This is a genomic window from Burkholderia torrens (assembly GCF_984668525.1).
Genome location: NZ_OZ480211.1, coordinates 1,522,679 through 1,638,021 on the forward strand (window position 1 = coordinate 1,522,679; position 115,343 = coordinate 1,638,021).

Annotated in this window: 97 protein-coding genes, 2 tRNA genes and 1 pseudogene (1 of these 100 cut by a window edge); 63 read left to right on the plus strand and 37 right to left on the minus strand. The window is 66.5% G+C overall.

The window, feature by feature from the left end; translation table 11 throughout:
• The 3 genes from iolE to AC5LXX_RS07055 form a co-directional block, all read right to left on the minus strand.
• Positions 1-95, minus strand: the 5' end (the start) of a protein-coding gene (iolE, locus tag AC5LXX_RS07045) for a myo-inosose-2 dehydratase (RefSeq protein WP_493410945.1). It extends 835 nt beyond the left edge of the window; 95 of the gene's 930 nt are visible here — the first part of the coding sequence; it begins with the start codon at positions 93-95; its stop codon lies off the left edge, out of view.
• A gap of 63 nt (positions 96-158) precedes the next feature.
• Positions 159-2,042: a 3D-(3,5/4)-trihydroxycyclohexane-1,2-dione acylhydrolase (decyclizing) gene (iolD, locus tag AC5LXX_RS07050; RefSeq protein ID WP_493410946.1), complete on the minus strand. Its 1,884-nt coding sequence runs from the start codon at positions 2,040-2,042 to the stop codon at positions 159-161.
• A 46-nt stretch (positions 2,043-2,088) separates the two neighbouring features.
• On the minus strand, positions 2,089-4,044 hold the full coding sequence (locus AC5LXX_RS07055; protein ID WP_493410947.1) for a bifunctional 5-dehydro-2-deoxygluconokinase/5-dehydro-2-deoxyphosphogluconate aldolase: 1,956 nt from the start codon (positions 4,042-4,044) through the stop codon (positions 2,089-2,091).
• Positions 4,045-4,361: 317 nt separating this feature from the next.
• Here AC5LXX_RS07055 and AC5LXX_RS07060 point away from each other — a divergent pair, with 317 nt between their 5' ends.
• The 8 genes from AC5LXX_RS07060 to AC5LXX_RS07095 all read left to right on the plus strand — a co-directional run bounded on the left by AC5LXX_RS07060 (position 4,362) and on the right by AC5LXX_RS07095 (position 13,368).
• Positions 4,362-5,288: a sugar ABC transporter substrate-binding protein gene (locus AC5LXX_RS07060; protein WP_124455955.1), complete on the plus strand. Its 927-nt coding sequence runs from the start codon at positions 4,362-4,364 to the stop codon at positions 5,286-5,288.
• A 68-nt stretch (positions 5,289-5,356) separates the two neighbouring features.
• A complete protein-coding gene (locus AC5LXX_RS07065) occupies positions 5,357-6,934 on the plus strand; it encodes a sugar ABC transporter ATP-binding protein (RefSeq protein WP_493410948.1) in 1,578 nt (525 codons plus the stop codon).
• Between the two features lie 27 nt (positions 6,935-6,961).
• Positions 6,962-7,987: an ABC transporter permease gene (locus tag AC5LXX_RS07070; RefSeq protein ID WP_124455986.1), complete on the plus strand. Its 1,026-nt coding sequence runs from the start codon at positions 6,962-6,964 to the stop codon at positions 7,985-7,987.
• A 42-nt stretch (positions 7,988-8,029) separates the two neighbouring features.
• The gene (locus AC5LXX_RS07075; protein ID WP_493410949.1) at positions 8,030-8,941 is read left to right on the plus strand and encodes a sugar phosphate isomerase/epimerase family protein; all 912 of its coding nucleotides are present in this window, start codon (positions 8,030-8,032) and stop codon (positions 8,939-8,941) included.
• A 66-nt stretch (positions 8,942-9,007) separates the two neighbouring features.
• A complete protein-coding gene (gene iolG / locus AC5LXX_RS07080) occupies positions 9,008-10,021 on the plus strand; it encodes a bifunctional inositol 2-dehydrogenase/D-chiro-inositol 1-dehydrogenase (RefSeq protein WP_493410950.1) in 1,014 nt (337 codons plus the stop codon).
• 40 nt (positions 10,022-10,061) lie between these two features.
• A complete protein-coding gene (locus tag AC5LXX_RS07085; RefSeq protein WP_493410951.1) occupies positions 10,062-10,988 on the plus strand; it encodes a TIM barrel protein in 927 nt (308 codons plus the stop codon).
• Between the two features lie 40 nt (positions 10,989-11,028).
• Positions 11,029-12,201, plus strand: coding sequence for a Gfo/Idh/MocA family protein (locus AC5LXX_RS07090; protein ID WP_493410952.1), 1,173 nt, complete (start codon positions 11,029-11,031; stop codon positions 12,199-12,201).
• Between the two features lie 282 nt (positions 12,202-12,483).
• Positions 12,484-13,368: a MurR/RpiR family transcriptional regulator gene (locus tag AC5LXX_RS07095; RefSeq protein ID WP_493410953.1), complete on the plus strand. Its 885-nt coding sequence runs from the start codon at positions 12,484-12,486 to the stop codon at positions 13,366-13,368.
• Between the two features lie 57 nt (positions 13,369-13,425).
• Here AC5LXX_RS07095 and AC5LXX_RS07100 read toward each other — a convergent pair whose 3' ends face one another.
• The gene (locus AC5LXX_RS07100; RefSeq protein WP_493410954.1) at positions 13,426-14,946 is read right to left on the minus strand and encodes a CoA-acylating methylmalonate-semialdehyde dehydrogenase; all 1,521 of its coding nucleotides are present in this window, start codon (positions 14,944-14,946) and stop codon (positions 13,426-13,428) included.
• A gap of 109 nt (positions 14,947-15,055) precedes the next feature.
• On the opposite strand from AC5LXX_RS07100, the gene AC5LXX_RS07105 reads away from it, so the two are divergent.
• The 7 genes from AC5LXX_RS07105 (at position 15,056) to AC5LXX_RS07135 (ending at position 22,346) form a co-directional block, all read left to right on the plus strand.
• On the plus strand, positions 15,056-15,991 hold the full coding sequence (locus tag AC5LXX_RS07105; RefSeq protein ID WP_493410955.1) for a LysR family transcriptional regulator: 936 nt from the start codon (positions 15,056-15,058) through the stop codon (positions 15,989-15,991).
• A gap of 117 nt (positions 15,992-16,108) precedes the next feature.
• Positions 16,109-16,336, plus strand: coding sequence for a sulfurtransferase TusA family protein (locus AC5LXX_RS07110; RefSeq protein WP_006402122.1), 228 nt, complete (start codon positions 16,109-16,111; stop codon positions 16,334-16,336).
• A gap of 195 nt (positions 16,337-16,531) precedes the next feature.
• A complete protein-coding gene (locus tag AC5LXX_RS07115; protein ID WP_493410956.1) occupies positions 16,532-16,966 on the plus strand; it encodes a peptidase in 435 nt (144 codons plus the stop codon).
• A 267-nt stretch (positions 16,967-17,233) separates the two neighbouring features.
• Complete coding sequence (locus tag AC5LXX_RS07120; protein WP_006490421.1) at positions 17,234-17,938, plus strand: response regulator transcription factor; 705 nt, start codon at positions 17,234-17,236, stop codon at positions 17,936-17,938.
• A complete protein-coding gene (locus AC5LXX_RS07125; RefSeq protein WP_493410957.1) occupies positions 17,935-19,296 on the plus strand; it encodes a FecR family protein in 1,362 nt (453 codons plus the stop codon). The genes AC5LXX_RS07120 and AC5LXX_RS07125 overlap by 4 nt, the downstream gene beginning before the upstream one ends.
• A 10-nt stretch (positions 19,297-19,306) precedes the next feature.
• The gene (locus AC5LXX_RS07130) at positions 19,307-21,694 is read left to right on the plus strand and encodes a CHASE2 domain-containing protein (protein WP_493410958.1); all 2,388 of its coding nucleotides are present in this window, start codon (positions 19,307-19,309) and stop codon (positions 21,692-21,694) included.
• A 37-nt stretch (positions 21,695-21,731) separates the two neighbouring features.
• On the plus strand, positions 21,732-22,346 hold the full coding sequence (locus AC5LXX_RS07135; RefSeq protein WP_493410959.1) for a DUF4136 domain-containing protein: 615 nt from the start codon (positions 21,732-21,734) through the stop codon (positions 22,344-22,346).
• Positions 22,347-22,398: 52 nt separating this feature from the next.
• Here the strand turns inward: AC5LXX_RS07135 and galU are convergent, their stop codons facing one another.
• Positions 22,399-23,283 carry a UTP--glucose-1-phosphate uridylyltransferase GalU gene (gene galU, locus AC5LXX_RS07140; protein WP_124455968.1) on the minus strand — a complete coding sequence of 295 codons (885 nt, stop codon included), beginning with the start codon at positions 23,281-23,283 and terminating at the stop codon, positions 22,399-22,401.
• An 87-nt stretch (positions 23,284-23,370) separates the two neighbouring features.
• The gene (locus AC5LXX_RS07145) at positions 23,371-26,238 is read right to left on the minus strand and encodes a valine--tRNA ligase (RefSeq protein ID WP_493410960.1); all 2,868 of its coding nucleotides are present in this window, start codon (positions 26,236-26,238) and stop codon (positions 23,371-23,373) included.
• 224 nt (positions 26,239-26,462) lie between these two features.
• Between AC5LXX_RS07145 and AC5LXX_RS07150 the strand changes: the two genes are divergently transcribed.
• Positions 26,463-28,826 carry a UvrD-helicase domain-containing protein gene (locus tag AC5LXX_RS07150; RefSeq protein WP_124455971.1) on the plus strand — a complete coding sequence of 788 codons (2,364 nt, stop codon included), beginning with the start codon at positions 26,463-26,465 and terminating at the stop codon, positions 28,824-28,826.
• Positions 28,823-29,620: a 5'-methylthioadenosine/adenosylhomocysteine nucleosidase gene (locus AC5LXX_RS07155; RefSeq protein ID WP_322082985.1), complete on the plus strand. Its 798-nt coding sequence runs from the start codon at positions 28,823-28,825 to the stop codon at positions 29,618-29,620. Before AC5LXX_RS07150 ends, AC5LXX_RS07155 begins: the two co-directional genes overlap by 4 nt.
• A 66-nt stretch (positions 29,621-29,686) precedes the next feature.
• Here AC5LXX_RS07155 and AC5LXX_RS07160 read toward each other — a convergent pair whose 3' ends face one another.
• The gene (locus AC5LXX_RS07160; RefSeq protein WP_493410961.1) at positions 29,687-30,922 is read right to left on the minus strand and encodes an MFS transporter; all 1,236 of its coding nucleotides are present in this window, start codon (positions 30,920-30,922) and stop codon (positions 29,687-29,689) included.
• Between the two features lie 403 nt (positions 30,923-31,325).
• Between AC5LXX_RS07160 and AC5LXX_RS07165 the strand changes: the two genes are divergently transcribed.
• Complete coding sequence (locus AC5LXX_RS07165) at positions 31,326-32,999, plus strand: methyl-accepting chemotaxis protein (protein WP_493410962.1); 1,674 nt, start codon at positions 31,326-31,328, stop codon at positions 32,997-32,999.
• 19 nt (positions 33,000-33,018) lie between these two features.
• Here AC5LXX_RS07165 and AC5LXX_RS07170 read toward each other — a convergent pair whose 3' ends face one another.
• From AC5LXX_RS07170 to AC5LXX_RS07185, 4 genes are read right to left on the minus strand one after another with little or no spacing between them, the layout of a single operon-like run.
• Positions 33,019-33,894 (minus strand): efflux RND transporter periplasmic adaptor subunit, encoded by an 876-nt coding sequence (locus AC5LXX_RS07170; protein WP_011351755.1) that lies wholly within the window; start codon positions 33,892-33,894, stop codon positions 33,019-33,021.
• Between the two features lie 12 nt (positions 33,895-33,906).
• Entirely contained in the window at positions 33,907-34,110 is a 204-nt protein-coding gene (locus tag AC5LXX_RS07175) for a DUF1656 domain-containing protein (protein WP_011351756.1), read from the minus strand.
• Entirely contained in the window at positions 34,107-36,311 is a 2,205-nt protein-coding gene (locus AC5LXX_RS07180; RefSeq protein ID WP_493410963.1) for an FUSC family protein, read from the minus strand. The genes AC5LXX_RS07175 and AC5LXX_RS07180 overlap by 4 nt, the downstream gene beginning before the upstream one ends.
• Before the next feature lie 15 nt (positions 36,312-36,326).
• Positions 36,327-37,907, minus strand: a complete 1,581-nt coding sequence (locus tag AC5LXX_RS07185) for an efflux transporter outer membrane subunit (RefSeq protein WP_493410964.1) — start codon at positions 37,905-37,907, stop codon at positions 36,327-36,329.
• A 157-nt stretch (positions 37,908-38,064) separates the two neighbouring features.
• Here AC5LXX_RS07185 and AC5LXX_RS07190 point away from each other — a divergent pair, with 157 nt between their 5' ends.
• Positions 38,065-39,006 carry a LysR family transcriptional regulator gene (locus tag AC5LXX_RS07190; RefSeq protein WP_493410965.1) on the plus strand — a complete coding sequence of 314 codons (942 nt, stop codon included), beginning with the start codon at positions 38,065-38,067 and terminating at the stop codon, positions 39,004-39,006.
• A 117-nt stretch (positions 39,007-39,123) separates the two neighbouring features.
• Positions 39,124-39,276: a hypothetical protein gene (locus AC5LXX_RS07195; protein WP_493410966.1), complete on the plus strand. Its 153-nt coding sequence runs from the start codon at positions 39,124-39,126 to the stop codon at positions 39,274-39,276.
• Positions 39,277-39,334: 58 nt separating this feature from the next.
• Here the strand turns inward: AC5LXX_RS07195 and AC5LXX_RS07200 are convergent, their stop codons facing one another.
• Genes AC5LXX_RS07200 through wrbA form a run of 4 tightly spaced genes read right to left on the minus strand, consistent with a single transcriptional unit; the run spans position 39,335 to position 42,649 of the window.
• Positions 39,335-40,174 (minus strand): metallophosphoesterase, encoded by an 840-nt coding sequence (locus AC5LXX_RS07200; RefSeq protein ID WP_493410967.1) that lies wholly within the window; start codon positions 40,172-40,174, stop codon positions 39,335-39,337.
• 25 nt (positions 40,175-40,199) lie between these two features.
• Positions 40,200-41,621 carry an FAD-binding oxidoreductase gene (locus AC5LXX_RS07205; protein ID WP_493410968.1) on the minus strand — a complete coding sequence of 474 codons (1,422 nt, stop codon included), beginning with the start codon at positions 41,619-41,621 and terminating at the stop codon, positions 40,200-40,202.
• Between the two features lie 18 nt (positions 41,622-41,639).
• A complete protein-coding gene (locus tag AC5LXX_RS07210) occupies positions 41,640-42,032 on the minus strand; it encodes a DUF2069 domain-containing protein (protein WP_322082979.1) in 393 nt (130 codons plus the stop codon).
• Positions 42,029-42,649: an NAD(P)H:quinone oxidoreductase gene (gene wrbA / locus AC5LXX_RS07215; protein ID WP_309287782.1), complete on the minus strand. Its 621-nt coding sequence runs from the start codon at positions 42,647-42,649 to the stop codon at positions 42,029-42,031. Before wrbA ends, AC5LXX_RS07210 begins: the two co-directional genes overlap by 4 nt.
• Before the next feature lie 145 nt (positions 42,650-42,794).
• On the opposite strand from wrbA, the gene AC5LXX_RS07220 reads away from it, so the two are divergent.
• The gene (locus AC5LXX_RS07220) at positions 42,795-44,126 is read left to right on the plus strand and encodes a YihY family inner membrane protein (RefSeq protein ID WP_493410969.1); all 1,332 of its coding nucleotides are present in this window, start codon (positions 42,795-42,797) and stop codon (positions 44,124-44,126) included.
• A gap of 16 nt (positions 44,127-44,142) precedes the next feature.
• Here the strand turns inward: AC5LXX_RS07220 and AC5LXX_RS07225 are convergent, their stop codons facing one another.
• A complete protein-coding gene (locus tag AC5LXX_RS07225; RefSeq protein ID WP_493410970.1) occupies positions 44,143-44,460 on the minus strand; it encodes an Mpo1-like protein in 318 nt (105 codons plus the stop codon).
• 157 nt (positions 44,461-44,617) lie between these two features.
• Here AC5LXX_RS07225 and AC5LXX_RS07230 point away from each other — a divergent pair, with 157 nt between their 5' ends.
• From AC5LXX_RS07230 to aroC, 3 genes are all read left to right on the plus strand, one after another.
• Positions 44,618-45,073, plus strand: a complete 456-nt coding sequence (locus tag AC5LXX_RS07230) for a CBS domain-containing protein (protein WP_006488504.1) — start codon at positions 44,618-44,620, stop codon at positions 45,071-45,073.
• Positions 45,074-45,212: 139 nt separating this feature from the next.
• A complete protein-coding gene (locus AC5LXX_RS07235; RefSeq protein WP_493410971.1) occupies positions 45,213-47,147 on the plus strand; it encodes an MFS transporter in 1,935 nt (644 codons plus the stop codon).
• A 291-nt stretch (positions 47,148-47,438) separates the two neighbouring features.
• The gene (aroC, locus tag AC5LXX_RS07240; RefSeq protein WP_493410972.1) at positions 47,439-48,539 is read left to right on the plus strand and encodes a chorismate synthase; all 1,101 of its coding nucleotides are present in this window, start codon (positions 47,439-47,441) and stop codon (positions 48,537-48,539) included.
• Between the two features lie 139 nt (positions 48,540-48,678).
• On the opposite strand, the gene AC5LXX_RS07245 is transcribed toward aroC, so the two are convergent.
• Positions 48,679-50,352: an electron transfer flavoprotein-ubiquinone oxidoreductase gene (locus AC5LXX_RS07245; RefSeq protein WP_493406566.1), complete on the minus strand. Its 1,674-nt coding sequence runs from the start codon at positions 50,350-50,352 to the stop codon at positions 48,679-48,681.
• A 178-nt stretch (positions 50,353-50,530) separates the two neighbouring features.
• Here AC5LXX_RS07245 and AC5LXX_RS07250 point away from each other — a divergent pair, with 178 nt between their 5' ends.
• Both AC5LXX_RS07250 and AC5LXX_RS07255 read left to right on the plus strand, forming a co-directional pair.
• Positions 50,531-51,313 (plus strand): SDR family oxidoreductase, encoded by a 783-nt coding sequence (locus AC5LXX_RS07250; RefSeq protein WP_124454775.1) that lies wholly within the window; start codon positions 50,531-50,533, stop codon positions 51,311-51,313.
• A 32-nt stretch (positions 51,314-51,345) separates the two neighbouring features.
• Positions 51,346-51,786: an acyl-CoA thioesterase gene (locus tag AC5LXX_RS07255; RefSeq protein ID WP_124454777.1), complete on the plus strand. Its 441-nt coding sequence runs from the start codon at positions 51,346-51,348 to the stop codon at positions 51,784-51,786.
• 123 nt (positions 51,787-51,909) lie between these two features.
• On the opposite strand, the gene AC5LXX_RS07260 is transcribed toward AC5LXX_RS07255, so the two are convergent.
• On the minus strand, positions 51,910-52,455 hold the full coding sequence (locus tag AC5LXX_RS07260) for a LuxR C-terminal-related transcriptional regulator (RefSeq protein ID WP_124454779.1): 546 nt from the start codon (positions 52,453-52,455) through the stop codon (positions 51,910-51,912).
• A 223-nt stretch (positions 52,456-52,678) separates the two neighbouring features.
• Between AC5LXX_RS07260 and AC5LXX_RS07265 the strand changes: the two genes are divergently transcribed.
• Together AC5LXX_RS07265 and AC5LXX_RS07270 are read left to right on the plus strand one after the other, a co-directional pair.
• Positions 52,679-53,383 (plus strand): CoA transferase subunit A, encoded by a 705-nt coding sequence (locus AC5LXX_RS07265; protein WP_124454781.1) that lies wholly within the window; start codon positions 52,679-52,681, stop codon positions 53,381-53,383.
• Position 53,384: 1 nt separating this feature from the next.
• Positions 53,385-54,026 (plus strand): CoA transferase subunit B, encoded by a 642-nt coding sequence (locus tag AC5LXX_RS07270; protein ID WP_006476194.1) that lies wholly within the window; start codon positions 53,385-53,387, stop codon positions 54,024-54,026.
• An 86-nt stretch (positions 54,027-54,112) separates the two neighbouring features.
• On the opposite strand, the gene AC5LXX_RS07275 is transcribed toward AC5LXX_RS07270, so the two are convergent.
• Positions 54,113-55,045, minus strand: coding sequence for a LysR family transcriptional regulator (locus AC5LXX_RS07275; RefSeq protein WP_185658213.1), 933 nt, complete (start codon positions 55,043-55,045; stop codon positions 54,113-54,115).
• Positions 55,046-55,137: 92 nt separating this feature from the next.
• Here AC5LXX_RS07275 and AC5LXX_RS07280 point away from each other — a divergent pair, with 92 nt between their 5' ends.
• Positions 55,138-56,022 carry an EamA family transporter gene (locus tag AC5LXX_RS07280; RefSeq protein ID WP_493410973.1) on the plus strand — a complete coding sequence of 295 codons (885 nt, stop codon included), beginning with the start codon at positions 55,138-55,140 and terminating at the stop codon, positions 56,020-56,022.
• Between the two features lie 71 nt (positions 56,023-56,093).
• Here the strand turns inward: AC5LXX_RS07280 and AC5LXX_RS07285 are convergent, their stop codons facing one another.
• The 3 genes from AC5LXX_RS07285 to AC5LXX_RS07295 are packed head-to-tail and all read right to left on the minus strand — an operon-like array spanning position 56,094 to position 58,424.
• Positions 56,094-56,807, minus strand: coding sequence for an SDR family oxidoreductase (locus AC5LXX_RS07285; protein WP_493410974.1), 714 nt, complete (start codon positions 56,805-56,807; stop codon positions 56,094-56,096).
• A 37-nt stretch (positions 56,808-56,844) separates the two neighbouring features.
• Positions 56,845-57,855 (minus strand): polysaccharide deacetylase family protein, encoded by a 1,011-nt coding sequence (locus AC5LXX_RS07290; protein ID WP_493410975.1) that lies wholly within the window; start codon positions 57,853-57,855, stop codon positions 56,845-56,847.
• Between the two features lie 11 nt (positions 57,856-57,866).
• A complete protein-coding gene (locus AC5LXX_RS07295; protein WP_493410976.1) occupies positions 57,867-58,424 on the minus strand; it encodes an ester cyclase in 558 nt (185 codons plus the stop codon).
• A gap of 138 nt (positions 58,425-58,562) precedes the next feature.
• Between AC5LXX_RS07295 and AC5LXX_RS07300 the strand changes: the two genes are divergently transcribed.
• The 13 genes from AC5LXX_RS07300 to AC5LXX_RS07360 all read left to right on the plus strand — a co-directional run bounded on the left by AC5LXX_RS07300 (position 58,563) and on the right by AC5LXX_RS07360 (position 71,523).
• On the plus strand, positions 58,563-59,468 hold the full coding sequence (locus AC5LXX_RS07300; protein WP_493411097.1) for a LysR family transcriptional regulator: 906 nt from the start codon (positions 58,563-58,565) through the stop codon (positions 59,466-59,468).
• A gap of 126 nt (positions 59,469-59,594) precedes the next feature.
• Positions 59,595-60,491, plus strand: coding sequence for an alpha/beta fold hydrolase (locus AC5LXX_RS07305; RefSeq protein ID WP_493410977.1), 897 nt, complete (start codon positions 59,595-59,597; stop codon positions 60,489-60,491).
• A gap of 79 nt (positions 60,492-60,570) precedes the next feature.
• Positions 60,571-60,924 (plus strand): RidA family protein, encoded by a 354-nt coding sequence (locus tag AC5LXX_RS07310; protein WP_124454793.1) that lies wholly within the window; start codon positions 60,571-60,573, stop codon positions 60,922-60,924.
• Positions 60,925-60,968: 44 nt separating this feature from the next.
• On the plus strand, positions 60,969-63,203 hold the full coding sequence (locus tag AC5LXX_RS07315; RefSeq protein WP_493410978.1) for a RelA/SpoT family protein: 2,235 nt from the start codon (positions 60,969-60,971) through the stop codon (positions 63,201-63,203).
• An 87-nt stretch (positions 63,204-63,290) separates the two neighbouring features.
• Positions 63,291-63,367: transfer RNA gene (locus AC5LXX_RS07320), tRNA-Val, on the plus strand.
• Between the two features lie 273 nt (positions 63,368-63,640).
• Entirely contained in the window at positions 63,641-65,548 is a 1,908-nt protein-coding gene (thrS, locus tag AC5LXX_RS07325) for a threonine--tRNA ligase (protein ID WP_493410979.1), read from the plus strand.
• Positions 65,549-65,597: 49 nt separating this feature from the next.
• Positions 65,598-66,122 carry a translation initiation factor IF-3 gene (infC, locus tag AC5LXX_RS07330; RefSeq protein WP_071734130.1) on the plus strand — a complete coding sequence of 175 codons (525 nt, stop codon included), beginning with the start codon at positions 65,598-65,600 and terminating at the stop codon, positions 66,120-66,122.
• A gap of 190 nt (positions 66,123-66,312) precedes the next feature.
• Positions 66,313-66,510 (plus strand): 50S ribosomal protein L35, encoded by a 198-nt coding sequence (gene rpmI / locus AC5LXX_RS07335; protein WP_004191477.1) that lies wholly within the window; start codon positions 66,313-66,315, stop codon positions 66,508-66,510.
• Positions 66,511-66,540: 30 nt separating this feature from the next.
• Positions 66,541-66,900, plus strand: a complete 360-nt coding sequence (gene rplT / locus AC5LXX_RS07340) for a 50S ribosomal protein L20 (protein ID WP_004192938.1) — start codon at positions 66,541-66,543, stop codon at positions 66,898-66,900.
• A 149-nt stretch (positions 66,901-67,049) separates the two neighbouring features.
• A complete protein-coding gene (gene pheS, locus AC5LXX_RS07345; protein ID WP_059234715.1) occupies positions 67,050-68,063 on the plus strand; it encodes a phenylalanine--tRNA ligase subunit alpha in 1,014 nt (337 codons plus the stop codon).
• A 96-nt stretch (positions 68,064-68,159) separates the two neighbouring features.
• Positions 68,160-70,589 (plus strand): phenylalanine--tRNA ligase subunit beta, encoded by a 2,430-nt coding sequence (pheT, locus tag AC5LXX_RS07350; protein ID WP_493410980.1) that lies wholly within the window; start codon positions 68,160-68,162, stop codon positions 70,587-70,589.
• Positions 70,590-70,661: 72 nt separating this feature from the next.
• Positions 70,662-71,048, plus strand: a complete 387-nt coding sequence (locus AC5LXX_RS07355; RefSeq protein WP_124454800.1) for an integration host factor subunit alpha — start codon at positions 70,662-70,664, stop codon at positions 71,046-71,048.
• 61 nt (positions 71,049-71,109) lie between these two features.
• Entirely contained in the window at positions 71,110-71,523 is a 414-nt protein-coding gene (locus AC5LXX_RS07360) for a MerR family transcriptional regulator (RefSeq protein ID WP_493410981.1), read from the plus strand.
• Positions 71,524-71,605: 82 nt separating this feature from the next.
• Here the strand turns inward: AC5LXX_RS07360 and AC5LXX_RS07365 are convergent, their stop codons facing one another.
• Together AC5LXX_RS07365 and AC5LXX_RS07370 are read right to left on the minus strand one after the other, a co-directional pair.
• Positions 71,606-73,816 (minus strand): hypothetical protein, encoded by a 2,211-nt coding sequence (locus AC5LXX_RS07365; RefSeq protein WP_493410982.1) that lies wholly within the window; start codon positions 73,814-73,816, stop codon positions 71,606-71,608.
• Between the two features lie 293 nt (positions 73,817-74,109).
• Positions 74,110-74,988, minus strand: coding sequence for a tyrosine-protein phosphatase (locus AC5LXX_RS07370; protein WP_493410983.1), 879 nt, complete (start codon positions 74,986-74,988; stop codon positions 74,110-74,112).
• A 328-nt stretch (positions 74,989-75,316) separates the two neighbouring features.
• Here AC5LXX_RS07370 and AC5LXX_RS07375 point away from each other — a divergent pair, with 328 nt between their 5' ends.
• The 4 genes from AC5LXX_RS07375 (at position 75,317) to AC5LXX_RS07390 (ending at position 78,442) form a co-directional block, all read left to right on the plus strand.
• The gene (locus tag AC5LXX_RS07375; RefSeq protein WP_493410984.1) at positions 75,317-76,030 is read left to right on the plus strand and encodes a class I SAM-dependent methyltransferase; all 714 of its coding nucleotides are present in this window, start codon (positions 75,317-75,319) and stop codon (positions 76,028-76,030) included.
• Positions 76,031-76,189: 159 nt separating this feature from the next.
• Positions 76,190-76,266, plus strand: a tRNA-Pro gene (locus tag AC5LXX_RS07380).
• A 141-nt stretch (positions 76,267-76,407) separates the two neighbouring features.
• The gene (bamC, locus tag AC5LXX_RS07385) at positions 76,408-77,616 is read left to right on the plus strand and encodes an NlpB/DapX family lipoprotein (protein WP_493410985.1); all 1,209 of its coding nucleotides are present in this window, start codon (positions 76,408-76,410) and stop codon (positions 77,614-77,616) included.
• A 535-nt stretch (positions 77,617-78,151) separates the two neighbouring features.
• Positions 78,152-78,442 carry a putative quinol monooxygenase gene (locus tag AC5LXX_RS07390; RefSeq protein WP_493410986.1) on the plus strand — a complete coding sequence of 97 codons (291 nt, stop codon included), beginning with the start codon at positions 78,152-78,154 and terminating at the stop codon, positions 78,440-78,442.
• Positions 78,443-78,483: 41 nt separating this feature from the next.
• Here the strand turns inward: AC5LXX_RS07390 and AC5LXX_RS07395 are convergent, their stop codons facing one another.
• The 3 genes from AC5LXX_RS07395 to AC5LXX_RS07405 all read right to left on the minus strand — a co-directional run bounded on the left by AC5LXX_RS07395 (position 78,484) and on the right by AC5LXX_RS07405 (position 80,094).
• On the minus strand, positions 78,484-78,741 hold the full coding sequence (locus AC5LXX_RS07395) for a hypothetical protein (protein ID WP_011884572.1): 258 nt from the start codon (positions 78,739-78,741) through the stop codon (positions 78,484-78,486).
• A gap of 136 nt (positions 78,742-78,877) precedes the next feature.
• The gene (locus tag AC5LXX_RS07400) at positions 78,878-79,156 is read right to left on the minus strand and encodes a hypothetical protein (protein WP_124454813.1); all 279 of its coding nucleotides are present in this window, start codon (positions 79,154-79,156) and stop codon (positions 78,878-78,880) included.
• 221 nt (positions 79,157-79,377) lie between these two features.
• Positions 79,378-80,094, minus strand: a complete 717-nt coding sequence (locus AC5LXX_RS07405) for a YdcF family protein (protein WP_493410987.1) — start codon at positions 80,092-80,094, stop codon at positions 79,378-79,380.
• A 157-nt stretch (positions 80,095-80,251) separates the two neighbouring features.
• Between AC5LXX_RS07405 and AC5LXX_RS07410 the strand changes: the two genes are divergently transcribed.
• Complete coding sequence (locus tag AC5LXX_RS07410) at positions 80,252-80,569, plus strand: hypothetical protein (protein WP_011545254.1); 318 nt, start codon at positions 80,252-80,254, stop codon at positions 80,567-80,569.
• Between the two features lie 195 nt (positions 80,570-80,764).
• Here AC5LXX_RS07410 and AC5LXX_RS07415 read toward each other — a convergent pair whose 3' ends face one another.
• Positions 80,765-81,019: a hypothetical protein gene (locus tag AC5LXX_RS07415; RefSeq protein WP_493410988.1), complete on the minus strand. Its 255-nt coding sequence runs from the start codon at positions 81,017-81,019 to the stop codon at positions 80,765-80,767.
• A gap of 202 nt (positions 81,020-81,221) precedes the next feature.
• Positions 81,222-81,617, minus strand: a pseudogene (locus AC5LXX_RS07420) (transposase); the annotation flags it as partial.
• A 431-nt stretch (positions 81,618-82,048) separates the two neighbouring features.
• Here AC5LXX_RS07420 and AC5LXX_RS07425 point away from each other — a divergent pair.
• From AC5LXX_RS07425 to truB, 9 genes are all read left to right on the plus strand, one after another.
• Entirely contained in the window at positions 82,049-82,951 is a 903-nt protein-coding gene (locus tag AC5LXX_RS07425) for a LysR family transcriptional regulator (RefSeq protein WP_124454817.1), read from the plus strand.
• A 75-nt stretch (positions 82,952-83,026) separates the two neighbouring features.
• Positions 83,027-84,229: a pyridoxal phosphate-dependent aminotransferase gene (locus tag AC5LXX_RS07430; protein WP_493410989.1), complete on the plus strand. Its 1,203-nt coding sequence runs from the start codon at positions 83,027-83,029 to the stop codon at positions 84,227-84,229.
• Between the two features lie 272 nt (positions 84,230-84,501).
• Positions 84,502-85,527, plus strand: coding sequence for an SMC-Scp complex subunit ScpB (gene scpB, locus AC5LXX_RS07435; RefSeq protein WP_493410990.1), 1,026 nt, complete (start codon positions 84,502-84,504; stop codon positions 85,525-85,527).
• Between the two features lie 60 nt (positions 85,528-85,587).
• Positions 85,588-87,339, plus strand: a complete 1,752-nt coding sequence (rluB, locus tag AC5LXX_RS07440; RefSeq protein ID WP_493410991.1) for a 23S rRNA pseudouridine(2605) synthase RluB — start codon at positions 85,588-85,590, stop codon at positions 87,337-87,339.
• 459 nt (positions 87,340-87,798) lie between these two features.
• Positions 87,799-88,257, plus strand: coding sequence for a ribosome maturation factor RimP (gene rimP, locus AC5LXX_RS07445; RefSeq protein WP_011351796.1), 459 nt, complete (start codon positions 87,799-87,801; stop codon positions 88,255-88,257).
• A complete protein-coding gene (nusA, locus tag AC5LXX_RS07450; RefSeq protein WP_048020756.1) occupies positions 88,257-89,732 on the plus strand; it encodes a transcription termination factor NusA in 1,476 nt (491 codons plus the stop codon). Before rimP ends, nusA begins: the two co-directional genes overlap by 1 nt.
• Positions 89,733-89,823: 91 nt before the next feature.
• Positions 89,824-92,742 (plus strand): translation initiation factor IF-2, encoded by a 2,919-nt coding sequence (infB, locus tag AC5LXX_RS07455; RefSeq protein ID WP_124454825.1) that lies wholly within the window; start codon positions 89,824-89,826, stop codon positions 92,740-92,742.
• Positions 92,743-92,856: 114 nt separating this feature from the next.
• Positions 92,857-93,255 (plus strand): 30S ribosome-binding factor RbfA, encoded by a 399-nt coding sequence (gene rbfA / locus AC5LXX_RS07460; RefSeq protein WP_034190142.1) that lies wholly within the window; start codon positions 92,857-92,859, stop codon positions 93,253-93,255.
• Between the two features lie 13 nt (positions 93,256-93,268).
• Entirely contained in the window at positions 93,269-94,201 is a 933-nt protein-coding gene (truB, locus tag AC5LXX_RS07465; protein WP_493410992.1) for a tRNA pseudouridine(55) synthase TruB, read from the plus strand.
• Positions 94,202-94,297: 96 nt separating this feature from the next.
• Here truB and AC5LXX_RS07470 read toward each other — a convergent pair whose 3' ends face one another.
• From AC5LXX_RS07470 to AC5LXX_RS07485, 4 genes are all read right to left on the minus strand, one after another.
• Entirely contained in the window at positions 94,298-95,857 is a 1,560-nt protein-coding gene (locus AC5LXX_RS07470; protein WP_493410993.1) for a DHA2 family efflux MFS transporter permease subunit, read from the minus strand.
• Positions 95,858-95,885: 28 nt separating this feature from the next.
• Positions 95,886-97,100, minus strand: coding sequence for an HlyD family secretion protein (locus tag AC5LXX_RS07475; protein ID WP_124454831.1), 1,215 nt, complete (start codon positions 97,098-97,100; stop codon positions 95,886-95,888).
• A 52-nt stretch (positions 97,101-97,152) separates the two neighbouring features.
• A complete protein-coding gene (locus AC5LXX_RS07480; RefSeq protein ID WP_493410994.1) occupies positions 97,153-98,649 on the minus strand; it encodes an efflux transporter outer membrane subunit in 1,497 nt (498 codons plus the stop codon).
• 87 nt (positions 98,650-98,736) lie between these two features.
• Entirely contained in the window at positions 98,737-99,228 is a 492-nt protein-coding gene (locus AC5LXX_RS07485; RefSeq protein ID WP_124454835.1) for a MarR family winged helix-turn-helix transcriptional regulator, read from the minus strand.
• Positions 99,229-99,555: 327 nt separating this feature from the next.
• Here AC5LXX_RS07485 and typA point away from each other — a divergent pair, with 327 nt between their 5' ends.
• From typA to AC5LXX_RS07515, 6 genes are all read left to right on the plus strand, one after another.
• The gene (gene typA, locus AC5LXX_RS07490; RefSeq protein WP_493402931.1) at positions 99,556-101,382 is read left to right on the plus strand and encodes a translational GTPase TypA; all 1,827 of its coding nucleotides are present in this window, start codon (positions 99,556-99,558) and stop codon (positions 101,380-101,382) included.
• A 318-nt stretch (positions 101,383-101,700) separates the two neighbouring features.
• Positions 101,701-104,565 carry a 2-oxoglutarate dehydrogenase E1 component gene (locus tag AC5LXX_RS07495; protein ID WP_124454839.1) on the plus strand — a complete coding sequence of 955 codons (2,865 nt, stop codon included), beginning with the start codon at positions 101,701-101,703 and terminating at the stop codon, positions 104,563-104,565.
• A gap of 135 nt (positions 104,566-104,700) precedes the next feature.
• Positions 104,701-105,978 carry a 2-oxoglutarate dehydrogenase complex dihydrolipoyllysine-residue succinyltransferase gene (odhB, locus tag AC5LXX_RS07500; protein WP_124454841.1) on the plus strand — a complete coding sequence of 426 codons (1,278 nt, stop codon included), beginning with the start codon at positions 104,701-104,703 and terminating at the stop codon, positions 105,976-105,978.
• A gap of 81 nt (positions 105,979-106,059) precedes the next feature.
• Positions 106,060-107,490 carry a dihydrolipoyl dehydrogenase gene (lpdA, locus tag AC5LXX_RS07505; protein WP_493410995.1) on the plus strand — a complete coding sequence of 477 codons (1,431 nt, stop codon included), beginning with the start codon at positions 106,060-106,062 and terminating at the stop codon, positions 107,488-107,490.
• A gap of 98 nt (positions 107,491-107,588) precedes the next feature.
• Positions 107,589-108,686 carry a cell division protein ZapE gene (gene zapE / locus AC5LXX_RS07510; RefSeq protein WP_124454846.1) on the plus strand — a complete coding sequence of 366 codons (1,098 nt, stop codon included), beginning with the start codon at positions 107,589-107,591 and terminating at the stop codon, positions 108,684-108,686.
• A gap of 144 nt (positions 108,687-108,830) precedes the next feature.
• On the plus strand, positions 108,831-109,241 hold the full coding sequence (locus tag AC5LXX_RS07515; protein ID WP_493410996.1) for a transposase: 411 nt from the start codon (positions 108,831-108,833) through the stop codon (positions 109,239-109,241).
• Positions 109,242-109,341: 100 nt separating this feature from the next.
• Here AC5LXX_RS07515 and AC5LXX_RS07520 read toward each other — a convergent pair whose 3' ends face one another.
• From AC5LXX_RS07520 to AC5LXX_RS07535, 4 genes are all read right to left on the minus strand, one after another.
• Positions 109,342-109,803: a DUF2147 domain-containing protein gene (locus AC5LXX_RS07520; RefSeq protein WP_124454850.1), complete on the minus strand. Its 462-nt coding sequence runs from the start codon at positions 109,801-109,803 to the stop codon at positions 109,342-109,344.
• Positions 109,804-109,969: 166 nt separating this feature from the next.
• A complete protein-coding gene (locus AC5LXX_RS07525) occupies positions 109,970-111,655 on the minus strand; it encodes a ShlB/FhaC/HecB family hemolysin secretion/activation protein (protein WP_493410997.1) in 1,686 nt (561 codons plus the stop codon).
• 144 nt (positions 111,656-111,799) lie between these two features.
• Positions 111,800-113,221, minus strand: coding sequence for a collagen-like triple helix repeat-containing protein (locus tag AC5LXX_RS07530; RefSeq protein ID WP_493410998.1), 1,422 nt, complete (start codon positions 113,219-113,221; stop codon positions 111,800-111,802).
• Positions 113,222-113,261: 40 nt separating this feature from the next.
• Positions 113,262-114,611 (minus strand): collagen-like triple helix repeat-containing protein, encoded by a 1,350-nt coding sequence (locus AC5LXX_RS07535; RefSeq protein ID WP_493410999.1) that lies wholly within the window; start codon positions 114,609-114,611, stop codon positions 113,262-113,264.
• On the opposite strand from AC5LXX_RS07535, the gene AC5LXX_RS07540 reads away from it, so the two are divergent.
• Positions 114,574-114,933, plus strand: a complete 360-nt coding sequence (locus AC5LXX_RS07540) for a hypothetical protein (RefSeq protein WP_493411138.1) — start codon at positions 114,574-114,576, stop codon at positions 114,931-114,933. The two genes, AC5LXX_RS07535 and AC5LXX_RS07540, sit on opposite strands and share 38 nt — an antisense overlap.
• Positions 114,934-115,343: the final 410 nt, after the last annotated feature.

Sequence of the window (115,343 nt, forward strand, 5' to 3'; positions counted from 1 at the left end):
AGTGCCGTTTCGAGCGGCGTCTCGCCGCCGAGCGACGGCAGGTCGTCGTTCATCCACGACAGGGGATTGATGCCGATGCGGACGTTCCAGCTCATGAGGTGCTTCCTTGGTTCGGATGATGTGGGGTGCGGGGCGTGTTCGTGGCGCAGCGTGGGCGCTCAGCGCCGCTGCCGCGTTTTCGCGTCGAGATACGCGCGGTGTGCCGCTTCGACGTCGGTGCGTTCGGATACCTGCGGCACCGCGACCTCCCACCACGCGCCGCCGTCGTCGGTCGTGCGCCGGTGCGTGGTGTCGATCACGAGCACCTGGCTCTTCTTCGCCGCGCGGGCGCGTGTCATCTCGTGACGCAATTCGACGACGTCGCGCACGTGCACGGCTTCGGCGCCCATCGCCCGAGCATGCATCGCGAAATCGATCGTCGAGCGCTCGCCGCCTTCGGGCACGCAGTCGTCGAGCATGTTGTTGAAGCTCGCGCCGCCGCAATTCAGCTGCAGCCGCTCGATGCAGCCGTAGCCGCGGTTGTCGAGGATCACGACGATGATCTTGCGGCCGAGCATCACGGACGTCGCGAGTTCGGCGTTGAGCATCATGTACGAGCCGTCGCCGACGATCACGATCACTTCGCGTTCGGGCCGCGCGAGCTTCGCGCCGAGGCCGCCTGCCACTTCGTAGCCCATGCACGAGTACGCATAGTCCATGTGGTAATTGCCCGGCACGCCGCTGCGCCACAGCTTGTGCAGTTCGGCCGGCAGTGTGCCGGCCGCGCAGACGACGAGATCGTCGCGTGCGCTGTCGCGTCCGGCGTCGGCCGCGGAGTCGCGCACCGCGCCGATCACTTCCGCGTCGTACGGCAGCGTGTCTTTCGGAATCCGTGTGGTCAGCTCGGTCACGCGTGCGTTCCACGCGGCGGCCTGGTCGCGGTTCGCGGCTGTCCACGCGGGATCGGCGTGCCAGCCGGCCAGCGCGGCCGACAACTGGCCGAGGCCCGTGCGCGCATCGGCGATCAGTTGCCGGCCGCGTTTCTTGCCGGCATCGAGCGGCTGCACGTTCAGGCTCAGCAGCGTCGCGTTGCCGTAGAGCGCATGCGAGCCGGTCGTGAAATCCTGCAGCCGCGTGCCGACCGCGAACACCACGTCGGCCTGCGCGGCCGCGCGGTTCGCGGCGGGCGAGCCCGTCACGCCGATCGAGCCGAGGTTCAGCGGGTGATCCCACGCGAGGCTGCCCTTGCCGGCCTGCGATTCGGCGACGGGCACGCCGTGCGTGTCGGCGAACGCACGCAGCGCGTCCCACGCCTGGCTGTACAGCACGCCGCCGCCGGCGACGATCAGCGGCTTCTTCGCGGCCTTCAGCACGTCGAGCGCATCGGCGAGTTCGAGCGCGTCGGCCGGCGGCCGGCGCATCCGGATCACCGGCGGCGCGAAGAAATCCTCGGGCCAGTCGTATGCGAAGGTCTGCACGTCCTGCGGCAGCGCGAGACACACGGGGCCGCACTGCGCGGGATCGGTCATCACCTGGATCGCGCGCGGCAGCGCGACGAGCAGCTGCTCGGGCGACGTGATGCGGTCGAAGTAGCGCGTCACGGGCCGGAAGCAGTCGTTCGCGCTGACGTCGCCCTGTTCGAAATCTTCCACCTGCTGCAGCACGGGGTCGGGCAGTCGCGACACGAACACGTCGCCGGGCAGCAGCAACAGCGGCAGCCGGCCGACGTGCGCGAGCGCGGCCGACGTCAGCATGTTGGTCGCGCCGGGGCCGATGCTCGACGTCGCGGCCATCATCCGCTGGCGGAAGTTCGCTTTCGCGAACGCGACGGCCGCGTTGGCCATCCCTTGCTCGTTGTGCGCGCGGAAGGTCGGCAGCCGGTCTTTCTCGGCATGCAGCGCTTCGCCGAGCCCGGCCACGTTGCCGTGACCGAAGATCGCGAACACGCCGCCGCAGTACGGCAGGATTTCGGTGCGGCCGTCGGGCTGGACGACTTCGGCGCGCAGGGCGGCCAGGTAGCGCACGAGCGCCTGGCTGACGGTCAGTCTCACGGTGGTGGTCATCGTCGGTCGATAGAGAGGAGTCGGGTGGTCGTCACGGGCACGGGCATCAGGCTGCGGCGGCGCGCGCGGCGGCACGGCGGCCGAGCCACGCGTCGACCAGTTGCGTGAAGTTGCCGGCGACTTCGTCGATCAGCGCCTGGTCGTCGATGCGGCCGGCGAACCAGTTCAGCGATGCGTCGGCCCACAGCGTGCGCCCGACCATGAAGCCCTTGACGATCGGGTTGGTTGCCGAGCGGAAGCTGTCGACGAGGTATTGCAGCGGCTGGTTCAGGCCGAGGATCACCGCGCCGCGGCAGTGCGGATCGCGTTCGGCGATCAGCGCGGCGAGCCGGGTCCAGCCGTCCGCGCTCAGCGGCGTGAGCTTCCACCATTCGGGCTTCACGCCGAGGTTGTAGAAGCGCGCGATCGTGCGCAGCACCGCGTCGTCCTCGGTGCCGGCTGGCGTGACCGCGCGCGGCGGAATCATTTCGAGCAGCAGCTCGTTGCCGCTGGCGCGCGTGGCTTCCCACAGTTCCAGCACGCGCTGCTCCTGCTCGACGCGCAGGTCGACGTCGTCGTCCGGGTGATAGTGGACGAGGCACTTCACGACCTGTTCGGTCGGCCAGTGCGTGAGCGACGAGCCGACCGAGCGCGTCTCGTCGAACCGCAGCGGCCGCGAGCCCGGCAGCTCGACCGGGCGGCCGACCCACCAGCCGCGCCCGGTGGCCGACGCGAGTGCGTCGCTGCCGTAGGCGCCGCCGTCGATCAGCACGCCGACGTGGCCTTCGAGATGACGCTCGCGCTCGACCTGCTCGACCGCGCGCACGAGCAGCCGCTTCAGCGTCTTGATGCGCGCTTCGTCCGCGCCGGCCTGCACCGCGAGTTCGTAGAACTGGCTGCGATGGTCGAACGCCATCACGCACAAGTCGTCCCAGTCGCGGCGCGGCACCGTCACGCGGTGCAGGTGGGCGAGCGTGCGGTCGGCGTCGACCACCGGATTGCGGCTGCCGTCGAACCAGTGTGCGAGTTCGGCCGGCGTCGGCATCGCGGCCGAGCACGCGTGGCGCGACACGACGATCGCGCCGCACGCGTTCGCGATGCGCGTCGCGTCGGCCCAGTCGCTCCCGCGCAGCAGCCCCGACAGCAGGCCCGACAGGAATGCGTCGCCCGCGCCGAGCACGTTGAGCACCTCGACGCGCTCGCCGAGGAAGGTCGGCGCGGCGTCGATGCCGGCCGGAATGTCGCCTTCGATCACGCAGCAGCCGAGCGCGCCGCGCTTGACGACCAGCGTCGCGTTCGTGATGTCGCGTACCGCCTGCAACGAGCCGATCAGGTCGTGCGGCACGCCGCCCGCGATCAGGAATTCCTCCTCGGTGCCGACCAGCAGGTCGAATTCGCCGAGCACCTGCTGCAGTTGCCGCGTCACCTGCGCATCCGGCACGTAGCGGTTCTCGCCGGCGCCGCGCGCGGTCAGCCCCCACAGCACGGGCCGGTAGTCGATGTCGAGGATCCGCACGACGCCGTGGCGGCGCGCATACGCCAACGCGGTCAGCGACGCTTCGCGCGTGCCCGGCGTCGACAGGTGCGTGCCGGTGATCGCCAGCGCACGGCAACCGGCGATGAAGTCCTCGCGGATCTCGTCGGCGCGCACGGCCATGTCCGCGCAGTTCTCGCGCACGAACAGCAGCGGGAACGTATCGCGATCCTTGAGCCCGAGCAGCACCAGCGCGGTGAGGCGCTCGCGGTCGGTCTGCAGCTGGCTCGTGTCGCAGCCTTCGCGCTCGAGCGTCTCGCGCAGGAAGCGGCCCATCTGCTCGTCGCCGACGCGCGAGATCATCGCGGTCTTCAGCCCGAGCCGCGCGACGCCGAACGCGACGTTGCCCGACGAGCCGCCGAGATACATCTGGAAGCTGCGCGCGTCCTCGAGGCGGCTGCCGTACTGCTGCGCATAGAGATCCACGGCCACGCGGCCGAGGCAGGCGAGATCGATGGGGCGGTCACTCGGAAAGTTCAGCTGGCTCATATCACGTGTCACGCTCGCGGCCGGCGGTCGGCGTTGCCGGCAGATTAGGGGACCGATCCGGAGGCGGCTGTCCGCAGCAGGTGCTGCACGACACGAGACTGCCTGCCGCAGGGAATCGGGCTACGGAACGGAGTCTAGACTTTTTGGAAATCCAGTTCCCTAGGTGAAATCACGTAGAAATAAATTTCCAAATTTTCGAGGAAGTGATCTACAGTTTCATCCGGATGCTTCAGTCCCGATCGGACCAGATCGGACTCGGCCCGGCGGCGCGCAACGTGCCGTCTTCCGCCCCCCGGAGATGAGGAGACAGATTGATCATGAAGACCAAGCTGATGGCCGTCGCGGCCGCCGCGATCCTGGCAGCGCCGCTCGCGCATGCCGAGAAGATCGGCGTGACGATGGCATCGTTCGACGACACGTTCCTGACCATCCTGCGCAACAGCATCGCCGATTCGGCGAAGAAGGACGGCGCAACGGTGCAGATCGAGGACGGCGGCAATGACGTCGGCAAGCAGTTGAGCCAGGTCCAGAACATGATCGCGCAGAAGGTCGACGCGATCATCGTGAATCCGGTCGATACCGACGCGACGCCGAAGATCACGAAGATGGTGACCGCGGCGAAGATCCCGCTCATCTACGTGAACCGCAAGCCGGTCGATTTCGACAAGCTGCCGGCCGGCGTCGCGGTCGTCGCCTCCGACGAAAAGCAGTCGGGCACGCTGCAGGCGCGCCAGGTGTGCAAGCTGCTCGGCGGCAAGGGCGACCTGCTGGTGCTGATGGGCGAGCTGTCCAACGAATCGGCGCGCGCCCGCACCAAGGACATCGAGGACGTGATCGCGACGAAGGATTGCTCGGGCATGAAGATCGTCGACAAGCGCGAAGGCAAGTGGAGCCGCACGCAGGGCCAGGACATCACGATGAACTGGCTGAGCTCCGGGACGAAGTTCGACGCGATCGTGTCGAACAACGACGAGATGGCGATCGGCGCGATCAACGCGCTGAAGGCCGCGCGCAAGCTGACGCCGAAGACGGTCGTCGCGGGCATCGACGCGACGCCGGACGGGCTCGCGGCGATGAAGGCCGGCGAGCTGAAGGTGTCCGTGTACCAGAACGCGACCGGGCAGGGCGCGCAGGCCGTGGCGGCCGCGCTGAAGCTCGCGAAGAAGCAGCCGGTCGACCGCTACGTGAACGTGCCGTTCGAGCTCGTGACGCCCGAGAACATGAACCAGTACGCCAAGCACTGACCGGCGGTCCGTTGAACTGCGCGGGCCCGGCATGGCCGGGTTCGCGCGCGATTTGTCGAGGAACGTCCATGTTTACAGCCAGGGTCGCGCGCCCGATGGCCGGCGGCGACACACCGGCCGCCTCGTCCGGCGGATCGTCCGCCGCGCCGGCTTCTCCCGCGGCCGACTGCGTGCTCGAGGTGCGCGGCGTCGGCAAGTCCTTCCCCGGCGTCGTCGCGCTCGACGGCGTGCAGTTCCGCGTGCGCCGCGGCACCGTTCATGCGCTGATGGGCGAGAACGGCGCGGGCAAGTCCACGCTGATGAAAATCATTGCGGGCGTCTACACGCCCGACCAGGGCGAGATCCTGATCAACGGCGAGCCGGTCGTGCTGAACGGTCCGCTCGATGCGCTCGACCGCGGGATCGCGATGATCCACCAGGAACTGAACCTGATGCCGTACATGACGGTCGCGGAGAACATCTGGATCCGCCGCGAACCGAAGAACCGCTTCGGCCTGATCGATCACGCCGAGCTGCGCCGCCGCACGGCCGCGCTGTTCGAGCGGCTGTCGATCGACATCGATCCGGAAACCGATGTGCGCACGCTGACGGTCGCGAGCCGCCAGATGGTCGAGATCGCGAAGGCCGTGTCGTTCGACTCGGATGTGCTGATCATGGACGAGCCGACCTCCGCGCTGACTGACAAGGAAGTCACCCACCTGTTCCGGATCATTCGCCAGCTGCGCGAGCAGGGCAAGGGCATCGTCTACATCACGCACAAGATGAACGAGCTGTTCGAGATCGCCGACGAGTTCTCGGTGTTCCGCGACGGCAAGTACATCGGCACGCATGCGTCGAGCGACGTCACGCGCGACGACATCATCCGCATGATGGTCGGGCGCGAGATCACGCAGATGTTCCCGAAGGAAGACGTGCCGATCGGCGACGTCGTGCTGTCGGTGAAGGATCTCTGCGTCGACGGTGTGTTCCGCGACGTGAGCTTCGAGCTGCGCGCCGGCGAAATTCTCGGCGTCGCGGGCCTCGTCGGCTCGGGGCGCTCGAACGTCGCGGAAGCGTTGTTCGGCGTCGTGCCGGCCACGTCGGGCGAGATCCGCATCGACGGCAAACCGGTGCGGATCGCGACGCCCGCGCAGGCGATGAAGCATGGCATGGCGTTCCTCACCGAGGATCGCAAGGACACCGGCTGCTTCCTGAATCTCGACCTGCTCGCGAACATGGAGGCGGCGGTGCTCAGCCACCGCTACGTGAAGTTCAACTTCGTGCAGCACGCGCAATTGAAGCGCGACTGCGAGGAAATGAGCCGGATGCTGCGCGTGAAGTCGCCCGGGCTGCACGAGGAAATCCAGAACCTGTCGGGCGGCAACCAGCAGAAGGTGCTGATCGGCCGGTGGCTCCTCACGCAGCCGCGCATCCTGATCCTCGACGAACCGACGCGCGGCATCGACGTCGGTGCGAAGGCCGAGATCCACCGGCTCGTCAGCGCGCTCGCCGGCAAGGGCGTCGCGGTGCTGATGATCTCGTCGGAAATGCCGGAAGTGCTGGGAATGAGCGATCGCGTGATGGTGATGCACGAAGGGCGCATGACCGGCATCGTCGATCGCAAGGACGCCGACCAGGTCCGCATCATGGATCTCGCGTCGCGCTGAGCCGAACCAAGATTGGAGACAACTGAAATGGGCAACCTGAACCCGGTCGCGGATGCGCAGACCATGACACTCAAGTCGCGGCACACGAAATGGCCGCCCGAGCTGAGCATCTTCCTCGTGCTGGTCGGCATCAGCCTGTTCTTCGAGATCGTCGGCTGGATCGTCGTCGGCCAGAGCTTCCTGTTCAATGCCGAGCGGCTCGAGATCATCGTGCTGCAGATGGCCGTGATCGGCATCATCGCGGTCGGCGTGAACCTCGTGATCATCACCAGCGGGATCGACCTGTCGTCGGGGTCGGTCGTCGCGGCCGCGGCCGTCGTCTCGGCGAGCCTCGCGCAGGTGTCCGACTTCCCGCGCGCGGTGTTTCCGCACCTCACTGATCTGCCGATCATCTGGCCCGTGCTGGCCGGCGTGTGCGTCGGGCTGCTGGTCGGCCTGCTGAACGGCTCGCTGATCGCGATGACGGGCATCCCGCCGTTCATCGCGACGCTCGGCACGATGGTCGCCGCGCGCGGCTTCGCGAAGTGGTTCACCAACGGGATGCCGGTGTCGATGCTGACCGACCAGTTCGCAGCCATCGGCGCGGGCGCCAATCCGGTGATCATCTTCGTCGTGATCGCCGCGATCTTCCACGTCGTGCTGCGCTACACGCGCTTCGGCAAGTACACCTACGCGATCGGCGCGAACCGCCACGCGGCCGTCGTGTCGGGCATCAACGTCACGCGGCACCTGATCTTCGTCTATGCGATCGCAGGCCTGTTGAGCGGCATCGCGGGCACCGTGACGGCCGCGCGTGCGATTTCTGGCCAGTCGGGCATGGGCGTGATGTACGAGCTCGATGCGATCGCGGCCGTCGTGATCGGCGGCACGTCGCTGTCGGGCGGCCTCGGCCGAGTGACGGGCACCGTGATCGGCGTGCTGATCCTTGGCGTGATGACGTCGGGCTTCACGTTCATCCGCATCGACGCGTACTACCAGGAGATGGTGAAGGGCGCGATCATCGTCGCGGCCGTGATCGCCGACCAGTACCGCAACAAGAAGTCGCGTCGCTGAGCGCACGCGTGATCCCGAATCCACTTTAGCGAAGGACACCCGATGAAGATCGCGCTGGACCCCTACATGATTCGCCACCTGCCGCTCGACCGGCTGCCGCACGCGGTGGCCGATCTCGGCTACGACCAGATCGAGCTGTCGCCGCGCAGCGACTTTCTCGACTGGTGGGTGATGCCGCGTGCGACGCGCGAGCGCATGGCCGCGTTCCGCCAGGCGATGCGCGCGAGCGGCGTCGGCCTCGCGTCGCTGCAGCCGATGTACCGCTGGGCGAGCCCGTTCGAGGACGAGCGGCAATGGGCCGTACGCTGCTGGAAGAAGGCGATCGAGGTGGCGGTCGAGATGGAGTGCACGCTGATGGTGTCGGAGTTCGGCCGCGGTGCGTCGCCCGAGCGTTCGGTCGGCGAGCGGCCGGGCGCGAACCCTCAGGCGCTGTGCGAGGCCGCGTGGTTCCGGTCGATGGACGAGCTGCTGCCGATCCTCGAGCGCGAGCGCATCGTGCTGTCGGTCGAGCCGCATCCGGAGGACTGGATCGAGCAGCTGCAGCCGGCGATCGACATCGTCACGAACCTCGCTTCGCCGTCGCTGAAGCTGTCGTATATCGCGCCGCACACGTTCTACTACGGCGACGACATGGCCGCGCTGATCGCGGCCGCCGCGCCGATCCTCGCGCACGTGCGCGTGGCCGACACGTTCGACCACCGCAAGAGCAGCCAGCTGCGCTACATCGTGAACCCGCCCGGCTCGAACCAGATCCGCGTGCACCAGCATCTCGACATCGGGCAGGGCGAGATCGACTGGGACGTGTTTTTCCGCGCGCTCGGCGCGGCAGGCTTCGACGGCGTGATGTCGTCGTGCGTGTTCGCGTGGGAGGACCGCGCGGAAGCGTCGTCGCGCTACATGCGCGACACGATCCAGCGCTACGTCGATCGCCATTTCGACCGCACCGCGCGCTGACCGCTGACCGATTGCTGACCGGCGCGGCACGGGCCGCGCCGCTGATGAACGACTGGAGACTCGTAGATGACCTTGCAAATCGGCGTGATCGGCTGCGGCGCGATCGGCCAGGACCATATCCGCAGACTGACCCGCACGCTGTCCGGTGCGCGCGTCGTGGCCGTCAACGACATCGATCCGCAGCAGGCGCGCGACGCGGTGACGAAATACGGGCTCGACGCCGAGATCTACGGTGACGGCCATGAGGTGGTCGCGGCTGCCGACGTGCAGGCCGTGCTCGTCACATCGTGGGGCCCCACGCACGAAGCGTTCGTGCTCGACGCGATCGCGCACGGCAAGCCGGTGTTCTGCGAGAAGCCGCTGGCCGTCACGGCCGACGGCTGCATGCGGATCGTCGAAGCCGAAGTCGCGCACGGCAAGCGGCTCGTGCAGGTCGGCTTCATGCGGCCGTACGACGAAGGCTATCGCGCGCTGAAGCGCGTGATCGACAGCGGCGAAATCGGCGCACCGCTGATGCTGCATTGCGCGCACCGCAACCAGTCGGTCGGCGAGCGCTACACGACCGACATGGCGATCACCGACACGCTGATCCACGAACTCGACGTGCTGCGCTGGCTGCTCGGCGAGGATTACACGAGCGCGCAGGTCGTCTATCCGAAGAAGACGCGCCATGCGTCCGCGCATCTCGCCGATCCGCAGATCGTGCTGCTCGAAACCGCGAGCGGCGTGCGCATCGATGTCGAGATCTTCGTGAACTGCCAGTACGGCTACGACATCCAGTGCGAGGTGGTCGGCGAGCAGGGCATCGCGAAGCTGCCCGATCCGCCGGCCGTCGGGCTCAAGCATGCGGCGCGGCAGTCGGTCGAGATCATGACCGACTGGAAGGAGCGCTTCATCGCGTCGTACGACGTCGAGCTGCAGGCGTTCATCGACGGCGTGCGGCAGGGCGCGCTGACCGGGCCGTCCGCATGGGACGGCTACGCGGCGGCGGTCGCGGCTGACGCGTGCGTGCGAGCACAGAAGAGCGGCGCGGTCGAGGCGATCGCGATGGCCGATCGTCCCGCGTTCTATCGCGGCTGACCCGCGGCTTGCCTGCCGCTCACTTACCGGACCGACCGACATGACGATGAAGATTGGCTGCGCGCCGTGCTGCTGGGGCGTCGACGACGTGAAGAATCCGCACCTGCCGCCGTGGCGGCACGTGCTCGCCGAGGCCGCACAGGCCGGCTACTCGGGCATCGAGCTCGGACCGTACGGCTACATCCCGCTCGAACTCGACGTGGTGAGCGCCGAGCTCGAGCGGCAACGCCTGAGCATCACCGCCGGCACGATCTTCGACGATCTCGTGTCGCCGGAGAACCTGCCGAACCTGCTGCGCCAGACGCGCGACATCTGCGCGCTGATCACGCGGCTGCCGAAGCTGCCGACGCAGGACGGCCAGCGCTACGCGGCGCCGTACCTGGTCGTGATGGACTGGGGCCATGAGGAACGCGACTACGCGGCCGGCCACGGCGATCGCGCGCCGCGGCTGTCCGGCGAGCAATGGGCACGGATGGTCGACCATATCCGGCAGATCGCGACGGTCGCGCGCGACGAATTCGGCGTGCGCGCTGTGATCCATCCGCATGCGGGCGGCTACATCGAGTTCGCGGACGAGATCGACCGGATCGTCGCCGATATTCCGGCCGACACGGCCGGCCTGTGTCTCGACACCGGCCACCTGCATTACTCGGGCATGGACCCGGAAACGTGGCTGCGCCGCCATGCGGCGCGCCTCGACTACGTGCATTTCAAGGATATCGACGCGGCCGTGTACGACGCGGTGATGGGCGAGCACATCGCGTTCTTCGCCGCCTGTGCGCGCGGCGTGATGTGCCCGATCGGCACCGGCGTGCTCGACTACCCGGCGATCCGCCGCGCGCTCATCGAGATCGGCTACGCGGGCTACATCACGATCGAGCAGGAACGCGACCCGCGCAACGCCGGCACGAGCCTGCGCGACGTCGCCGCGAGCCGTGCGTTTCTCGCGTCGGCCGGCTTTGCATGACCCCCTTCACCCCTGAACCCGCACCAGGAACACCACCATCATGATTGACGGACAGATTCTGCTTGGACATTCGATTCGCTGGGGCATGGTCGGCGGCGGGCTCGGCAGCCAGATCGGCTACAGCCACCGGTCGGCCGCGCTGCGCGACGGCAGTTTCCAGCTGGTTGCCGGCGCATTCGATATCGATCCCGAGCGCGGCCGCCAGTTCGGCGTGAAGCTCGGCGTCGCGGCCGAGCGCTGCTATCCCGACTACGCGACGATGTTCGATGCCGAGGCACGCCGCCCGGACGGCATCCGCGCGGTGTCGATCGCGACGCCGAACAACACGCACTTCGAGATTTGCCGCGCCGCGCTGAACGCCGGGCTGCACGTGGTCTGCGAGAAGCCGCTGTGCTTCACGACCGAGGAGGCCGAGGCGCTGCAGCGGCTGGCGGTCGAGAAGAACCGGATCGTCGGCGTCGCGTACGGGTATTCCGGACACCAGATGATCGAGCAGGCGCGCGAGATGATCGCGCGCGGCGACCTCGGCGAGATTCGCATCGTGCAGATGCAGTTCGCGCACGGGTTCCACAGCGAGGGCGTCGAGGCCGCGAGCGCGGCCGCGCGCTGGCGCGTCGATCCGAAGTTCGCGGGCCCGAGCTACGTGCTCGGCGACATCGGCACGCATCCGCTCTACATCTCCGAGGTGATGGTGCCCGCGCTGAAGATCAAGCGGCTGATGTGTTCGCGGCAGAGCTTCGTGAAGAGCCGCGCACCGCTCGAGGACAACGCGTTCACGATCATGGAGTACGACACCGGCGCAGTCGGTTACGTATGGTCGAGCGCGGTGAACGCCGGCTCGATGCACGGCCAGAAGGTGCGCGTGATCGGCTCGAAGGCGAGCATCGAATGGTGGGACGAGCATCCGAACCAGCTGCGCTACGAAGTGCAGGGGCAACCCGCGCAGGTGCTCGATCGCGGGATGGGCTACCTGTATCCGCAGGCGCTGCGCGAGGACCGCATCGGCGCCGGGCATCCGGAAGGGCTGTTCGAGGCATGGTCGAACCTCTACGCGCGCTTCGCGCTCGCGATGGATGCGGCCGATCGCGGCGATACCGAGGCCCTGAAGCAGATCCGTTATCCGGACGTTCACGCGGGCGTGGAAGGGGTCCGCTGGGTCGAGAACTGCGTGCGTTCGGCCGACGCGGGCAGCGTGTGGGTCGACTATCGCTGAGCAGGGCAGGCCGGCTGCGGGGGGCGACGTCACGTTACGCACCGACCGCCGGCCTCGGTACACGCCCTAATCTTTACGACGCCGCGAGCGCGTCGGACAATCGCTTCAAGTCTTGCCGTGGAGCGTGTGCAAGTGATGATCGAGCGCGTGGGAGCGAGCGTGCGGCGCGGGCCGTGCCGCAAACGTGATTAAATTCGCCCTTCATGCATGGTTCCAGTCGAGCCCCGGGCCGCGTCCGCCAGCGTCGCGCGCGCATCGGGGCCGTCAACTTCGCGCTATCCGATGAGTTCATCCGAGAAACCTCCCGCCACCGTCGAGCAGTTCCTGCAGCACCTGACGCAGGAGTACGACGGCCTCAGCAATCGCCTGAAGGTGATTGCGCGCCACGTCGAAACGCATCGGGACCAGCTTGGCCTGGAAGGCATCCAGTCGCTCGCGGAGGCGTGCGGCGTCCAGCCGTCGGCCGTCGTGCGTTTCGCGAAGCACTTCGGCTTCTCCGGCTTCTCCGAGATGCAGCGGCTGTTCCGCGAAGGGCTCGCGCAGCAGATCGCGCCGGGGCGCGCGTACAACCTGCGGCTGCGCGACGTGATCGAAGCGGGCTCGTCGAGCCTGCAGCCCGAACAGATCGCCGACGAATTCATCAAGGGCAGCATTGCCGGGATGCAGCAGCTGCGGCAGACGCTCGATTCGCAGGCGCTCGCGCGCGCCGTCGACCTGCTCGCCGACACGCAGGCGATCTGGATTGCCGGCTCGCGGCGCGCGTTTCCGATTGCCGTGTATCTCGACTATGCGTTGCAGCACACCGACAAGCGCATCGGTCTGTTCAGCGCGCTCGGCAGCATGCACCTCGGCCAGATCCGCTCGGTGCGCGAGGGCGACGTGATGATCGTGATTTCGTTCATGCCGTATGCGGAGGAAACCGTGCAGGTCGCGCAGCAGGCCGTGCAGCGCGGCGCGCGCGTGATCGCGATCACGGACAGCCGGATGAGCCCGCTCGCACGGGAGGCCGAGGTGATGCTGATGGTGCAGGACAGCGAGACGTTCGGCTTTCGCGCACTGACGGCCACGATGGGTCTTGCGCAGAGCCTGTTCGTCGCGCTCGCGTACCGGCTCGAGCTGTCGTACCTGCCGACCGCCGACGGCGCGCACGGCTCGAAAGCCGGCTGACCGCGACTGCCGGCGCGCCGCCCGCGACTTCGATCGGCGGGCGGCATGCCGGCGGGCTTACTTCGCGGTCGGCATCGCGAATTCGGCACCCTTGCCGATGCTCGACGACCAGCGCTGCATCACCGATTTCTGGCGCGTGTAGAAGCGCACGCCTTCCTCGCCGTACGCGTGCATGTCGCCGAACAGGCTCTTCTTCCAGCCGCCGAAGCCATGCCACGCCATCGGCACGGGGATCGGCACGTTGATGCCGACCATGCCGACCTGGATGCGCTGCGCGAATTCGCGTGCGATGCCGCCGTCGCTCGTGAAGCACGACACGCCGTTGCCGAATTCATGCGCGTTGATCAGGTCGACCGCCTCGCCGAAATCCTTCACGCGCACGCAGCCGAGCACCGGCCCGAAGATTTCTTCCTTGTAGATCCGCATGTCGGGACGCACGTGATCGAATAGCGTGCCGCCGGTGAAGAAGCCGGCCTCGCGGCCCGGCACGCGCAGCCCGCGGCCGTCGACCACCAGTTGCGCGCCTTCGTTCACGCCTTGCTCGATGTAGCCTTCGATGCGCTTCAGCGCTTCGCCGGTGACGATCGGGCCCATCTCGACTTCCGGCGACATGCCGTCGCCGATCACCAGCCGGCGTGCGCGCTCGGCCACCGCCGGCACGATCTTGTCGGCCACGTCGCCGACCAGCACCGCGACGCTGATCGCCATGCAGCGCTCGCCGGCCGAGCCGTATGCGGCGCCGATCAGTGCGTCGACGGCCTGTTCGATGTTTGCATCGGGCATCACGACCAGGTGGTTCTTCGCGCCGCCGAGCGCCTGCACGCGCTTGCCAGACTGCACCGCGCGCTGCTGCACGTAGGCCGCGATCGGCGTCGAGCCGACGAAGCTGACGGCCTGCACGTCGGGGTGGTCGAGCAACGCGTCGACCGCGCCCTTGTCGCCCTGCACGACGTTGAACACGCCGGCCGGCAGCCCGGCCTGCGTGAGCAGGTCGGCAATGAACAGCGCGGCCGACGGGTCGCGCTCGCTCGGCTTCAGCACGAACGTGTTGCCCGTCGCGATCGCGACCGGGAACATCCAGCACGGCACCATGCACGGGAAGTTGAACGGCGTGATGCCCGCGACGACGCCGAGCGGCTGGCGCATCGTCCAGTTGTCGATGCCGGTGCTGACCTGGTCGGTGAAGTCGCCTTTCAGCAGTTGCGGCACGCCGCATGCGAATTCGATGATGTCGATGCCGCGCGCGACTTCGCCCTGCGCGTCGGAGAACACCTTGCCGTGCTCGGCCGTGATGATTGCCGCGAGTGTGTCGCGGTGTTCGTTCATCAGCTGCAGGAAGCGGTGCAGCACGCGTGCACGGCGGATCGGCGGCGTCGCGGCCCAGGCGGGGAACGCCGCGTGGGCCGACGCGACGGCCCGCTGCACTTCGCTGTCGTCGGCGAGCGCGACGCGGCGTACCGCGCGGCCGAGCGACGGGTTGAGGACGTCCTGGAAGCGGCCGCTGCGGCCGGCAACGGGCGCGCCGTCGACATAGTGGCCGACGTCTGCGTCGGACGTGTACGCGGGAACCGGATTCATCGTGTCTCCTGGGGATGAGGGGGGAACAGGATCCAGTCTAGGGAAACGGGCAGGGCGGGAGAAGACCGCGAAACTTGATTCACTGTTCAGAATTCTGAATAATCAGTGGATGAATCAGCAAAATGTCCAGGCACTCTGGCCGCATATCCATTCGCTGACGGTGCTGGCCGCGGCCGGCAGTTTCACGGCTGCCGCGCAGCGGCTCGGCATCAGCAAGGCCGCGATGAGCCAGCGCATCGCCGATCTCGAAAAGGCGGCCGGCGTGCCGCTCGTGCGGCGCACGACACGCAGCGTGCGGCTCACCGATGCGGGCCAGACGCTCGTCGACAGCACGCGCGATGCGTTCGAGTCGATCGGGCAGCATTTCGCGCGTGTGAAGGATCTGGCCGGCGAGCCGCGCGGCCTGCTGCGCCTGACGGTGCCGGTCGCGCTCGGCCGCCAGCAGGTCGTGCCGCACCTGCCCGAGTTCCTGCGGCAGCATCCGGGCGTGCAGATCGAGCTCGACCTGTCGGACCGGCTGCATTCGCTGACGCAGGAGGGCTTCGACCTCGCGATCCGCCACACGACCACCGCGCCGCAGACCCACGTCGCGTGGAAGCTGTGCGACACGCGCTCGCTGCTGGTCGCGAGCCGCGCCTATCTCGATGCGCGCGGCGCCCCGCGCCATCCGAACGAACTCGTCGATCACAGCTGCCTGTGCTACCTGCGCGACAACGAGCCGGCCGCCTGGAGCTTCGAGTTGCACGGCCGGCGGCGCGAGCGCGTCAGTGTGCCGGTGCGCGGCAGTTTCGCGGCGAACAACAGCGAGGCGATGCGCGAGGCCGCGCTTGGCGGACTCGGCATCGCGCTGCTGCCCGATTTCAGCGCGCAGCGCGATCTCGACGCCGGCCGGCTCGTGGCGCTGCTCGACGGCTGGCGGCCGTCGGGCGCGTTCGGCGACCACATCTTCGCGATCTGCCCGTACAGCCCGGTCGTGCCGAGCGCGGTGCGCGCGCTCGTGCGGCACCTGCGCGAGCGGCTCGCGGGCGGCTTTTCCGGCGCGTGAGCGCGGCCCCCGCGTGCGCCGCGCCACGGGCTGCCCGGGCAGGCGCGGCGGCGCTGCGGTAAAATCGCGACTTCCTCCCGCGCCGCATAGGGCGCGTCATTCGAAGGTCGAAAGCCGATGCAGATTCACAAGGAAGTGGACGCGCGCGGGCTCAATTGCCCGTTGCCGATCCTGCGTGCCAAGAAAGCGCTTGCCGATATGGAAAGCGGGCAGATCCTCAAGGTGCTTGCGACCGACCCGGGCTCGCAGCGCGATTTCGCCGCGTTCGCGAAGCAGACGGGCAACGAGATCGTCGAATCGACGACGCAGGACAAGACCTTCGTGTTCCTGATGCGCCGCCGCTGACGGCCCGCATCGCCTGTTGCGCCGTGCCGCGCGCCGGCCGGGCTTCTCTGACAATTCTTAAACCTCACCGCGTGACGGGCTGCGTATACTGACCCGGCCGGTCGTCCGCTCCCAGCAGACGCGCCGGCCACGGTACGTCGCAGGGCGGGCACGGGGGCCATGCCTGACGCTACCGTCGTACAACGGGGAGAGGACATGTCCTTCAGACCAGGGACCTTTCGAAGTCCGTCCGGAACGGAATGCACTGCGCCCGCGCGCGCGTCGGAATTGAGCCGGATCGAGCTCGATCCGCGACAGGATCGCCATGCGCGTGCCGCACTGGAGGCCTATGCGGATTCCGCCGCGGCCGAGATGCCGTGGCTGGCCGAGTGGCTTGACGAACGGCTGCGGGATGCCGCGCAGGACGACGGCCCGGGCCTGACCTACTGCGGTGCGACGGTCGAGCGCGTGTTCGATCTGGCGCAGGCATGGGCGGCAGCCCAGCCCGATTACGCAGCGACTGCGTGGGAGCGGGTGCGCGGCCAGCTGCAGCGGATGCTCGTTCAACCGGCGCTGCCGGAACGGCAGGCGCCACGCGTGCCGGCGGACGATCGTGCCGAGCCGGTGGCCGGCATCGCGGGCGCGGATTAAGCGTCCGATTGCGCGGCAGGAAGGATTATTCGAAGAAAGAACGATAGTCCGCGCAATTTCTTGGCGAATTTCATACTACTATGATGAAATCGCCGGTTCGTCCGTGCCCCGTTTTTGAGATATTGGACCGGGGTCGCCGGTTTGCGCAGTGGCGCGAGCGGCGAACGACGGCTCGCCGGCCGAAATCCGGACGCCGCGCACGTGCTGCGCGGCCGGGGGCAGGCGCGGGAGTTGAATGGACGAATCGATTTCGATTTGCGGGGTGCTATGAGAATTGCTGTACTGGATGATGATCCGGCCCAGACGGATTTCGTCAGTCAAACGCTGACGGCCGTTGGCCATACGTGCTATGCGTTCAAGGAAGGCAAGGCCCTGAAGAAGCGCCTGCAGCGCGAGACGTTCGATCTGCTGGTGCTCGACTGGAACGTGCCCGACATGTCCGGCGAGGAAGTGCTCAAGTGGGTGCGTGCGAACCAGACCGAGCACAGCCTGCCGATCATCTTCATGACGAGCCGCGACGACGAGGCGGGGATCACGCAGATCCTCAATGCCGGCGCCGACGACTACGTGGTCAAGCCCGTGTCGGGCCCGATCCTGCGCGCGCGCATCGGCTCGCTGCTGCGCCGCGCGTATCCGGTCAACGCCGAGGCCACCGTCCGCGAGTTCGACCAGTTCCGTTTCGACGTGAACCTGAAGCAGGCGTATGTCGGCGACAAGGCCGTGAGCCTCACGCAAAAGGAATTCGAGCTCGCGCTGCTGCTGTTCCAGCATCTCGACCGGCCGTTGTCGCGTGCGCACATTCTCGATCTCGTGTGGAAGCAGGCGACCGACATCCCGTCGCGCACGATGGATACGCACATCTCGATGCTGCGCACCAAGCTCGGCCTGCGGCCCGAGAACGGCTATCGCCTCGCGCCGATCTACGGCTACGGCTACCGGCTCGAGCGGGTCGGCCAGGGAGAACCGGAGTGACCACGGGCATCACGCAGCGCACGGCGAACCTGCGCACGGCGGCGCTGCACGCGGCCTGCGCGGTCGCGTTTGCGTTCGCCGCGCAGCACGCGGCGGCGCAGCCGCCTGCTGCCGCGGGCAAGATGGTCGTGTACCGCACGCAGGCGGGCGACACGCTGTACGACGTCGCCGCGCGCTATCTGCAGGGCTCGGACGACTGGCAGCTGCTCCAGCAGATCAACGGCGTGCCCGCGCCGAAGCACCTGCAGCCCGGCGTCGCGCTGAAGCTGCCGGTCGCGCGCCTGCGCAAGGAAAAGCTGACCGCACGCGTGATCGCGGTGCAGGGCACGGCCGAACGCGCGTCCGGCGACGCTTTCACGGCGCTGGCCAACGACGCGACGCTCGCGGAAGGCGACCGCGTGCGCACGGGCCCGAACGGCTTCGTGACGATCGAGCTCGCCGACGGCACGCACATGAGCCTGCCGCCCGACAGCCAGCTCGACCTGAAGTCGCTGCGCCGTACCGTGCTGACCGGCACGCTCGATCGCGAGTTCGAACTCACGCGCGGCTCGGTCGACAGCGAAGTCACCCATCTGAAGAAGCGCGACGACCGCTTCCAGATCCGCTCGCCGTCCGTCGTGGCCGGCGTGCGCGGCACGCATTTCCGCGTGAACTACGACGCGGCCGGCAATGCGTCGACGCGTGTCGAAGTCCTCGACGGCACCGTCGGCGTCGCGGGGCACCGGCAGGCGGCCGACCCGACGCTCGTGCATGCGAACTTCGGCAGCGTCGCGACGTCGTCCGGCACGGTCGGCGCGCCCGTCGAGCTGCTGGCCCCGCCCACGCTCGCGCATCCGGACAAGGTGCAGGACGAGTCCGACGTCGCGTTCGACGTCGCGCCGCTCGCGCAGGCACGCGGTTATCACGTCCAGCTCGCGCACGACGCCGGGTTGCTCGACCTGTTCCGCGAAGCGCGTACCGATGCGCCGCGCGTGGTGTTTCGCGACGTGCCGAACGGCAACTATTTCGTGCGAATCGCCGCGATCGATTCGAACGGCCTCGAGGGGCTGCCGCGCACCTATGCGTTCGAGCGCCGCGTGATGGGGCTCGACGCGAGCGCGTCGCCCGGCGCCGGCGGCTACGAGTTCCGCTGGTCGCCGAACGGTTCGGGCAAGGATGCGCGCTACCGGTTCGTGCTGTCGCGCTCGAAGGACCTGAGCGCGCCGGTCGTCGACCAGGTCGGCCTGCATGCGCGCCAGCTCACCGTTGCGCACCTGCCGCCGGGCGATTATTTCTGGGCCGTGACCGTCGAGGAATTCGAAGGCGGCAAGTTCTACGAGAAGACCAGTCCCGTCAGCGCGTTCACGTTGTCGCGCTGACCCGCGGCGCATGAAACCCCGCTCCGTGTCCCCGCGGCGGCATCTCGGCCGCCGCTTCCTCATCGAATGGATCGCGATCGGCTGCCTCGGGATCGCGGTGATCCTCGCGTGCGCGCTCGGCCGCCTGTCGTCGAGCGTCGACGGGCTGATCTACGACCGGCTGCTGATGCTGCGCAGCCTGCCGCTGTCGCCGGATGTGGTCGTCGTCGACATCGACAACCAGAGCGTGTCGGCGCTCGGCCGCTGGCCGTGGTCGCGCGACGTGCATGCGCGGCTGCTCGACACGCTGGCGCGTGCGCAGCCGGCCGCCGTCGTCTACGACGTGCTGTTCACCGAACCGTCGCCGGAGGATCGCGCGTTTGCGGACGCGATGAGCCATGTGCCGACCTTCCTGCCCGTACTGCTGAGCCCGGAGCAAGCGGACGGCACGCGCAGCGTCGATCCGCCGGTCGCCGCGCTCGCGGCGCGCGCCACGGGGCTCGGCCACATCAATCTCGAAGTCGATCGCGACGGCATCGTGCGCAGCGTCGCGCTGTTCGAAAGCGACGGCCGCGTGCGCTGGCCGCAATTGATGGTGCCCGTGTACCGTGCGATCCAGGCCGGCCGGCTGCATCCGGTCGGCGGCGCGCCGGGCGCGAATGCGCATGACCTGTCGCGCGATGCGGCAGGCGAGGGCCGCTACCTGATCCCGTTCAGCCGCAATACGCCCGCTTATCCGACGCTGTCGTTCGACGACGTGCTCGAAGGGCGCGTGAAACCCGATGCGCTGCGCGGCAAGATCGTCGTCGTCGGCGTGACGGCGTCCGGGCTGTACGACCGCTTCGCGACGCCCGTGTCCGGCGAGTTCGGCCCGCTGGCCGGCGTGTACATCCATGCGAACGTGCTCGACATGCTGGCGACCGGCAGCGCGATCTCGCCCGCGTCGCGCCTGGGGCTGTTCGCCGCGTCGCTGCTGCCGCTCGCCGTGCTGCTCGGCGGTTTCCTGATGCTGTCGCCGTGGCGAGCGCTGCTGCTGACGATGAGTCTCGCCGTGCTCGCCGTGGTCGCGAGCCTGGCGCTGCTGTTCGGGGCGCGCATCTGGCTGACGCCGGCACCGGCGATCTTCGGCCTGATCGCCGTCTACCCGATCTGGAACTGGCGGCGCCTCGAAATGACGATGTCGTACCTGCGCCGCGAGCTGCAGCGGCTCGCCGACGAGCCGCACCTGCTGCCCGAGGCGCCGCGCACGCGCAGCGTCGGCGGCGACGTGCTCGAGCGGCAGATGGCGCTGATGGCGCAGGCCGCGCAGCGCGTACAGGACATGAAGCGCTTCGTGTGGGACAGCCTCGACAGCATGCCGGAGCCGATCTTCGTGACCGACCTCGCCGGTACCGTGCTGATCGCGAACCACGCGGCGAAGCGCTACGGGTCGCGCCTCTCGCTGCCGCTGCCGGAAGGGCGTCCGCTGCGCAACGCGCTCGGCGAGCTGACCTTCATGAAGACCGTCGACGGCAATGCCGAACACGACGCGGCGATCCGCGAGCGCTGGCCGGCCGCGCTCGACCCGACGCTCGAGGCCGAACACGACGCGATGGCGCGCGGTATCGAGGTGCGCGATCGCGACGGGCTCGACCATCTGCTACGCTACGCGGCCTGTACGAACGCCCAGGGCCGCGTGACGGGCTGGATCGCCGGCCTCGTCGACGTGACCGAGCTGCATGCGGCCGAGCGGCAGCGTGAGGAAGCGCTGCACCTGCTGTCGCACGACATGCGCTCGCCGCAGTCGTCGATCCTGGCGCTCGTCGAGATCGAGCGCGACCGTGTCGACACCGATGCGATGCGCGGGCTGCTCGCGCGGATCGAGCGCTATGCGCATCGCGCGCTGTCGCTGGCCGACGAGTTCGTGCAACTGGCGCGCGCCGAGTCGCAGGCATACCAGCTCGAGGTCACGAGCCTCGTCGACGTGCTGATCGACGCGAGCGACGAGGTATGGCCGCAGGCGCAGGCGAAGCATATCCGCGTCGACACCGAGGTCGGCACCGACATGTGCTGGGTGCGCGCGGACCGCTCGCTGATCACCCGCGCATTCGTGAACCTGCTGAACAACGCGGTCAAATACAGTCCGTCCGACACCGTGATCACGTGTACGCTGACGGTCGAGCACGCATCGAAGCGGATGTTCTGTACGATTCGCGATCAGGGGTACGGCATTGCGCCGGAAGATCAGCGGCATCTGTTCGAGCGTTTCAAGCGATTCCATGCCGGCGAGCGGCCCGAGATCTCGGGTTCCGGGCTCGGCATGGCATTCGTGAAGACGGTCGTCACGCGCCATGGGGGCAGCGTGTCGGTCGACAGCGAGGTGGGTGTCGGCACCGCGGTGACGGTGTCATTGCCCGCGATCGACGAGCCGTCCGCCTGACAGGGCCGGGCACGACGGCAGGGATTTGGGGAAAGCCATGAGAAAGGAATGGGCAGCGACCGCACTGGCGGCGTCGCTGTTGACGGGTTGCGCCGGCGTGACGACCGGCGTGAGTGCGGTCGGGCAGCCGGATGCGTTTGCATCCGGTGCGCACGGCTACGATTTCGTGCGGACGGCCGCGCAGGCGGGCGATACCGAATACCGGCAGATCGAGACGCTCGTGCGCGACGAACTCGCGCGCCGCGGCTTCGATGCGCAGCCGCTCAAGGATGCGCGCTACCGGCTGTCGATCGCGTACGCGACGCAGCCGGCGTCGGTCGCGGCGATCGCCGACCGGTGCGGCGCCGCAAGCAGTGCGTGCGTGACGGTCGACGGGCCGGCGCCGCTCGCGCTGCCGTTCATGGGCACCGTGTATCGCCACGTGCTCACGCTGCGCTTCGTCGACGCGCGCTCGGGGGCCGACGTGTACCGCGTTTCGGCCGCGCTGCGCGATCGCGATCCGGGCACGCAGCTGGCCGCGCCGGCGCTCGTGAAGAGCGCGCTGGCGAAGGTGCCGTTCGGCGACGGCAACGGCTGGCTCGTGAAGACGAAAAAAGACGACGCGGGCGGGATGCCGGGCGTCGTCTCGGTGAAGCCGGCCGAAACGCGCTGAGCGCCGGCCGGTGAGGTGAGGGCGGGCTCGCCGCGGCGAGCCCTTGCCGCGTTCAGGCGGCCGGTTGCGTACCGCCGCGCGTACGCAGGTACGCGTCGAATTCGGCGCTGACTTCCGGGTGGCGCAGCGCGAATTCCACCGTCGCCTTCAGGTAGCCGAGCTTGCTGCCGCAATCATAGCGCGTGCCCTGATACTTGTAGGCCAGCACCTGTTCATCGGCGAGCAGCGCCTGGATCGCGTCGGTGAGCTGCAGTTCGCCGCCCGCGCCGGGCTTCAGCGCGCGCAGGTGTTCGAAGATCCGCGGCTTCAGGATGTAGCGCCCGACCACGCCGAGGTTCGACGGCGCGACTTCCGGCGCCGGCTTCTCGATGATCGCCGACATCTTGACGATCGACTCTTCCCACTCCTTGCCGTCGACGATCCCGTACGACTTCGTTTCCGACGGCGGGATCTCTTCGACGCCGATCACCGAGCTGTGATAGTGGTCGAACACGTCGACCATCTGCTTCATCACGGGCGGCGTGCCGTCGAGCAGGTCGTCGGCGAGGATCACCGCGAACGGGTTGTCGGCCACCAGCTTTTCCGCGCACAGCACCGCATGGCCGAGGCCGAGCGCTTCCGGCTGGCGCACGTAGAAACAGTCGACGTGGCTCGGCTTGATGCTGCGCACGAGTTCGAGCAGCTTTTCCTTGCCGCGCGCCTCGAGTTCGGCCTCGACCTCGTACGACTTGTCGAAATGATCCTCGATCGCGCGCTTGCTGCGCCCGGTGACGAAGATCATCTCGGTGATGCCCGCGGCGATCGCTTCCTCGACTGCGTACTGGATCAGCGGCTTGTCGACGACCGGCAGCATTTCCTTCGGGCTCGCCTTCGTCGCCGGGAGGAACCGCGTGCCGAGACCGGCAACGGGAAATACCGCCTTGGAAACTTTCAGCATGATCGAACCTTTATTCCTGTAATCGACTTGTCAGACGGTCTATGTTCACGTTCGCATTATAGTGAACGCAAACGACCTTACCCTTTGTTACGCAGGCAACCGATCGAGCTGCGCCCGCAGTTTTTCGAGCGTGCTCTGGAATTCCGCGACGCGTTTCTGCTCCTGTTCGACCACGGCCGGCGGCGCTTTCGCGACGAACGCCTCGTTGCCGAGCTTCGCGTTGCACTTCGCGACCTCGCCCGTCAGGCGCGCGATTTCCTTCGACAGGCGCTCGCGTTCGGCCGCGACGTCGATTTCCACCTTCAGTACCAGCTTGTTCTGGCCGACGATCGCGATCGGTGCGCCGTGCGCTTCCTTGTCGAGCGTCGCTTCGTCCGCGAGGATCTGCACTTCCGACAGTCGCGCGAGCGCCTGGACGTACGGCGCGAACGAGCGCAGGCGCTCGGCATCGCCGGCAGCCAGCAGCGGCACCTTGGTCGCCGGCGACAGGTTCATCTCGCCGCGCAGGTTGCGGCATGCGTCGACGATCGCCTTCAGGTCGGCCGCCCATTGCTCGGACGCCTCGTCGAGCTTCTGCAGGTTCGCGACCGGGTAGGGCTGCGTCATCAGCGACGCCTCGCCCTCGGCCTTGCCCTGCGGATAACGGCCGGCGAGCGGCGCGACCTTCTGCCAGAGCGCTTCGGTGATGAACGGGATGACCGGGTGCGCGAGGCGCAGCACCGTTTCCAGCACGCGCAGCAGCGTGCGGCGCGTCGCGCGCTGCTGTTCCGGCGTGCCGTTCTGGATCTGCACCTTCGCGAGCTCGAGGTACCAGTCGCAGTACTCGTCCCACACGAACTTGTAGATGCTGCTGGCGATGTTGTCGAAGCGGTAATCGGCGAAGCCCTTCGCGATGTCGGCTTCGGTGCGCTGCAGCAGCGACACGATCCAGCGGTCGGCCGCCGAGAAATCGAGGTAGCCGCCGGGGCCGCAGTCGCCCGCGCCGCACACTTCCGGCTTGTCGGCGCCGCAGTCGTGGCCTTCGCAGTTCATCAGCACGAAGCGCGTCGCGTTCCACAGCTTGTTGCAGAAGTTGCGATAGCCTTCGCAGCGCGCGAGGTCGAAGTTCACGTTGCGGCCGAGCGTCGCCATCGACGCCATCGTGAAGCGCAGCGCGTCGGTGCCGAACGCGGCGATGCCGTCCGGGAATTCCTTGCGCGTCTTCTTCTCGATCGTCGCGGCCTGCTTCGGGTTCATCAGGCCGGTGGTGCGCTTCGCGACCAGCGTCTCGAGGTCGATGCCGTCGACGATGTCGATCGGGTCGAGCGTGTTGCCCTTGCTCTTCGACATCTTCTGGCCTTCCGCGTCGCGCACGAGGCCGTGCACGTAGACGGTATGGAACGGCACCTTGCCGGTGAAGTGCGTGGTCATCATCACCATCCGGGCGACCCAGAAGAAGATGATGTCGAAGCCCGTGACGAGCACCGACGACGGCAGGAAATGCTGCAGTTCAGGCGTTTCGTTCGGCCAGCCGAGCGACGAGAACGGCACGAGCGCCGACGAGAACCACGTGTCGAGCACGTCCTCGTCGCGCTTCAGCGCGCCCGCATAACCCTTCGCGGCAGCCTGCGCGCGTGCTTCCTCCTCGTTGCGCGCGACGAATACCTCGCCGTTTTCGCCGTACCACGCGGGAATCTGGTGGCCCCACCACAGCTGGCGTGAGATGCACCAGTCCTGGATGTTTTCGAGCCACTGGTAGTAGGTCGTCGTCCAGTTTTCCGGCACGAACTTGATCTGGCCGTTGCGCACCACGTCGAGCGACGTCTCGGTGATCGACTTGCCGGGGTTGAACGTGCCTTCCGGCGCCGGCTTCGTCATCGCGACGAACCACTGGTCGGTCAGCATCGGCTCGATCACGACGCCCGTGCGGTCGCCGCGCGGCACCATCAGCTTGTGCGGCTTCACGGAGTCGAGGAAGCCCTGCGCGTCGAGGTCGGCGACGATCGCCTTGCGCGCGTCGAAGCGGTCGAGGCCGCGATACTGCTCGGGGCCGTTGTCGTTGATCTTCGCGTCGAGCGTCAGGATCTCGATCGGCGCGAGGTTGTGGCGCAGGCCGACCTGGTAGTCGTTGAAGTCGTGCGCGGGCGTGACCTTCACGACGCCCGTGCCGAACTCGCGGTCGACGTAGTCGTCGGCGATCACCGGGATCTCGCGGCCGGTCAGCGGCAGCGTGACGAGCTTGCCGATCAGGTGCGCGTAGCGCTCGTCTTCCGGGTGGACCATCAGCGCGACGTCGCCGAGCATCGTCTCGGGGCGCGTGGTGGCCACCGTCAGCGAGCCCGAGCCGTCGACGAGCGGGTAGCGGATGTGCCACAGGTGGCCGTTTTCCTCTTCGCTCGCGACTTCGAGATCCGACACGGCGGTGAGCAGCACCGGATCCCAGTTGACGAGGCGCTTGCCGCGGTAGATCAGGCCCTGTTCATAGAGCGTGACGAACACGTCGCGCACGGCGGCCGACATCTTGTCGTCCATCGTGAAGTATTCGCGCGACCAGTCGGTCGACGCGCCGAGGCGGCGCACCTGGCCCGTGATCGTCGAGCCGGACTTTTCCTTCCATTCCCATACGCGCTCGACAAACTGCTCGCGGCCGAGGTCGTGGCGCGACACACCTTGCGCGTCGAGCTGGCGCTCGACGACGATCTGCGTGGCGATCCCCGCGTGGTCGGTGCCGGGCACCCACAGCGTGTTCTCGCCGAGCATCCGGTGGTAGCGGGCGAGGCCGTCCATGATCGTCTGGTTGAACGCGTGGCCCATGTGCAGCGTGCCCGTCACGTTCGGCGGCGGCAACTGGATCGCGAAATCGGGGCGCGACGGATCGAAAGCCGGGGCGGCGTAGCCGCGTTTTTCCCACTCCGGCCCCCATTGGGACTCGATGGTATGGGGCTCGAAGCTCTTCGCAAGCGTGTTGTCGCTCATGTTGGAAATCTGCCGAAAAATGCGTGAATTGGATGCCGAATCTGACAATTATAAATGGATGCCCATCGGCCAGCCATCGCCTTGCCGGCACGGGCCTGCCGAGACGGGGCCGCAACGTGCCGGCAACGTGCCCGCCACGCGCGGCCGAACGGATCGGGAACGGCATCGCGCGGCCGACTTATAATGTCGGGTCCGCATTTTTCTCGCCCGTTAGCTGCCGCTCCATGCCCGATCTGCTCGCCAATCTGAACCCCGAACAACTCGCCGCCGTCACGTTGCCGAACGAACCGGCGCTGATCCTTGCAGGGGCGGGCAGCGGCAAGACCCGCGTGCTGATCACGCGCATCGCGTGGCTGATCCAGCAGGGCTACGCATCGCCGCCCACCGTGCTCGCCGTCACCTTCACGAACAAGGCCGCGCGCGAGATGATGGCGCGCCTGTCGGCGATGATGCCGATCGACACGCGCGGGATGTGGATCGGCACGTTCCACGGCCTGTGCAACCGGATGCTGCGCACGCACTGGCGCGACGCCGGCCTGCCGCAGACCTTCCAGATCCTCGATACCGCCGACCAGCTGTCCGCGATCAAGCGGCTGATGAAGGCCGCGAACGTCGACGATGAAAAGTACCCGCCGAAGAACGTCCAGTACTTCATCAACAACGCGAAGGAGCAGGGGCTGCGTCCCGACAAGGTCGACGCGACCGACAACTTCAACCGCAAGTTCGTCGAGCTGTACCAGGCATACGACCAGCAATGCCAGCGCGAGGGCGTCGTCGATTTCCCCGAGCTGCTGCTGCGCTGCTACGAACTGCTCGCGTACAACGCGCCGCTGCGTGCGCACTACCAGGCGCGCTTCCGGCATATCCTCGTCGACGAGTTCCAGGACACCAACAAGCTGCAGTACGCGTGGCTCAAGATGCTCGCGGGCGGCGAGAACGCGATCTTCGCGGTCGGCGACGACGACCAGTCGATCTATGCGTTCCGCGGCGCGAACGTCGGCAACATGCGCGACTTCGAAGACGAATTCCGCGTGCGCAACCTGATCAAGCTCGAGCAGAACTACCGGTCGCACGGCAACATCCTCGACGCGGCGAACCAGCTGATCTCGAACAACGCACACCGCCTCGGCAAGAACCTGCGCACCGACGCCGGCCACGGCGAGCCCGTGCGCGTGTACGAGGCGAGCACCGATTCGCAGGAAGCCGGCTGGATCGTCGAGGAGATCCGCTCGCTGATCAACACCGGGATGGCGCGCAGCGAAGTGGCCGTCCTGTACCGCAGCAACGCGCAGTCGCGCTCGATCGAGCACACGCTGATGTCGTCGGGCATCCCGTACCGCGTGTACGGCGGCCTGCGCTTCTTCGAGCGGCAGGAAGTGAAGCACGCGCTCGCATACCTGCGCCTGATCGACAACCCGAACGACGACACGGCGTTCGTGCGCGTCGTGAACTTCCCGACCCGCGGGATCGGCGCGCGCTCGATCGAGCAGCTCGCCGACGCCGCGCGTCTCTACGGCTGCTCGATGGCCGCCGCGATTCCGTACGTGACGGGCAAGGCCGGCACGAGCCTCGGCGGGTTCGCGAACCTGGTCGCGAAGATGCGCGCCGATACCCAGCACATGAACCTGCCCGACACCGTCGAGCACATCGTGCGCGCCAGTGGCCTCGCCGATTTCTACCAGGGCGAGCGCGAAGGCCAGGACCGCCTCGAGAACTTGCAGGAACTCGTGAACGCGGCCACCGCGTTCATCGCCGAGGAAGGCTACGGGCTCGATACGCCGGCCCGCTCGATCCCGCTGCGCGCGGGCGCGATCGCGGCGCCCGAGCTCGGCACCGCGACGGACGATCCGGCGGTCGACGTGCTCGACCCCGAGTCGCCCGCGGACCCGGCGCAGAACCCCGACACGATGACGCCGCTTGCCGGCTTCCTGTCGCATGCGTCGCTGGAGGCCGGCGACAACCAGGCGCAGGCCGGCCAGGACGCCGTGCAGCTGATGACGGTCCACGCGGCGAAGGGGCTCGAATTCTCGGCCGTGTTCATCACGGGCCTCGAGGAAGGGCTGTTCCCGCACGAGAACAGCGTGCTCGAATCCGACGGCCTCGAGGAAGAGCGCCGGCTGATGTACGTCGCGATCACGCGCGCGAAGGAGCGGCTCTACCTGTCGTTCGCGCAGAGCCGGATGCTGCATGGCCAGACGCGCTACAACGTGCGTTCGCGCTTCTTCGACGAATTGCCCGAGCACGTGCTGAAGTGGCTGACGCCGAAGGTCGAGGCCGGTTCGCGCTGGGGCGGGCGTTCGGACAACGCCGGGTACGGGCGCGACTGGTTCGCGCGGCCGGGCGGCGGCAGTCGCGAGCAGATCGTCGATGCGGCCGTGTCCGCGCCGCTGCCCGCGTTCGCGGACAAGCAGCGCGCGGCCGACGCCGGCTTCCGGGTCGGCCAGCAGGTGTTCCATACCAAGTTCGGCGAAGGCACGGTCACCGCGCTCGAAGGCAACGGCACCGATGCGAAGGCGCAGGTGAAGTTCAAGCGGCACGGCGAGAAGTGGCTTGCGCTCGCGGTCGCGAAACTGCAGGCGGTGGAATGATGGATATCGACATGGATTCCACGCTTGCGGCCCGGCCGCTCGGCATTCTGGCCGCGCTGCCCGAGGAACTCGGCGACCTGATCGCCGCGATGCGCGCCGAAGGCGCGATGAAGACGGTCACACTCGGCCGCCGCGATTATCACGTCGGCACCGTGCACGGCGCGGCCTGCGTCGTCACGCTCGCGCGGATCGGCAAGGTCGCGGCCGCCGCGACGGTCAGCGCGCTGATCCACGTGTTCGGCGTATCGGGCGTCGTGTTCACCGGTGTCGCGGGCGGCGTGTCGCGCACGGTGCGGGTCGGCGACGTCGTCGTGGCCGATACGCTGCTGCAGCACGATCTCGACGCATCGCCGCTCTTTCCGCGCTACGAGGTGCCGCTGCTCGGCATCACGCGCTTCACGACCGACGCGGCACTGACGGCACGCCTGCGGGCGGCCTGCACGCTGTTCGTCGCGGAAGAGGGCGCGCAGTTCGCCGAGCGCTTCGGGCTCGCCGGCGCGACGCTGCACGCGGGGCTCATCATCAGCGGCGACCGCTTCGTGTCGAGCGAGCGCGAGGTCGTCGCGCTGCGCGACGCGCTGCCGGACGCGCTCGCGGTCGAAATGGAAGGCGCCGCGATCGCGCAGGTGTGCGCGGAGCACGACGTGCCGTTCGCGCTCGTGCGCACCGTTTCCGATACGGCCGACGATCATGCAACGCAGTCGTTCTCGCACTTCCTGTCGGCGATCGCGAGCAGCTACTCGTCCGGCATCCTCAAGCGTTTCCTGACGCTGCATGCGACGACGGCGGCCTGAAGCCGCCGTCGTACGCTCCCTTCCAGCCGTTCGACCTGCCGCGGCGCGCACGCCGCGGCCGGCTTGTCACGCCTTCTTGCGCCGGCTGCTTTCGAGGTTCGGCAGGAAGATCGTCAGCACGCCGATCAGCGGCAGGAACGAGCACACCTTGTAGACGAACGTGATGCTCGTCGCATCGGCGAGCTGGCCGAGCACGGCCGCGCCGACCCCGCCGAGTCCGAACGCGAAGCCGAAGAACAGGCCCGCGACCATCCCGACCTTGCCGGGCATCAGTTCCGTCGCATAGACGAGGATCGCGGCGAATGCCGATGCCAGCACGATGCCGATGATCACGGTCAGCACGCTCGTCCAGAACAGGTTCGCATACGGCAGCAGCAGCGTGAACGGCGCGACGCCGAGGATCGACACCCAGATCACGTACTTGCGGCCGATCCGGTCGCCGACGGGCCCGCCGATCAGCGTGCCGGCCGCGACCGCCGCGAGGAACACGAACAGGTGGATCTGCGCGGCCTGCACCGACAGGTGGAACTTGTCGATCAGGTAGAACGTGAAATAGCTGTTGATGCTCGCGAGGTAGAAGTACTTCGAGAACACGAGCAGCACCAGCACGCCGATCGCGCTCATCACGCGGCCGCGCGACAGGGTCGGGTGGCCGGCCGACACGCCCTTCTTCTTCATCGACGGATGCTTCTTGTACCAGTGGCCGATCTGCGTGAGCACGATCATCGCGACGAGCGCGGCCGCCGAGAACCACGCGATGCTGTGCTGGCCGTGCGGGATGATCACGAGTGCGGCGAGCAGCGGCCCGAGCGCGGAGCCCGCGTTGCCGCCGACCTGGAACACCGACTGCGCGAGCCCGTGCTGGCCGCCCGACGCCATCCGGGCGACGCGCGACGATTCGGGATGGAACACCGACGAGCCGCAGCCGACGAGCGCCGCGGCCACCAGCAGCATCGGGAAACTCGACGCCGCCGACATCAGCAGCAGCCCCGCGAGCGTGAAGCCCATGCCGACCGGCAGCGAATACGGCTTCGGACGCTTGTCGGTGTAGAGGCCGACGAGCGGCTGCAGCAGCGACGCGGTGATCTGGTAGGTGAGGGTGATCAGGCCGATCTGCGCGAACGACAGCGCGAACTGGCTCTTGAGCATCGGATAGATCGCGAGGATCAACGACTGGATCATGTCGTTGAGCATGTGCGAGAAGCTGATCGCGCCGAGCACCGGGTAGACGGTGCGGGCGACGGGTGGTGCGGACGGCTGGGCGGCGGCCGCGCCGGCCCGGGAGTCGAGGCTGGTTTCCATGTGAGCTGAACGAGTTGAGGTGGCGGGCGCGCTCTGATGGGGATCGGCGCGTCTTTGATTCGTTGATGCGTCAAAGAAGTGTAATGTGGCGTATCGAGAATGTCAGGCCAAGTTTTATCGCGAATCGGACATTCGTCGGACGGATTGGCCGCTGCGTGCTTTTTTGGACGGGTATAACGCTGGCGGCGCGTCCGCCGCTTCAGCAGGGCTGCGCCGGGGCTCGGTGGTGTTTTACCGGACTCAAGAAACGGCGGTGGCGGCCGTAGAACGACCCAATGACAACATGCGCGCCGCGTTCGGCCGGCTACCCGCCGGGCGGGCGCAGGACGCGCGGCATGGCCTGCCATCGCGGGATTGCCGGGACCGACCTTTCCGGCAGCGTGATCCATACGGGGATAGTTCGATGAAAGCAGCATCTTTGCATCCACAGCTTGGTGCGGCGGCCGCCGCACCCGACGTTGCCGCCGGTCGCGCCGCACGGCGCACGCGCGCGGCGCGCCGTGTGCGCCGGCCATGGACCGTCAAGGCGACGTTGCGCGCCGCGTTCGCGATCCTGCTGGCCGGCACGCTCGCGATCGGCGTGTTTTCGCTGTGGCAGATCAGCCGGCTGAACGCGTCGATCGCGTCGGTCTATGAGCAGGGCCACGTCGCGAGCCGCGCGGCGCAGGAGGTGCGGGCCGAGGTGCTGCGTGCGAGTCGCGCGCAGAAGATGCTGCTGACCGCGACCACCGCGAAGGAGCGCGACGAACTCGGCGCCGACGTCGGCGCGGGGCTCGCGTCGATCGGCCAGGCGCTCGGCACGCTGCAGCGCTACGCGGATCCGGCCGATGCCGACGATTCGGCGCGGCTGCGCGCATTCTCGACGGCCGTCGGCACATGGAGCGCGCATCTGCGCGATTTCGTCACGCTCGTGCGCGCGCAGCCGCTCGACCTGTCGCAGATGAACTGGCAGGTCGGCACGCAGGACGTGTCGCTGCTGGTCGAGACCGGCAAGCTCGAGAAGCTCGTCGCCGAACTCGTGAAGACGCGCGGCGAGAAGTCGAAGGCGACGCTCGATGCATCGGCCACCATCTTTTCGTCGTCGTTCGCGATGATCGCGGCGATGACGGCCGCGCTGATCGTGCTCGCGATCGTGATCGCCGAGCGCGTCGTGCGGCGCCTCGCGTCGCAGCTCGGCGGCGAGCCCGCGCTCGCGAAGGAGATTGCCGCGGACATCGCGCGCGGCGACCTCACGCGGCCGATCACGCTCGGCCGGCACGATCGCGACAGCATGGTGCGCGCGCTGGCCGACATGCAGACGGGGCTCGCGGCCACCGTCGGCGAGATCGCCGTCAGCGCCGAGGCCATCGCGGCCGCGTCCGGCGAAATCTCGACCGGCAACCTCGACCTGTCGCGGCGCACCGAGCAGCAGGCCGTCGCGCTCGAGCGCACCGCGGCCAGCATGGAGCAGCTCACGTCGACCGTGCGGCAGAACGCCGAGAACGCGCGGCAGGCGAGCACGCTCGCGGCCAATGCGTCGGCGGTGGCGGAGACGGGCGGGGAGGTCGTCGGGCGCGTGGTCGCGACGATGAGCGAGATCGACGACAGCGCGAAGAACATCCGCGACATCATCGGCACGATCGAGGGGATCGCGTTCCAGACCAACATCCTGGCGTTGAACGCGGCGGTCGAGGCCGCGCGCGCCGGCGAACAGGGGCGCGGCTTTTCGGTGGTCGCGGGCGAGGTGCGCCTGCTCGCGCAGCGCTCGGCGACCGCGGCGAAGGAGATCCGGGAACTGATCGGCGCGTCGGTCGAGCGCGTGGCGAACGGCGCGGCGCTCGCGCACGACGCGGGCCGCACGATGGGCGACGTCGTGCGCGCGGTGAAGCGCGTGACCGACATCATCGGCGAGATTTCGGCGGCGTCGGACGAGCAGAGCGCCGGGATCGACGAGATCGGCCGCGCGGTCACGCAGATGGACGCCGGCACGCAGCAGAACGCGGCGCTCGTCGAGCAGGCGGCCGCTGCCGCCAACGCGCTCGACGAGCAGGCTCAGGCGCTGAAGTCGCTGGTCGGGCGGTTCCGCATCGCGGCCTGAGCGCGCAGGGCCCCGGCCGTTACGACTTCTTCTGCTTGTCCGGATCGATGATGACCGTGCAGGTCGTGCCCGCCGACAGCACCACGTCGGCCGGCACGTCGTCGATCTTGATGCGCACCGGCACGCGCTGCGCGAGGCGCACCCAGTTGAACGTCGGGTTCACGTCCGCGACGAGGTCGCGGCTTTGCGGGTTGTCGCGATCGTAGATGCCGCGCGAGATGCTCTCGACGTGGCCCTTCATCACGCCGCCGCTCATCAGCCGCATTTCGGCCGGCGCGCCGATCTTCACGCGCGGCAGCTTGGTTTCCTCGAAGTAGCCGTAGACCCAGAACGAGTGGCTGTCGACGATCGCGAGCTTCGCCTGGCCGGCCACCGCGTAGTTGCCCTTGAACGTCTGCAGGTTCGTGATGTAGCCGTCGACCGGCGCGACGACGCGCGTGCGCTCGAGGTTGAGCTTCGCGGCGTCCAGCGCGGCGATCGCCTGCTGGTACTGCGCATCGGCGCTCGACGCGCTGTGCGCGGCGTTCTCGCGGTTTTCCTTCGACACGACGAGCGCATCGAGATCCGCGCGGCGCGCCGCGTCGTCGCGGCGCATCTGCAGTTCCGCGCGGCGGGCGGCGACGGCCGCCTGCGCCTGCTCGACCGCGATCTGGTAGTGCGACGGATCGATCTGCATGATCAGGTCGCCTTTCTTCACGAGCTGGTTGTCATGCACGGGCAGCTCGACGATCGCGCCCGACACGTCCGGCGCGACGTTGACGATCTCGGCGCGCACGCGCCCGTCGCGCGTCCACGGATCGTCCATGTAGTGCACCCACAGCGAGCGCCCGATCAGGATCGCGACGAGAAGGATGACGGCGGTCGCGACGAAGCCGAAGAGTTTTCTGAGAATCATGATGGTTCGGAATCAACGGTAAACGGCGAGACTCAGTCCGCCGCAAATGCAGACGAGAAGGCAGGCCCGGAACAGCGACGGGTGCCAGACGAGACGGTAGAGGCCCGTATAGGCGAGCAGGCGGTCGACGGCCCAGGTCGCGAGCGCGCCCAGGACGAACATCAGCACCACCGTGGGCATGTAGGCATCGAGAATGGCGATTTCACGCGGCATCATGACGAGGCTCCTGGTTGGGGACGCACGGGGCGGTTGCGGTTGAGCGGCTCGAGCGGCGATTCCGGATCGAGCAGCGCGGTCCGCACGAAATGCAGATGGCTCAGGATGCGCTGCAGCCGGTGGCGCTCCTCGCGCGACGGCTCGAACGCGTCGAGCGCCTGCCGCGTCGCGTCGATCGCCGCATTGGTCGCGGCGAGCGTCGCGTCGAAACGCGCGGCGTTCGGCTTCGAGAACAGCGCGGCCAGCGCGCTGCGCATCGTCTCGATCGCACGACGCCACGGCATCGCCGGCGCATAGCGCGGGTCGGGCGGCAGCGTCGCCAGCTCGTGGCGCAGGTCGATCGTCGCGTTGCCGGCTTCGAGCACCGCGAACATCCAGCGCAGTGCGTCGCGCTGCACGTCGGGCTGGTCGGCCGACAGCGTGTGTGCCTGGTACATCAGGTCGCGCGCGCCGCTCTCGAAGCGCGTGCGCAAGCCGGCGAGCCGCGCATGGCCGGCCGCGACGGCCTGGTGGCGCAGGTCGGCGAACAGCCGCTTCTTGAGCCACGGCGCGGTCGGCGGGAATAGCACTGCGAACGCGATCGCCGATACCAGCATCGACAGCACGAGCGCGAGCGCATCGTTCATGAAGCTGGTCGGGTCGTAGTGCGTGATGTTGTCCGGGCCGGCGAGGAAGCTGAAGAAGATCAGGTAGCCCATCCCGTACCCGGCGAGCTTCGGCTTCAGCGTCATGAAGATGCCGATCGCGAGCAGCGGCGCGAGCGCGACGCACAGCAGCGGGAAGCCGTCGATGTGCGGATAGATGCCGAACGTCAGCAGGAAACCCGTGCAGACGGCGAGCGCGGTACCCATGCCCATCTGCGCGGACATCGCGGTCGGACGCGGTGTCGACGACGCGAGCGCGCAGGTGGCCGCCGCCGTCAGCGTCATCGTCACGCCGCTCGGCCACGCGGTCTCGATCCAGAACCAGCCGAGCACGAGGATCACCGTCGCGGTGCGGATCGCCGCGATCACCATCGCGGTCATGTTGGTGCGCGGCTCGTAGCGCTCGATCCAGCGTTCGCGTTCGTGCGTCGCGGTCGACAGCGACGCGTAGGTCGCCGCGTACTCGTGCAGGTCGGTGATGAAACGGTACAGCAGCTCGGCGGCCGTATCGAAGTCGAGCAGCGGAAAGTCCGGCTGCGTTTCGAGCGCCGCGCGCGTCGCACGGATGCGGCGCGGCAGCGCGTCGCGCCAGGCGAGCAGCTGCTCGGCCGCATGACCGGCGTCGGCCGACGTGCGCACGGGTTCGCCGGCGGGCGTCAGCAGCAGCGGCGCGATCTCGCGGAAGTACGGCTCGATCGCGTCGATCGCGGCCTGCGCGCCGGCCGCATGCAGCCGGTTCATCAACTGGTGCAGCGCATGGAAGCGGCTCGACGCGCTCATGAATTCGCTGTTCAGCCGTGCGAGGCGGCCGCTGCGCATCCGCGTGTCCGGATCCTCGAACACGGCCATGCTGCGCGCGGCTTCGAACCCGACCACGTCCGCGACGAAGCGCGTATGGATGGTTTCGATATGCGCGCGGTCGAGCGTACCCGACAGCGCCGACGCGACGTAGTCGACGAAGCTGCCGAAGCGCTTGCGCACCGTCGTGCGCATCTGCTCGCCGGTGGTCTGCGGAAACACGAGCGCGGAGACCACGCCGGCCGACACGATGCCGACCATGATTTCGGCCACGCGCGTCATCGCGCTCATGAACGCGCCGTCCGGGTGCTGCGAGGCAGGCAGGCCGATCAGCGCGGTCGTGTAGCCGGCCAGCAGGAAGCCGTAGCTGCGGAAGTTGCGGTTGCGCGCGGCGCCGGCCGTGCACAGCGCGACCCACAGCGCGACGGCCAGCAGGAACAGCTGCGGCTGCTGCGGGAACAGCCCGACGAACGTGAGCGTCGCGATGAGCCCGAAGATCGTGCCGGCGACACGATAGAAGCTCTTCGCGAGCACCGCGCCGCTTTGCGGCTGCATCACGATGAACACCGTCGTCATCGCCGTTTTCGGCGCGGGCAGGTCGAGCCGCATCGACACGCCGGTCGCGATGAACGCGGCGAGCAGCGCCTTGAACAGGTAGAGCCACGCGGCGCCGTCGGTGCGGGCCCAGTCGCCGAACGCGGCGGTCCACGCCGCGAACGGACCGCCGGCGGGCGTGGAAGCGGGGGAGGAGGCTGACATGGCGGTCGCTCCGCGTTACCGTGCGGCCGTCACGCCGGACGCGCCGGCGGTCGCGACCTGCGCGGGCCGGGCGACGGCTGCCACGGGCTTCGTGCCCGACGCGGCGGCCGGCGCAGCGGCGCCGGCAGCGGCCTCGTCCTTCGGCACATCCTTGCCCGTCTCGACCCCGCCGCCGAGCGCGGCCATCAGCTGCGCGTGCGCGGCGAGGCGTTCCGCATCGATGCGGGCGGCCGTCTCCTGCGCGCGGAGCAGCTGCTGTTGCGCGACCAGCACGTTCACGTAGTCGGTCAGCCCGCGTCGGAAGCCTTCGCGCGACAGCTGGTAGCTGCGGTCGTTGGCGGCCACCGAGCGCGCGGCGTCCTTCTTCTGCGTATCGAGCGAGCGGATCCGCACGACCTGGTCGGCGATGTCCTTGAGCGCGCCGACGATCGTCTGGTTGTAACGCTCGACCGCCTGGTCGTAGCCGGCGTTCGCCGCGCCGAGCTGCGCACGCAGCCGGCCGCCTTCGAAGATCGGCAGCGACAGCGCGGGGCCGGCCGTCCAGCCGCCGTTCATCGCGCGCAGGAAGTCGGTGAACGGCGCGGTCACGCCGAAGCCGCCGACTGTCGCGAGCAGGTCGATGTTCGGGTAGAACGACGCTTTCGCGACGTCGATGCCGCGTGCCTGCGCGTCGACCGTCCAGCGCGCCGCGACGACGTCGGGGCGGCGGCCGAGCAGGTCGGCCGGCATCGCCGACGGCAGGCCGGCCGGCGCATCGAGCGACAGCTGCGGCCGCTTGAGCGCGTCGCCGGCGCCCGGGCCCTTGCCGGCCAGCGCGGCGAGCTGGTGGCGCGCGAGCTGGATCGCTTCCTCGTAGCTGTCGATCTGGCGCTCGTAGTCGGGCAGCGTCGATTCCGCCTGGCTCACCTCGAGCTGCGTGCCGAGGCCGGCCTGCAGCCGCTTGCGTGCGAGATCGGCGAGCGAACGCTGGCGTTCGAACGTTTCATGCGCGAGGTCGAGGAGCGCGTAGTTCATCGACATGCCGACATACGCGCGCACGACGTTGACTTCGAGTTCGAGCTTCGCCGCACGCGCGTCGGCGGCGGTCGCATGCGCGGTGTCGAGCGCGCGTTCGGTCGCGTTCTTGTCCTTGCCCCACAGGTCGAGGTGGTACGACAGGCCGAGCGTGCCGGTGTTGTTCCAGGTGTCGGCGTTCGCGAGCGGGCCCGGGCCGTAGAACACGTTGTCGGGCCAGTGCTCGCGCGTCAGCGACAGGTTGCCGTTGATCTGCGGCAATTCGGCCGAGCGGGCGACGCGCGCCATCGCCTGCGCTTCGCGCACGCGCGCCTCGGCGGCCGCGAGGGTCGGATTGCCGGCCTGGGCGGCGGCAATCCACGAGTCGAGCTGCGGATCGCGATAGGCGCGCCACCAGTCGGCCGCGGGCCAGCCCGCGTCGCGGTCGGCCGCGCTGATCGCGGCGCCGGCGTCGAGCGCGTTCGCCTCGAGGCGGGCCGATTGCGGCTTGTTGTTGTCGCCCATGCTCGCGCATCCGGCCATTATTAATGAGACTGCAAGAACCGCCAGTGCGAGCGTCCCTTTTGTCGCCGGAGACTGCACGATTTTCTCCCTTTCGGATATAGATGAGTCGGATGCGATTATATTTTTCAGTGATTCCTGAATAAACGGACAACGGTGCAAGTCATTTTTACGAATCCTGAGATAATATTTGTTGGCCTCTGTGCAACAATCCCTCCGGATTCAAACGGGTATTGGGATGGATACGCTACAAAACATGCGGGTGTTCGTCCGCGTGGTCGACGCGGGAAGCTTTACCGCGGCTGCCCAGCAGATGAACTCGACCACCGCCTACGCGTCGCGCGCGGTCTCGGATCTCGAGGCGCACCTGCGCACGCGTCTCCTGAACCGCACGACGCGCCGGATCGCGCTGACCGAAGCCGGCGAGCGCTACCTGCAGCGCTGCGAGCAGATCCTGGCGTACGTCGACCAGGCCGAAGCCGAGGCCGGCGACGCGCACGCGCGCCCGTCGGGCAAGCTGAAGGTCCATTGCTTCACGAGCCTCGGCCAGCACTACCTGGTGCCGGCGATCGCGCGCTACCGCGAGCGCTATCCGGACGTGCATGTCGAACTGACGCTCGCGCAGCGGATGCCCGACCTGCTCGACGAGGGGTACGACGTCGCGATCGTCGTCGGCCGCGACCTGCCCGATTCGGGGCTCGTGTCGCAGCGGCTCGGCGAGAGCTACAGCGTCGTCTGCGCGTCGCCCGGCTACGTCGCGGCGCACGGCGTGCCGCAGCAGCCGGCCGATCTCGCGCAGCACGTATGCCTCGGGATGGTCGCGCCGGGCTTTCACTTCGACGAATGGGCGCTGGCGGGGCCGAACGGCGACGAGATCGTGCCGATCACGGCGCCGCCGTTCCGCGTGAACGTCGCCGAGGCGCTCGCGGTGGCCGTGCGGGAAGGGATGGGGATCGGTGGGTTGCCGCTCTATTCGGCGATCGGCTGGCTGCGCAGCGGACACATCGTGCGCGTGATGCCGGCGTACCGGTCCCACGTGATGAACATCTACGCGCTGTATCCGTCGCGCCAGTACCTCGACGCGAAAATCCGCACCTGGGTCGATTTCCTGCGCGAAGAGTTGCCGCTCACGCTCGAAGCGGACGAAGCCGCGCTCGAGCAGTACACGCATGCGACATGACAGCGCGGTTGACCGCAATCTGACGAGATTTGTCCTTCACGCAACATTTTTTTACGAACGCGTGTCAGACAGTTTGATACTGTGGGAATTAACGAGATACGCAACCCCGGAGTAGCAATGGATACGCACCTGATGATCGGCCTTGGCGTCCTGCTGGGCGCAGCCTCTGCCGCCGCGGCGACCCGCGACCTGCTGCGCGCGATGAAGGCGAAGGCGCAGATGAAGCCGGTTCCGGTGCGCGTGCGCGAGCCGCGCGGCCGCGGCCGCTGATCCTGCCGTCACGCGCGGTGGCGGGAAGGCCGCGCAACGCGGCCTGGCGGGCCGGCGTTCAGCCGAGCTCGACGACCTTGTCCCACGCGAACGCGGGATTTTCGAGTTCACCGGTGCGCCGGTGGATGTAGCCGCGCGGGTTGCACACCACGCGCGTGCCGCCGCCCGCAACGTAGTCGAATGACGTATGGGTGTGGCCGTGAAGCCACAGATCCACCGGCGGCTGCACCAGTTCCGCCATGTCCGTCACGAATCCCGCCGACGCAAGATCTTCCGCATAGCGTGCCGCCAGCGAGCGCCGGTGCGGCGCATGATGGGTGACGACGATCGTCTTGCCCGCGAACGGCGTCGCGAGCTGCGTTTCCAGCCACATGCGGCTTTGCCGGTGCAGCGCGATCGCGTCGGCCGGCGAGAAATCCCGTTCAGGCGCACCCGGCGTACCCGGTGCCCCACGCAGCGCCGCGTCGTGCGGCCACGTCACCTGGATCAGTCCCTTGAAATCGAGCATCACGCGCAGCGCGGCGTCGATCGCGCCGGCCATGCTGGCTTCGTCGCGGCCGAACAGCGAAAAATCGGCCCAGAGCGTCGCGCCGAGCACGCGGAAGCGCTGCTCGGGATCGACGTAGACGCCGTTGTTCAGGTAGTGCACGTTGTCGAGCGTGTGCGCCGCGTCGCGCATCGCCGTCTCCAGTGCGCCAAATTCCCCGTCGTAGTACTCGTGGTTGCCCGGCACGTAGATCACCGGCACGGCAGGGTCGAACGTCTCGGCGGCCCAGCGCAGGCCCTCCGCGTGATTGTGGATGTCGCCGGCCAGCACGACGAGATCCGCGTCGGCATGTGCGATCACGTCGGGCTGGTTGCTTTCGAGATGCAGGTCGGACAGGACGCGGACTTTCACGGGCGGGGCTCCGGAGTGGGCGGCTTCAGCGCAGGACCTTGCCGGGATTCATCAGGCCGCGCGGGTCGAGCGCGGTCTTCAGCGTGCGCATCAGCGTCGTTTCGACCGGCGACTTGTAGCGCTGCGCGTCGTCGATCTTCAGCTGGCCGATCCCGTGCTCGGCGCTGATCGTGCCGTGATGGCGGTGCACGTTGTCGTACACGATCCGGTTGATCGGCGCCTGGAACGCCGCGAGGAACGCCTTCGCGTCGCCGCCTTCGGGCATCTGCACGTTGTAGTGGAGGTTGCCGTCGCCGAGGTGGCCGAACGTGACCATGCGCGCACCGGGCGCGGCCTGCTGGATCGCCGCGTCGGTCTCGTCGATGAAGCGGGCGACAGACGAGATCGGCACCGCGATGTCGTGCTTGATGTTGAGCCCTTCGTCGGCCTGCGCGAGCGGGATATGCTCGCGCAGGTCCCAGAACGCGCGCGACTGCGCGAGATTCTCCGCAACCACCGCGTCGACCACGAGCCCGGCTTCGAACGCCTCTTCCATCAGTTTCTCGAACAGCGCGCGCGCATGCGCTTCGCTTTCGTTGTCGGACAGTTCGAGCAGCACCGTCTGCGCATGCGTCTGCGCGAACGGGTAGCGCAGTTGCGGGTAGTGCTTGCCGACCAGCTGCATGCAGAAATCCGACATCAGCTCGAAGCCGGTCAGGAGCGGTCCGGCCGCGCGCTGCGCGAGCGACAGGAAGTCGAGCGCCGCGTGCGGCGATTCGAGCGCGGCAAGGGCCGTGACCTGCGCGGCCGGCAGCGGATGCAGTTTCATCACGGCCGCCGTGATGATCCCGAGCGTGCCTTCCGCGCCGATGAACAGGTCGCGCAGGTCATAGCCCGTGTTGTCCTTGCGCAATCCGCGCAGGCCGTCCCAGATGTCGCCCTGAGGCGTCACGACCTCGAGCCCGAGGCACAGCTCGCGCGCGTTGCCGTAGCGCAGCACCGCGGTGCCGCCCGCGTTGGTTGACAGGTTGCCGCCGATCGTGCAGCTGCCTTCCGCCGCGAGGCTCAGCGCGAACAGCCGGCCGCCTTCGCGGGCGCGCGCCTGCACGTCGGCGAGGATCACGCCGGCTTCGACGGTGATCGTGTTGTTGTGCGGATCGAGCGCGCGCACGCGGTTCAGGCGCGCGACGCTCAGCACGGCCTGGCTGCCGCTCGCGTCGGGCGTGGCACCGCCGGCGAGGCCCGTGTTGCCGCCTTGCGGCACGAGCGCGACGCCGTGCGTGTTGGCCAGCTTCACGAGCGCGGCGACTTCAGCCGTGTTCGCGGGCTTCAGCACCGCGCACGCGGTGCCCTTGTAGCGGCGGCGCCAGTCGGTCAGGAACGGTTCGGTATCGTGCGGGTCGGTCAGCACGTGGTCGGCGCCGATCGCGTCGCGGCACGCGGAAACGAAAGCTTCGGAGGACATCATCACCTTGTCGCGTAAGGGTCAGGACGCGGCGCGCGACTTTTTCGCCGCGCGCTTGTACGGCGCGACGTAGGCCAGCGCCGCCACGAAGAAGCCGACGGCAAGCGCGGTCTCGCACCAGCCGAGCGTCGCGGACAGCCCGCGATCGGACATGCCGCGCACGATGCCTTCGGCAAAATAGACGAGGATCAGCATGCTCGCCCACTGCATCGTATAGATGTTACGCCGCCAGACGCCGGGCAGGGCGAGCGCGAGCGGCACGGCCTTGAGCATCAGCGCGGAGCCGCCCGGGCGCAGCGGCGCGAGCCACAGTTCCCATGCGAGCGACAGCGCGATCAGCGCTGCGAGGCACGCGGCGGCGGCCAGCGCGTAGCGCGGCCGGGCCGCGACGGCGGGGCGGGCGGGGGCGTTCATGCGGCCTCGGCGGCCTGGGCGGCCGACAGGGCGGCCGCCGCGCGCGCCAGCCGCACGCCGAGCGCGGCCGCGAGCGCCTTCTCGTCCGCGGACAGCCCGCCGGGCGCCGTGCGATCGTGGTGCGCGACATGCGACGCGCCGTACGGCGTGCCGCCGGTGCGCGTCGTGCTGAGTGCCGATTCCGTGTACGGGATCCCGACGATCATCATCCCGTGATGCAGCAGCGGCAGCATCATCGACAGCAACGTCGATTCCTGGCCGCCGTGCAGGCTGCCCGTCGACGTGAACACGCTCGCGGGCTTGCCGGTCAGCGCGCCCGACAGCCATTGCGGCGTCGTACCGTCGAGGAAATACTTGAGCGATGCGGCCATGTTGCCGAAGCGCGTCGGCGAGCCGAGCGCGAGGCCCGCGCATTCCTCGAGATCGCGCAGTTCGGCGTACGGCGGGCCGTCGGCGGGGATGTCGGGGGCAGTCGTTTCGCAGACGGTCGACACGGGCGGCACGGTGCGGATGCGCGCCTGCATGCCCGGCACGCTGTCGATGCCGTTCGCGATCGCGAGCGCGAGATCTCGCGTGGCGCCGTGACGGCTGTAATAGAGGACGAGGATGTCTTTCATGGGCTACGGAGCCGCGTGCGGCCGCGCGCGTGCCCGGTGCAGTCGGCCCCTGCTGGAATCGAGCGGCTATTATAGGGGCTGAAGCCGTCGCGCAGCGCGGCGGCGGCGCGCCGTGAGGCGCGCGGCATCAAGAAGGAGAAGTCGTTTGCCGAAGTTGAGCGTCGATCTCGACACCCTCAAGCGCCTCGCGCAGTTCGCGGCCCGGCGCAGCGCAGAGGATCGCATCCCGCAAGTGGCGGGCAGCCTGACCTTCACGACGATGCTGGCGCTCGTGCCGCTCGTGACGGTCGCGTTCGCGCTGTTCACCGCGTTCCCGATGTTCGCGTCGTTCCAGATCTCGCTGCAGGGCTTTCTCGCGGATCACCTGATGCCCGCGCAGTTCAACGTCCAGATCTTCAAGTACCTGAACCAGTTCGCATCGAAGGCCAAGGGGCTGACGACGGCCGGCCTGATCGTGCTCGTCGTCACGTCGGTGATGACGATGATGACGATCGAATCGGCGTTCAACCTGATCTGGCGCGTGCGCAAGCCGCGGCCGTTCGCGCAGCGCGTGCTCGCGTACTGGGCGCTGATCACGCTTGGGCCCTTGCTGTTCGGCGTGAGCCTGTCGATCTCGTCGTACCTGTTCACGCAGTCGCTCGCGTTTACCGGCGCGGGGCCGTCCACGTCGATCGTCGAGTGGCTGCTCGCGCTCGTGTCGCTGCCGCTGACGGTGCTCGCGTTCACGCTGCTGTACGTGTACCTGCCGAACTGTGCGGTCGCGTGGCGCGACGCGGTGATCGGCGGCCTGTTCGCGGCCGTCGCGTTCGAGCTCGCGAAGCGCGGCTTCGGCTACTACGTGCGGCGCATTCCGACCTATACGGCCGTCTACGGCGCGTTCGCGGCGCTGCCGGTGTTCCTGCTGTGGGTGTACCTGAGCTGGTTCATCGCGCTGCTCGGCGCGATGGTGGCGTCCGCGCTGCCGGCGATCCGCGTCGGCCAGTTCCACCGCATCCACTATCCGGGCAGCGACCTGCTCGACGCGCTCGAGCTGCTCGCGCGGCTGGCCGAAGCGCGCGCGGCCGGCAAGCGCGGCTACACGGCAATGCGGCTGGCGACCATGCTGCGCTGCGACATGGAAACCGCGCAGCGGTTGCTGACGACGATGGAGGAGCGCGAGTGGATTGCGCGGCTCGAAGGCGGCGGCGAGACCACGCCGCGCTACATCCTGCTCGCGAATCCGGAGCAGCTGACGCTCGCGCAACTGTTCGATGTGCTGGTGATCGACCGCACGGAGCTGACCTATCAGCTGCAGCGTCGCCGCAGCCACGTCGAAGGCGCGGCGCTGCTCGCGGTGCTGTCGAGCGACCGGTTCGACGTGTCGCTCGCGTCGCTGATCGCCGCGCACCGGCTCGCGGGCGCGCAGCCGGCCGGGAACGGCGGGCAGGCGCCCGACGGCGTGCCCGACCCGCACGCGCGGCCGCCGCGGCCTGCGTGAAGGCGGCGCCCGGCGGCTACAGCGGAATCTTGCCGGTGCAGATGTCCTTGAACATCACCCAGTCGCCCATCAGGCTGTAGATCGGGTGCCGGAACGTGGCCGGGCGGTTCTTCTCGAAGAAGAAGTGTCCGACCCACGCGAACGCGTAGCCGCAGACGATCGCCGCCGGCAGCCACAGCCAGTGGCCCGTCGCGATCGCCATCGCGACGCAGCCGATCACGCCGAGCGAGCCGATGAAGTGCAGCCGCCGCGACGTCAGGTTCTGGTGTTCGTTCAGGTAATACGGGTAGAAATCAGCGAAGCTGGCGAATTGCTCGGAATGCGTATGCGCCATGGCCGTCTCCTCGGGCCGCCATCGATAGGGTCATTGTGCGGCGGCCGGCCCGCGTCCGCAAGCGGGGGCGGGCCGCCGCGCCGGGCCGCGCTTTCCTTTTGACAGGCTTTCCGATAGGATCGAAAGAGATTTTGCATTCAAGCATGAGGGGACTACGATGCGCGTCAGCGATATTCTGAAAGTGAAGGGCAACACGCTGTTTACGGTGACGCCCGATAAGCCGCTGCGCGAAGCGGTCGATACGATGGCCGAACACGATATCGGTTCGTTGGTCGTGATGGAGTACGGCGATCTCGTCGGGATGCTGACGTTCCGCGAGATCATCCTGCGCCTGCACGTGAACGGCGGCGCGATCGGCGACGTCCAGGTGCGCAAGGTGATGGACGAGCCGCTCACGTGTACGCCGGAAACCGACGTCAACGAAGTGCGCCGGATGATGCTCGAGCGTCACGCGCGCTACATGCCGGTGCTCGACAAGAAGGTGCTGATGGGCGTCATTTCGTTCTACGACGTCGCGAAGACGGTCGTCGAGGCGCAGAGCTTCGAGAACCGGATGCTGAAGGCGTACATCCGCGACTGGCCGGAATCGGAAGCCGAAGCGCACAAGCCGTGAACCATGCCGCGCCCGGCACCTCGATGCATGGGCGCCGCCATCCGGCATGCGGCGGCGCAGGCTTGTCCTGCGCCGCCTTTTTTTTAACGACAACACGAGGCCCGCGCAGCTTCGCCGAGACGACGCGCGCGTATTCCGCATGAGCGATCACACGCAAGCCACTTCGGGGCGGCGCGACGAACGGCGCGCCCACGCATCGCAGTTCGACCTGCTGCGCGAGCGCCGTTTCGCGCCGTTCTTCACGACCCAGTTCCTCGGTGCGCTGAACGACAACGTCTTCAAGATCGGCTTCACGTCGCTCGTCACCTATCACACCGCACGGTTCTCCGGGGTCGATGCGAAGACGGCCGCGTTCCTGATCTCCGCGATCTTCATTCTGCCGTTCGTGCTGTTCTCGGCGACGTCCGGCCAGATCGCCGACAAATACGACAAGGCGACCCTCACGCGCTTCGTGAAGACCTTCGAGATCGTGCTGATGCTCGTCGGCGCGGCCGGCTTCGTCACGCACAGCGCGACGCTGCTGTATCTGTGCACGTTCATGATGGGGATGCACTCGACGCTGTTCGGGCCCGTCAAGTATTCGTACCTGCCGCAGCATCTGGGCGAGCATGAACTGGTCGGCGGCAACGGCCTCGTCGAAATGGGCACGTTCATCGCGATCCTGATCGGCACGATCATCGGCGGCGCGGCCGCGGGCATCGAAGGTGCCGGCGAGCGCGTGCTCGCGGTGAGCGTCGTCCTGATTGCGCTCGCGGGGCGGCTCGTCGCGCAGCGCGTGCCGTCGACGCCCGCGCCGCAGCCCGATCTCGTGATCAACTGGAATCCGTTCAGCGAAACGTGGCGCAACCTCGGGCTCGCGCGCCAGAACCGCACCGTGTTCCTCAGCCTGCTCGGCATCTCGTGGCTGTGGTTCGTCGGCGCGACGTTCCTCACGTCGTTCTTCAATTTCGCGAAGGACGTGCTGTCCGCGAGCCCCGACGTCGTCACGATCCTGCTCGCGACGTTCTCGGTCGGCATCGGTCTCGGCTCGCTGCTGTGCGAGCGGCTGTCGCAGCGGCGGGTCGAGATCGGCCTCGTGCCGCTCGGCTCGATCGGCATCAGCGTGTTCGCGATCGAGCTGTATTTCGCGAGCCATGCGCTGCCGTCGCCCGGCCACCTGCTGTCGGTCGGCGAGTTCCTGGCCGGCGCGCGCCACTGGCGCATCCTGGCCGACCTGTTCCTGCTCGCGATGTTCGGCGGCTTCTACAGCGTGCCGCTGTACGCGCTGATCCAGAGCCGCAGCGCGCCGACGCACCGCGCGCGGATCATCGCCGCGAACAACATCCTGAACGCGCTGTTCATGATCCTGTCGGCCGTGATGGCGATGGGGCTGACCAAGGCCGGCGTCGACATCCCGGGGCTGTTCCTCGTCACCGCGCTCCTGAACGTGATCGTCGCGACGTATATCTACCTGCTCGTGCCCGAGTTCCTGCTGCGCTTCGTCGCATGGGTGCTCGTGCATACGTTCTACCGGATCCGCCTCGTCCATGCGGAGCGGATCCCGGCGGAAGGGGCGGCCGTGCTCGTGTGCAACCACGTCAGCTACGTCGACGCACTCGTGCTGGCCGCCGCGAGCCCGCGCCCGATCCGTTTCGTGATGGATCACCGGATCTTCAAGACGCGCTTCGCGAGCTGGGTGTTCCGGCATGCGAAGGCGATCCCGATCGCGCCGCGCCACGAGGATCCCGCGATGCTCGCGCGTGCGTACGACCTGTGCGAGGCCGCGCTGAAGGAAGGCGAACTGGTGTGCATCTTCCCCGAGGGCAAGCTGACGAAGACGGGCGACATCAATACGTTCCATCACGGCATCACCGAGATCCTGGGCCGCACGCCGGCGCCGGTGATCCCGATGGCGCTGCGCGGACTGTGGGGCAGCTATTTCTCGCGGCATTCCGATGCGCGGATGCCGCGCCCCATCAAGCGCGGCGTGATGAGCCGGCTGACGCTGGCGGTCGGCGAGCCGATCGCGGCGTCGGTCGCGACGCCCGAGTTGTTGCAGGCGGCGGTGACCGAGCTGCGCGGCGCGCGGAAGTAGGCGGGCGCCGGGTCCGGCGCGGGATGATCGATCCGCGCACCGGGCCGGGATGGCGGCCCCGGTTCGGCGGGTCCCGAGCGCAACGCCGAGGGCTTGCGATCGCCGTACCTGCCTCGCATCTGCCCTTATCCGCGGCCGGCCCGTGTGGTCTGAACGGTTCACACGGCCCGCGGGTCCGGGACGGCTGGCATAATAGCGGTTTACCTCTTTTTCTCGACCGGCAAACGGATCGGCCTGCCTGCGGCCCTGGCAGTGCATCGGTTTGCCCATTTCTCTTTGGGCGGTTCCATCATGTCCGGCAATACCCTCGGCACGCTTTTCACTGTCACGACCTTCGGCGAATCGCACGGTCCCGCGATCGGCTGCGTGATCGACGGCTGCCCGCCGGGGATGGCGCTGACCGAAGCCGACATCCAGATCGAACTCGATCGCCGCAAGCCCGGCACATCGCGGCACGTGACGCAACGGCAGGAGGCCGACGAGGTCGAGATCCTGTCGGGCGTGTTCGAAGGCGTGACGACCGGTACGCCGATCGCGCTGCTGATCCGCAACACCGACCAGCGCAGCAAGGACTACGGCAACATCGTCGAGACGTTCCGTCCCGGTCACGCCGACTACACGTACTGGCAGAAGTACGGCATCCGCGACTACCGTGGCGGCGGCCGCTCGTCCGCGCGCCTGACCGCGCCGATCGTCGGTGCGGGCGCGGTCGCGAAGAAGTGGCTGCGCGAGCGCTTCGGCGTCGAGGTGCGCGGCTACATGAGCGGCCTCGGCGAAATCGACGTGCCGTTCGTCGACTGGTCGCACGTGCGCGAGAACCCGTTCTTCTCGCCGAATGCGGCGGTCGTGCCGGAACTCGAGGCGTACATGGACGCGCTGCGCAAGGATGGCGATTCGATCGGCGCGCGCATCGACGTCGTCGCGTCGGGGGTGCCGGTCGGCTGGGGCGAGCCCGTGTTCGACCGTCTCGATGCCGATATCGCGAAGGCGATGATGAGCATCAACGCGGTGAAGGGCGTCGAGATCGGCGCCGGCTTCGACAGCGTCGCGCAGCGCGGCTCGGTGCACGGCGACGAACTGACGCCGGGCGGCTTCGTCGGCAACCATGCGGGCGGCGTGCTCGGCGGGATTTCGACGGGCCAGGACATCACCGTGTCGATCGCGATCAAGCCGACGTCGAGCATCCGTACGCCGCGCCGTTCGATCACGAAGGCAGGCGACGAGGCGACGGTCGAAACGTTCGGCCGCCACGATCCGTGCGTCGGCATTCGTGCGACGCCGATCGCCGAGTCGATGCTCGCGCTGGTGCTGATCGATCACGCGCTGCGCCATCGTGCTCAGTGCGGCGATGTCGAGACGTCGACGCCGAAGATCGCCGGCAGCGCGACCTGACGCAAGCGGGCGGGGCGCCGGCGCGCCTCGCCTGACGGTCTGCCAGGAATGCAAAACGGGGCGCTGCGTCGAGCAGCGCCCCGTTTCGTTTGTGGCGATCCATAAAAGCGCGCCGCGCGTGGCGGCGCGTTCCGGCTGGTTACATGTTCGGGTAATTCGGCCCGCCGCCGCCTTCCGGCGTGACCCACACGATGTTCTGCGTCGGGTCCTTGATGTCGCAGGTCTTGCAGTGCACGCAGTTCTGCGCGTTGATCACCAGCCGATCGCCGCCGTCGTCGTTCTTCACGAACTCGTACACGGCCGCCGGGCAGAAGCGCGCCTCAGGCCCCGCATACGTGCGCAGGTTCACGTTCACCGGCACGCTCGCGTCCTTCAGCGTCAGGTGCGCCGGCTGGTTCTCCTCGTGGTTCGTGTTCGAGATGAACACCGACGACAGCCGGTCGAACGTCAGCTTGCCGTCCGGCTTCGGATACTCGATCGGCGTGCACTGCGACGCCGGCTTCAGCATCTCGTGATCCGCATGCTTGTGGTGCAGCGTCCACGGCACGTTGCCGCCCATCACCTTCTGCTCGAGCCCGACCATCAGCGTGCCGAGATACAGGCCCTTGGCCATCCACTGCTTGAAGTTGCGCGCGCGGTACAGCTCCGTGTACAGCCACGATTGCTTGAACGCGTCCGGGTAGGCGTTGAGCTCGTCCGACTGACGGCCGGCCTGCACCGCGTCGAACGCGGCGTCGGCCGCCAGCATGCCGGTCTTGATCGCCGCGTGGCTGCCCTTGATCCGCGACGCGTTCAGGAAGCCCGCGTCGTCGCCGATCAGCGCGCCGCCCGGGAACACCGTCTTCGGCAGCGACAGCAGGCCGCCAGCGGTGATCGCCCGCGCGCCGTACGACACGCGCTTGCCGCCTTCGAGGAACGCGCGGATCGACGGATGCGTCTTGTAGCGCTGGAATTCCTCGAACGGCGACAGGTACGGGTTCGTGTAGCCCAGGCCCACCACGAAGCCGACCACGACCTGGTTGTTGTCCATGTGATACAGGAACGAGCCGCCGTAGGTATCGGACTTCAGCGGCCAGCCGGCCGTGTGGATCACCAGGCCCGGCTTGTGCTTGGCCGGATCGATTTCCCACAGTTCCTTGATGCCGATCCCGTACGCCTGCGGATCGGCGTTCGCGTCGAGCTTGAACTTCGAGATCAGCTGGCGGCCGAGATGGCCGCGGCAGCCTTCGGCGAACAGCGTGTACTTCGCGTGCAGCTCCATGCCGAGCTGGAAGTTCTCGGTCGGCTCGCCGTCCTTGCCCACGCCCATGTTGCCGGTCGCGACGCCCTTCACGGAACCGTCGTCGTTATAGAGAATCTCGGCAGCGGGGAAGCCCGGGAAGATCTCGACGCCCAGCGCCTCGGCCTGCTGGCCGAGCCAGCGGGTCACGTTACCCAGCGAAATGACGTAGTTGCCGTGGTTCTGGAAGTTGGCGGGCAGCGCCCAGTTGGGCGTCGTGACGGCGCTCTTCTCGGACAGGAACAGGAAGCGGTCTTCCGTCACCTCGACGTCGAGCGGCGCGCCGCGTTCCTTCCAGTCGGGGAACAGTTCGGTGATCGCGCGCGGATCCATCACCGCGCCCGACAGGATGTGCGCGCCGATCTCGGAACCCTTCTCGAGCACGCACACGCCGATCTCGGTGCCTTTCTCGGCGGCCAGCTGCTTGAGCCGGATCGCCGCCGACAGCCCGGCGGGGCCGCCGCCGACGATCACGACGTCGTATTCCATCGATTCGCGCGGGCCGTATTGCTCGATGAGGCTTGCGGGGGTCATTGGCGTTCCTCTAACCGTTAGAATGCTTTTATTCGGGAGCGTATTGTCTGCGAAACGAAACGCTTGCCGCAACAACATGCGGCTAGATTAGCACGATCGTTCTATTTTTGTGCTAGGGTAATGTCGCCCGGGCTGTGCCGCCCGGGCTGGCGAAACGACATCGAAAGGGGATGTGCAAATGGGTCGGTCGATCAATCTGGAAGGCAAGGTTGCGCTGGTCACGGGCGCGTCGAGCGGCCTCGGGCAGCGCTTTGCGCAGGTGCTGTCGCAGGCTGGCGCGAAGGTCGTGCTCGCGAGCCGCCGCGTCGAGCGCCTGAAGGAACTGCGCGCGGAGATCGAGGCGGCCGGCGGCGCCGCGCACGTCGTGTCGCTCGACGTCACCGACGTCCAGAGCATCAAGGCGGCGGTCGCGCATGCCGAGACGGAAGCCGGCACGATCGACATCCTCGTGAACAATTCGGGCGTCTCGACGATGCAGAAGCTCGTCGACGTCACGCCGGCCGATTTCGAGTTCGTGTTCGACACCAACACGCGCGGCGCATTTTTCGTCGCGCAGGAAGTGGCGAAGCGGATGATCATGCGCGCGAACGGCAGCGGCAACGGCAAGCCGCCGTGCCGGATCATCAACATCGCGTCGGTGGCAGGGCTGCGGGTGTTCCCGCAGATCGGGCTGTACGCGATGAGCAAGGCCGCGGTCGTGCAGATGACGCGCGCGATGGCGCTCGAGTGGGGGCGCCACGGGATCAACGTCAATGCGATCTGTCCGGGCTATATCGATACCGAAATCAATCATTACCTGTGGGAAACCGAGCAGGGCCAGAAGCTGCAGTCGATGCTGCCGCGCAAGCGCGTCGGCAAGCCGCAGGATCTCGACGGGCTGTTGTTGCTGCTCGCGGCCGACGAGTCGCAGTTCATCAACGGCTCGATTATCTCTGCCGACGACGGCTTCGGCCTCGCCTGAGCGGATGACATTCAGCAACAAAGAAGACTGCAATGAGCGCAACAAGCGATTACTCCCCTGTATTTGAGATGTCGATGCCGATCCGCTGGGGCGACATGGACGCGTTCGGCCATGTGAACAACACGGTCTATTTCCGCTACATGGAGCAGGCGCGGATCTCGTGGTTCGAGGAGCTCGGCATTGCCGGCGGCAACGGCGAAGGGCAGGGGCCCGTCATCGTCACGGCGTCGATGGAATTTCTCAAGCAGCTGCACTATCCGGGCGACGTGATCGCGAAGATGTCGGCCGCGAAGCCTGGCCGGAGCAGCTTCGACACCGGCTTCGAGCTCACGCGCGCGGATGATCCGCAGCACGTCTATGCGCGCGGCAAGGCGCGCTGCGTGTGGGTCGACTACGCGCTCGGCAAGTCGGTGGAACTGCCGCAACTGCTGCGCGACACGATCGAGCGCGCACTCGCGACCAAAATCGACTGAGCGCCGGGTCGGCGAGACCGGCGCCGGCGCCGGTGAGCCGCCATGCCTGTCTTACCCGGAGTCATCCGATTCGGCCGCCCAGCGCGGCCGATCTTCATTCGGACGCCGCCACGCGGCGGGCTTTCACTGCCCGAGCAGACGCTGCAGCAGTTCCGGCGTGTTGTTCGTGCCGTATTTGCGCATCAGCCGTGCGCGGTAGATGTCGACCGTGCGCGAACTGATCTCGAGCACGCGCCCGATCTGCTTGCTGGTCTTGCCTGTGGCGAGCTGCGCGGCGATCTCGCGCTCGCGCGGGGTCAGCTCGACGGCGACGCGGCGCGTCGCGCTCAGGTCCTCGAAAGTCCACACGCCGGCCGCGAGCGGCGCGGTGCGGTCGAGCGCGCGGCCCGTCACGTGGCACCAGAACAGCTCGCCGTCCGCGCGCTTCATGATCCTGTCATCCGAGTAGATGCCGTTCGCGGCCATCACGCGCGCGATGCGCTCGCCGATGCGCTGGAATTCGTCCGTCGACGGGTAGAGCACCTCGTACGACTTTCCGATCAGGTCGGCCCGCGCGCAGCGGAAGATCGACGCGAGCGCGTCGTTGCAATCCTCGATCACGCGGTCGCGCGACAGCACGAGGCCGAGCGGCGCGAGGTGGAAGGCAGTCTGGTAATCGAGAGCGGGCATGGCGCAGGCAAGCGGAGGCAAACGCTTATGTATTTTTGCGTATTGTGCCGCATCCGTGCCGCATCGTACCCTTTCAGGCATCTCGCGGTGGTTTGCCGCGACATAAAAACAGCGTGCTTCGACGCAGGCATTGCCGCGCATGCATAGAATGATGCGGCGGGCTTGCGGTCCAACTGGGCGCGTGAACCGGTTTTGCTGGTTTCCATAGAGGAAGGGACAACTGATGAACAAAGTCTATCCAAGCGCGGCTGCCGCGCTGGAAGGGATCGTCCGCGACGGACAGACCTTCGCGGTGGGCGGCTTCGGCCTGTGCGGGATTCCGGAGGCACTGATCGCGGCGTTGCGCGACTCGGCCGTCAAGGGCATCACCTGCATCAGCAACAACGCGGGCGTCGACGGTTTCGGCCTCGGCCTGCTGCTGGAAACGCGCCAGATCAGGAAGATGATCTCGTCGTACGTCGGCGAGAACAAGGAGTTCGAGCGCCAGTACCTGGCCGGCGAACTCGAGCTCGAATTTACGCCGCAAGGCACGCTCGCCGAGAAGCTGCGCGCGGGCGGCGCGGGCATCCCCGCCTTCTTCACGAATACCGGCTACGGCACCGTGATCGCGGAAGGCAAGGAAACGCGCCAGTTCGGCGACCGTCACTACGTGCTCGAGCCGTCGCTGACGGCCGACGTCGCGCTCGTGAAGGCGTGGAAGGCCGACAAGTCCGGCAACCTGATCTACCGCCGCACGGCGCGCAACTTCAACCCGATGTGCGCGATGGCCGGCAAGATCACCGTGGTGGAAGTCGAGGAGATCGTCGAGAACGGCACGCTCGATCCGGACCAGGTCCACACGCCGGGGATTTTCGTGCAGCGCATCGTGCTGAATGCGACGCCTGAAAAACGCATCGAACAACGCGTCGTACGCGCGAAAGGAGACTGACATGGCCTGGAATCGTGACCAGATGGCCGCGCGCGCGGCGAAGGAACTGCAGGACGGCTTCTACGTGAACCTCGGCATCGGCTTGCCGACGCTCGTGGCCAACCACGTGCCGGAAGGCGTCGAGGTGTGGCTGCAGTCGGAAAACGGCCTGCTCGGCATCGGCCCGTCGCCGACCGAGGACGAAGTCGACGCCGATCTCATCAACGCCGGCAAGCAGACCGTCACGACGCTGCCGGGCTCGTCGATCTTCTCGTCGGCCGATTCGTTCGCGATGATTCGCGGCGGCCACATCAACCTCGCGATCCTCGGCGCGATGCAGGTCAGCAAGCAGGGCGACCTCGCGAACTGGATGATCCCCGGCAAGATGATCAAGGGGATGGGCGGCGCAATGGACCTCGTCGCGGGCGTGGGGCGTGTCGTCGTGCTGATGGAGCATGTCGCGAAGGGCGACCAGCACAAGATCCTCGAAGAATGCAACCTGCCGCTGACGGGTGTCGGCGTGGTCGACCTGATCATCACCGATCTCGGCGTGATCGAAGTGACGCCGGCCGGCCTGAAGGTCCTCGAACTCGCCGACGGCGTGAGCGCCGACGAGATCCAGGCGAAGACGGGCGCGCCGCTCGACGTGAGCGCGGTAGCCTGAGTCGTCGTTCGTCCCGATACGCCCCGCATGCCGGAAGGTATGCGGGGCGTTTGCATGGGCGGCCGGCGCGACAGGCCGCGCCGGCGTCAGACGGCGGCCCGCAACGATTCGCCGGCGCGCCCGGTTGCGGATGGGGGCTCGCCGGGCGAACCCAACTGCAGCGCATGAAACAGGAAGCGCTGTAGCGTCGCGGCCGCCGACGTGCGATCGCCGGTATCCGCGTGGCTGAACAGCCCGAAATCGGCGGCGGGCGGGGCCGGCAGTCCGGCTGCCTGTGGATCGAGCGCGCGCATCGTGTCGCGACGCACGTTCCAGTCCAGCAGCACCGCGATGCCGAGGCCGGCCTCGACCGCCGACTGGATCGCGGACAGGCTCGTGCTGGTGCAGATGACGCGCCATGCGCGGCCGGCTTCGCGCAACGTCGCGAACAGCCTGTCCTGCCACGGGCACGCACCGCCGAATGCGACGATGGGCACCGCTTCGTCCGTCGGAAGCCGGGGCGCGGCGAGCGCGGCGGCCCAGCGCAGCGGATGCCGCCACGTCGTGAGCGGCTCGGCGCGGATCAGTGCGGGATCGCCGATCACGAAATCGAGCGCATTGGCCGCGAGTCGCTGCGACAGCACCGGGCTCGTATCGACGACGATCTCGAGCGCGACGTTCGGAAACGACGCTGCGAACTGCCGCAGCGCGTGCGGCAGATGCCCGACGGCGATGTCCTCGAGAATGCCGAGCCGGACGGTGCCTGAAATGTCGCCCGCGGTGAGCGCGGCGCGGGCGGCGAGCCCGATGCCGAGGAGCTCGTGCGCATACGGCAGCAGCACGCTGCCCGCCGCCGTCGGCGTCACGCCGCGCGGCGAGCGTTCGAGCAGGCGCTGGCCGACTTCCTCCTCGAGCCGGCGCAGCGCCATGCTGACGGCGGCCTGCGTGCGATGCAGCACCATTGCCGCCGCGCTGACGCTGCCGGTTTCGATCACGGTGACGAACGTGCGCAGCAGCGTGCTGTCGAGATCGCGGATCATCAATTTTCCTGATGCAGACATAAGAATTATCAGCTTATATCAGGCGCGCGGCCGCGGTTAGCATCGGCGTGTCACTGATCTGGAGCGGTCGAATGAGCGAGGAATCGAGTACGGTACGGCCGGGTGGTGTCGCGCGCACGGCTGCCCCATTCGCGAACGCGGTCGCGCCGCTGCTGGCGGTCGCGTCGATGTGCAGCGTGCAGCTCGGCGCGGCGCTGTCGAGGCCGGCGACGATCGAGTACGGCACCGTAAGCACAACCTGGTTGCGGCTCTGTTTCGCTGCACTCGCGCTCGCGGTTGTCGTGCGGCCGCCGCTTCGCACTTATTCGCGGCAACGCTGGATTGTGGCCGTCGCGCTCGGCAGTGCGATGGCCGTGATGACGCTGTGCTTCTTCGAAGCCGTGCGCCGCGTGCCGCTCGGGCTCGCGGTGGCGATCAACTTTCTCGGGCCGCTGGCGGTCGCCGCCGTCGGCGTGCGCAGGCCGGCGATGCTCGTATGGCCCGTGCTGGCACTGGCGGGCGTGTTGTTGCTGGCGCGGCAGGACGGCATGTGGGTGACGGCGCCCGCCGCTCTGGTCTTTCCGGTCGGTTCGGCGCTCGGCTGGGCCGCCTATATCCTGTTGATGAAGCGCGTCGGTACGTTGTTCGACGGATTGCAGGGGCTCGCCACGTCGCTGATCGTGGCCGCGCTCGTCACGACGCCGTTCGGGCTCGCGCAAAGCGGCGGCCATCTGCCGGCCGGGCAACTGGTCGATGCCGCATATCTGGCGGTGCTGGTCCCGCTGTTTCCCTACGTGCTCGAGCTGATCGCCCTGCGGCGGATGAGCGCGTCGGCGTTCGGCATCCTGATGAGCGCCGAGCCCGCGATCGCTGCCGTCATCGGGTTCGTCGTGCTGGCGCAGCCGATGAGTGCGCTGCAGATCGCCGGCACGCTGTGCGTGGTCGGCGCGAGCATCGGTGCGGTCGTGCAGAAGTAGTCGCGTCGTCGCGAACGCATGGCCATGACGAGCTGGCGCGTGCGCGGGGTGTTTTGTCGCGAGTGCATGCGTCACGCGATCGCGCCGCCGCCGTCGATCAGTACCGTCGAACCGGTCGCATAAGGCGTTGCCGCCAGATACAGGATCGCATTCGCGACATCTTCCGGCTGGCCGACCCTGCGTGCCGGAAGCCGCTGTGCGGCGCCTGCATACATCGCGTCGCGTGCGTCGGGTGCGAGCTTGTCCCACAGCGGCGTTGCGATCAGGCCGGGCGATACGGTATTCACGCGAACCGGCGCCAGCTCGAGTGCCAGGCCGCGGGCGAGGGCTTCGAGCGCCGCATTGATCGCCCCCTGCAAGACCGACGACGCGCTCGGCCGCACACTCAGGTAGCCGGATACGAATGTCAGCGAACCGCCGGGCGCGATATCGATCGCGCGGGCGATGCGGTATGCGCCCCAGAACTTGCTGTCCATCGCCGCCTGCGCGTCGGCAAGCGGCAGTGCACGGACCGGGCCCGTGGCCGTCTTCGCGGCCGAAATCACGACGTGGTCGAACTGGCCGGTACGCGCGCAGAACGCGTCGACGTCCGTTGTATCCATGATGTCGAGCGTTTCGCGCCGCACATGTGCGGCTGGCATGGCGTCGATGTTGAACCTGCCCGGGTCGCGCGAGGCGATCGTCACTAGCGCGCCGCGTCGCGCGAATGCTGCTGCCGTGGCGGCGCCGATGCCGGAGCTTCCTCCGACGACGAGTATTTTCTTTCCGTGAAGCAGATCATTCATGAGCGTCTTTCCAGGGTGGGTGTTGAAGGGAATCCCGTCAGATCGTTTCGGTTTCGCGCAGCGTCGACGGGCTGTGCAGGGCGAAGCGCGCAATGTCGTCCTTGCGCATGAAGGCGACGCCCGGGTGTGATCGCGCGTAGTGCAGGAACGCGTCCCACGCACGGACCATCTGCGGCGTGCCGCTGATCCGGTCATGCGCACTGATCGACATCAGTCGGCGCCGCTGCCCGGCTTCCGCGTACAACTGGTCGAAATCGAGCTTGATCTGCTCGAGGAACATCGTCGGCGAGTAGTTGCGACCTTCGATCAGCAGGATGTCGTTGTTGCGCAGCGTGTACGGAACCACCGCGAAATCGCGACCGCCGACGGTCTCGATGAACGGTTCGTCCCGACTGACGTCGTCGATGTGATAGGCGTAGCCGAGTTCCTGCAGCAGCGGCAACGTATGCGGTCCGCGCCGCAGCCAGTTGCAGTTGTAGCCGGTGGGGCGCTGGCCGGTCGCCGCTTCGACCATGTCGCGTGCTTCGGTCAGGAAGCGACGCTCTTCGTCGCGGCTCATCGCGAATTGTGCGCGCCACGTCGGGCCGTGTGCGGCAGCTTCATGGCCGCGCGACACGATTTCGCGTGCCAGTTCGGGGTGCCGGCGCGCGGCTTCCCCGATCATGTGCGACGTGACTTTCACGCCGTGTCGGTCCCACAGGTCGAGCAGGCGCGGAATGCCTTCCCGGTAGCCATACGCGAACCACGTGGCCGACGCGAGATCGACCGGTACCGACGGCGGGAACGCGACGGCCGGGAACGGGCTGTCCGCGCCCGTGGGCGGCTGTCCGCCCGCCTCGAACTGCATCGAGATCGAGATCGCGAGGCGTGTGTCGTCTGGCCAGAACGGCGCGGCCCCCGATGCGGTGGGCGCCGGCGTTGGCGCGGCGGTTGCAGGCAGGGAGGCGCCGGCCGCCAGCGCGACGCCGGCTGTCAATCCGGCACCGGCCTGGACCAGGAACGTGCGGCGCGGCAGGGGCGTCGGGCGTTCGTCGTTTCCGTGGGGCATCGTTCCCTCCGTCAGCTGACGAGTCCAAGCTGACGCAGCAACGTCAGGTTGTCCTCGATGTGCCAGTTTTCCGCGATCCGGCCGTGGTCGATCCGGTAGATATCGGTCGCGATGAAGTCGATCGCCTGTCCGTGCCCGGCCGTTCCGTTGAAGGTGCCGGTGAAATGTCCGCGAAAATGCAGGTGCACGACGACACGGTCGCCCGCGACGATCATCTGTTCGATGTCGCAGCGCAGATCCGGGATCGCGCCGCGCATCGTGCCGGAGGCCGCGAGCGGCCCTGGCAGCCCTTGTTCGCGGCCGGGCGGCAGTGTCCGGTCGGTGAAGTCGGCGGCGAGTGCCGCGCGGGCGAGGGCGGGATCGCCGGTATTCCAGAAGGTGCCGTAGCGGCGCGCGGCCAGAATTTGCGCACGGGCCTGCGCGGCCGGCAAGCCTGCCGCGACGGTCAGGTCGTGCGGCGCGACGAGATCGGCAGCACGCGAAGCGGCTGGCGAGAGCGCAACGGCGCAAGCGGCGGCCGCCAATGCGTGTGCGATTGGGCCGGTGGCCGAACGAAAGCGGATCGACATGGTTTCGGAGGTCCTGTGAGGGGCGTCGGGAGACGACGCGGAACAGTTATGGTAGGTTTCCGCTTTGAATGCAAATACGGGCGAATAGCGAATGGATTCTTCGAAAAAAGGAAAGATTCGGATGAGATCGTGGCCAGGATGCTGATCGACGATTTCCCGGCGCTCGATACCTTCGCGAGGATCGTGGCGGCCGGCAGTCTGTCGGCGGCGGCGCGCGAACTCGATCTGTCGTTGTCAGTCGTCAGCAAGCGGCTCGCGCACCTGGAGTCGCGGCTCGGCGTCCGCCTGCTGCACCGGACGACACGACAGCAAACGCTGACCGATGACGGCGCGCAGTTTCACGCGCAGGTGCTGCGCATCCTGGAGGAGGTCGACCGCGCCGAAACGCTGATGCGCGATCGTCGCGGCACGGTCAGCGGCGTCCTGCGCGTGACGGCGCCCGGCGAGCTCGGCCGCTTGCGGATCGCGCCGCTCGTGGCGGCATTTCAGCAGCGACATCCGCAATTGACCGTGCAGCTGATGCTGACTGATACCGTCGTCGATCTGCTCGCAGCCGACATCGACGTCGCCGTGCGGATCGGCAATCTTGCCGATTCGACGATGATCGCGCGCGAGCTGGCGCCGAATCATCGCGTGCTGTGTGCGTCGCCGGGCTATCTGGCGGCGCACGGGCTGCCGGTCCATCCGGCCGACCTCCGTGCGCATCGATGCATCGTGATGGGCGACCAGCCGCGTGCCGAATGGCGGTTCGATGGCGCTCAAGGCGGCGTGACGGTCGAGGTGACGGCCGCGCTGCTGACGAACGACGGCGGCGCGGCGCGCACGCTGGCGCTCGAGGGCGCGGGCATTGCGTTGAAGTCGATCTGGGATGTCGACGCCGATCTCGATGCCGGTCGGCTCGTGCGCGTGCTGCCGGCTTTCGAGGCGTCCGCGGCGCCGCTGCATGCCGTCTATCCCGGCGGCCGTCACGTGCCGTTGCGCGTGCGGACCTTCGTCGATTTCCTGCGCGAGCAATTGCGGGGCGCCTGGCGCCGCAACGATTGAATCCGCCTCGGGCGATGGGGCCGGCCGCGTGGCGCCCCGTCGTTGCGAAGCGGTTTACAATCGTTTGCATCGGGTGTCGCAAGCGTTGCCCCGCGCGTCGCCCCCGTTCTCCACAGGATGCCAACGATGCCAACGACCCCAGCGAATCCTCCGGTTCCCCGCCAGCGGCGCGTGCAGTGTGCGAGCGCGGCCGGCCTTCACCATGTCGCCTATACCGAGTGGGGTGATCCCGCGAACCCGCGCGTGCTCGTCTGCGTGCACGGCCTGACGCGCTCGGGGCGCGATTTCGACCGGCTTGCCGCCGCGCTGTCCGATACGTATCGCGTCGTGTGCCCCGACATCGTCGGGCGCGGCCGGTCGGACCGGCTGGCCGACCCGCGGCTCTATGCGATTCCGCAATACGTGGCCGACATGGTGACGCTGATTGCGCGGCTCGACGTCGAATCGGTCGACTGGTTCGGCACGTCGATGGGCGGCCTGATCGGCATGGCGCTCGCGGGGCTGCGCGGTTCGCCGCTGCGCCGGATGATCGTCAACGACGTCGGTCCGCGCATCGAGCCCGATTCGCTCACGCGCATCGGCGAATACCTCGGCGTGCAGCCGCGCTTCGACACCGAGCAGGAGGCCATCGACTATCTGACGTCGCTGTCGCTGCCGTTCGGCGCGCTGACTGCGGACGAATGGCGCGAGATCAACGGGCCGCTGCTGCACGAGCTGCCCGAGGGCGGCTGGACGATGCGCTACGATCCGCGCATCGCCGAGCCGTTCAAGGCGACGACGCCCGAACTGGCCGCGCTCGGCGAAGCTGCGCTGTGGCATGCGATCGAGACGACGGATGCGTCGCTGCTCGTCGTGCGCGGCGAGACGTCCGACCTGCTGTCGCGCGAGACGGTGGCCGACATGGTGCGTCGCGGCCGGCATGTGACGCACGCCGAGATTCCGGGTGCGGGCCACGCGCCGGCGTTCATCAGCGCCGACCAGATTGCACTTGCACGACGGTTTTTCGTCGAAGGCGACGCATAAACGCGTCATAATATGCGGTTCGGCGGCACGCGGGCCGGGCCGCCGAACGATTCCTTACCCATCACGAGCGGAACATTCCATGGCAGTCATTCGTCACCACGTCGGGGCCCGTCTCTCCGAAACCGCGATCCACAACGGTACCGTGTATCTGGCCGGCCAGATCGCCGAAGACACCACGCAGGACATCAGGGGCCAGACGCGCGAAGTGCTCGGCCACATCGACCGCCTGCTCGCCGAAGCGAACAGCGACAAGGCCCATCTGCTGTCGGTGCAGATCTACATCTCGGATCTGGCGAACTTTGACGGCATGAATGCCGAATGGGACGCATGGGTCGCGCACGGCAACACGCCGCCGCGCGCCACCGTCGAGGCGAAGCTCGCGGATCCCGCGCTGCTCGTCGAGATCGTGGTCGTCGCCGCGCAGCGGAGCTGAGCTGAGCGTTATCCGACGATGACCGTTTTCCGCCAGGCCGTGCAATGACCGAGTCCGTTTCCGCTTCCCCCGTCGCGGCACCGTCGTTCGACGACGTACTGGCGTTCGTGCGCGAACGGGCCGGCGACGCACGCCTGTCGTCGGGCGAGTTGCTCGCCGATCACTCGGCCGGTACGGCGGCGATCATGCGCACGCTGAACGTCGACCCGTCCGCGATGCAGGCCGCGGCGCTGTTCGTGCTGACGCCGCACCTGAGCGACCCCGAGCGCGAGCTCACCGAGCGCTTCGGCGAAGAGGTGGCGCGGCTCGTGTCCGACGTGCGCAAGCTGTTGCGGCTCGGCACCGTCAGCCTGCGCGCCGCGCAGAACGCCAGGCCCGACACGGGGCGCGACGCGGCGGAAGAGCGGCGCACGCAGATCGAAGCGCTGCGCAAGATGCTGCTCGCGTTCGCGCAGGACATCCGCGTCGTGCTGATCCGGCTCGCGTCGCGGTTGCAGTCGCTGCGCTATTACGCGGCCGCGAAGATCGAGCCGCCGCCCGACGTCGCGCGCGAGACGCTCGAGATCTATGCGCCGCTCGCGAACCGTCTCGGTATCTGGCAACTGAAGTGGGAACTCGAGGATCTGGCGTTCCGCTTCGAGGATCCCGTCACCTACAAGCGGATCGCGAAGCTGCTCGACGAGAAGCGCATCGAGCGCGAGGCATACGTCACGCAGGCGATCGAGCGGCTGCAGCACGAGCTCGCGGAAGCGAGCATCCAGGCCGACGTGAGCGGCCGGCCGAAACATATCTACAGCATCTGGCGCAAGATGCGCGGCAAGGAGCTCGACTTCTCCGAGCTGTACGACGTGCGCGCGTTTCGCGTGATCGTGCCGGACATCAAGGATTGCTACGCGGTGCTCGGCATCGTGCATCACCTGTGGCAGCCGGTGCCGAAGGAATTCGACGACTACATTTCGCGGCCGAAGCCGAACGGCTACAAGTCGCTGCATACGGTCGTGATCGGCGACGATGGCCGCGCGTTCGAGGTGCAGATCCGCACGCAGGAGATGCACCGCTTCGCCGAGTACGGCGTCGCCGCGCACTGGCGCTACAAGGAGGCCGGCGCGCGCGGCTATGGCGGCCAGTTCTCGGCGAGCGACAAGTACGACGAGAAGATCGCGTGGCTGCGTCAGTTGCTGGCGTGGAAGGACGACGTCGAGGACGGCACCGAGGTGTCGGGCGACCAGGCGTGGGCGCAATTGCGCGAGACGTCGCTCGACGACGACCATATCTATGTGCTGACGCCGCAGGCGCGCGTGATCGCGTTGCCGCAGGGCGCGACGCCGGTGGATTTCGCGTACCACCTGCACAGCGAGCTCGGCCATCGCTGCCGCGGCGCGCGCGTCGACGGCGTGATGGTCCCGCTGAACACGTCGCTCGCGAACGGCCAGACAGTCGAGATCGTCGCGGTGAAGGAGGGCGGGCCGTCGCGCGACTGGCTGAACCTGCAGCTCGGCTACCTGAAGAGCCCGCGCGCGCGGCAGAAGGTGCGTGCCTGGTTCAACTCGATCGAGCAGGAAGAAAACATCGCGCATGGCCGGGCGCTCGTCGAAAAGACGCTGCAGCGCGAAGGCAAGACGTCGGTCAGCCTGGACAACCTCGCCGCGAAGCTCGGCTTCAAGTCGCCCGAGGAGCTGTTCTCGGTCGTCGGCAAGGAAGAGTTCAGCCTGCGCAATGTCGAGCACGCGCTGTCCGATGCGCCGCCGCCGGAGCCGGCGCTCGAGGCGCCCGCCGATTTCGAGAAGCGCAGCAGCGGCGCGAGCGTCGCGCACGGCGCGTCGACCGGCGTGCTGGTGGTGGGCGTCGATGCGCTGCTGACCCAGCTGGCGCGGTGCTGCCGTCCGGCGCCGCCCGATCCGATCAGCGGGTTCGTCACGCGCGGCAAGGGCATGTCGATCCACCGCACCGATTGCCCGACGTTCCGCCGGATGGTCGAGCGCGCGCCGGAGCGCGTGCTGCAGACGACCTGGTCGGCCGACGTGCTGGGCGGGCGCGGCGCGTCCGTCTATCCGGTCGACCTGATGATCGAGGCGAGCGACCGGCAAGGGTTGCTGCGCGACATCTCCGAAGTGTTCGCCCGCGAGAAGATCAACGTGGTGGGCGTGAAGACGCAGAGTCGCCGCAATGCGGCGTTCATGCAGTTCACGGTCGAGGTGTCGAACTCGGCGCAGGTGCAGCGCGCGTGCACGCTGCTCGGCGAGGTGCAGGGCGTCGTGCGGGCGGGGCGGAAGACTTGATGTGGGGTTGAAACGCCGTTATTTTGCTGCGACCGCATAAAAACACTTGCCAAGCCCGTAACGGCTCCATATAATCTTAGCTTCTCTAGGCTCGTAGCTCAGCTGGTTAGAGCACCACCTTGACATGGTGGGGGTCGTTGGTTCGAGTCCAATCGAGCCTACCAACGAATTGAGAATGCCCGGTCTCCGGGTATTCGATGCAGTAAAGAACTCAACGCGAACAAGGCGAATACGGTTATGACACCGCGAACGTTGACCGAAACTATTTCGGAGCGACGCTAGTCGAGGAACGTTTTCGCCCTTTCAGTTTGAGTGAAGTATCGAATGCGGCCCCTCGAAAGCGGGGCCGCATTTTTTTTGTCGCGAAATTTCTGCGCGTGATTTTTTGATCGCGCGTACCTGGTCTGCCGCCCACTGTCGGCATCACGGAGAATGCTATGGTTTCGATACGCTTGCCTGACGGCTCAGTTCGACAATACGAGCATCCGGTGACAGTTGCCGAGGTTGCAGCCTCGATCGGTCCCGGCCTTGCGAAGGCTGCGCTTGGTGGCAAGCTCGATGGCGAGCTCGTTGACACGTCCACGGTGATCGACCGCGACGCGTCGCTCGCGATCATCACGGACAAGGATGCCGACGGTCTCGACATCATCCGTCACTCGACCGCGCACTTGCTCGCGTATGCGGTGAAGGATCTGTACCCGGACGCGCAGGTGACGATCGGCCCGGTGATCGACAACGGCTTCTATTACGACTTCTCGTACAACCGTCCGTTTACGCCGGAAGATCTGGAAAAGATCGAAAAGCGCATGCAGGAGCTCGCGAAGAAGGACGAGCCCGTGACGCGTCGCGTCGTGTCGCGCGACGAGGCGGCCGGTTACTTCCGCAGCATCGGCGAGAAGTACAAGGCCGAGATCATCGAATCGATTCCGCAAAGCGACGAAATCAAGCTGTACTCGCACGGCGGCTTCACCGATCTGTGCCGCGGCCCGCACGTGCCGTCCACCGGCAAGATGAAGGTCTTCAAGCTGATGAAGGTCGCGGGCGCGTACTGGCGCGGCGACTCGAAGAACGAGCAGCTGCAGCGCATCTACGGTACGGCCTGGACGAAGAAGGAAGACCAGGATCAATACCTGCACATGCTCGAGGAAGCGGAAAAGCGCGACCACCGCAAGCTGGGCAAGCAGCTCGACCTGTTTCACATGCAGGAAGAGTCGCCGGGCATGGTGTTCTGGCATCCGAAGGGCTGGGCGCTGTGGCAGCAGGTCGAGCAGTACATGCGCCGCCGCGTGAACGACGCCGGCTACCTCGAGATCAAGACGCCGATGATCATGGACCGCTCGCTGTGGGAGGCGTCGGGCCACTGGCAGAACTACCGCGAGAACATGTTCACGACGGAGTCGGAGAAGCGCGACTATGCGATCAAGCCGATGAACTGCCCGGGCCACGTCCAGGTGTTCAAGCACGGCCTGCGCTCGTACCGCGACCTGCCGCTGCGTTACGCGGAATTCGGTTCGTGCCACCGCAACGAGGCATCGGGCGCGCTGCACGGCCTGATGCGCGTGCGCGGCTTCGTGCAGGACGATGCGCACATCTTCTGTACGGAAGACCAGTTCATCTCGGAATCGATCGCGTTCAACACGCTGGCCATGAGCGTGTACAAGGATTTCGGTTTCGATCACATCGACATCAAGCTGTCGCTGCGCCCCGAGCAGCGTGCGGGCACGGACGAGACGTGGGATCGCGCCGAGCAGGGCCTGCGCGACGCGCTGACGGCCTGCGGCCTCGCGTGGGAAGAGCTGCCGGGCGAGGGTGCGTTCTACGGCCCGAAGATCGAGTACCACATCAAGGATGCGCTCGGCCGCTCGTGGCAGTGCGGCACGCTGCAGCTCGACATGGTGCTGCCGGAGCGCCTCGGCGCCGAGTACGTGGCGGAAGACAACAGCCGTCGCCGACCGGTGATGCTGCACCGCGCAATCGTCGGTTCGATGGAGCGATTCCTCGGCATTTTGATCGAGCACCATGCTGGTGCAATGCCCGCCTGGCTCGCGCCGTTCCAGGCAATTGTGCTGAATATCGCCGAAAGTCAGGCCGAATATGCGCACTCTCTGGCCCAAACGTTGCAAAAACAAGGGGTTAGAGTGGCGGCCGATTTGCGCAACGAGAAGATTAGCTATAAAATACGCGAGCACACGCTGGAAAAGGTGCCTTATCTCCTCGTCGTGGGCGATAAGGAGCGTGATGCGCAAACGGTAGCCGTGCGTGCCCGTGGCGGCGTCGATCTTGGCGTAATGCCGGTCGAAGCCTTCGTTGAGCGTCTGCAGGAAGACCTGCGCTCGTTCAAGTAACCGCCCTGGCAGCGCGGCTCGTTTTTTTAATTTTTAGAGGAAACGTAACATCGCTACTGATAAGTCGTCGCACCGCATCAACGGTGAAATCACTGCGCCGGAAGTGCGTCTGGTCGGGATCGAGAACGAACCGCTCGGTATCGTAAAACTCGCTGATGCTTTCCGTAAATCGGAAGAACTGGATGTTGACCTGGTGGAAATCGCGCCGCAAGCGGTTCCCCCGGTTTGCCGTCTGATGGATTACGGCAAGTTCAAGTACCAGGAATCGAAGAAGCAGCACGAAGCGAAGCTGAAGCAGAAGGTCATCCAGGTCAAGGAAGTCAAGTTCCGCCCGGGTACCGATGACGGTGACTACAACGTCAAGCTCCGCAATCTCGTGCGCTTCCTCGAAGAAGGCGACAAGACGAAGATCACGTTGCGTTTCCGCGGCCGTGAAATGGCTCACCAGGAAATCGGTATGCGGATGCTCGAGCGTCTGCGCACGGATCTCGAGGAAGTCGGCCAGGTCGAGCAGATGCCGAAGATGGAAGGGCGCCAGATGATCATGGTGCTCTCGCCGAAGAAAAAGAAGTAACGGGCCCGCGCGCTTCGCGCGCTGGTTCGACAGTGGTTCGGCGCGTTGCCCGGTCAGGGCGGCGTGCCAACAATGACGGCGGCTGCGCAAGCGGGCCGCCGTACACAAGTGGACTGGGTTTCGAAGGGCGGGTCAAGGGCGCAAGCCAACCGCACACCCATCGCCATCTAATAAACTGGAGTTGTTCGTCATGCCTAAGATGAAGACCAAGAAGAGCGCTGCAAAGCGCTTCGTGGTGCGTCCGGGCGGTACCGTCAAGCGCGGTCAAGCCTTCAAGCGTCACATCCTGACCAAGAAAACCACGAAGAACAAGCGTCACCTGCGCGGCGCAACGGCAGTTCATGATTCCGATCTGAACTCCGTCCGCGCGATGCTGCCGTTCGCGTAACCCCTCAACTGATACTCTAAGGAGAGAAACATGCCTCGAGTCAAACGTGGGGTAACCGCACGGGCCCGCCACAAGAAGATCATCAACCTGGCCAAGGGTTATCGCGGCCGCCGCAATAACGTCTACCGCATCGCCAAGCAGGCGGTGATGCGCGCTGGTCAGTACGCGTACCGCGACCGCCGCAACAAGAAGCGTGTGTTCCGCGCACTGTGGATCACGCGTATCAACGCGGCAGTTCGCCAGCACGACATGACCTACAGCGTGTTCATCAACGGCCTGAAGAAGGCGTCGATCGAACTCGACCGTAAGGTCCTGGCCGACATGGCGGTGTTCGACAAGGCTGCTTTTGCTGCGATCGTCAAGCAGGTGAAAGCCGCCGTTGCAGCCTAATTGCGAAATTAGCACTGCGTGGTTAGTTGCAGCGATGTTCCGGTAGTCTCGGCCGCTGCAGCGAAAACGGGGCTCTTCCGAGCCCCTTTTTTGTTTGGCCGGGCGATTTTGCTCGCCGAAAACGAATGACGTTGGAAATGATGGGATCTATGGATCTGGACCAGATTGTCGCCGACGCGCAGCAGTCCTTCGAACAGGCTGCCGACATCACCACGCTCGAAAACGAGAAAGCACGATTTCTCGGCAAGTCGGGTGCGCTGACCGAGTTGCTGAAGGGCCTCGGCAAGCTCGATCCCGAAACACGCAAGACCGAAGGCGCACGCATCAACGTCGTGAAGCAGCAGGTTGAAGCCGCGCTGACCGCCCGTCGCCAGGCACTGGCCGACGCGCTGCTGAATCAGCGCCTCACTGCCGAAGCGATCGACGTCACGTTGCCGGGCCGCGGCGCCGGTGCAGGCAGCCTGCACCCCGTGATGCGCACGTGGGAGCGGGTCGAACAGATTTTCGGCTCGATCGGTTTCGATGTGGCCGACGGCCCCGAAATCGAGACCGACTGGTACAACTTCACGTCGCTGAACAGCCCGGAGAACCATCCGGCGCGTTCGATGCAGGACACCTTCTACGTCGAAGGCAAGGATGCCGACGGCCGCCAGCTGCTGCTGCGTACGCACACGAGCCCGATGCAGGTGCGTTATGCGCGCATGAACCGTCCGCCGATCAAGGTGATCGCGCCGGGCCGTACGTATCGCGTCGACAGCGATGCGACCCACTCGCCGATGTTCAATCAGGTCGAGGGGCTGTGGATCGACGAAAACATCAGCTTCGCCGACCTCAAGGGCGTCTATACCGACTTCCTGAAAAAATTCTTCGAGCGCGACGACATCCTCGTGCGCTTCCGTCCGTCGTATTTCCCGTTCACGGAACCGTCGGCCGAGATCGACATGATGTTCGAGCAAGGCAAGAACGCCGGCAAGTGGCTCGAGATTTCCGGTTCGGGGCAGGTGCATCCGACCGTGATTCGCAACATGGGCCTCGATCCCGAGCGCTACATCGGCTTCGCGTTCGGCAGCGGCCTCGAGCGCCTGACGATGCTGCGCTACGGCGTCCAGGACCTCCGGCTGTTCTTCGAGAACGACCTGCGTTTCCTGCGCCAGTTCGCATAACGCCGCTCGCCGCGCCGACCTGTGCCCGCGCACGCCCCGACCGACGTTTCCGAGGGGCCCGGGCGTCGATCTAACCTGTTTCGAACGTAGACATCCATGCAATTCCCTGAATCCTGGTTGAGAACCTTTGTCGACCCGCAGCTGACGACCGACGAGCTGTCGCACGCGCTGACGATGGCGGGGCTCGAAGTCGAATCGCTGAGCAAGGCTGCGCCGCCGACGTCGAAGATCGTCGTCGGCCGCGTGCTCGAAGTCGTCAAGCATCCGGATGCGGACAAGCTCAATGTCTGCCAGGTCGACGCCGGCACCGGCGCGACGCTGAACATCGTCTGCGGTGCGCCGAACGTCGCGCCCGGCATCAAGGTGCCGGTTGCATTGGTCGGCGCGGAACTGCCGCCGGCGGAAGAGGGCGGCAAGCCGTTCGCGATCAAGCTGTCGAAGCTGCGCGGCGTGGAGAGCCAGGGGATGCTGTGCTCGGCACGCGAACTGAAGCTGTCCGAAGACCACAGCGGCCTGCTGATCCTGCCGGAAGACACGCCGGTCGGTCAGGATATCCGCGAGACGCTCAATCTCGACGACACGATCTTCGAAATCAAGCTGACGCCGAACAAGGCCGACTGCCTGTCCGTGTTCGGCATCGCGCGCGAGACGTCCGCGATCACCGGCGCGCCGCTGACGCCGGTCGACATCCGCCCGGTGCGCGTCGAGCTCGACGAAACGTTGCCGGTGCGCATCGCCGCGCCCGATCTGTGCGGCCGCTTCTCGGGTCGCGTGATCCGCGGCGTGAACGCGCACGCGAAGACGCCGCAATGGATGGTCGAGCGCCTCGAGCGTTCGGGCCAGCGCAGCGTGTCCGCGCTCGTCGACATCTCGAACTACGTGATGTTCGAACTCGGCCGCCCGTCGCACGTGTTCGATCTCGACAAGATCCACGGCGGCATCGAGGTGCGCTGGGGCAAGCGCGGCGAATCGCTGAAGCTGCTCAACGGCAACACCGTCGAACTCGACGAAACGGTCGGCGTGATTGCGGACGATCGTCAGGTCGAGAGCCTGGCCGGCATCATGGGCGGCGACAGCACGGCCGTCACGCTCGACACGACCAACATCTATCTCGAAGCCGCGTTCTGGTGGCCGGACAGCATCCGTGGCCGTGCGCGCAAGTACAACTTCTCGACCGACGCGGCCCATCGCTTCGAGCGCGGCGTCGATTACGCGACGACCGTCGAGCACGTCGAGCGCATCACGCAGCTGATTCTCGAGATCTGCGGCGGCAAGGCCGGCCCGGTCGACGACCAGTCGGTGAACCTGCCGCAGCGCGCGCCGGTCAAGATGCGCGTGTCGCGCGCGAACCGCATCATCGGCGTGAAGATCAGCGCCGACGAGATCGCCAGCATCTTCACGCGCCTCGGCCTGTCGTTCGAGCGTGAAGACGACGCGTTCCTCGTCACGCCGCCGTCGCACCGCTTCGACATCGAGATCGAGGAAGACCTGATCGAGGAAGTGGCGCGCATCTACGGTTTCGAAAAGATTCCGGCGCGTCCGCCGGTCGCGACGAGCGAAATGCGCGCGACCAACGAGACGCGGCGCTCGATCCACGACATCCGTCACGCGCTCGCCGCGCGCGACTACGCGGAAACCGTCAACTTCAGCTTCGTCGATGCGGAGTGGGAGCACGATTTCGCGGGCAACGACAACCCGATCCGGTTGCTGAACCCGATCGCGAGCCAGCTTTCGGTGATGCGCACGACGCTGTTCGGCAGCTTGATCGCCGTGCTGCGCCACAACCTGAACCGCCGAGCCGATCGCGTGCGCGTGTTCGAGTCGGGCCGCGTGTTCCTCGCCGATGCGTCGGTGAAGGCCGGCGAGCTGGCGGTCGAAGGTCATGCGCAGCCGAAGCGTGTCGGTGCGCTGGCATACGGTCCGGCAGTCGACGAGCAGTGGGGCGTTGCGACCCGCGCGGTCGATTTCTTCGACGTGAAGGGCGATCTCGAGGCACTGCTGGCGCCGGCGGTCGCACGCTTCGTGAAGGCAGAGCATCCGGCCCTCCATCCGGGCCGCAGCGCGCGCATCGAGGTCGACGGCCGCGCGGTCGGCTGGATCGGCGAGCTGCACCCGCGCCTGATGCAGAAGTACGAGCTGCCGCACGCGCCGGTGATGTTCGAGATCGATGCGGACGCGCTGATTGCACGGGCGCTGCCGGCACCGACCGACGTGTCGAAATTCCCGCCGGTCCGTCGCGATATCGCCGTGGTCGTCGATCAGGCAGTCGAGGTTCAGGCACTTTTCGACGAAATGAAGAAGGCGCTTGCAGAAGAGGCCTGCCGATTCGTTCAGAAGGTTGTACTCTTCGACGAATTTCGTGCAAAATCAAATACTTCCGGTGGTCTTGCCGCGCACGAGAAGAGCCTTGCCTTCCGTGTGACGCTGCAGGACGCGGCTGGCACGCTACAGGACGAGGTCGTCGATCAGGCGATCCAGACGCTGGTCGAGCGGATGGCTCGTGCCGGTGCGCGCCTGCGCGGCTAAGGAGAAGGCCCGCCCGTTCGCGGGCGGCTTTTTTCCATCGTAAGTTTTGATTCAACGCGCTGTATGGCAGATATGAACGACATGACCTCGAGTGAATTCGAAGCCCTCCTGACGGCGCAACGCAGCGCCATGAACCGCGACGCTTCGGCGGCGGCGTCCCCCGAGACGCCCACGCTGACGAAGGCGGAGCTGGCGGAGCTGCTGTTCGACAGCGTCGGGCTGAACAAGCGTGAAGCGAAGGACATGGTCGAGGCGTTTTTCGAGGTGATCCGCGACGCGCTCGAAAACGGCGAGAGCGTCAAGCTGTCGGGATTCGGCAATTTCCAGTTGCGCGACAAGCCGCAGCGTCCGGGCCGCAATCCGAAGACGGGCGAGGCGATTCCGATCGCGGCGCGCCGGGTGGTAACCTTCCACGCGAGCCAGAAGCTGAAGGCGCTGGTCGAAAACGGCACCGAGTAAACGCCGCACGCAGCAGTCTCCGCGCGGCCGCCGCGCACCCTTTACCGACGGTTAACCGACGATGACCACTACGGTTGAGAAAGTCGTCTTGCCTCCGATTCCCGCGAAGCGCTACTTCACGATCGGTGAAGTCAGCGAACTGTGCGGGGTCAAGCCGCATGTGCTGCGTTATTGGGAACAGGAATTCACTCAGCTGCGCCCGGTGAAGCGGCGCGGCAATCGTCGGTATTACCAGCATCACGAAGTGCTGCTGATCCGGCGGATTCGCGAGTTGCTCTACGAGCAGGGATTCACGATCAACGGTGCGCGCAACCGGCTCGATTCGCCGGGTAGCGAGCGGGCCGCGGCGGAGCCGGTCGAACCCGAGCTGCAGGCCGCCGATGCGCGCGTAGCGGGCAAGCCGGGCACCACCGTCGACGTCGTCGCGCTGCGACAGGCGTTGCTCGACGTGATCGACGGACTGAAGCACGACTGAGCGCACAGCGCGAGCGAGATCAAGGAAAAAGCCCGGTTGGCGACACGCCACCGGGCTTTTTCATCGGTGCCGCACATGCGCATCAGCGCGACGCGAGTGGATTCTTCCGGCCCATGTCGACGACCAGCGTGCCGTCCGGCAACATCCGCACCGAACCCTGCGTGACCTGGCTGCGGTAGCCGTACAGGTCGAAGCGCATCGGGCCGGCCTCGGCCGAATTGCGGATCAGCGCGCGCACGTTCAGTTCGAGCACGTTGAACATCTTCATGTCGCCGCCTTCCATCCACATGTAGCTCGGTGCGTCGATCTGCGGCCGCTTCGGCGCGGGTGCGCCGGCCGCGCGCCGGAACGTGAGGCGCAGCCCGTCGCGCTCGACCGTGGCCTGCCCGAGCTTGCCGTTCAGTATCGGCGGCGGGAACACGGTGTACTGGTCGAGCACGAGCGTGTCGCCGCGCAGTTCCGCGCCGCGCCGCTGCAGCGGCGTCAGCGACGCGAGCTCGATGCCGAGCGAACGCAGGAGCTTCGCCTGCGGAATGCCGAGCACCGACACCTGCACAGGCTTGAACGCGAGGTGCCGGTCGTCGAGCACCGTCAGCGAGCCCTTCATGTCGGTCGGCAGCCAGACGCCCGGCACGTGATTCCACAGCTTGATCCCGCCCTGGACGCGCAGGTCCTGGCCGTCCGCGCTCAGTTGCAGGTCGTTCAGCGAACGCGGCGAGTAGTCGAGCAGGTAGTTGTTGAACAGCGCCGACATCGCCTTCCACGACTCGACGACCGTGCCGCCGAGAATGCGGATGTCGTACTGGTTCGGATCGTCGAGATCGACGGGTTCGCCGGGCCGCTTCGACACGAGCTCGACGTCGAGATCCTCGACATGAAAGCCGATGTCGCCGGACAGGTTGAAGTCGACGTTGCGCAGATGGATCGTCGGATTGCGGTTCGACACGTGCCGTTCATTGAACGGCGTGGTCGACGTGCGCCGCATCGCGACCTTCTGCATGCCGGGATGCACCGCGTCTGCCGCGAGCGCATAGGCTTCCCAGTGCTGGCGCACGTCGCGCAGCGCAGTCTGCTGCGCGGCGAGGAAGCTGTCGTTCAGGCGCGCGGTCGCATTGCCGAGCAGTGCGCCGCTGGCGGGGCCCGTGTACGAAGGCATCCGGATCGCCATCGCACCGCTTTCGTCGAAATTGAAGTAGCCGGCCGACACCTGGTCGCGATAGTGATACAGGTCGAACACGAACGTCTGGTCGCGCTTCGTCGGATCGACCGGGCCGATCAGGATGTCTGCGTTCATCGGCATCGAGCGCATGAACTTCACGTCGCCGCCGCGGATATACATCGCCTGCTGCGGCGCGTTCGCGGGCATCGCGAAGCCGGCATGCGTGCCGTCGTCGAGCTTCAGGTCGAGGCCGGCCGGCGTCACGCGCAGTGCGGTGATCGTGAGCTTCAGGCGCGGCGGCGGCATCAGCTTGTCGACCGCCATCACGAGATCGTCGCCGGCGAGCTGCGCGATCGGCGTCTGCACCTTCAGCAGGTCGGCCATCTTCACGTTGGCCGCGCGCATCACCGGCTGTGCGTTGATGCCCGACACGCGCACGCCGGTCGGGTGGAATACGAGCTGGCTGCCGTCGCGGATCGCGAGCGTGCCGGTCAGCGAGAACGGCACCCAGCCGTCGCGCTGCATCTCGCCTTGCAGATGGATCACGCCGTCGCCGGCCGATACGGCCAGCTTGCGCAGCGGCGCGTTGCGATAACCGAAGATATAGGTGTTGAAGAGGGCGGTCAGCTTCGCGTTGTCGAGCGTGACCGTGCCTTCGTGCGCGTCGATCTGGAAGCTCGTCGGATCGTCGAACACGATCGGCGCGCCGGCCTGTGTCGGCACGAGCGTGGCCGACAGCTGATGGATGAAGAAACCGAGGTTGTTGACGATACGGAAATCGACGTCGCGCAGGAACGTCATCGCGCCGTTCTGGCCCGAGTCGCGCAGCGTGAACGGGCGCGGCTGCGTGAGGCTGAGCGACGCGACCGACGGTACGGTGCGCGCGACCTGCTGCTCGCGCGCGAGGCGTTCGGCCTTGGTGCGTTCGATCTTCGTCGATGCGACCGGCGTATTGCCGTCGCGCTGCGCGGCCGATTCCGCGCAGCCGGCGCAGAGCAGCGCGAGCGCAAGCGCGCCGCAGCCGAACACGCGGGACGCGGTGTGCGACACCGGGGCGGCCGTGCGTCGCCGGCCGGACATCCAGTCGAAAATTGCCAAAGGCGAGCGATGGCCGCGCCGGACCGCATTCCGCATCGTCTGTCTCCATGTCTTGTCGTGATCGACGGTGGCGCGCGCCACTGCACGGCGCGAACGTCGATGCCGTGCAGTGTGTCATAGCGCGCTAGAGCGGCGTTACCAAACAACGGGCGCCCGGGGGCGGGGCGCCGACGGGCTGCGGGACAATGGATTCGCGGTGATCGGGCGACCGGATCAAACGGTCGTTTGGTTTTTGCCTCGTGTCGGCCGGTGCCTTTTGCGGGGCCGGGCAAATCCGTCGCGAGCCTTGGCCGGCGCGGGTTTGCCCGGATGGGCGAGGCGGCGGTCGGTCAGACCAGCAGGCGCTGCCGGATCGCGTTCTGCGTGGCCGGGTCGAGTTGCAGGCCGTTCTCGATATACGACGCCATCGAGCCGTACGATGCCGTGACCTGATCGAACGCCGCCTGCAGATAGTCGGCGTGCGCGCCTTGCAGCGCGGTCATCATGTCCGCGGCATTCTGCCCGCCGGCTTTTTGGGCCTGGGAGATGGAGGCGGCGATTTCGGCCGCGCTGTAGACGTTGGTCAGCAGGTAGTCGTCGACGATCGTGTGCTGCGGGACGCCGATGATCGTGTGCAGGATGGCGGTTGCCCAGCCGGTGCGATCCTTGCCGGCCGTACAGTGGAACACCCGGTTTTCATCCGTGCCGGCGAAACCGGCGAACAGCGCGTGATAGCTCGCATGTGCGGTGTCCGACGTCACGAACGCGCGGTACATGCTCAGCATGAAAGCGGTCGCCGTCGCGCCGCTGGTTGGCAATGGGTCGATGCTGGCGGCGCCGAGCACGTTGAGGTTTTGCCAGGCGGCGCCGACGAGCGTCACATCCGGTTGCGTCTTGATTTCGGCGGGCGTGCGCAGGTCGCAGATCTGCTTGATGCCGAGCGTGCCGACGGTCGCGACGTCGGCGCTGGACAGCGCAAGCGCAGACGACCGATAGATCACGCCTTTCTTCATCTTCGCGCCGCCGGTCGTGACATAGCCGGTGCCGTCCGGGCCGGCCGTGTCGCGAAAGTTCGCTGCGGAGGCCAGTCGCGGTGTCGTGACCGGCGCGACCGAGATCGAGTCGCCGCCGCATGCCGACAGCAGCGACGTGCTCCCCAGCGCGACGCCTATGGTGCCGGCGCTGAGCCGGAGAAATTGTCGACGGGAGATTTCGTTGTTCTGATGCATTCAATGCCCTTTGTCGAAGACGGTTACAAGACGTCGCGACCGCCGCGTGACCGAAGCCGCCTCCTGTCTCGCGCAACGCGGCAAAGCCGGGCGGGCCGGATCGATCGGCGTGCAGTCGGACGGTTCGCCGGGCGTGTCGATCTCGCGCCGGCTAACCGCACGGTAGCGATTTACGGTGAATCGGCCATCGTCCTTTTCGATTAGGGGCGTATGTGGGGAGGGCGGTGCGGGCCGTGCATCAACGGATACGATCGGTGTTGACGGCGAGGTAAGATCGGTGTCAGTGGCTGGTTCGATCACAACACGGTAGCCATCACGGGGAAGCGCCATGGATCTCAAGGAAGTCGACGTACTGGGTGCGGCGGTAGGCGATCACTGGTACTACGCGTCGAAGGCGAGCGCGATCCGGCGGTTCCTGGGCGGGGCGGGCGCGAACCGGATCCTCGACGTCGGGGCGGGCTCCGGCTTTTTCTCGAAGCACTTGCTGGAGCGCACGCAGGCATCGGAAGCATGGTGTGTCGATACGAGCTACGCCGGCGACACCGACGAGGAGACGGCCGGCAAGCCCATCCACTTTCGACGATCCGTCGAACGGTTCGATGCCGATCTCGTGTTGCTGATGGACGTGCTCGAGCATGTCGACGACGACGTCGGGCTGCTGACGCAGTACGTGAAGGGCGCGCCGTCGGGCAGCCGGTTCCTGATCACGGTGCCCGCGTTCCAGTTCCTCTGGAGCGGCCATGATGATTTTCTCGAGCACAAGCGTCGCTATACGCTCGGCAGTCTCGAGGATGTGGTGTGTCGCGCGGGGCTCGACGTCGAGCACGGCGCCTATTACTTCGGTCTCACGTTTCCGCTGGCGGCCGCGTTGCGGCTCGGCGAGCGGGCGCGTCGGCAGCCGCGCGAGCCGGCATCGCAACTGCGCCGTCACCATCCGCTCGTCAACGGCCTGCTCAAGACGATCTGTCGCATCGAGTTGCCGATGTTCCGCTTCAATCGCGTCGCAGGATTGACGGTCATCTGTGTCGCGCGCAAGCGGTGAATGCGATGTAACGACCATGCGGTTGGCGCGCAGGGCGTACCGTCGTGCGCACTCGCACATGCATCGGTGCGGCCACGCCAAAAAATTTCACAAGAACATTCACAAAATGCATGCGACCCGTTCTAAATCGGGAAACTGTCTGTTATAATTTTTTTCTTTCGGGGCGTAGCGCAGCCTGGTAGCGTACCTGCATGGGGTGCAGGTGGTCGGAGGTTCAAATCCTCTCGCCCCGACCAGACAAAGAACCCGCGTCAGTTCAGGCTGACGCGGGTTTTTTCTTGCCGGTCGCTTTTTTGCACATCGCGGCGCGGCCCCGGTAAAATGCAAGGTTGATCCACGGAAAGCGCCGTGATTTAGCGGAAGAGGATTCCCCGAACATGACTGATCTTCGTCTTACCATGCGGTTCGCTGCAGTGCTCGCCACCGGCGCGCTCGTCGCCGGTTGCGGTACGTCGTCGCCCACGAAAGTGGACTACAAGAGCGATTCGAAATCGAAGGAAGCGTCGCTCGCAGTGCCGCCCAACATGCTCGACGAGACGGCCGATCAGCGTTCGCTGCCGCCGCAGGGCGGCGCGACTTCCCTGTCTGCGCTTCAGCAGGTCCAGCAGGCAGCGCCTGCGCTGGATACCGTCGCACCGCCCGTGGCCGGCATGCATATCCAGCGCGACGGCACCGAGAGCTGGCTTGTGATCGACGGCAAGCAGCCGGCCGACATCTGGCCGCAGGTCCGCCGGTTCTGGCAGGAGCAGGGCTTCCTGCTCGTGGTCGACCAGCGCGACAAGGGCGTGATGGAAACCGACTGGAACGAAACCCATCCGCAGATCAACGACGGCCTGATCCGCAGCGTGATCTCGAAGGCGATGGGCAACTCGTACGTGACGGCCGAGCGCAACAAGTACCGCACGCGCCTCGATTCGGCGCCGAACGGCGGCACCTATGTGTTCATCAGCCAGAAGGGCATGCGCGAGGCGATCACGGGCGCGAACAACGATTCGAGCAAGTGGGAACCGAAGCCGAACGATCCGGCGCTCGAGACCGAATACCTGAAGCGGCTGATGGCCGTGCTCGCGCAGAATGCGCAGCGCGCGAAGAACGGCGAACCGCCGATCGCGAACATCAAGGACAACACGGTACCGGCGGAGAAGAAGGCCGACGCCGATGCATCGTCGAAGGCTGCCGCGGCGATCGCCGCGCAGAACGTCACGCGCACGTCGGCGCAGGGCAACGACGCGGCCGACGCGGCCGTGCCGTCCGAAGTCACGCTCGGCGAGCCGTACGACCGCTCGTGGCTGCACGTCGGCCTCGCGCTCGATCGCGCGAACTTCACGGTGGACGATCGCGATCGCACGAAGGGCCTGTATTTCGTGCGCTACGTCGATCCGAAGGATCTGACCTCGGCCGAGCAGGGCTTCTGGAGCCAGCTGTTCCACGGCAAGAAGGAAAAGCAGGCGAAGCAGTACCGCGTCAACGTGAAGGCGCTCACGGCCGACCAGACGCGCGTTGCGATCGTCGACGACGCGGGTGCGATCGACACGTCGTCGCCGGCACGCCAGATCATGGGGTTGCTCGTGAATCAGCTTCGCTGATCACGGTACTTCCCTGCATCACTGAAAAGCCCGCCTTTCGGCGGGCTTTTTCTTGGCCGTCCACTCCTGCATGCATATGTGCGAGCGGGTCGGTCCCTCCTCGTGACGTTACGTAACATCCGTGCGTTACGGCGGCAGAACACGTGTCACATTGTCGCCAACGTCAAAAAATCTCCTTTTAAATCAATGGAATGTGTGGTGTTCGAGGGTTGGCATGCAACCTGCTTTATATGTTGAAATTGTTGAACAGGGAGGATGACGTCAGATGCCGGGCGGGCGCCGCGAGCGCCGGATCATCGGTATCGACGTCTTCGAATGCCGGCGCGACATGTGCCGGCGCAACCGATGACGATCCGCGCCAGCGTGCGGATCTCGATGGCCCCGTCGCCTATCCTCGTAGGGCGACGGTTTCGCCCGCGCTTCTCCGAAGCGCGGGCTATTTTTTTGGGGCCGTCGGGCTGTGTCGCATCGGCGTGGCCGATGCGCGACGTGTGATTCGCGTATTCTCGGACTTTTATCGATGAAGGAGTCGGGAATGGCGGAAATTGCAGTCGTGGCGCTGATCGTGGCGAAGCCCGGTGCCGAGGAAAAGCTGCGCACCGCGCTCGAAGGGATTGTCGAGCCGACCCGCAGCGAAGCCGGTGCGTTGCAGTACGACCTGCACCGGGATCTGAAGGAGCCCCTGAGATTCGTATTCGTCGAGCGTTGGGAAAGCGAGGCGGCACTGGCTGCCCATGCGCGTTCCGCGCACATTCTCGCTTATCGCGAGGCGGCCGCGGACTGGATCGAAAGTTCCGAAATCCGCGTGCTGTCGAAGCTCGTCTGAGCCGGGCAGCGCGACCGGACGTATCCGGTCGCAGCGGCGCGTCAGTGCGACGCGCTGGGGACGTCGAGGATCAGGATGATCGTCCAGTCGGCGTCGCCGTCATGGTGATACTGGCGCTCGGCCACGATGAACGGCTGCTGCTTGCCTTGCGGGCCGAGGAACAGCACGTCGCCCTCCATCGGCAGGCACTCGATCGGCGGCAGCGCGAGGAACGCGTCGGCCGAGCCGCGGGGCATCAGTTGCTTGATCTGGCGAGTGGCGGCTTCGGTCCACTCGATGTCGAGTTGAATGTTGCTCATGCTGTCCTCCGCACCGGGGTGCGCACGGGTGGAAAATTTCGGTGCGCGACTTTAGCACAGCGCGCAGGCGCCGCAACCAAAAAAGCCGAACCCGGTTGCCCGGATTCGGCTTTTTGCTTGTGCGGTGCCGCCAAACTTACTGGCTGGCAGCGTCTGCGGCCTTGGCTGCCTTCTTGCCGGCCTTCTTCGCTGCTGCCTTGTGATGAGCAGCCTTCTTGCCGTGGTGATGCTCTTCCTGCACCGCCGGCTGAGCGGCTTCGGCCGCTTGCTGCTGCTGCAGCGCTTGTGCGCGCTGCTCGATCTCGGAAATCTTGGCCGGATCGGTGATGGTCTGGATCTGCGTGCTCTCTTGCGCATACGCTGCGCCAGTCAGCGCCGACATCGCTACCAGGATAGCCAGGGACGTCTTCTTCATTGCTTTACCTCCGCTAAGTGGTGATGAACCCGAGTGTTGCCGTTTTGTCTGGCGACTGCAATCGAGTGCGTGTCGAGTGTAACAAAAGTGACGGATCAATGTGCACCGGATCGAGGCGCGATGCAAGGCCTAGTTGAAGTCGCGCAACACTTCGCGTACTTCGTCACGCGCGTGCCATCCTGCGCGAAATCGCGATTTCCATGCCCGTTTCCTGGCAATTCTCAAAACCAGCCGAGCCACCGGTACACGTGGAATTGCGCGATGCCGACCAGCTCGTGCACTGCCTGCTCGGCGTTGGCCACATTGCGCCAGCGCGGGAGCCAGCCTGTTTGCGCAAGCCGGCGGTTCGCATAAACGGGCTGAGGATCGATTCCGAAACGGCGGAAATCGAGCAACGCGCGGCGCATCTGGTACGACGAGGTGACGAGAATGCGCGCGTCGTCATACTGTGAGCGTAGTATAGATGCAGTGAATTTCGCATTTTCGTAGGTCGTGCGGCTGTCCGGTTCGAGCACGAGGTCGGCAGGCGCAACGCCTTCGGCGACGAGTTGGCGCCCGTATACGGATGCTTCGGTTTCGCCGTGATGCTGCGGGTCGCCGCCCGACATCACCACGGTGCAGCGTTCGGCCTGCTGTCGGCACACGCGATAGAGCGCTGCAACCTTGTGGATGCGCGCGGTGCCGTCGGGTGGTGGACGCAGCCCGGTATCGGTGCGACGCGTGCCGGCGCCGATGACAATCAGCGTGGTCCGTCCGTGCATGTCCGGGCGCTCGACCGGCGTGACGCCAGCCTCGGTCCAGGCGATCAGCGGCGCGGCGAGCCAGCCCGTCGCGAGCAGCCAGAACAGCACGGCGGCGGCGATCGAGATGATTCTCCGCCGCTTGCGGCAGAGCATGAAACAGATGAAGAGAAGTACAAATGAATCGAACAGAATCAATTTGATTGGGGTATGGTGTCTTTTTATGGACGGCTGACGATCCGGCCCTGACGCGACGCCGAACGTCGGCCTCCAGAATCGGTGGCGGTATCGGCGGGCGGAGACCCCGCCCGACGCGCCGCTTCGCATTGTCGCTGCACTTTAAGAAAGAATCGAGATGGCCACGTATTCCAACGAAGCGGTGCTCGACGCATTGAGACGAGTGCAGTACCGCCAGGTACCGTGGGCACGCCGCCCGGGCGTGTTCGAGTATCTCCGTTCGCTCGGGCTGATGGACACGGTCAGGCAGAAGACCGTTGCCCCCGCACCGGGCTTCCACGCCCCGGTCGACATCGCCGTGCTGACCGACAGCGGTCGAGCCGAATTCTCGCGCCTCGAGCGTGCCGAGAAATTACTTTCCTGGACCGATCGCCGCATGGACGACTACGCGTTGAGCGAAGCGAGCGCCGTGGCGATTCTCGAAAGCCGCCTGTAGCGGCGAATCATCCCGGCTCGGGCGTCGCCGCGCGAATCGGTCATGCCGAAAAAAAGCCCGTATCACGAGGATACGGGCGTACCGGATACTTTTGCTGTTGCCACGCTGTGCTCATGGCAACGATGTGACTCGTCGCTTGCGGCGCAGTTCCCGAAAGTGGGCATTTTCTTTGGCGAATTCCTGAAATCGGCAGGACTACGGATGACGCGGCACGTCGGACGGCTGCGAGCTGATGCGCGCCCGTGCGTTGCTGGCAATGTCGCCGCGCAGGTCGCCGCGCGGCACGGTCTGCCGGCCGGACGCATTGGCGGACGGCTGCTGCTGGCGAAGGGTGTTGCGGTGATCCTGCTGGCGGTGGGGCGGCTTCGTGTGATCGTCGGCATGGGCTGGAGCGGTCAGCGCCACGGAAATGACAATGCCGCATGCAACGAGCAGTGACATTGGTTTCATGGCGGGGCTCCCTTCAAGCCGTCGACGCGGCCTGTTGATATGTCGCTAAGGTAAGCGCGGGAGTGCAGGCAAGCTGTAAATATTGGTAAATAGATGTATCGCGGCACGACAACGGCAATCGACGGCAGTGCGGGCGCCGCGAAAAAGTCGCGTCGCAGAAAAGAAACCGGGCGGCCGAAGCCGCCCGATCGAGCATGCGTTACGCCATCTTGACGGGGGCGCGCCAGGATTCCGGGTTGGTCCAGAAGGCGCCGCGTAGCCGGTCGCGGCTCGGCGGTGCGGGCGGCTTCGCGGCGCTTGCGCCGATGCGTCCGCGCAGCGAGATCTGCCGGCCGCTCGTACCGAGCCGCTTCACGATTTCGGCGAGCGTGCCGTCCGCCTGCCATTCGTCGAAACGACGGCGGCAGGTCGGCGGCGATGGGTAGCGGCCCGGCAGCTTCGACCAGCCTTCACCCGTCGACAGCACCCACAGCACGGCGTTGACCACCGAGCGGGCTTCCACGCGGGGACGGCCGCGCCGTTCACTCCGTGCGGGTTCCGAGCAAAACAGACCCTCGACCAGCGCCCACTCGTTATCTCTCAAATCGTCGAACAGCATCATGTCCTCACCTCAGCGAAGCTAACTCCGGTGCGCTGCCCTGCGCCGCGCACTCTTCAAGCACTCGATCGTCGAGTGCCGGGTGGGGGCGTCCGGTTGGCCGGCAGCGGTGTTTCTGCTCTTCCGTCCGACGGAACCTACGCCCTGTGCGCCAGGTAATGCACGAAGCGTGCCATGTCGGAGGTGAATCCCTCGAGAGCCGCTTGGCAGCGAGCTAACGGCTAAGTCAGCTAGGGGCGTATAAGACGCCAAAATAACCCGGCAGCAAATCGGGACAATCACCAATCTTGTGCAGTTCGCCCGCACCACGTGCGTTCGCGAACGTATTGCACCGCAGCGAAACATTCGCGGCAGGTGCCGGATTCGCACATCGAGGCCGGATTCGCGCATTACAATCGTGCATCGATATCGACGATTGATGAGGTCAGGGGATGAACGTCACGCTGCGCCAGCTTCGCGTATTCATCGAGGTCGCGCGGCTCAGGAGCTTCAGTCGCGCGGGCGACGAGATCGGGCTCACGCAGTCCGCGGTCAGCCGTTGCGTGCGCGAGCTCGAGGCCGAGCTCGGACTGAAGCTGATCGACCGCACGACGCGCGACGTGCAGCTGACCGACGTCGGTGCGAACCTGATCGCGAGCGTGTCGCGCCTGATCGACGATCTCGACGACACGCTGCGCGAGATCCGTGAGATCGGCGAGCAGCGCCGCGGGCGTGTGATCGTCGCGGCGAGCCCGACGATCGCCTGCCGGCTGATGCCGCGTGTGGTTGCGTCGTGCGAGCGCCAGTTCCCGTTCGTGACGCTGGGCCTGCGCGACGACGTGCAGAGCGACGTCTTGCGCAAGGTGAAGTCGAGCGAAGTCGACTTCGGTGTCGTGATCGGGCCGCTGACGGTCGCCGATCTCGTGTGCGAGCCGTTGATGACCGATTCGTTCTGTCTCGTCGCGCGTGCCGACCACCCGCTCGCGGCACGGGCCGAGGTGCCGTGGACGGCGCTGGACGGCGAGCGCCTCGTGCTGCTCGACCATGCGTCGGGCAGCCGGCCGCTGATCGATGCCGCGCTGGCCGCCCATCACGTCAATGCGACGGTCATGCAGGAACTCGGGCATTCGGCGACGGTGTTCGGGCTGGTCGAGGCGGGCGTCGGCGTGAGTGTGCAGCCGTGGCTGTCGTTGCCGCTCCCGGCCGGCTCGACGCTGGTCGCGCGGCCGCTCACGCCGCGCACCGAACGAACCGTTGAGCTGGTGCGTCGCCGCGACCGGTCGTTGTCACCTGCGGCGCAGGCGATCTGGGAGCTCGTGCGCCAGATGCCGGCGCGGGCGGAAGACCTCGACTGACGCGTGCCGACTTGCGCCGGCCGCGCTTGAGGGCCGGTACACTACGCGGATCGTGTTCGTCGACGGTGGTCCTCGATGGTGCAATCCGATGATTTCCTTCCGGTGGCCGGCGAGCCGGCGGCGCGTGCGGCGGTGCAGGCGCTGCGTCCGTCGCTGATCCGGGAAGTGGCGAACGCCGGCTTCGGCGTGCCGGACATGCTGCCGTTCTGGTTCGGCGAATCCGATCGCGTGACGCCGGATTTCATCCGTGACGCCGCGGCGGCTGCGCTGCGCGACGGCGCGACCTTCTACACGCACAACCTTGGCACCGCGCCGCTGCGCGCGGCGATCGCAGCCTACGTCGGCGCGCGCCACGGTGCGACGGCGGCCGACACGGTGGCCGTGACGAGTTCCGGCGTGAGCGCGTTGATGCTGGCCGCGCAGATGCTGGTCGGTCCGGGGGACCGCGTCGTCGCGGTCACGCCGCTGTGGCCGAATCTCGTCGAGATTCCGAAGATCCTCGGGGCGCAGGTCGAATGCGTGCCGCTCGACTATGGCGACGCGGGCTGGCGGCTCGATGTCGGGTGGCTGCTCGGCGCGCTGACGCCCGGGACGCGGATGCTGCTGATCAATTCGCCGAACAATCCGACCGGCTGGACGATGTCACGCGACGACCAGCAGGTCGTGCTTGCCCATTGCCGGCGTTACGGCATCTGGCTGGTCGCCGATGAAGTGTACGAACGGCTCGCATTCGATGCGGGCGGCGCGCCGTCGTTTCTCGACATCGCCACGCGCGACGAGCGGGTCGTCGTCGTGAATTCGTTCTCGAAGGCTTGGGCGATGACGGGCTGGCGGCTCGGATGGCTCGTCGCGCCGGCATCGGTGACGAGCGACCTGTCGAAGCTCGTCGAATACAACACGTCGTGCGCGCCGGGCTTCGTGCAGGCCGCGGGCGAGGTTGCGTTGCGCGACGGCGAACCGTTCGTGCGGTCGTTCGTCGCGTCGCTGCGCGACGCGCGCGATCACCTGGTCGCCGCGCTGCGGACGTTGCCCGGCGTCGAGGTGCCGCCTCCGCCGGGCGCGATGTACCTGTTCCTGCGCCTGCCGGGCGCGGCCGACAGCCTCGCGTTCTGCAAGACGCTGGTTCGCGAGGCAGGCGTCGGCCTCGCGCCGGGGCGCGCGTTCGGCCCGGAGGGCGAGGGATTCGTACGGTGGTGCTACGCGTGCGATCCGGCCCGACTGGATGCGGGCGTCGAGCGGCTGCGCCGGTTCCTCGCGCACGGTTCGGCCGCCCGCTGAAGCAGGGCCGGAGCGCACACGCCGGGCTGGCGGCGGCCCGCTCGGCTCATCTTTACGCACCGGGCAATTTTGCGTAATATGGCGTTCAGTCACGCGGTTCCGTCGTTGAGCCGTGCTGTTCCGTCCGGTTTGGGCCTGGCCTGAAGTTGGTTCGCCGCCCCCGGTTCGTGCTCCCATCAATATGACCGATCAGAATCGGGCGAGCGCGTCTTCCGTTCCTTTCGTCTGTTTGTTGATCCGGTTCGTTTGACCACAGGGTCTGGCCTAGCTGCATGAATACCCAAGAGGCGAAGATCGTCCTCGAGACTGCTTTGATCTGCGCGCAGGAACCGCTGAAGCTCGGCGATTTGCGCAAGCTCTTTGCCGACGGCGTGTCGGCTGACACGGTCCGCACGTTGCTCGAAGATCTGAAACAGGATTGGTCCGGCCGCGGCGTCGAACTGGTGGCGCTCGCGACCGGATGGCGCTTCCAGAGCAAGCCGGCGATGCGTCATTATCTGGATCGCCTGCATCCCGAGAAACCGCCGAAGTATTCGCGCGCGGTGCTCGAGACGCTCGCGATCATCGCGTACCGGCAACCCGTCACGCGCGGCGACATCGAAGAGATTCGCGGCGTCACGGTCAACACGCAGGTGGTCAAGCAACTCGAGGATCGCGGCTGGATCGAGGTGATCGGCCATCGCGACGTGCCGGGGCGCCCGGCGCTGTATGCGACGACCAAGCAGTTTCTCGACGATCTCGGCCTGAAGGCGCTCGACGACCTGCCTGCGCTCGAAGAGCCGGCCGCGAACATCGAGGCCGCGCTGCTCGCGCAACAGGCCATGGATTTCGACGGTGACGTGCCGGTTGCAGACGACGCAGCGGGCGATCTGCCGCAGGCGCCGGCGGACGACGCATCGGTCCGCCAGCCGGGCGATGCCACGGCCGACGTCGCGTCGACGCAGGAAATTCCGGGCCGCGATACGCTCGAGGCTGATCGCGGGCACGCGGAACAAACGGAAGAGGTTGGCGCCGAAGCAGTGCCGACCGATGTGCAGTCCGAGCCGCTGCGAGCGGATTGGAGCGAGGAAGATCGCAAGCCGGCCGCCGAAGCGGCTGCCGGAGACGGAGCGGAAGCGGCCGGCGTCACGCCCGGCGAGGCTGACCAGGCCAACGCGTCCCGTTCCCGTCCTGCGGACGACGAGATGCTGGACGACACGTCCGACAGTCTCGCGGATGCCGTACGAAGCGCCAGCGCGCCCATCGGCGCCGACGCGTTGCCGGACGACGAAGCAGAACCCGAACAGCGTCGCGCCTGATCGCGGCCAACATCTTGCCGCGCCCGCGCCGGGCGCGAGACCTGACATTTTGAGGTTGTTTTGACAGATATCCACGATATTGAATCGTCCGCGCCTGCCGTGCAGGCAGCACGCGCCGACGATGCGCCGGAGCAGGACGCTTCGGCCGGTGGCGACGAGCGTCCCCGCCGCGGTTTGCGGCGCGGCCCGCGCAGCCTGATCGCGCGGCGTCGCGCGGCCGCCAAGTCGAAGGGCGAAGGCGAGCAGCCGGGCGGCGAGGGCGCGGATGCGCAGCCGGCCGAGGCTGCCGAAGCGCAGCCGGCGCGTGCGCCGCGCAGCAAGGACGGTGCGGCCAAGGGCGGTCGCAAGCCGGCCGGCAAGCGCGAAGGTGCGGCCAAGTCCGGCCAGGGCGGTCAGAGCCGGCGCGGTGCGCCGAAGGCCGAAGGCGGCCCGGTCAAGGCGGAAGGCGATGCGTCCCAGGACGAGCTGTTCGCGTACGTGACGTCGCCGGCATTCGACGCGGACAACTCCGCGGGCGGCGGCGGCGTGCGTGCACCGATGCTGCGCCGTGGCCGCAACCAGCCGGCGAACAAGCGCGTGCTGTCGCCGGACGACGACGCGCCGAAGCTTCACAAGGTGCTGGCGGAGGCGGGCATGGGCTCGCGCCGCGAAATGGAAGAACTGATCGTCGCCGGCCGCGTGTCGGTGAACGGCGAGCCTGCACACATCGGCCAGCGCATCATGCCGACCGATCAGGTGCGGATCAACGGCAAGCCGGTCAAGCGCAAGCTGCCGAACAAGCCGCCGCGCGTGCTGCTGTACCACAAGCCGACCGGCGAGATCGTCAGCCACGCGGATCCGGAAGGCCGTCCGTCGGTGTTCGATCGCCTGCCGCCGATGAAGACGGCGAAATGGCTTGCGGTCGGCCGCCTCGATTTCAACACCGAAGGTCTGCTGATGCTGACGACTTCGGGCGATCTCGCGAACCGCTTCATGCACCCGCGCTACAGCGTCGAGCGCGAGTATGCGGTGCGCGTCGTCGGCGAGTTGGCTGAAGGGATGCGGCAGAAGCTGCTGCACGGCGTCGAGCTCGATGACGGCCCGGCGAATTTCCTGCGCATCCGCGATGGCGGCGGCGAAGGGACGAACCACTGGTACCACGTCGCGCTGGCCGAAGGCCGCAACCGCGAAGTGCGCCGGATGTTCGAGGCGGTCGGCCTGATGGTTAGCCGCCTGATCCGTACGCGTCACGGCCCGATCCCGCTGCCGCGCGGCCTGAAGCGTGGCCGCTGGGAAGAGCTCGACGACGCACAAGTGCGCAAGCTGATGGCGACCGTCGGCCTGAAGGCGCCGACCGAGGAGAAGGGCAAGCGCGGCGGTGCCGGCGCGGCCGAGCGCCGTCAGCCCGATCCGATGGAAACATCGATGGGTTTCATCAGTCGTGAGCCGGTGCTGACGACGCACGGGCAACTCGACCAGCCGCGTCGCGGTGGCGGCCGGCGCGGCGCGCCGGGCCTGCCGGGCCTGAGCGGCTACGGCAGCCTGCCGGTTTCGCCGTCGGGCTACGGTAACCGTGCCGGCGGCGGTCGCGATGGCAACCGTGGCGGCATGGGCGGTCGTGACGGCAACCGTGCGGGCGGCGGCCGCGATGTCGACGGCAATCGCGCGTCGTACGGTGCGGGCCCCAAGCGCGAAGGCGCGGGCGGCAAGCGCGGCGGCAGCAAGGGCGGCGGCAATCGCAATCCGAACGGCAATCGCGCTGAAGGCGCCGGCAACGGCGGCGGTCCGCGCGGCGGCCAGCGTCCGCAGCGCAGCCGCACGCGCAGCCGCTGAACGCATGTCGGCGCACGGCGGCGCAAAGCCGCCGGCGTGCCGGCCCGATTGGCATCCCGCCGGTTTTTCCGGCACGGCGCAGTGCGCCGATCGCTTTCGACTATATATAGTCGCGTGCCGCTGCATCGCAGTCGGCATGGCCGATCTCCGGCCTGGCAGGGTGGGGTGCCGGCTGATCGGATAACCCGATTTCGCATTTTTGGGTCGGTAAAGGCGGACGACGCGCTGCTTTTACCGGCTGGCTTGGCGTTTGCGCCAAAAATCGCTATAATCGCGGAGTCGCTGGGCGTACGGATTCAATGTGCGGCTCAGGTGCGACCACCAGTAAGAAGATGGGCGTTCCGCCCATTTTTTTTTGCTGAAACGGTTAGGCATCTCGGGTAGCGCTTCCTGCGCCGGCTAAGGCGCGCGCCCGCGGGTGAATCGCGAGCGGCGGGCGCGAACACCTGAGAGGACACAGTGCAACTGACGGAACTGATAGAAACCACGGTCACCGGGCTCGGCTACGAGCTGGTGGATCTCGAGCGCACCGGGCGCGGCATGCTTTGCATCTATATCGATCAGCCTGCCGGCATCTCGCTCGAAGATTGCGAAAAGGTCACGCGTCAGCTCCAGCACGTCTTGACGGTCGAAAACATCGATTACGAACGGCTCGAAGTCTCGTCCCCGGGGCTCGACCGCCCGTTGAAGAAGCTGGCCGACTTCGAGCGCTTCGCTGGCAGCGAAGTCTCCGTGACCTTGAAAAAGCCGCTGGACGGGCGCAAGACGTACCGGGGCATTCTGCACGCGCCGAATGGCGAAACGATCGGTTTGGAATTTGAGGGGAAGAAGGGCGAGGCAGCCATGCTGGATTTCACGCTGGCCGATATCGACAAAGCCCGCCTGATTCCGCAAGTTGACTTTAGGAGCCGCAAATAATGAGTCGCGAAGTGTTGATGCTGGTGGATGCGCTGGCGCGCGAGAAAAACGTCGACAAGGATGTGGTGCTGGGCGCCCTCGAGGCTGCGCTCGCTTCCGCTTCCAAGAAGCTGTTCGACGAAGGCGCCGAAATCCGCGTCCATATCGATCGCGAAAGCGGCGAGCACGAAACCTTCCGTCGCTGGCTCGTCGTACCCGACGAGGCAGGCTTGCAGGAGCCGGATCGCGAGATCCTGCTGTTCGAAGCGCGTGAGCAGAAGCCCGACGTCGAAGTCGGCGAATATGTCGAGGAACCCGTTCCGTCGATCGAGTTCGGCCGCATCGGCGCGCAGGCCGCGAAGCAGGTGATCCTGCAGAAGGTGCGCGACGCGGAGCGCGAGCAGATCCTGAACGACTACCTCGAGCGTGGCGAAAAGATCATGACCGGTACGGTGAAGCGCCTCGACAAGGGCAACTTCATCGTCGAATCGGGCCGTGTCGAGGCGCTGCTGCGCCGCGATCAGCTGATCCCGAAGGAAAACCTGCGCGTGGGCGACCGTGTGCGTGCGTACATCGCGAAGGTCGACCGCACCGCGCGCGGCCCGCAGATCGAGCTGTCGCGTACGGCGCCCGAGTTCCTGATGAAGCTGTTCGAGATGGAAGTGCCGGAAATCGAGCAGGGCCTGCTCGAGATCAAGGCGGCTGCCCGTGATCCGGGCGTGCGCGCGAAGATCGGCGTGATCGCCTACGACAAGCGGATCGACCCGATCGGCACCTGCGTCGGCATCCGCGGTTCGCGTGTGCAGGCCGTGCGCAACGAGCTCGGTGGCGAAAACATCGACATCGTGCTATGGTCGGAGGATCCCGCCCAGTTCGTGATCGGCGCGCTCGCGCCGGCAGCCGTCCAGTCGATCGTCGTCGATGAAGAAAAGCATTCGATGGACGTCGTCGTCGACGAGAACGAACTGGCTGTCGCGATCGGCCGCAGTGGTCAGAACGTTCGCCTCGCCGGTGAACTGACCGGCTGGCAGATCAACATCATGACGCCGGACGAATCCGCCCTGAAGCAGGGTGAAGAGCGTGACCGGCTGCGTGCACTGTTCATGGCGCGTCTCGACGTCGACGAAGAAGTTGCCGACATCCTGATCGACGAAGGCTTCACGAGCCTCGAAGAGATCGCCTATGTGCCGCTCAACGAAATGCTCGAAATCGAAGCGTTCGACGAGGACACCGTGCACGAACTGCGCAACCGCGCACGCGACGCGCTGCTGACGATGGCTATCGCGAACGAAGAAAAGGTCGAGAACGCCGCGCTGGATCTCAAGAGCCTCGACGGCATCACGCCGGAGCTGCTCGCGAAGCTGGCCGAACACGGTGTGCAGACGCGGGACGATCTCGCCGAGCTTGCAGTGGATGAACTGGTCGACCTGACCGGAATGGAAGAGGATGCCGCTAAGGCGTTGATCATGAAAGCACGTGAACATTGGTTCCAGTGAGAAATGACCATGGCGCACTGATTTGATGGCGGCCGTATGGCCTGACCCGATGCTAACCGCAAGGAATCGGTCCTTGCACTAAGAGGAATGAATGGCGAGTAACAACGTAGCCCAATTTGCCGCGGAACTGAAAATGCCTGCTGGTGTGCTGCTCGAACAGCTGCAGGCAGCGGGCGTCCAGAAAGCGAGTGAAGACGATGCGCTGTCCGAAACGGACAAGGCGCGTCTGCTCGATCATTTGCGCAAGTCGCACGGCGCAACCGACGGCGACAAGCGCAAGATCACGCTGACCCGCAAGCACACGTCGGAGATCAAGCAATCTGACGCGACGGGCAAGGCTCGCACCATTCAGGTCGAGGTCCGCAAGAAGCGCACGTTCGTCAAACGCGACGACGTGAGCGAGGGTGCGGAACAGGGTCAGGCGCAGGTCGCCGAAGCGGACGACGATGCCGAACTGAAGCGTCGCGAGGAAGAAGCGCGCCGCGAGGCTGAGCTGCTCGAGAAGCAGGCGCAGGAACTGCGCGAGCGCCAGGAACGCCTGGAGCGCGAAGAAGCTGAACGCCGCGCCCGCGAGGAAGCGGCTGAAGCCGAGCGCCGTCGCGCCGAGGAAGAAGCGGCGACGAAGCGTGCCGCGGCCGAAGCTGCCGCAGCACAGCAGCAGGCGGCCGCGCAGCAGGCTGCCGCGGCCGAGCAGGAAACGGCAAGCGCACAGTCCGCGCAGGACGAAGCCCGTGCGGCCGCCGAACGTGCGGCCCAGCGCGAAGCGGCGAAGAAGGCCGAGGACGCAGCCCGCGAGGCGGCGGACAAGGCGCGCGCCGAGCAGGAAGAGATCAGCAAGCGTCGCGCGGCGGCGGAAGCCGAAGCACGCGCGATCCGCGAAATGATGAACACGCCGCGCAAGGCCGTGGTCAAGGCAGTCGAGCCGCCGAAGCCGGTCGAGCCGCCGAAGCCGGCCGAAGCGAAGGGTACGCTGCACAAGCCGGCGAAGCCGGAAGGCGCGCAGGCGCGTCCGGCCGTGAAGAAGCCGGCCGGTGCTGCCACCCCGGCGACGACGCAGGCGCCGGCAGGCGCGGGCGACCGCAACAAGAAGCCGGGCGCAGGCAAGGGCGGCTGGCAGGACGATGCGTCGAAGCGCCGCGGCATCAAGACGCGCGGCGATTCGAGCGGCGGTGTCGACCGCGGCTGGCGCGGCGGCCCGAAGGGTCGCGGCCGTCACCAGGACAGCTCGACGTTCCAGGCGCCGACCGAACCGATCGTCCGTGAAGTGCACGTGCCGGAAACCGTGTCGGTTGCCGATCTCGCGCACAAGATGTCGATCAAGGCCTCCGAAGTCATCAAGGTGATGATGAAGATGGGCCAGATGGTCACGATCAACCAGGTGCTGGACCAGGAAACGGCGATGATCATCGTCGAGGAACTGGGCCACCGCGCGGTTGCCGCGAAGCTGGACGATCCGGAAGCGCTGCTCGTCGAAGGCGAAACGGGTACCGATGCGGAGCAACTGCCGCGTCCGCCGGTCGTCACGGTCATGGGTCACGTCGACCACGGCAAGACCTCGCTGCTCGACCACATCCGCCGCGCGAAGGTTGCCGCTGGCGAAGCGGGCGGCATTACGCAGCACATCGGCGCTTATCACGTCGACACGCCGCGTGGCGTCATCACGTTCCTCGATACGCCGGGTCACGAAGCGTTCACGGCAATGCGTGCACGCGGCGCGAAGGCGACCGACATCGTGGTGCTGGTGGTGGCAGCCGACGACGGCGTGATGCCGCAGACGAAGGAAGCCATCGCCCACGCGAAGGCGGGTGGTGTGCCGATCGTCGTGGCGATCAACAAGATCGACAAGCCGGACGCAAACCCCGATCGCGTCAAGCAGGAGCTGGTCGCGGAAGGCGTCGTGCCGGAAGAGTACGGTGGCGATTCGCCGTTCGTGCCGGTGTCGGCCAAGACGGGCGCGGGTATCGACGATCTGCTCGAGAACGTGCTGCTGCAGGCCGAAGTGCTGGAACTGAAGGCACCGGTCGAAGCGCCGGCCAAGGGCATCGTGATCGAAGCGAAGCTCGACAAGGGTAAAGGCCCGGTCGCGACGATCCTCGTGCAGTCCGGTACGCTGAACCGTGGTGACATCGTGCTGGCCGGTACCGCTTACGGCCGTGTTCGCGCGATGCTCGACGAGAACGGCAAGCCGGCGAAGGAAGCTGGCCCGTCGATCCCGGTCGAAATCCAGGGTCTGTCGGAAGTGCCGGGCGCCGGTGAAGAAGTGATCGTGCTGCCGGACGAGCGCAAGGCGCGTGAAATCGCCTTGTTCCGCCAGGGCAAGTTCCGCGACGTGAAGCTGGCGAAGCAGCAGGCCGCGAAGCTGGAAAGCATGCTCGAACAGATGGGCGAAGGCGAAGTGCAGAACCTGCCGCTCATCATCAAGGCAGACGTGCAGGGTTCGCAGGAAGCACTCGTGCAGTCGCTGCTCAAGCTGTCGACCGACGAAGTGCGCGTACAGATCGTGCACAGCGCGGTGGGCGGCATCAGCGAAAACGACGTCAACCTCGCGACGGCATCGAAGGCGGTCATCATCGGCTTCAACACGCGTGCGGATGCACAGGCACGCAAGCTGGCCGAGGCGAACGGCATCGACATCCGTTACTACAACATCATCTATGACGCAGTGGATGAGGTGAAGGCGGCAATGTCGGGCATGCTGGCGCCGGAGAAGCGCGAAGTCATCACCGGCATGGTCGAGGTGCGCCAGGTCTTCAAGGTGCCGAAGATCGGTGCGGTCGCCGGCTGTATGGTGACGGACGGTATCGTCAAGCGCTCGTCGTCGGTGCGCGTGCTGCGCAACAACGTCGTGATCTTCACGGGCGAACTCGAATCGCTGAAGCGTTTCAAGGACGACGTGAAGGAAGTGAAGCAAGGCTTCGAGTGCGGTATGTCGGTGAAGAACTTCAACGACATCGTCGAAGGCGACCAGTTCGAAGTCTTCGAAGTGACCGAAGTCGCGCGTACGCTGTAATCGTCGCGCATCGGCTCATGGGCGGGGCAGGCTTGGGCCTGTCCCGCCCATTTTCATGGTGGCGTGCCGACAATGGCCGCCGCTTTATCCTGATAAACGGATCACGGATCGATCATGTCCAGGAAACGTACTTCCCCCAATCGCAACGTTCAGATCGCCGACCAGATTCAGCGCGATCTGTCCGAGCTCATCATGCGCGAGGTCAAAGACCCGCGTATCGGCATCGTGACCATCCAGAGCGTGGAGCTCACGCCGGACTACGCGCACGCGAAGGTCTACTTCACTGCGCTCACCGGCGATCCGGAAAAGACGCAGGAGGCGCTGAATCACGCGTCGGGTCACCTGCACAACCTGCTGTTCAAGCGCCTGCACATTCACACGGTGCCGACGCTGCATTTCCATTACGACCAGACGATCGAGAAGGCCGTCGAAATGTCGCGCCTGATCAAGGAAGCGAACTCGACGCGCGCGAAGGACGACGACGAGGCCGACGCGCCGGCCAAGGACGACTGAGCTCGACCGGCCTATGACGACTGCAGCACCCCAACGTCCGCGCGTGCCCCGGCGCATGCTGGACGGCGTCCTCCTGCTCGACAAGCCGGTCGGCCTGTCGAGCAACGATGCGCTGATTCGCGCGAAGCGCCTGCTCCTCGCGAAGAAAGCCGGTCACACCGGCACGCTCGATCCGCTGGCATCGGGCCTGCTGCCGCTGTGTTTTGGCGAGGCGACCAAGTTTTCGCAGGACTTGCTCGAGGCCGACAAGACCTACGAAGCGACGATGCGTCTTGGCCAGCGCACGGCCACCGGCGATGCGGAAGGCGACGTGATCGACACGAGGCCCGTCGAATGCGACCGGGCCGCGGTGGAAGCCGCGCTCGTGCGTTTCACCGGTGAGATCGTGCAGGTGCCGCCGATGTATTCGGCGCTCAAGCGCGACGGCAAGCCGTTGTACGAATACGCACGCGCGGGCCAGACCGTCGAGCGGGAAGGCCGCAACGTGACGATCCATGTACTCGAGCTGCTCGCTTGCGAGATGCCCGACGTGACGTTTCGCGTGACCTGCAGCAAGGGCACTTACGTGCGTACGCTCGCGGAAGATATCGGCGAGGCGCTCGGTTGCGGTGCGCATCTGACGATGTTGCGTCGCACGGGCGTCGGTGCGCTGACGCTCGAACATGCGGTGACGCTCGATGCGCTGTCGGATGCAGCGGAATCGGCGCGTGATGCGTGGCTCCAGCCGGTCGATGCGTTGCTGTCGACGTTCCCGTCCGTTCGTCTCGACGATGCGTCCGCGAAACGGTTCCTGCATGGCCAGCGCCTGCCGCTGTCGGAACTCGGGCCGATCGAGGCGGCTGACGGCGAGCGCGTGCGCGTGTACGACGCCACGCGGCTGCTCGGCGTGGCACGCAAGGCGAATGGCGTGCTCGCACCGGAACGGCTCGTCGTGACGGCGGCCTGACGTAGCGGCGCCAGCGTGCCGCAATCGGCACAAGAAAAAGCCCGGTCGAATCGACCGGGCTTTTTTGTTTGACGCGTCAGCGTTACGGCATCGTGCTCAGTGCGCCGCGGACGCCGCCGCTCCCGCATCGCCGCCGCCCGCGCGCTCGGGCTTGGTGATCCAGATCAGTCCGATCAGCAACACGAAGATCGCCGCCGAGATATAGAACAGATCGTTAACGCCGAGCTGTGCGGCCTGCTGCGTCGCCAGGTTGTTGATGAGCCCGTGTGCCTGGTCCGGCGTCAACCCGAGGTTGCCCATCTGCGTGACGGCCTGGTTGAACGTCGGGTTGTACGGGTTCGCCTGCTCGACCAGTTGCGCGTGATGGAAGTTGTTGCGGTGGTCCCACGCGGTCTGGAAGATCGACGTGCCGATGCCGCCGCACATGATCCGCACGAAGTTCGACAGGCCGGACGCCGCAGGAATGCGGTGGCCGGGCAGGCCGGACAACGTGATCGACACGAGCGGGATGAAGAAGCCGGCCATCGCGATACCTTGCACGAGTGTCGGCAGCGTCAGCGACCATTCGTCGACGCCCGTCGTGTAGCGCGAGCGCATCCAGAAGCACAGTGCGAACGTCAGGAACGACGCCGTCGAGATGAAGCGCGGATCGGTGCGTGGCAGATACTTCCCGGTGAGTGGCGACAACAGGATCGCGAACAACCCGACCGGCGCCATCACGAGGCCGGCGTCGGTTGCGGTGTAGCCGATCTGGGTCTGCAGCCACAGCGGCAACAGCACGAGGTTGCCGAAGTACAGGCCGTACCCGATCGACAGCGCGACCGTGCCGCCGGTGAAGTTGCGCATGCGGAACAGCGACAGGTCGACCACCGGATGCTCGGCGGTGAGCTCCCAGATGACGAAGAACGCAAACGCAATGACGGCGGTCAGCGCGAGTACGACGATGGTCGTCGACGCGAACCAGTCGAGATCCTTGCCCTTGTCGAGCATGATCTGCAGCGAGCCGACCCAGACGACCAGCAGCGCGAGGCCTACGCCGTCGATCGGCGCGCGGCGCACGGCCGACTCCCGATCGCGGTAGATCATCCACGTCGCGGCGGCGGCGGCGATGCCGACCGGGATGTTGACGTAGAAGATCCACGGCCACGAGTAGTTGTCCGAGATCCAGCCGCCCAGGATCGGGCCGGCGACCGGTGCGATCAGCGTCGTCATTGCCCATAGTGCGAGCGCCATCGGTGCCTTCGCACGCGGATAGCTCGACAGCAGGAGCGCTTGCGACAGCGGAATCATCGGGCCCGCGACCGCGCCCTGCAGCACGCGCGATGCGAGCAGGAACGGCAGGCTCGGCGCGAGGCCGCACATCCACGACGAGATGACGAACAGGATGATCGATGCGAGGAACAGGCGGACCTGCCCGAAGCGATCGGTCAGCCAGCCCGTCAGCGGCACCGAAATCGCATTTGCAACCGCGAACGACGTGATGACCCACGTGCCCTGGTCGGACGATACGCCGAGATCGCCCGAGATGGTCGGGATCGCGACGTTCGCGATGGACGTGTCGAGCACGTTCATGAACACCGCGAGCGATACCGCGACCGTCCCGAGCAAAAGTTTCCCGCCCTGCAAGGGCGGGTAGGAGACAGGAGCCTGTGCCATGTCGGTTGTCTTTCCGGAGTCGGAACGATTACATCATTTTCGCGGCGCTGGTCGGCTTCGCCGCGACGGGGGCCGACGCGTTGCCGCCTGCGTTCTCGGCGATGATGCGCGCGATTTCGGCGTCGGCTTCGTCACCGTACTTCGCGAACACGTTGGTCTCGTAGACGGTGTTCGGCGCGTTGACGAGCTGGTCGCCGCGTTCGTCCTTGATGTCCACGTCGACCTGCATCGACAGGCCGATGCGCAGCGGATGCTTGTCGAGATCCTTCGGGTCGAGCTCGATCCGCACCGGCAGGCGCTGCACGACCTTGATCCAGTTGCCGGTCGCATTCTGCGCCGGCAGCAGCGAGAACGCCGAGCCCGTACCGGCCGAGAAACCGACGACCTTGCCGTGGTAGGTGACCGACGAGCCGTAGATGTCGGCCGTCATCTCGACCGGCTGGCCGATGCGCATGTGCTTCAGCTGGACTTCCTTGAAGTTCGCGTCGACCCACACGGCGTTCAGCGGCACCACCGACATCAGCGGCGTACCCGGCGACACGCGCTGGCCGACCTGCACCGAGCGCTTCGCGACATAGCCGGTGACCGGCGCCGGCAGCACGTTACGCGCATTCGCGAGGTACGCGTCGCGGACCTTCGCGGCGGCGGCCATCACGTTCGGGTGCGATGCGATCGTCGTGTTTGCGGTCAGCGCGCGATTCGACGCGAGCTGCTGCTGCGCGGCGTCGACCGATGCCTGCGCGGCCTTCACGGCGTCGCGTGCATGCGAGATTTCTTCCTGCGACACGGCGCCCGTCTGCGCGACGGCCACGCGGCGGCGCAGGTCGTCCTGGGCCTTCGACAGGTCGGACTGGCGCAGCGCGACCTGCGCGCGGTATTGATCGTCGTTGACGAACAGGCCGCGCACCTGGCGCACCGTCTGCGCGAGGTTGGCTTCCGCCTGCTGCAGCGCGACCTGCGAATCGGCCGGGTCGAGCACGACCAGCGGGTCGCCGGACTTGACCGTCTGCGTGTCGTCCGCCTTCACGGCGATCACGGTGCCGGTGACCTGCGGCGTGATCTGCACGACGTTGCCGTTCACATATGCATCGTCGGTGCCTTCATGGAAGCGGGCAACGAGGAAGTAATACAGGCCGTACGCGATGGCCGCGATCACGATGACCGCGACGAGCAGCGTCATCATTCGCTTGCGCTTGCCGTTGTTCTGCGGCTGCGCGCTGGCCGCGTTTTGTTGGTCGCTCATGGCGATTCTCTCCGTCCGTTATTTCGAGTGTCTGCGTAGTGGTGGCGCCGGATCAGTTGGCGGCCTGTTTTGTCGGCTTGGCTGCGTCGGGCGCGGCGAGCGGCGTACCGGTCGCATCGAACCCGCCGCCCAGCGCCTTGATCAGTGCGAGCTGCATGTCGCGACGGCGCATCTTCAGGTTGGTCACCGTCTGCTCGGAGGCGAGGCGGTTGCTGTCTGCGGTCAGCACCTGCAGTTGCGGCGACAGGCCGGCCTTGTAACGGATCACCGCGAGATCGTAGGCGCGCGTCGACGCGTCGAGTGCGTTCTGCGCATCGCCCATTTGGCGGTCGACCGCGCGGATCGATGCAACCTGCGTCGCGACGTCGTTCAGCGCGCTGATCAGCGTCTGGTTGTAGTTCGCCACCGACAGGTCGAAGTCCGCATAGCGGCCCTTCAGCTGCGCGCGCAGCGCGCCGGCATCGAAGATCGGCAGGTGGATCGCCGGGCCGAACTGGGCCTGGCGGCTCGCGAAGTTCAGGAATTTGCCCCAGCCGAACGCATCGAAACCGAAGCCGGCCGCGAGGTTCACGTCGGGGAAGAACTCGGCCTTCGCTTCCTTGACGTCGTGCATCGCGGCCTCGACCTGCCAGCGCGCGGCGACGATGTCGGGGCGGCGCGACACGAGATCGGCCGGCAGGTTGCCGGGCAGCGCGACTTCGGCGGTCGGGTTCATCACGGGTGCGGCGATCTGCAGCCCGCGATCTGGCCCCTTGCCGAGCAAAGCGGCGAGCTGGTAGCGCACCGTCGTGATCTGGCCGTCGAGGTCCGACAGCGAAGCCTGCGTCGTCGCGATGTTGCCGCGGGCCGTCTGGCGTTCGACGTTGGTATCGAGGCCGGCCGACACACGGCCGTCGGTGATCTTGCCGACCGTTTGGCGGTTGGTGATCTCGCGTTGCGCGATGTCGCGCAGCGCATAGAGTTGCGCGAGCGAGTTGTAGGTGCGTGCGACCGACGACGCGAGCGTGATGCGTGCCTGCTGCATGTCGGCTTCCGCGGACTTTTCCTGCGACACGGCGGTGTGCAGGCGTTCGCGGTTCTTGCCCCACAGGTCGAGTTCCCACGACGCGCTCGCGAGCGCGTTGTTCTCGCTGTACCACTGGCCGCCGTACGGGGGCGGGAACAGCGCGTTCGACGAGTACAGCTCGCGCGTCCATGAATAGCTGGCTTCGGCCTTCGGCATCAGGTTCGAACGCGACGACTCGATGTACGACGACGCCTTCGCAATGCGTGCCTGCGCCTGCGCGATCGACGGATTGCCCTGCAGCGCTTCGTCGATCAGTTTCGGCAGTTGCGGATCGCCGAACTGGTTGGCCCAGTCGAGCGCCGGCCACTGGCCGCCCTGAGCGGGGATGCTCTGGGCGGACTCGAATTGCGACGCGGGGGCGATCTGCTTGTCGCTCTTGATGCCGATGTAGTTTGCGCAGCCTGCCAGTGCGAATGCGGCGACCGCGGCGGCGACGGCAGCGCGGTACGACCCGCCGCGCACGGACAACGGGGAGGATTTCATCGCGCTGACCCCTGACTCGGAATGAATGATGGACACTGCAAGGATTTCCTTACATTAATCTGTCAAAAGTAATTGTTATGGCAACTATTACGCGATGCTACTGCCGGCCGTCTCGCAATAGTTGCTGAGAATGCGGCGCAGCATGCTCTTCAGGAACCCGACTTCTTCCGGCGTAAACCCGTCCAGCACCTGGTCGAGCACGCTGCGGAAAATGGGCGGCAGCCGTTCGGCGAGCGCGCGGCCTTCGTCGGTCAGCTCGAGGCGGACGACGCGACGATCTTCGATGCTGCGCACGCGGGACAGCAGGCCGCGTTTCTCGACCCGGTCGAGCAGGCGCGTGACCGCGCTCGCATCGATCCCGTATTCGCGCGCGAGCTCGGCGGCCGTCGAGCATTTGCCGACCGCGATCATGAACAGCATGCTCGCCTGCGTGCCCGTGATGCCGAGCTCTTCCTGCGTGCGTTGCGTGACGAGGTTGGTCATCACGGATTTCACGCGCGACATCAGATAGCCGACGCTGTCGTTCATCTGATACGTGGACAGCGGCGAAACGGGCGGTTGGGTAGAAGAATCCGACATAAAACCCTGAAGCTGCAATAGTTGACTAGGCAGCAGTATAGGCACAATTGCTTGCCGCGGCAAATGTTAATCGAACGGCAAAACGCGCGCTCTGTGCGGCGAAAATCCCTTATTTTGATAAGGTTTTTCGGCCGGCCGCGGTGGGGCGGACGAGGGTTGGCCGATTCGGGAGAGGGCGCTGCGCTGCCCGTTTTGCTGCGTTGCAACGCGAGGCTCAGCTATCGACACGCACACGTGCTATAATTTGTGGCTCTTCAAGCTGCAACGCGCGCGCCCCGTGAAAAACGAGCGCGCGCGTTTGCGCGTTCAAACGATTTCCAGGTTTCTATGACCCGCGCCCTTCGCAATATCGCCATCATCGCCCACGTCGACCACGGCAAGACCACGCTCGTCGACCAACTGCTCCGCCAGTCCGGCACCTTCCGCGACAACCAGCAGATTGCGGAGCGGGTGATGGATTCGAACGACATCGAAAAAGAGCGCGGGATCACGATTCTCGCGAAGAACTGCGCGGTCGAATACGAAGGCACGCACGTCAACATCGTCGACACGCCGGGGCACGCGGACTTCGGTGGTGAAGTCGAGCGCGTGCTGTCGATGGTCGACTCGGTGCTGCTGCTGGTCGACGCCGTCGAGGGCCCGATGCCGCAGACGCGCTTCGTCACGAAGAAGGCGCTGGCGCTCGGCTTGAAGCCGATCGTCGTCGTCAACAAGATCGACCGCCCGGGCGCGCGGATCGACTGGGTGATCAACCAGACCTTCGACCTGTTCGACAAGCTCGGCGCGACCGAAGAGCAGCTCGACTTCCCGATCGTCTATGCGTCGGGCCTGAACGGCTACGCGTCGCTCGACCCGGCTGCGCGCGACGGCGACATGCGCCCGCTGTTCGAGGCGATCCTCGAGCACGTGCCGGTTCGCCCGGCCGATCCGGAAGCGCCGCTGCAGCTCCAGATCACGTCGCTCGACTATTCGACGTACGTCGGCCGGATCGGCGTCGGCCGCATCACGCGCGGCCGCATCAAGCCGGGCCAGCCGGTCGTGATGCGCTTCGGCCCGGAAGGCGACGTGCTGAACCGCAAGATCAACCAGGTGCTGTCGTTCAAGGGTCTCGAGCGCGTGCAGGTCGAGTCGGCCGAAGCGGGCGACATCGTGCTGATCAACGGTATTGAAGACGTCGGCATCGGCGCGACGATCTGTGCGGTCGATACGCCGGAAGCGCTGCCGATGATCACCGTCGACGAGCCGACGCTGACGATGAACTTCCTCGTCAACTCGTCGCCGCTCGCAGGCCGCGAAGGCAAGTTCGTGACGAGCCGCCAGATCCGCGATCGTCTGATGAAGGAACTGAACCACAACGTCGCGCTGCGCGTGAAAGACACCGGCGACGAAACGGTGTTCGAAGTGTCGGGCCGCGGCGAACTGCACCTGACGATTCTCGTCGAGAACATGCGCCGCGAAGGCTACGAGCTGGCCGTGTCGCGTCCGCGCGTCGTGATGCAGGAAATCGACGGCGTGCGTCACGAGCCGTACGAACTGCTGACCGTCGACCTCGAAGACGAACACCAGGGCGGCGTGATGGAAGAGCTCGGTCGCCGCAAGGGCGAAATGCTCGACATGGCGTCGGACGGCCGCGGCCGCACGCGTCTGGAATACAAGATCTCGGCACGTGGCCTGATTGGCTTCCAGAGCGAATTCCTGACGCTCACGCGCGGCACGGGCTTGATGAGCCACATTTTCGATTCGTACGCGCCGGTCAAGGACGGTTCGGTCTTCGAGCGCCGCAACGGTGTGCTGATCTCGCAGGACGACGGCGCAGCGGTGGCCTACGCACTGTGGAAGCTGCAGGATCGCGGCCGCATGTTCGTGAAGCCGGGCGACGCGCTGTATGAGGGCATGATCATCGGCATCCACAGCCGCGACAACGACCTCGTCGTGAACCCGATCAAGGGCAAGCAGCTGACCAACGTGCGTGCGTCGGGTACCGACGAAGCCGTGCGTCTCGTGCCGCCGGTCCAGATGTCGCTGGAATACGCGGTCGAATTCATCGACGACGATGAACTCGTCGAAGTGACGCCGCAGTCGATCCGCCTGCGCAAGCGCTTCCTGAAGGAGCACGAGCGTCGCCGCGCGAGCCGCGAAGGTGCGGTCGACTAAGCATTTCGACCGTTCGCTGCGTCACGGAAAAGGCTGCCTTCGGGCAGCCTTTTCCGCATCTGCGCGAAGCGCAACCGGATTACCCGCAAAACACTGTTCCCGCGGGTCGTGGCAATCCGGCAAAACCCCGTCGCGCGGCGCTTTCAGGCACATTTCCCCGTGAACTCCGGTATCGGTTCTGTGATATGCTGCGCGCACGCAAGTTTTAGGTCCTTCCAAGCAAGACTTGATTCGCAATCCGCTAAACGGTCAGGCCGTGTCGCGGAAGGTTGAGTAACCCGCTATTTCTCGAGAAGCTCGAAGAAAGGTGAGCGTAAAATGTCAGATGTAATGAAGCAGTTTCAGCTGAACTCCTATCTGTTCGGCGGCAATGCTTCGTACGTTGAAGAACTGTACGATGCATATCTCAACAATCCGGCGTCGGTGCCGGAGAACTGGCGAGAGTATTTCGACGCGCTGCAGAACGTGCCTGCAACGGACGGCTCGAATGCCAATGACGTCGCTCATTTCCCGATCGTCGAATCGTTCGCCGAGCGCGCGAAGGCCAATGCCTTCATTCCGCGCGAAAGCACGAGCAACCTCGCGACCGCGCGCAAGCAGGTCCACGTCCAGTCGCTCATCAGCGCCTACCGCTTCCTCGGCTCGCAATGGGCCAATCTGGATCCGCTGAAGCGTCGCGAACGTCCCGCCATTCCCGAACTCGAACCCGCGTTCTACGACTTCTCCGAAGGCGACCTCGACCAGACGTACAGCGCAAGCAACCTGTACTTCGGTTTCGACCAGGCTTCGCTGCGTGACATCGTCAAGGGTCTGCGCGACACGTACTGCGGCACGATCGGCGCCGAGTACATGTACATCAGCGATCCGGAACAGAAGCGCTGGTGGCAGGAGCGCCTGGAGTCGACCCGTGCGACGCCGTCGTTCTCGATCGACAAGAAGAAGCACATCCTGAATCGCCTGACGGCAGCGGAAGGCCTCGAGCGCTATCTGCATACCAAGTACGTCGGCCAGAAGCGCTTCTCGCTCGAAGGCGGCGAAAGCTTCATCGCGGCGATGGACGAAGTCGTCCAGCACGCAGGCAAGAGCGGCGTGCAGGAAATCATCATCGGCATGGCCCACCGCGGCCGTCTGAACGTGCTGGTCAACACGCTGGGCAAGATGCCGGCCGACCTGTTCGCCGAATTCGAAGGCAAGCACGTCGACGACCTGCCGGCCGGTGACGTGAAGTACCACAAGGGCTTCTCGTCGGACGTGTCGACGGAAGGCGGCCCGGTCCACCTGTCGCTCGCGTTCAACCCGTCGCACCTCGAAATCGTGAACCCGGTGGTCGAAGGTTCCGCGAAGGCGCGGATGGACCGTCGCGGCGACGAAGACGGCCTGCAAGTGCTGCCGGTGCAGATCCACGGCGACGCGGCCTTCGCTGGCCAGGGCGTCGTGATGGAAACGCTGAACCTCGCGCAGACGCGCGGTTACGGCACGCACGGCACGCTGCACATCGTCATCAACAACCAGATCGGCTTCACGACGTCGGACCCGCGCGATGCGCGCTCGACGCTGTACTGTACCGACGTGGTCAAGATGATCGAAGCGCCGGTGCTGCACGTGAACGGCGATGATCCAGAAGCCGTCGTGCTCGCGATCCAGATCGCGATCGACTACCGGATGCAGTTCCACAAGGATGTCGTGATCGACATCGTCTGCTTCCGCAAGCTGGGTCACAACGAGCAGGACACGCCGGCCGTCACGCAGCCGCTGATGTACAAGAAGATCGCGCAGCACCCGGGTACCCGTGCGCTGTATGCCGAGAAACTCGTGCAGCAGGGCGTGATCACCGCGGAAGATGCCGACAACTACGTGAAGGCATACCGCAAGGCGATGGACGACGGTCACCACACGGTCGACCCGGTCCTGTCGAACTACAAGAGCAAGTACGCGGTCGACTGGGTTCCGTTCCTGAACCGCAAGTGGACGGACGCAGCCGACACGGCCGTGCCGCTCGCCGAACTGAAGCGCCTCGGTGAGCGCATCACGACGGTCCCGGAAAACTTCAAGGTCCACCCGCTCGTCGAGCGTGTGATCAACGACCGCCGCAACATGGCGCGTGGCGACCAGCCGCTCGACTGGGGCATGGGCGAACACCTCGCATTCGCGTCGCTCGTCGCATCGGGCTACTCGGTGCGCCTGACGGGCCAGGACTCGGGCCGCGGCACGTTCACGCACCGCCACGCGGTGCTGCACGACCAGAACCGCGAGCGCTGGAACGACGGTACGTACGTGCCGCTGCAGAACATCGCCGAAGGCCAGGCGAAGTTCACGGTGATCGACTCGGTGCTGTCGGAAGAAGCGGTGCTGGGCTTCGAATACGGTTACTCGACCGCCGAGCCGAACACGCTCGTGCTGTGGGAAGCGCAGTTCGGCGACTTCGTCAACGGCGCACAGGTCGTGATCGACCAGTTCATCTCGTCGGGCGAAGTGAAGTGGGGTCGCGTGTCGGGTCTCACGATGCTGCTGCCGCACGGCTACGAAGGGCAAGGTCCGGAGCACTCGTCGACGCGTATCGAGCGTTTCCTGCAGCTGTGTGCAGATCACAACATGCAGGTCGTTCAGCCGACGACGCCGGCGCAGATTTTCCACCTGCTGCGCCGCCAGATGATCCGCCTGTTCCGCAAGCCGCTGATCGTCGCCACGCCGAAGTCGCTGCTGCGTCACAAGGAAGCGGTGTCGGACCTGTCGGAACTGGCGAAGGGTTCGTTCCAGCCGGTGCTGGGCGAAACCGACGGCGGCATCGACGCGAAGAAGGTCAAGCGCGTGCTGGCCTGCTCGGGCCGCGTGTACTACGACCTCGTCGCGCATCGCCGCGAAGCGAAGGCGAACGACGTCGCGATCATCCGGATCGAGCAGCTGTATCCGTTCGCGCACAAGCAGTTCGAAGCCGAAATGAAGAAGTACGAGAACGCGACTGAAGTGGTCTGGGTGCAGGACGAGCCGCAGAACCAGGGCCCCTGGTTCTACGTCGAGCACCATCTGAAGGAAGGCATGAAGGAAGGGCAGAAGCTGGCATACAGCGGCCGTCCGGCTTCGGCCTCGCCGGCGGTTGGCTACTACGCGAAGCACTACGAGCAGCAGAAGGCCCTGATCGAAGGGGCATTCGGCCGCCTGAAGAGCGGATCGATCGCGAAATAACCGACGGAAGCGAAACGGGAAGGCGCGCGGCGCTTTCCCGTCTTCCTTGGCCTGCCGGGCGCGTGGCGCGCCGCATCGGCCGGAGGAATCGCACGAACCTCGTCATACCCCAGATTAAGCATCCAGGAAAATCACATGGCTATCGTAGAAGTCAAAGTCCCCCAGCTTTCGGAGTCGGTTTCGGAAGCGACCATGCTGCAGTGGAAGAAGAAGCCGGGCGAAGCAGTCGCGCAGGACGAAATCCTGATCGAACTCGAGACCGACAAGGTCGTGCTCGAAGTGCCGGCACCGGCAGCGGGCGTGCTCGCGCAAGTGCTGCAGAACGACGGTGACACGGTGGTTGCCGATCAGTTGATCGCGACGATCGACACCGAAGCAAAGGCAGGTGCTGCCGAAGCAGCGGCAGGTGCCGCCGAAGTCAAGCCGGCAGCAGCGCCTGCTGCAGCCGCACCGGCCGCACAGCCGGCCGCCGCAACGGCATCGAGCTCGGCCGCCGCATCGCCGGCCGCAGCGAAGCTGCTGGCGGAGAAGGGCCTGTCGACGGGCGACGTCGCAGGTTCGGGCCGCGACGGCCGCGTCACGAAGGGCGACGCGCTGGCCGCAGGCAGCGCACCGAAGGCTGCTCCGGCCGCCGCACCGGCGAAGACCGCTGCTGCGAAGCCGGCGCTGCCGGAAGTGAAGGTGCCGGCGTCGGCAGCGACGTGGCTGAACGACCGTCCGGAACAGCGCGTGCCGATGTCGCGCCTGCGTGCGCGTATCGCCGAGCGTCTGCTCGAATCGCAGCAGACCAATGCGATCCTGACGACGTTCAACGAAGTGAACATGGCTCCGGTCATGGAACTGCGCAACAAGTACAAGGACAAGTTCGAGAAGGAACACGGCGTGAAGCTCGGCTTCATGTCGTTCTTCGTGAAGGCGGCCGTGCACGCGCTGAAGAAGTTCCCGCTCGTGAACGCGTCGATCGACGGTAACGACATCGTCTACCACGGCTACTTCGACATCGGTATCGCTGTCGGCTCGCCGCGCGGCCTCGTCGTGCCGATCCTGCGCAACGCGGATCAGCTGAGCCTCGCCGAGATCGAGAAGAAGATCGCCGAATTCGGCCAGAAGGCGAAGGACGGCAAGCTGTCGATCGAGGAAATGACGGGCGGTACGTTCTCGATCTCGAACGGCGGCGTGTTCGGTTCGATGCTGTCGACCCCGATCATCAACCCGCCGCAGTCGGCCATCCTCGGCGTGCACGCGACGAAGGAACGTCCGGTCGTCGAGAACGGCCAGATCGTGATCCGTCCGATCAACTACCTCGCGCTGTCGTACGACCACCGCATCATCGACGGCCGCGAAGCCGTGCTGTCGCTTGTCGCGATGAAGGATGCGCTGGAAGATCCGGCCCGCCTGCTGCTCGACCTGTAAGCCGAGTTTCACTGCATCGACCCGCTCCGCGGGTTCGCGTACACGCGCGAACCCGCGGGCGTACAAGTAGAAAGGATTGTCATGTCCAAGGAATTTGACGTCGTCGTGATCGGCGCCGGCCCCGGCGGCTACATCGCCGCGATTCGCGCCGCGCAGCTCGGCAAGACCGTTGCCTGTATCGAGAAGTGGAAGAACCCGGCCGGCGCGCTGAAGCTCGGCGGCACCTGCCTGAACGTCGGCTGCATCCCGTCGAAGGCGCTGCTCGCATCGTCGGAAGAGTTCGAGAACACGTCGCATCACCTGGCCGACCACGGCATCACGGTCGATGGCGTGAAGATCGACGTCGCGAAGATGCTCGGCCGCAAGGATGCGATCGTCGAGAAGATGACGAGCGGGATCGAGTTCCTGTTCAAGAAGAACAAGATCACCTGGCTGAAGGGCCATGGCAAGTTCGCCGGCAAGACGGACGCCGGCGTGCAGATCGAAGTGAGCGGCGAGGGTGAAACCGAAGTCGTCACCGCGAAGAACGTGATCATCGCGACGGGCTCGAAGGCGCGTCACCTGCCGGGCATCCCGGTCGACAACAAGATCGTGTCGGACAACGAAGGTGCGCTGACGTTCGACTCGGTGCCCAAGAAGCTCGCCGTGATCGGCGCAGGCGTGATCGGCCTCGAGCTCGGCTCGGTATGGCGCCGCCTGGGTGCCGAAGTGACGGTGCTCGAAGCGCTGCCGGCATTCCTCGGCGCAGCCGACGAAGCGCTCGCGAAGGAAGCGGCCAAGCTGTTCAAGAAGCAGGGCCTCGACATCCATCTCGGCGTGAAGATCGGTGAAGTGAAGGCGACGGAGAACGGTGTGTCGATCGCCTACACGGACAAGGACGGCAACGCGCAGACGCTCGACGCCGACCGCCTGATCGTGTCGGTCGGCCGCGTGCCGAACACCGACAACCTCGGCCTCGAGGCCATCGGCCTGAAGGCGAACGAGCGTGGCTTCATCGACGTGGACGACCACTGCCGTACGGCGGTGCCGAACGTGTACGCGATCGGCGACGTGGTGCGCGGCCCGATGCTCGCGCACAAGGCGGAAGACGAAGGCGTGCTGGTCGCGGAAGTGATCGACGGCCAGAAGCCGCACATCGACTACAACTGCATTCCGTGGGTGATCTACACGTACCCGGAAATCGCATGGGTCGGCAAGACGGAGCAGCAGCTGAAGGCGGAAGGCCGCGAGATCAAGTCGGGCAAGTTCCCGTTCTCGATCAACGGCCGCGCGCTCGGCATGAACGCGCCGGACGGCTTCGTGAAGATGATCGCGGATGCGAAGACCGACGAACTGCTCGGCGTGCACGTGATCGCCGCGAATGCGTCGGACCTGATCGCGGAAGCCGTGGTGGCGATGGAATTCAAGGCGGCGTCGGAAGACATCGCCCGCATCTGCCATCCGCACCCGTCGATGTCGGAAGTGATGCGCGAAGCGGCGCTCGCCGTCGACAAGCGCTCGCTGAACAGCTGAGCACGGCGTAGCGCCTGCCGGCCGCCGGCCGGCGCAGCCGTCTCTTGACGAAGGCGGGCGGGGTTTCCCGCTCGCCTTCGTTCTTTCCGGTTTGCCCGATGAACGTCACCGAATACTACACGCGCGAGCTGACCACGCGCGGCTATCAGTCCGATCCCGCCCAGCGCGCGGCCGTCGATCGCCTGCAGCGCTGCTTCGACGAGTGGGTCGAGTACAAGGCGCGTCGCTCGAACGCGTTCAAGAAGCTCATCAATCATCCGGACCTCCCGCGCGGCGTCTACATGTGGGGCGGCGTCGGCCGCGGCAAGAGCTTCCTGATGGACAGCTTCTATGCGGTCGTGCCCGTGCAGCGCAAGACGCGCCTGCATTTCCACGAATTCATGCGCGAAGTGCATCGCGAGCTCGAGGAACTGAAAGGGCAGGCCGATCCGCTCGATGAGCTCGCGCGGCGCATCGCGAAGCGCTACCGGCTGATCTGCTTCGACGAATTCCACGTGTCGGACATTGCGGACGCGATGATCCTGTACCGTCTGCTCGACCGCCTCTTCAACAACGGCGTGCAGTTCGTGATGACGTCCAATTACGATCCCGACGACCTGTATCCGGACGGCCTGCATCGCGACCGCATGCTGCCGGCGATCGCGCTGATCAAGGACAAGCTCGACGTGCTGAACGTCGACGCAGGGGTCGATTATCGCCAGCGCACGCTCGCGCAGGTGAAGATGTATCACACGCCGCTCGGCGCGGACGCCGATCGCGAACTGCGCCATGCGTTCGGCAAGCTCGCGGCGGTACCCGATGAAAGCCCGATCCTGCATATCGAGAAGCGCGAACTGAAGGCGCTGCGCAAGGCGGACGGTGTCGTCTGGTTCGACTTCGCGACGCTGTGCGGCGGCCCGCGATCGCAGAACGACTATCTGGAACTGGCGAGCCGTTTCCATGCGATCGTGCTGTCCGAGGTGCCGCAGATGTCGCCGCGGATGGCGTCCGAGGCGCGTCGCTTCACGTGGCTCATCGACGTGCTGTACGACCACAAGGTCAAGCTGCTGATGTCCGCGGCGGTGCCGGCGGAGCAGTTGTACGTCGAAGGCCCGATGGCCAACGAATTTGCGCGCACGGTGTCGCGAATCGTCGAGATGCAGTCGAAGGAGTATCTCGAGACGCCGCGTCGCATCGTCGATACGTCGCTGACCTGATTGCGCTGTCCGGTAATTGACGGGATTCAAACGTCAATTCCGGTCAAATTCATGCAATCTCGGGGTATTTTCGGATTTGTCTTATATTCATCGTTGAGGTGAGCCGATATCGTTGTGTCATGGTTACCAAGGCTGGAGATGTCCATGACACCGTATCGCGATCTGACCGACCACGAGTGGCGCTGTGTTGCGCCGCTTCTGCCCGAAATGCAGCCGCGCACCGAGTTGCGCGGCCGTCCGCTAGCCAATACGCGGGCCGTCCTGAACGGCGTGCTCTGGGTGATCTACAGTGGCGCAACGTGGTCCGCCATGCCGCGCCGTTACCCGTCGTATCAGACATGCCATCGCCGCTTCAAGGTCTGGCACGAGACGGGCACGCTGTTGAGCGTGATGCGTGAACTCTATGGCGATTCGGGCGTGGATCTGTGCAACGAATTGTCCGCGCGAATGCGCAAGCATACGCAATCGAAGGCGGCGGAGGCACGTAGCAACGCGGTACCCGCGTATCGCACACCGGGCGGCTATGCGCCCGACTCGCTGAAGCGTGCGGCGTGATGCCAGTCGGCTTCTGTTGCGCCCGCATCCAAAGAAAATCGGCCTGACGACTTCGTCGCAGGCCGATTTTTCATTGAGCCGCGCGTCTTCGCGCGCTGTGTTATTGCTGGCGAATCCAGGTCTGCGACCGGCCGAGCAGCGATACGCCGATGTAACCGCGCACCACGAGTTTCTGGCCGCCGTCTTCAAGCGTCATCTTGCACTTGTAGACCTTGCCGTTCTCCGGGTCGAGAATGTTGCCGCCGTCCCAGTGGTCGCCTTCCTTCTTCATTGCCTTGATGATCGTCATGCCCTTGATGAGCTGATCCTTGCGCTCGTCCGTGCAGGCGGTGCAGCGGCGATCGGGCGTATCGTTCGCGCCGAGGCCCTTGACGACCTTGCCCGTCAGTGCACCGTCGCCGTCCTCGGCGATCTGCACGAGTGCCTTCGGTTGATGGGTGTTGTCATCGATCGTCTGCCACATGCCGACGGGATTGTCGGCTTGTGCGAACGTGGGGGCTGCACAGGCGAGCAGTGCACCGGCAACGGCGATTGCACGCAACGGGCGGGTCAGTTGAATCATTGTCATCCTCCTTGTTTTGCATGTCGTGTTCGATTCGCCCGCACGCCCGTCTGCATGGGGCGGGCATGTTGCGAGCTTCGCCAGAATACGTGAAACCGCGCGCCACGTTTGATAGAGGGGACTCTAATCGAAACAGCCCGCGTGACGCGGGCTGTTTGGTGTCCGATCAGTTCAGCTGATACGAGAATGCGGCGTTGATGCGCGGGCTGCGCGACGCGCTTTCGACGGGCGCGTCGCCGATCGGCTTCGCAACGTTCAGGTCGAGGCTGTAGAAGCGGCTGTCGGACAACCGCACACCGATGCCGACCGACGACATGCGGTTCGGCGACGGCGTGCCTGAGTGCAGATACACGCGCGCCATGTCGTAGGCCACGTACGGCGTGATCGATTTCAGATACGTCCAGCCCGGCGTGAAGCCGCGGTTGACCTCCAGCGACATCGCCCAGCCCGAGTCGCCCGACGCTTCGCCAGGCTGATAGCCGAGCGCGTAGCGCGTCGAGCCGAACGAGATCTGTTCGGACGTCGGCAGCGAGTCGGGACTGTATTGGCCGGTCAGCGAAACCGACGTGCCGATCCGGAACGGCCATTCGTTGGTTTGCGTGACAGTCGCGCCGGTACGAACGAAGGTCAGCGAAATCGGATCCGCATACGTGACACCCACGCCGTTAACCAGGCCGGTCTGCGATTTCGATGCGCCGAGGACGTCGAACGCCTTGGCCACGTTGATGCTCAGTTTTCGCACCTGTTTCGGTTCGACACTGGTGTAGTCGAGTTGCAGTTGCAGCACGCGAACTTGAGACCGGTTGTCGAGCGTATTGCCGTTGACCTGGCTTTGGTAGCGATCTTCGTTGTGCGATGCGTAACCCGACACGGTGCCGAGCAGGCTGCGCTGGTTGTTCAGCAGAATCGGATAGGATGCCGAAAGACCCAGTTTCTCGTTCTTCACGGTGCGCTCGACGGTCGACGGCAGCCCCGGGTTGTCGGTCGGCTTGCCGCGATACGTACTTGCGTCGAGGCGCGTGATCAGGCCGCTGCTGCCGACGGGTACCGCGCCGCTGAACGCGAAGTAGGTCTGTTTGTCACGTCCGGGCGGCGCGAGCGCCGAGATGCTCAATTGCTCGCCAAACCGCGTCAGGCCGTTTTCGGTCGCGGTGATGAGGCCCTGGACACCGGGGTGGTTGAAGTCGATACCGGTGCCGATGTTGAACGGCTTGCGGTCGACCGCGAGTTCGAGCGTCGTGGCGCCATCGGTGGTTTGCGGCGGCGGGACATTCGCCTTCACCGTGAGGCCGGGCAGCAGGCCGAACGTGTTCACGTAGCGTTCGAACGTCGCGCGGCGCAGCGGGCGATCGTCCGTGATGTGGGCAGCGATCGCGCGGATCTTCGGTTCCATCGCACCGGGCTTGCCGGTGATCTTGACGTCCGACACATAACCTTCGACTACCGTGATGCGCACGACGCCATTCTCGAACGTCTGCGCGGGGACGAACGCGAACGACAGCGCGTAGCCGCGTTCCTGGTACAGCTTCGTCACGCCGTTGGCGGTTTCGATCAGGTCGCCGATCGTGATGTCCTTGCCGACGAGCGGGGTGAAGCGACGCGAGATTTCCTCGAACGGCACCGACTTCACGCCTTCGACCTGAAACGTCGACGGCGTCAGGTGTCGCGACAGCAACTCCTGCAGTTGCGGCGCTTGCGGGGCGACCTGCACGGTCACGTTCGGGCCGGTCTTCGGTGCGTTGATCTGGGGAAGGGAGTCGAGCGGGTTACCGCCGACGCGCGATTGTGCATGTGCCGTGCCTGCTGCCGCGATGGCGAGCAGCATCATCCATCTGTCGAGTCTGGATTTCATTGTTCTTCCTCGTAGGCCTTGCTTTTCGTCTTCTTTGTAATGCCGGCGCGCGACACCAGGGTGTCGCGCGCCGCGTGCCGCCATGCCGGTTGTGTTTGTACGGCCGCGCCATTCGCTCCGGCTGCGATGGTGCGACCGTCCTCCTTACTTGCCAACGCTGCCCAGCGTGCCCAGCAACCCCGTTACCGGTGCCAGCAGGCCCGTCGAGCCGCTACCCGACGATGCCGTGCCCGTGACACCGCCGACCAGCGACGTGACCGGCGCGAGCGGGCTCGCGCCTCCCGATCCTGCTGCACCGCCCACTGCTCCGGTGACAGTATTCAGCAAACCGGTGACGGGCGCGAGAGGGTTTGCACTGCCTGCGCCGCCTGTCGCGCCACCGAGCGTGCCGGTGACCGTCGACACGAGATTCGTGACGGGGGCGAGCGGACCGCCGCTGCCGCCTGCCGCGCCACCGAGTGCGCCGGTGACCGTCGACACGAGGCCCGTGACCGGAGCGAGCGGGCCGCTGCCCGCGCCGCCCGTTGCGCCGCCGAGTGCGCCCGTGAGCGAGCCGAGCGGCGTCGAGCCGAGACCCGACAGCAGGCCGCCGAGCGGGTTCGTCGAGCTGGAACCCGACGACGTGCCGCCCTGGACGGTCGCCGTCGAGCCGCCGACGAGGCTCGTGATCAGGCCGGGGATCGGTGCCGCGCCGTTCGGGCCGTTCGGGTTGACGAGGCCGCCTGCGTTGGTCACGGTGTTGCCGACCGCGGTCACGAGCTGACCGACGTCGCCGACGAGCGGCTGGCTCGACGTGCCCGCGACCTGCTTGCCCGCCGAGCTGATCGCACCGCCGATCTGGCCGAGCAGGCCGGATACGGGTTGACCGAGGCCGGTCGTCGTGCCGACCTGTTGCGTGACCTGACCGGCCGTGATCACGAGCGGCGTGATCGCCGAGCTGATCGGTTGCGTGACCTGCTGGACCGCGCCCGACGACAGCGTCGAGCCGATCGTCGTGCCGGCGGCCGTCAGGCCGTTGGCGACCGTGTCGAGCACGGTGCCGACCGGCGTCGTGACCGGCGCGAGCGGTGCGAGCGGGCCTGTGCCGAGCGCCTTCACCGTCGAGCTCAGGCCGGACACCGTGTTGCTCGTCGCGCCGACGACATTGCCGAGACCGGCCACCGTCGTGCCGACCGGATCCTTCGTCGAGCCGATCTGTCCCAGCCCGTTGCTCACGGCATCGGCGGCCGCGCCGACGATCGTGCCGGTGCTGGAGAGCGTGCTGCCGACGCCCTTCGTCACACCGTCGCCGAGGCCCGGCAGGCTGATGTTGCCGACCGTGCTGCCGAGGTCCGTGGCCGTCTGGCCAACCGTGCTGACGACACCCTTGGTGCCGGTCGACGTGCCGCTGGTGCCGCTCGTGCTGGGCGTGCCGCTCGTGCTTGGATTGTTGTTGCTGCTGCTGGACGGCGTCGCGCTGACACCACCGCCGCCGCAGGCGGCCAGCAGGCAGGCTGCGGCGAAGGCGGTGAGGGGCACGCGCCACTGGCGCAGGGTGACGGTCGTGATGGAACGTTGCTGGGACATGATGGACTCCTCGCTGTCTTTTCGATGAATGGATGCCGGATTACTTGCCGTGCGTGCCGCCGAGCAGGCCGCCGATCAGCGACGTGACCGGCGCGAGCGGGTTCGACGACGAGCCCGAGTTCGTGACGGCGCCCGTGCCGCCGGTCAGTGCCGGTGCGCCGACCGTGCTGGTGACCGTCGAGACGGCGTTCGTCACGGGAGCGAGCGGGCTGCTGCCGCCTGCGCCGCCCGTCACGCCGCCGAGGGCACCCGTGACTGCGCCGAGGAGACCCGTGACCGGTGCGAGCGGGCTGCCGCTCGTTCCGCCGGTTGCGCCGCCGAGTGCGCCGGTGACCGTCGAGACGAGCCCGGTAACCGGAGCGAGCGGGCTGCCGCTGCCGCCTGCTGCGCCACCGAGTGCGCCGGTAACCGTCGAGACGAGGCCGGTGACCGGAGCGAGCGGGCTGCCGCTGCCGCCTGCTGCGCCACCGAGTGCGCCGGTGACCGTCGAGACGAGGCCGGTGACCGGTGCGAGCGGGCCGCTGCTGCCGCCTGCTGCGCCGCCGAGTGCACCGGTGACCGTGGAGACGAGGCCGGTGACCGGAGCGAGCGGGCCGCTGCCGCCACCCGTTGCGCCGCCGAGTGCTCCAGTAACCGTGGAGACGAGGCCGGTGAGCGGTGCGAGCGGATTGGTCACGCCGCCGGTGCCGCCGGTGAGCAGGCCGCCGACGGCCTTCACGGTGTTGCCCGTGGCCGAGACGGTGTTGCCGAGGCCCGTCGTGACAGGGTTGCCGCCTGTCGACGCGAGCAGCGCGCCGGCCTGGTTCAGCCCGTTGCCGACCGTGCCGAGCAGCGTGTTGACGGGGGCGCCGAGGCCAGTCGCCGTACCGATCGTCTGGGTCGTCTGGCCGACCATCGTCGTGATCGGCGTGATGGCCGAGCTGACCGTCTGCGTGACTTGCTGGATCGGGCCGGTCGACAGTGCATTGCCGAGGGTCGTGCCGCCGTTCGATACGGCGCCGCCGAGCGTCGACACGAGGCCGCCGACGGCCCCCGTGACCGGTGCGAGCGGCGACAGCGGGCCGCTACCGAGGCTCGTGACCAGCGCGCCAGTCTGCGTGACTGCGCCGCCGAGCTGGTTGACTACGCCGCCCGTGCTGGCGAGCGTGGTGCCGACCGGATCCTTCGTTGCGCCGAGCTGGCCGAGACCGTTGCCGAGGCCGTTGCCGAGTGCGGTCACTGCGCCGCCGACGCTTTGCACGATGCCGCCCGCGGCTTGCGTCGTGGCAGGATTGACGCCCGGCAGCGTTTGGCTGCCGAGGGCGGAGCCGAGGTTGGAGACGGCGCCGCCGGCAGTCGTGACGATATTGCTGGTGCTTGCGAGGACAGTTCCCACCGGGTTCGCCGACACACCGGAGGTGCCGGACGTACCGCTCGTGCCCGAGGTTCCGCTGGTACCGGACGTGCCGCTCGTGCCCGACGTGCCGCTGGTGCCGGACGTGCCGCTCGTGCCCGAGCTGCCGCTGGTACCGGACGTGCCGCTCGTGCCCGAGCTGCCGCTGGTGCCGGACGTACCGCTCGTACCCGAGGTGCCGCTCGTACCGGAAGTGCCGCCGCCCGAGCTCGAGCCGCCGCCGAGGCCGTGGCTGATGGAACCGGAGCCGCCGCACGCGGAGAGGGAGAGCATGGCTGCAACGGTGGCCGCGATCAGAGTCGTCCGGAACACGCCATGAGGGATAACCTTAATGTCCATTTCTTCCTCGCATTAAAAATGTGTTGTGAACTGCGTTGTGTTGAGTGGTGCGAGGACTACTCTGCAACTGTCGTGCCATTTCGACGCCCGACAGTTCGACAACCGGTTTTAAACGAGGCAATTCCTTGTCGGGAAAGGAAGTGGTGGAAATTGAAAGATTGTTGAATCTGTTTAAGCGCTGGCGAATGAGAACGATTTCGGCCGTTTCGTAACGTAACGTCACAACATTGGCGTTACGCGTGCGGCGTAACGTGGGCGGAGAGCCGGCTTGGTGGACAAGGCAATTGTTTTACTGGTGGATTAGGTGTGCACATCTAACCTATCGTAAATCCTATGTGTAAGTCGTACCGAAACGCCGTACAAATACGTTGTGCTCCTGAAGACTTTTTT

Coding starts and splice junctions, on each gene's coding strand:
- AC5LXX_RS07305 (WP_493410977.1), top strand. CDS start 59,595: ATGCCAACGACCCCAGCGAATCCTCCGGTTCCCCGCCAGCGGCGCGTG.
- AC5LXX_RS07310 (WP_124454793.1), top strand. CDS start 60,571: ATGGCAGTCATTCGTCACCACGTCGGGGCCCGTCTCTCCGAAACCGCG.
- AC5LXX_RS07275 (WP_185658213.1), bottom strand. CDS start 55,045: ATGATCCGCGATCTCGACAGCACGCTGCTGCGCACGTTCGTCACCGTG.
- AC5LXX_RS07245 (WP_493406566.1), bottom strand. CDS start 50,352: ATGACCCCCGCAAGCCTCATCGAGCAATACGGCCCGCGCGAATCGATG.
- AC5LXX_RS07395 (WP_011884572.1), bottom strand. CDS start 78,741: ATGAGCAACATTCAACTCGACATCGAGTGGACCGAAGCCGCCACTCGC.
- odhB (WP_124454841.1), top strand. CDS start 104,701: ATGGCTATCGTAGAAGTCAAAGTCCCCCAGCTTTCGGAGTCGGTTTCG.
- AC5LXX_RS07170 (WP_011351755.1), bottom strand. CDS start 33,894: ATGATTCTCAGAAAACTCTTCGGCTTCGTCGCGACCGCCGTCATCCTT.
- AC5LXX_RS07090 (WP_493410952.1), top strand. CDS start 11,029: ATGATTGACGGACAGATTCTGCTTGGACATTCGATTCGCTGGGGCATG.
- rbfA (WP_034190142.1), top strand. CDS start 92,857: ATGTCCAGGAAACGTACTTCCCCCAATCGCAACGTTCAGATCGCCGAC.
- AC5LXX_RS07165 (WP_493410962.1), top strand. CDS start 31,326: ATGAAAGCAGCATCTTTGCATCCACAGCTTGGTGCGGCGGCCGCCGCA.
- AC5LXX_RS07180 (WP_493410963.1), bottom strand. CDS start 36,311: ATGTCAGCCTCCTCCCCCGCTTCCACGCCCGCCGGCGGTCCGTTCGCG.
- AC5LXX_RS07155 (WP_322082985.1), top strand. CDS start 28,823: ATGATGGATATCGACATGGATTCCACGCTTGCGGCCCGGCCGCTCGGC.
- AC5LXX_RS07095 (WP_493410953.1), top strand. CDS start 12,484: ATGAGTTCATCCGAGAAACCTCCCGCCACCGTCGAGCAGTTCCTGCAG.
- rpmI (WP_004191477.1), top strand. CDS start 66,313: ATGCCTAAGATGAAGACCAAGAAGAGCGCTGCAAAGCGCTTCGTGGTG.
- AC5LXX_RS07365 (WP_493410982.1), bottom strand. CDS start 73,816: ATGCGGAATGCGGTCCGGCGCGGCCATCGCTCGCCTTTGGCAATTTTC.
- AC5LXX_RS07425 (WP_124454817.1), top strand. CDS start 82,049: ATGAACGTCACGCTGCGCCAGCTTCGCGTATTCATCGAGGTCGCGCGG.
- iolD (WP_493410946.1), bottom strand. CDS start 2,042: ATGACCACCACCGTGAGACTGACCGTCAGCCAGGCGCTCGTGCGCTAC.
- AC5LXX_RS07230 (WP_006488504.1), top strand. CDS start 44,618: ATGCGCGTCAGCGATATTCTGAAAGTGAAGGGCAACACGCTGTTTACG.
- AC5LXX_RS07495 (WP_124454839.1), top strand. CDS start 101,701: ATGTCAGATGTAATGAAGCAGTTTCAGCTGAACTCCTATCTGTTCGGC.
- pheT (WP_493410980.1), top strand. CDS start 68,160: ATGCAATTCCCTGAATCCTGGTTGAGAACCTTTGTCGACCCGCAGCTG.
- AC5LXX_RS07075 (WP_493410949.1), top strand. CDS start 8,030: ATGAAGATCGCGCTGGACCCCTACATGATTCGCCACCTGCCGCTCGAC.
- AC5LXX_RS07375 (WP_493410984.1), top strand. CDS start 75,317: ATGGATCTCAAGGAAGTCGACGTACTGGGTGCGGCGGTAGGCGATCAC.
- AC5LXX_RS07315 (WP_493410978.1), top strand. CDS start 60,969: ATGACCGAGTCCGTTTCCGCTTCCCCCGTCGCGGCACCGTCGTTCGAC.
- AC5LXX_RS07520 (WP_124454850.1), bottom strand. CDS start 109,803: ATGATTCAACTGACCCGCCCGTTGCGTGCAATCGCCGTTGCCGGTGCA.
- AC5LXX_RS07110 (WP_006402122.1), top strand. CDS start 16,109: ATGCAGATTCACAAGGAAGTGGACGCGCGCGGGCTCAATTGCCCGTTG.
- AC5LXX_RS07255 (WP_124454777.1), top strand. CDS start 51,346: ATGAGCGCAACAAGCGATTACTCCCCTGTATTTGAGATGTCGATGCCG.
- AC5LXX_RS07390 (WP_493410986.1), top strand. CDS start 78,152: ATGGCGGAAATTGCAGTCGTGGCGCTGATCGTGGCGAAGCCCGGTGCC.
- AC5LXX_RS07485 (WP_124454835.1), bottom strand. CDS start 99,228: ATGTCGGATTCTTCTACCCAACCGCCCGTTTCGCCGCTGTCCACGTAT.
- AC5LXX_RS07400 (WP_124454813.1), bottom strand. CDS start 79,156: ATGAAGAAGACGTCCCTGGCTATCCTGGTAGCGATGTCGGCGCTGACT.
- AC5LXX_RS07515 (WP_493410996.1), top strand. CDS start 108,831: ATGACACCGTATCGCGATCTGACCGACCACGAGTGGCGCTGTGTTGCG.
- AC5LXX_RS07105 (WP_493410955.1), top strand. CDS start 15,056: ATGAATCAGCAAAATGTCCAGGCACTCTGGCCGCATATCCATTCGCTG.
- typA (WP_493402931.1), top strand. CDS start 99,556: ATGACCCGCGCCCTTCGCAATATCGCCATCATCGCCCACGTCGACCAC.
- AC5LXX_RS07145 (WP_493410960.1), bottom strand. CDS start 26,238: ATGAGCGACAACACGCTTGCGAAGAGCTTCGAGCCCCATACCATCGAG.
- scpB (WP_493410990.1), top strand. CDS start 84,502: ATGAATACCCAAGAGGCGAAGATCGTCCTCGAGACTGCTTTGATCTGC.
- bamC (WP_493410985.1), top strand. CDS start 76,408: ATGACTGATCTTCGTCTTACCATGCGGTTCGCTGCAGTGCTCGCCACC.
- AC5LXX_RS07290 (WP_493410975.1), bottom strand. CDS start 57,855: ATGCCCCACGGAAACGACGAACGCCCGACGCCCCTGCCGCGCCGCACG.
- AC5LXX_RS07470 (WP_493410993.1), bottom strand. CDS start 95,857: ATGGCACAGGCTCCTGTCTCCTACCCGCCCTTGCAGGGCGGGAAACTT.
- AC5LXX_RS07250 (WP_124454775.1), top strand. CDS start 50,531: ATGGGTCGGTCGATCAATCTGGAAGGCAAGGTTGCGCTGGTCACGGGC.
- AC5LXX_RS07055 (WP_493410947.1), bottom strand. CDS start 4,044: ATGAGCCAGCTGAACTTTCCGAGTGACCGCCCCATCGATCTCGCCTGC.
- AC5LXX_RS07270 (WP_006476194.1), top strand. CDS start 53,385: ATGGCCTGGAATCGTGACCAGATGGCCGCGCGCGCGGCGAAGGAACTG.
- zapE (WP_124454846.1), top strand. CDS start 107,589: ATGAACGTCACCGAATACTACACGCGCGAGCTGACCACGCGCGGCTAT.
- galU (WP_124455968.1), bottom strand. CDS start 23,283: ATGCTGAAAGTTTCCAAGGCGGTATTTCCCGTTGCCGGTCTCGGCACG.
- iolG (WP_493410950.1), top strand. CDS start 9,008: ATGACCTTGCAAATCGGCGTGATCGGCTGCGGCGCGATCGGCCAGGAC.
- AC5LXX_RS07115 (WP_493410956.1), top strand. CDS start 16,532: ATGTCCTTCAGACCAGGGACCTTTCGAAGTCCGTCCGGAACGGAATGC.
- AC5LXX_RS07225 (WP_493410970.1), bottom strand. CDS start 44,460: ATGGCGCATACGCATTCCGAGCAATTCGCCAGCTTCGCTGATTTCTAC.
- nusA (WP_048020756.1), top strand. CDS start 88,257: ATGAGTCGCGAAGTGTTGATGCTGGTGGATGCGCTGGCGCGCGAGAAA.
- rplT (WP_004192938.1), top strand. CDS start 66,541: ATGCCTCGAGTCAAACGTGGGGTAACCGCACGGGCCCGCCACAAGAAG.
- AC5LXX_RS07120 (WP_006490421.1), top strand. CDS start 17,234: ATGAGAATTGCTGTACTGGATGATGATCCGGCCCAGACGGATTTCGTC.
- AC5LXX_RS07205 (WP_493410968.1), bottom strand. CDS start 41,621: ATGATGTCCTCCGAAGCTTTCGTTTCCGCGTGCCGCGACGCGATCGGC.
- AC5LXX_RS07065 (WP_493410948.1), top strand. CDS start 5,357: ATGTTTACAGCCAGGGTCGCGCGCCCGATGGCCGGCGGCGACACACCG.
- AC5LXX_RS07430 (WP_493410989.1), top strand. CDS start 83,027: ATGGTGCAATCCGATGATTTCCTTCCGGTGGCCGGCGAGCCGGCGGCG.
- AC5LXX_RS07100 (WP_493410954.1), bottom strand. CDS start 14,946: ATGAATCCGGTTCCCGCGTACACGTCCGACGCAGACGTCGGCCACTAT.
- AC5LXX_RS07085 (WP_493410951.1), top strand. CDS start 10,062: ATGACGATGAAGATTGGCTGCGCGCCGTGCTGCTGGGGCGTCGACGAC.
- AC5LXX_RS07370 (WP_493410983.1), bottom strand. CDS start 74,988: ATGCATCAGAACAACGAAATCTCCCGTCGACAATTTCTCCGGCTCAGC.
- AC5LXX_RS07175 (WP_011351756.1), bottom strand. CDS start 34,110: ATGATGCCGCGTGAAATCGCCATTCTCGATGCCTACATGCCCACGGTG.
- AC5LXX_RS07130 (WP_493410958.1), top strand. CDS start 19,307: ATGAAACCCCGCTCCGTGTCCCCGCGGCGGCATCTCGGCCGCCGCTTC.
- AC5LXX_RS07150 (WP_124455971.1), top strand. CDS start 26,463: ATGCCCGATCTGCTCGCCAATCTGAACCCCGAACAACTCGCCGCCGTC.
- AC5LXX_RS07360 (WP_493410981.1), top strand. CDS start 71,110: ATGACCACTACGGTTGAGAAAGTCGTCTTGCCTCCGATTCCCGCGAAG.
- AC5LXX_RS07480 (WP_493410994.1), bottom strand. CDS start 98,649: ATGAAATCCTCCCCGTTGTCCGTGCGCGGCGGGTCGTACCGCGCTGCC.
- infB (WP_124454825.1), top strand. CDS start 89,824: ATGGCGAGTAACAACGTAGCCCAATTTGCCGCGGAACTGAAAATGCCT.
- AC5LXX_RS07265 (WP_124454781.1), top strand. CDS start 52,679: ATGAACAAAGTCTATCCAAGCGCGGCTGCCGCGCTGGAAGGGATCGTC.
- aroC (WP_493410972.1), top strand. CDS start 47,439: ATGTCCGGCAATACCCTCGGCACGCTTTTCACTGTCACGACCTTCGGC.
- AC5LXX_RS07070 (WP_124455986.1), top strand. CDS start 6,962: ATGGGCAACCTGAACCCGGTCGCGGATGCGCAGACCATGACACTCAAG.
- AC5LXX_RS07195 (WP_493410966.1), top strand. CDS start 39,124: ATGGATACGCACCTGATGATCGGCCTTGGCGTCCTGCTGGGCGCAGCC.
- AC5LXX_RS07410 (WP_011545254.1), top strand. CDS start 80,252: ATGGCCACGTATTCCAACGAAGCGGTGCTCGACGCATTGAGACGAGTG.
- AC5LXX_RS07190 (WP_493410965.1), top strand. CDS start 38,065: ATGGATACGCTACAAAACATGCGGGTGTTCGTCCGCGTGGTCGACGCG.
- AC5LXX_RS07210 (WP_322082979.1), bottom strand. CDS start 42,032: ATGAACGCCCCCGCCCGCCCCGCCGTCGCGGCCCGGCCGCGCTACGCG.
- AC5LXX_RS07475 (WP_124454831.1), bottom strand. CDS start 97,100: ATGAGCGACCAACAAAACGCGGCCAGCGCGCAGCCGCAGAACAACGGC.
- AC5LXX_RS07415 (WP_493410988.1), bottom strand. CDS start 81,019: ATGAAACCAATGTCACTGCTCGTTGCATGCGGCATTGTCATTTCCGTG.
- AC5LXX_RS07235 (WP_493410971.1), top strand. CDS start 45,213: ATGAGCGATCACACGCAAGCCACTTCGGGGCGGCGCGACGAACGGCGC.
- pheS (WP_059234715.1), top strand. CDS start 67,050: ATGGATCTGGACCAGATTGTCGCCGACGCGCAGCAGTCCTTCGAACAG.
- AC5LXX_RS07295 (WP_493410976.1), bottom strand. CDS start 58,424: ATGTCGATCCGCTTTCGTTCGGCCACCGGCCCAATCGCACACGCATTG.
- AC5LXX_RS07060 (WP_124455955.1), top strand. CDS start 4,362: ATGAAGACCAAGCTGATGGCCGTCGCGGCCGCCGCGATCCTGGCAGCG.
- AC5LXX_RS07280 (WP_493410973.1), top strand. CDS start 55,138: ATGAGCGAGGAATCGAGTACGGTACGGCCGGGTGGTGTCGCGCGCACG.
- thrS (WP_493410979.1), top strand. CDS start 63,641: ATGGTTTCGATACGCTTGCCTGACGGCTCAGTTCGACAATACGAGCAT.
- AC5LXX_RS07260 (WP_124454779.1), bottom strand. CDS start 52,455: ATGCCCGCTCTCGATTACCAGACTGCCTTCCACCTCGCGCCGCTCGGC.
- wrbA (WP_309287782.1), bottom strand. CDS start 42,649: ATGAAAGACATCCTCGTCCTCTATTACAGCCGTCACGGCGCCACGCGA.
- AC5LXX_RS07355 (WP_124454800.1), top strand. CDS start 70,662: ATGAACGACATGACCTCGAGTGAATTCGAAGCCCTCCTGACGGCGCAA.
- AC5LXX_RS07300 (WP_493411097.1), top strand. CDS start 58,563: ATGCTGATCGACGATTTCCCGGCGCTCGATACCTTCGCGAGGATCGTG.
- AC5LXX_RS07285 (WP_493410974.1), bottom strand. CDS start 56,807: ATGAATGATCTGCTTCACGGAAAGAAAATACTCGTCGTCGGAGGAAGC.
- AC5LXX_RS07525 (WP_493410997.1), bottom strand. CDS start 111,655: ATGAAATCCAGACTCGACAGATGGATGATGCTGCTCGCCATCGCGGCA.
- lpdA (WP_493410995.1), top strand. CDS start 106,060: ATGTCCAAGGAATTTGACGTCGTCGTGATCGGCGCCGGCCCCGGCGGC.
- AC5LXX_RS07135 (WP_493410959.1), top strand. CDS start 21,732: ATGAGAAAGGAATGGGCAGCGACCGCACTGGCGGCGTCGCTGTTGACG.
- AC5LXX_RS07530 (WP_493410998.1), bottom strand. CDS start 113,221: ATGTCCCAGCAACGTTCCATCACGACCGTCACCCTGCGCCAGTGGCGC.
- AC5LXX_RS07160 (WP_493410961.1), bottom strand. CDS start 30,922: ATGGAAACCAGCCTCGACTCCCGGGCCGGCGCGGCCGCCGCCCAGCCG.
- truB (WP_493410992.1), top strand. CDS start 93,269: ATGACGACTGCAGCACCCCAACGTCCGCGCGTGCCCCGGCGCATGCTG.